This is a genomic window from Bacteroides luhongzhouii (genome assembly GCF_009193295.2).
GTDB classification, from domain to species: domain Bacteria; phylum Bacteroidota; class Bacteroidia; order Bacteroidales; family Bacteroidaceae; genus Bacteroides; species Bacteroides luhongzhouii.
In genome coordinates, this window is the sequence record NZ_CP059973.1 from 1,095,758 (window position 1) to 1,211,100 (window position 115,343).

General features: G+C 41.7%; 62 protein-coding genes and 1 pseudogene (2 of these 63 running past the window's edge). 25 read left to right on the forward strand and 38 right to left on the reverse strand.

The window, feature by feature from the left end; all coding sequences use genetic code 11:
* From GD631_RS04120 to GD631_RS04135, 4 genes are all read left to right on the forward strand, one after another.
* Positions 1-1,038, forward strand: the 3' end of a protein-coding gene (locus GD631_RS04120; RefSeq protein WP_143258872.1) for a SusC/RagA family TonB-linked outer membrane protein. 2,151 nt of this gene lie to the left of the window's left edge; the window shows 1,038 of its 3,189 coding nt (coding positions 2,152-3,189); its start codon lies beyond the left edge, outside the window; it ends in the stop codon at positions 1,036-1,038.
* Positions 1,039-1,049: 11 nt separating this feature from the next.
* Positions 1,050-2,726, forward strand: coding sequence for a SusD/RagB family nutrient-binding outer membrane lipoprotein (locus GD631_RS04125; protein ID WP_143258871.1), 1,677 nt, complete (start codon positions 1,050-1,052; stop codon positions 2,724-2,726).
* Positions 2,727-2,746: 20 nt separating this feature from the next.
* Positions 2,747-4,009 carry a hypothetical protein gene (locus GD631_RS04130; protein WP_143258870.1) on the forward strand — a complete coding sequence of 421 codons (1,263 nt, stop codon included), beginning with the start codon at positions 2,747-2,749 and terminating at the stop codon, positions 4,007-4,009.
* A 113-nt stretch (positions 4,010-4,122) separates the two neighbouring features.
* Positions 4,123-6,417 (forward strand): glycoside hydrolase family 3 N-terminal domain-containing protein, encoded by a 2,295-nt coding sequence (locus GD631_RS04135; protein ID WP_143258869.1) that lies wholly within the window; start codon positions 4,123-4,125, stop codon positions 6,415-6,417.
* Positions 6,418-6,563: 146 nt separating this feature from the next.
* Here GD631_RS04135 and cysK read toward each other — a convergent pair whose 3' ends face one another.
* The 11 genes from cysK to GD631_RS04190 form a co-directional block, all read right to left on the reverse strand.
* Positions 6,564-7,511: a cysteine synthase A gene (cysK, locus tag GD631_RS04140; RefSeq protein ID WP_008646758.1), complete on the reverse strand. Its 948-nt coding sequence runs from the start codon at positions 7,509-7,511 to the stop codon at positions 6,564-6,566.
* Positions 7,512-7,632: 121 nt separating this feature from the next.
* A complete protein-coding gene (locus GD631_RS04145) occupies positions 7,633-7,974 on the reverse strand; it encodes a cupin domain-containing protein (protein WP_143258868.1) in 342 nt (113 codons plus the stop codon).
* Positions 7,975-8,003: 29 nt separating this feature from the next.
* Positions 8,004-8,804, reverse strand: coding sequence for an alpha/beta hydrolase (locus GD631_RS04150; RefSeq protein ID WP_143258867.1), 801 nt, complete (start codon positions 8,802-8,804; stop codon positions 8,004-8,006).
* A 255-nt stretch (positions 8,805-9,059) separates the two neighbouring features.
* Positions 9,060-10,244 carry a glycoside hydrolase family 26 protein gene (locus tag GD631_RS04155; protein ID WP_143258866.1) on the reverse strand — a complete coding sequence of 395 codons (1,185 nt, stop codon included), beginning with the start codon at positions 10,242-10,244 and terminating at the stop codon, positions 9,060-9,062.
* Between the two features lie 13 nt (positions 10,245-10,257).
* Positions 10,258-11,742 carry a hypothetical protein gene (locus tag GD631_RS04160; RefSeq protein WP_143258964.1) on the reverse strand — a complete coding sequence of 495 codons (1,485 nt, stop codon included), beginning with the start codon at positions 11,740-11,742 and terminating at the stop codon, positions 10,258-10,260.
* 10 nt (positions 11,743-11,752) lie between these two features.
* A complete protein-coding gene (locus GD631_RS04165) occupies positions 11,753-13,216 on the reverse strand; it encodes a hypothetical protein (protein WP_143258865.1) in 1,464 nt (487 codons plus the stop codon).
* Positions 13,217-13,233: 17 nt separating this feature from the next.
* Positions 13,234-14,211 (reverse strand): SGBP N-terminal domain-containing protein, encoded by a 978-nt coding sequence (locus tag GD631_RS04170; RefSeq protein WP_143258864.1) that lies wholly within the window; start codon positions 14,209-14,211, stop codon positions 13,234-13,236.
* 16 nt (positions 14,212-14,227) lie between these two features.
* The gene (locus GD631_RS04175; protein WP_143258863.1) at positions 14,228-15,766 is read right to left on the reverse strand and encodes a RagB/SusD family nutrient uptake outer membrane protein; all 1,539 of its coding nucleotides are present in this window, start codon (positions 15,764-15,766) and stop codon (positions 14,228-14,230) included.
* Between the two features lie 10 nt (positions 15,767-15,776).
* A complete protein-coding gene (locus tag GD631_RS04180) occupies positions 15,777-18,905 on the reverse strand; it encodes a SusC/RagA family TonB-linked outer membrane protein (protein ID WP_143258963.1) in 3,129 nt (1,042 codons plus the stop codon).
* A gap of 225 nt (positions 18,906-19,130) precedes the next feature.
* Complete coding sequence (locus tag GD631_RS04185; RefSeq protein WP_143258862.1) at positions 19,131-20,156, reverse strand: glycoside hydrolase family 130 protein; 1,026 nt, start codon at positions 20,154-20,156, stop codon at positions 19,131-19,133.
* Positions 20,157-20,170: 14 nt separating this feature from the next.
* On the reverse strand, positions 20,171-21,748 hold the full coding sequence (locus tag GD631_RS04190; protein ID WP_143258861.1) for a sodium:solute symporter: 1,578 nt from the start codon (positions 21,746-21,748) through the stop codon (positions 20,171-20,173).
* Between the two features lie 158 nt (positions 21,749-21,906).
* Between GD631_RS04190 and GD631_RS04195 the strand changes: the two genes are divergently transcribed.
* Positions 21,907-22,773, forward strand: coding sequence for an AraC family transcriptional regulator (locus tag GD631_RS04195; protein ID WP_143258860.1), 867 nt, complete (start codon positions 21,907-21,909; stop codon positions 22,771-22,773).
* 6 nt (positions 22,774-22,779) lie between these two features.
* Here GD631_RS04195 and GD631_RS04200 read toward each other — a convergent pair whose 3' ends face one another.
* The 7 genes from GD631_RS04200 to GD631_RS04230 all read right to left on the reverse strand — a co-directional run bounded on the left by GD631_RS04200 (position 22,780) and on the right by GD631_RS04230 (position 43,037).
* Complete coding sequence (locus tag GD631_RS04200) at positions 22,780-25,383, reverse strand: beta-mannosidase (protein ID WP_304519215.1); 2,604 nt, start codon at positions 25,381-25,383, stop codon at positions 22,780-22,782.
* Between the two features lie 236 nt (positions 25,384-25,619).
* Positions 25,620-28,220, reverse strand: a complete 2,601-nt coding sequence (locus GD631_RS04205; RefSeq protein ID WP_143258859.1) for a glycoside hydrolase family 3 N-terminal domain-containing protein — start codon at positions 28,218-28,220, stop codon at positions 25,620-25,622.
* 80 nt (positions 28,221-28,300) lie between these two features.
* The gene (locus GD631_RS04210) at positions 28,301-32,482 is read right to left on the reverse strand and encodes an alpha-L-fucosidase (protein ID WP_152288003.1); all 4,182 of its coding nucleotides are present in this window, start codon (positions 32,480-32,482) and stop codon (positions 28,301-28,303) included.
* 11 nt (positions 32,483-32,493) lie between these two features.
* Positions 32,494-34,746 carry a glycosyl hydrolase family 95 catalytic domain-containing protein gene (locus tag GD631_RS04215; RefSeq protein ID WP_143258858.1) on the reverse strand — a complete coding sequence of 751 codons (2,253 nt, stop codon included), beginning with the start codon at positions 34,744-34,746 and terminating at the stop codon, positions 32,494-32,496.
* A 16-nt stretch (positions 34,747-34,762) separates the two neighbouring features.
* Positions 34,763-36,421 (reverse strand): DUF4091 domain-containing protein, encoded by a 1,659-nt coding sequence (locus GD631_RS04220; RefSeq protein ID WP_317174216.1) that lies wholly within the window; start codon positions 36,419-36,421, stop codon positions 34,763-34,765.
* Between the two features lie 71 nt (positions 36,422-36,492).
* Positions 36,493-38,370 carry an alpha-L-fucosidase gene (locus GD631_RS04225; protein WP_143258856.1) on the reverse strand — a complete coding sequence of 626 codons (1,878 nt, stop codon included), beginning with the start codon at positions 38,368-38,370 and terminating at the stop codon, positions 36,493-36,495.
* Between the two features lie 632 nt (positions 38,371-39,002).
* Positions 39,003-43,037 (reverse strand): hybrid sensor histidine kinase/response regulator transcription factor, encoded by a 4,035-nt coding sequence (locus tag GD631_RS04230; protein ID WP_143258855.1) that lies wholly within the window; start codon positions 43,035-43,037, stop codon positions 39,003-39,005.
* A gap of 272 nt (positions 43,038-43,309) precedes the next feature.
* Here GD631_RS04230 and GD631_RS04235 point away from each other — a divergent pair, with 272 nt between their 5' ends.
* Genes GD631_RS04235 through GD631_RS04255 form a run of 5 tightly spaced genes read left to right on the forward strand, consistent with a single transcriptional unit; the run spans position 43,310 to position 55,155 of the window.
* Positions 43,310-46,426, forward strand: coding sequence for a SusC/RagA family TonB-linked outer membrane protein (locus tag GD631_RS04235; RefSeq protein WP_185911629.1), 3,117 nt, complete (start codon positions 43,310-43,312; stop codon positions 46,424-46,426).
* A gap of 13 nt (positions 46,427-46,439) precedes the next feature.
* Entirely contained in the window at positions 46,440-48,236 is a 1,797-nt protein-coding gene (locus tag GD631_RS04240; RefSeq protein WP_143258853.1) for a RagB/SusD family nutrient uptake outer membrane protein, read from the forward strand.
* Between the two features lie 35 nt (positions 48,237-48,271).
* Complete coding sequence (locus GD631_RS04245) at positions 48,272-51,247, forward strand: SusC/RagA family TonB-linked outer membrane protein (RefSeq protein ID WP_143258852.1); 2,976 nt, start codon at positions 48,272-48,274, stop codon at positions 51,245-51,247.
* Between the two features lie 13 nt (positions 51,248-51,260).
* Entirely contained in the window at positions 51,261-52,922 is a 1,662-nt protein-coding gene (locus GD631_RS04250) for a RagB/SusD family nutrient uptake outer membrane protein (RefSeq protein WP_143258851.1), read from the forward strand.
* Positions 52,923-52,974: 52 nt separating this feature from the next.
* Entirely contained in the window at positions 52,975-55,155 is a 2,181-nt protein-coding gene (locus tag GD631_RS04255; RefSeq protein WP_143258850.1) for a glycoside hydrolase family 16 protein, read from the forward strand.
* A gap of 142 nt (positions 55,156-55,297) precedes the next feature.
* On the opposite strand, the gene GD631_RS04260 is transcribed toward GD631_RS04255, so the two are convergent.
* From GD631_RS04260 to GD631_RS04320, 13 genes and pseudogenes are all read right to left on the reverse strand, one after another.
* Positions 55,298-57,802, reverse strand: a complete 2,505-nt coding sequence (locus GD631_RS04260; protein ID WP_143258961.1) for a glycoside hydrolase family 31 protein — start codon at positions 57,800-57,802, stop codon at positions 55,298-55,300.
* Positions 57,803-57,878: 76 nt separating this feature from the next.
* Positions 57,879-59,657 carry an endo-dextranase gene (locus tag GD631_RS04265; protein WP_143258849.1) on the reverse strand — a complete coding sequence of 593 codons (1,779 nt, stop codon included), beginning with the start codon at positions 59,655-59,657 and terminating at the stop codon, positions 57,879-57,881.
* A 14-nt stretch (positions 59,658-59,671) separates the two neighbouring features.
* Complete coding sequence (locus tag GD631_RS04270; protein WP_143258960.1) at positions 59,672-61,186, reverse strand: SusE domain-containing protein; 1,515 nt, start codon at positions 61,184-61,186, stop codon at positions 59,672-59,674.
* Between the two features lie 36 nt (positions 61,187-61,222).
* The gene (locus tag GD631_RS04275) at positions 61,223-62,686 is read right to left on the reverse strand and encodes a RagB/SusD family nutrient uptake outer membrane protein (RefSeq protein WP_370511915.1); all 1,464 of its coding nucleotides are present in this window, start codon (positions 62,684-62,686) and stop codon (positions 61,223-61,225) included.
* A gap of 42 nt (positions 62,687-62,728) precedes the next feature.
* Complete coding sequence (locus GD631_RS04280; RefSeq protein ID WP_143258847.1) at positions 62,729-65,728, reverse strand: SusC/RagA family TonB-linked outer membrane protein; 3,000 nt, start codon at positions 65,726-65,728, stop codon at positions 62,729-62,731.
* A gap of 212 nt (positions 65,729-65,940) precedes the next feature.
* A complete protein-coding gene (locus GD631_RS04285) occupies positions 65,941-67,590 on the reverse strand; it encodes a SusR family glycan utilization regulator (protein ID WP_143258846.1) in 1,650 nt (549 codons plus the stop codon).
* A gap of 877 nt (positions 67,591-68,467) precedes the next feature.
* Entirely contained in the window at positions 68,468-68,929 is a 462-nt protein-coding gene (locus GD631_RS04290; RefSeq protein ID WP_143258845.1) for a hypothetical protein, read from the reverse strand.
* A gap of 528 nt (positions 68,930-69,457) precedes the next feature.
* Positions 69,458-70,048: pseudogene (locus GD631_RS04295) on the reverse strand (glycoside hydrolase family 2 protein); the annotation flags it as partial.
* 2 nt (positions 70,049-70,050) lie between these two features.
* Entirely contained in the window at positions 70,051-71,037 is a 987-nt protein-coding gene (locus GD631_RS04300) for a glycoside hydrolase family 43 protein (RefSeq protein ID WP_143258844.1), read from the reverse strand.
* Positions 71,038-71,069: 32 nt separating this feature from the next.
* Positions 71,070-72,701, reverse strand: coding sequence for a DUF1735 domain-containing protein (locus GD631_RS04305; RefSeq protein WP_143258843.1), 1,632 nt, complete (start codon positions 72,699-72,701; stop codon positions 71,070-71,072).
* A 19-nt stretch (positions 72,702-72,720) separates the two neighbouring features.
* Entirely contained in the window at positions 72,721-73,125 is a 405-nt protein-coding gene (locus GD631_RS04310) for a hypothetical protein (RefSeq protein ID WP_143258842.1), read from the reverse strand.
* Positions 73,126-73,146: 21 nt separating this feature from the next.
* Positions 73,147-74,805, reverse strand: coding sequence for a hypothetical protein (locus tag GD631_RS04315; RefSeq protein ID WP_143258959.1), 1,659 nt, complete (start codon positions 74,803-74,805; stop codon positions 73,147-73,149).
* Between the two features lie 327 nt (positions 74,806-75,132).
* On the reverse strand, positions 75,133-76,659 hold the full coding sequence (locus GD631_RS04320) for a sulfatase-like hydrolase/transferase (protein WP_143258841.1): 1,527 nt from the start codon (positions 76,657-76,659) through the stop codon (positions 75,133-75,135).
* Positions 76,660-77,057: 398 nt separating this feature from the next.
* On the opposite strand from GD631_RS04320, the gene GD631_RS04325 reads away from it, so the two are divergent.
* From GD631_RS04325 to lgt, 11 genes are all read left to right on the forward strand, one after another.
* The gene (locus tag GD631_RS04325; protein WP_143258840.1) at positions 77,058-78,464 is read left to right on the forward strand and encodes an alpha/beta hydrolase family protein; all 1,407 of its coding nucleotides are present in this window, start codon (positions 77,058-77,060) and stop codon (positions 78,462-78,464) included.
* A gap of 300 nt (positions 78,465-78,764) precedes the next feature.
* Positions 78,765-79,907 (forward strand): MFS transporter AraJ, encoded by a 1,143-nt coding sequence (gene araJ / locus GD631_RS04330; RefSeq protein ID WP_143258839.1) that lies wholly within the window; start codon positions 78,765-78,767, stop codon positions 79,905-79,907.
* Between the two features lie 115 nt (positions 79,908-80,022).
* Complete coding sequence (locus GD631_RS04335) at positions 80,023-81,645, forward strand: hypothetical protein (RefSeq protein ID WP_223225868.1); 1,623 nt, start codon at positions 80,023-80,025, stop codon at positions 81,643-81,645.
* 284 nt (positions 81,646-81,929) lie between these two features.
* Entirely contained in the window at positions 81,930-84,059 is a 2,130-nt protein-coding gene (locus GD631_RS04340; protein WP_143258837.1) for a DUF4906 domain-containing protein, read from the forward strand.
* Positions 84,060-84,080: 21 nt separating this feature from the next.
* A complete protein-coding gene (locus GD631_RS04345; protein WP_143258836.1) occupies positions 84,081-87,401 on the forward strand; it encodes a SusC/RagA family TonB-linked outer membrane protein in 3,321 nt (1,106 codons plus the stop codon).
* A 14-nt stretch (positions 87,402-87,415) separates the two neighbouring features.
* On the forward strand, positions 87,416-89,098 hold the full coding sequence (locus tag GD631_RS04350) for a RagB/SusD family nutrient uptake outer membrane protein (RefSeq protein WP_143258835.1): 1,683 nt from the start codon (positions 87,416-87,418) through the stop codon (positions 89,096-89,098).
* Position 89,099: 1 nt separating this feature from the next.
* Positions 89,100-90,098, forward strand: coding sequence for a putative zinc-binding metallopeptidase (locus GD631_RS04355; protein WP_143258834.1), 999 nt, complete (start codon positions 89,100-89,102; stop codon positions 90,096-90,098).
* Between the two features lie 93 nt (positions 90,099-90,191).
* Entirely contained in the window at positions 90,192-91,466 is a 1,275-nt protein-coding gene (locus tag GD631_RS04360) for a DUF4302 domain-containing protein (protein WP_143258833.1), read from the forward strand.
* 160 nt (positions 91,467-91,626) lie between these two features.
* On the forward strand, positions 91,627-92,730 hold the full coding sequence (gene ychF / locus GD631_RS04365) for a redox-regulated ATPase YchF (RefSeq protein ID WP_143258832.1): 1,104 nt from the start codon (positions 91,627-91,629) through the stop codon (positions 92,728-92,730).
* Between the two features lie 47 nt (positions 92,731-92,777).
* The gene (locus GD631_RS04370; protein WP_143258831.1) at positions 92,778-93,695 is read left to right on the forward strand and encodes a ketopantoate reductase family protein; all 918 of its coding nucleotides are present in this window, start codon (positions 92,778-92,780) and stop codon (positions 93,693-93,695) included.
* 19 nt (positions 93,696-93,714) lie between these two features.
* The gene (gene lgt, locus GD631_RS04375; protein ID WP_143258830.1) at positions 93,715-94,548 is read left to right on the forward strand and encodes a prolipoprotein diacylglyceryl transferase; all 834 of its coding nucleotides are present in this window, start codon (positions 93,715-93,717) and stop codon (positions 94,546-94,548) included.
* A gap of 138 nt (positions 94,549-94,686) precedes the next feature.
* On the opposite strand, the gene mutS is transcribed toward lgt, so the two are convergent.
* The 6 genes from mutS to GD631_RS04405 all read right to left on the reverse strand — a co-directional run bounded on the left by mutS (position 94,687) and on the right by GD631_RS04405 (position 108,780).
* Complete coding sequence (gene mutS / locus GD631_RS04380) at positions 94,687-97,275, reverse strand: DNA mismatch repair protein MutS (RefSeq protein ID WP_143258958.1); 2,589 nt, start codon at positions 97,273-97,275, stop codon at positions 94,687-94,689.
* Between the two features lie 680 nt (positions 97,276-97,955).
* Complete coding sequence (locus GD631_RS04385) at positions 97,956-100,580, reverse strand: hypothetical protein (protein ID WP_143258829.1); 2,625 nt, start codon at positions 100,578-100,580, stop codon at positions 97,956-97,958.
* Positions 100,581-100,701: 121 nt separating this feature from the next.
* Positions 100,702-102,726, reverse strand: a complete 2,025-nt coding sequence (locus GD631_RS04390) for a metallophosphoesterase (RefSeq protein WP_143258828.1) — start codon at positions 102,724-102,726, stop codon at positions 100,702-100,704.
* 60 nt (positions 102,727-102,786) lie between these two features.
* Complete coding sequence (locus tag GD631_RS04395) at positions 102,787-103,881, reverse strand: glycoside hydrolase family 99-like domain-containing protein (protein ID WP_143258827.1); 1,095 nt, start codon at positions 103,879-103,881, stop codon at positions 102,787-102,789.
* 12 nt (positions 103,882-103,893) lie between these two features.
* A complete protein-coding gene (locus GD631_RS04400; protein ID WP_143258826.1) occupies positions 103,894-105,576 on the reverse strand; it encodes a SusD/RagB family nutrient-binding outer membrane lipoprotein in 1,683 nt (560 codons plus the stop codon).
* 12 nt (positions 105,577-105,588) lie between these two features.
* Positions 105,589-108,780, reverse strand: a complete 3,192-nt coding sequence (locus GD631_RS04405; RefSeq protein WP_143258825.1) for a SusC/RagA family TonB-linked outer membrane protein — start codon at positions 108,778-108,780, stop codon at positions 105,589-105,591.
* A 230-nt stretch (positions 108,781-109,010) separates the two neighbouring features.
* Here GD631_RS04405 and GD631_RS04410 point away from each other — a divergent pair, with 230 nt between their 5' ends.
* From GD631_RS04410 to GD631_RS04420, 3 genes are read left to right on the forward strand one after another with little or no spacing between them, the layout of a single operon-like run.
* Positions 109,011-111,269 carry a GH92 family glycosyl hydrolase gene (locus GD631_RS04410; RefSeq protein WP_143258824.1) on the forward strand — a complete coding sequence of 753 codons (2,259 nt, stop codon included), beginning with the start codon at positions 109,011-109,013 and terminating at the stop codon, positions 111,267-111,269.
* 6 nt (positions 111,270-111,275) lie between these two features.
* Positions 111,276-112,379, forward strand: coding sequence for a metallophosphoesterase family protein (locus GD631_RS04415; protein WP_143258823.1), 1,104 nt, complete (start codon positions 111,276-111,278; stop codon positions 112,377-112,379).
* Between the two features lie 13 nt (positions 112,380-112,392).
* Entirely contained in the window at positions 112,393-113,529 is a 1,137-nt protein-coding gene (locus GD631_RS04420) for an alkaline phosphatase (protein ID WP_143258822.1), read from the forward strand.
* A 73-nt stretch (positions 113,530-113,602) separates the two neighbouring features.
* Here the strand turns inward: GD631_RS04420 and GD631_RS04425 are convergent, their stop codons facing one another.
* Positions 113,603-114,478 (reverse strand): DMT family transporter, encoded by an 876-nt coding sequence (locus GD631_RS04425; RefSeq protein ID WP_143258821.1) that lies wholly within the window; start codon positions 114,476-114,478, stop codon positions 113,603-113,605.
* Between the two features lie 130 nt (positions 114,479-114,608).
* Here GD631_RS04425 and GD631_RS04430 point away from each other — a divergent pair, with 130 nt between their 5' ends.
* Positions 114,609-115,343 carry the 5' end (the start) of an AAA family ATPase gene (locus GD631_RS04430; protein ID WP_143258820.1) on the forward strand. Its footprint extends 1,017 nt past the window's final position, so only the first 735 of its 1,752 coding nucleotides appear in the window; the start codon lies at positions 114,609-114,611; the stop codon falls past the right edge of the window.

Below are 115,343 nucleotides of genomic sequence, written 5' to 3' on the forward strand. Positions count from 1 at the left end.
GAATTGAAGTTCCTGAAGAACCGCATCGGGCTGGATTTCACCTACTATTCTCAAATCAGTAAAAACCAGATTATGGGAATGGCAAGTTCCTGGACAACCGGTTATAACTATCGCTTGATCAATGCCGGCAAGATAGAAAACAAAGGTATTGAGATTGCCCTCAGCACACGACCGATTCAAACACGCGATTTCTCTTGGGATATTAATCTGAACTTCTCCAAGAACAGTAACAAGGTAAAAGAACTGGATGGTGAATCGGATATGTTTGAACTGGAAAAGGCGACTTGGCTCGACGTTCAGATAGCCGCTAAGGTAGGTGAAAACTTTGGTTCTATTGTGGGTCCGGACTTCCAACGAAATGAAAAAGGAGATATTCTGATTGACCCGCAAACCGGCCTGCCGCAATATGACAAGAGCAACCACGTATTGGGTAATGCTTCTTGGGACTGGACAGGTGGATTGCTCACCAACTTTACTTACAAGAATCTCTCACTGGTGGCGGTATTCGACGTGAAAGTAGGCGCCGACCTCTATTCTATGTCTGCCCGTGCCGCCCACGAATCGGGTAAAAGTCCCGAGACACTAGCAGGACGCGACGCCTGGTATCGCTCGGAAGAAGAAAGATTAGCAGCCGGCATTGCAAAAGGATCCGATAACTGGAAGCCGACAGGTGGATTCGTTGCTCCGGGTGTCATCGACAACGGTGATGGAACTTATCGCCCCAACGACATCTACATCAATCCGGAAGACTACTGGATGAGCGTTTGCCGAAATGCACCTTCTATGTTTGTTTATGACAACTCATACGTGAAATGCCGTGAACTGACGTTGAGCTATAATGTACCCAAATCCTGGCTAAAGAATGTAGTAAGCGGGCTGACTGTTTCGTTCGTTGCGCGTAATCCGTTCATCGTATGGAAGAATATCCCGAATATCGACCCGGATTCCAACTACAACAATACCACCGGTATGGGACTTGAATATGGTTCGTTGCCTTCACGCAGAAGCTATGGTTTTAACGTAAATGTGAAATTCTAAAAAGATATATCATGAGACAATCTAAATACATCACAATCCTCACGATGGCATGTGCCCTGTTTTTCGCTTCTTGCAGCGACGAATACATGGAAAACATGAATACCGACCCTTCCAAGGCCGCTACCATCGACCCGAATGCGCAGCTCACCACTGCCCAACTGCAAACGTACGGAGACCTTAGTATGATGGAAATCTACCGTAACTACCATTATGCGTTCACCCAACAACTGATGGGGTGCTGGAACACCACCAACTACGGCGGACGCCATACGTTGGACAATAATGAGATGAGCCGTATCTGGACATCGTTCTACACTCAATCCCTGAAGAATATCATTGACGCTCAATATCGCACAGCCGAAGATGCAGAGAAAGTGAACATCAACTCCGTGCTCCGCATCTATCGGGTTTACCTCATGTCTATCGTCACGGACACTTACGGAGACGCTCCTTTCAGTGAAGCCGGACTAGGATTCCTCGAAGGAAAATTCAATCCGAAGTATGATAAGCAGGAAGATATTTACAACACTTTCTTTCTGGAGCTGGAAGATGCCGTCAATAAAATCGATCCGACCAAAGATAAAGTGACAGGCGATCTCATCTATGCCGGCGACGTAACTAAATGGCAACAATTGGCAAACTCGCTTCGCCTTCGTTTTGCCATGCGAATCTCCAATGTCAATCCGACAAAGGCACAAACGGAATTTGAAAATGCTCTAACTGCCAATGGTGGTGTGATAACGGACGCCTCAAGCGATGCGCTCATCAAATACATGACAATAGCATTTAGTTTCGGACAAGAAGCTTACTCTGATTATCGCGGAAATTCATTGTCGCAGTTGTTGTTCGGTAACGACCCCGCTAATAATCCAAGTTACCTTTGTTCCACCTTCTTTAATCAGTTATACAATTCCGGCGATCCCCGCACGTTCAAAATTTCCCGCTGCTATTACGACGGACTGATGAGTGCCACCAGTCCCGACAATCGTGTCGACATCACCCAAGAAATGATTGACAAAGGGATTGCTTTCAGTCCGCGCGACCCGGGTGCCTACTCGTGGGAACCATGGCCTACGGGTTACGATAGCGATATTTGTGCCGCGTTAGCCGTTAACAATCCTTCCGTTACAGCAACTATGGCTCGTGAAGTGGAACCTAAACTTGCCAATAATTTCCAAAGAAGCGACAATCCGGGCGTAGTGATGACTTCAGCAGAAGTGAAATTCCTGATGGCGGAAGCTACCGTGAAAAAATGGAACGTCGGCAGTGTTTCGGCAGAAGATCTTTACAAGCAAGGAGTGCGTGCGGCGATGGATTTCCTGACAGACAACTATGATTGCACAGCTACTACCGATGCAGAGTTTGATGCATTCATCCAAGATAAAGGAGCGTTCGGACATACAGACAATCAGAAACTTGAAGCCATCAATACACAGGCATGGATTCTTCACTTCACCAATCCTGCCGAATGTTGGGCAAACGTACGTCGTTCCGGTTATCCGAAGTTGAAATCACCGGCGGAATACGGGTTCGGACAATACCTCACCGGTGGAACGGAAATTCCGGTACGTCTATGCTATCCTGTATTGGAATCTTCCTATAATAAGAAAAACTACAATGAAGCCATCGAGCGCATGGGAGGAACAGATAATTGGCACAGCCTTCTGTGGTGGGATACTGAAAACTAACTATTAAACAATCATCCATTATGAAAAAGATATATATTGCACTATTTGCCCTACTCGCTGTAGGCTCCATATTTACTGCATGCACTGACGAAGAACCGTTCGCTACGGTGACAGAGAATGATGATCCGCATATCCTTGACCCGGTATTTCCTGATAGAACGAACGGTCAATTGGCTACATTCGCCAACATCAGCCGGGATGCGAACTTATCCATCGCGCTGACCGTGACTCCGAAAGATTACACCACAGTAACCTGGTTCATTGATGGGCAGGAAGTAGAATCGGGTACCGACTCCGACAAGGAAATCAACCGCAGTCTGAAAGCCGGTACGTATAATTTGAAAATAGAAGTAGAAACCGTGAAAGGGAAGAAGACTTCCCGTGAAGGATTAGTGGTGGTCAAACCATTGGCTGATGACCCTCAATCTAAGGAAGTTGCCTTTGAGAGAATTGTATCTCCCGGCAAGACTGCCCGTTTATATGGCAATAATCTACAGAAGGTAACGGCCATCCTCCTGGGAGGAAATACGATTACCGATCCCACTTATGTTGAATCGGCAGATGAGAATTATCTGGAATACACCGTTCCGACAGGCGTAAGCGAAGGCGATTACCGCATCGTTCTGCAAGATGCCGACAGCAATGAATATGGGGCCGACATGGTGAAAGTAACCAATGCTTCCCTTATCATTTCGGGAGCTAACCGGGCTACGGCCAACGTGGACTGGACCATTTCCGGTATCAATCTTGAAAACATCGCTTCTCTAACTATCGGCGGGCAGACGGTGTCTCAATTCAGCAACCAATCTTCTACGGAAGTTACGCTGACTTGTCCGGATTTGTCTGACGGAAGCTATACGATGACAGGTAAAACCCGTAGCGGAGAGGCTGTACAGTTCTTGAACGATAATGTTACAACTACCGAACAGACTGTTACCGTATCTACCGAAATAACGCTTTGGTCGGGACACCATTACGTTTCGTGGGATAAGCCGGACGGTGACCCCAACAAGAGTTTCGGTCTGATTCCGAAGGATGTGTTTGCCGGTATCACAGCCGGATCAACACTGAAAGTAGTCTACTCCATAGAACCGACTGCCGAATATCATCAGATGCAACTTGCCACAGGTTGGTGGGGTGGCCTGGCAGATAAGATAGAATTTACGGAAAACGGTGAATACACACTGGTGCTGACACAGGATATACTGAATAAGATTCAAACTGAAGATGGATTCTTATGTACGGGACATGGCTATTATGTGGATTTGGTAACCGTGAAATAATTATCCTAAGTAAGTTTAAAAATCATTCATGCCATGAGTATCTGTCATTCTTCGGGTTAAAGCCCTCTGAATGGCAGATTACATAAACGATACTACTTAAAAAACAAATCATAATGAAACTAAGAAATATTATATTAATGACCGCATCTATCGCAATGACTGCCTGTTCCAAACAGGCAGTTCCCACTGCCATTCCTGAAGACGCAAAAATTGAACAACAAGTGGAAGAGCTTCTATCAAAGATGGATCTTGACGCCAAGATAGGGCAAATGACCGAGCTTGCTATTGATGTATTAGGAGAGACGATAAATGGAGAATTCCAATTGGACGAGGCAAAACTCCACAAAGCGATTGCCGAATATAAGGTAGGTTCGTTTCTCAATGCTCCCGGCCCGGTAGCACAAAGCCCGGAAAAGTGGAACGAGATTATCAGTCGAATACAAGAACTGTCGATGACGGAGATTGGTATTCCATGTATCTACGGCCTGGATCAGAATCATGGTACTACCTATACATTGGGCGGCACGCTCTTTCCTCAGAACATCAATATGGGTGCTGCATTCAATCCCGAATTGACCTACGAAGCGGCACGTGTAACAGCTTATGAGACAAGAGCAAGCAATTGCCCCTGGACATACTCCCCCACTGTCGATATGGCGCGCGATCCCCGTTGGCCACGTGTGTGGGAAAACTATGGAGAAGACTGTTTAGTCAATGCCATTATGGGTAGCATTGCTGTCCGAGGCTTTCAGGGAGATGACCCTAACCATATTCCCGCCGACCGAATTGCTACATCCGTAAAACATTACATGGGATACAGCATGCCACGTACCGGTAAAGACCGCACGCCGGCTTATATATCGGTTTCCGAACTGCGTGAGAAATGTTTTGCACCGTTCAAGGCTTGTGTGGAAGCAGGTGCACTGACTATAATGGTCAACAGTGGTTCCATCAACGGAAAGCCTGTACATGCCGACCGCGAACTCCTCACACAATGGCTGAAAGAGGACTTGGGATGGGACGGAATGTTGATCACCGACTGGGCGGACATCAACAATCTTTATACCCGCGAACATGTGGCGGCGGACAAAAAAGAAGCCATCGAAATGGCAATCAATGCAGGTATAGACATGGCTATGGAACCATATGATCTCAATTATTGTACATTACTAAAAGAGTTAGTACAAGAGAAGAAAGTGCCCATGAGCCGCATCGAAGATGCCGTCCGCCGGGTGCTTAGACTTAAATTGCGTCTGGGTCTGTTCGATCATCCGAATACCTTGCTGAAGGATTATCCTCTCTTCGGCAGCAAGGAGCATGCGCTTATCGCACTTCATGCAGCCGAAGAATCGGAAATATTGCTAAAAAATAAAGATAATATTCTTCCGCTTCCTCAAGGAAAAAAGATATTGGTAACCGGTCCGAACGCCAACTCCATGCGTTGCTTGAACGGCGGTTGGAGCTATTCGTGGCAAGGACATCTGACCGATAGATTTGCCGACAAATATAACACCATTTACGAAGCAATCTGCAACAAATTCGGAGTCGATCATGTCCGTTTGGAACAGGGCGTAACCTACAAACCCGAAGGGGCTTACATGGAAGAAAATGAACCGGAGATTGAGAAAGCTGTGACCGCCGCCCGCAACGTGGATATTATTATCGCCTGCATCGGTGAAAATTCATATTGCGAAACACCCGGTAATCTTTCAGAACTTGCCATCTCCGCCAACCAAAGCAAACTGGTAAAGGCACTTTCCGCTACGGGAAAACCGATCATCCTGATACTCAATGAGGGTCGTCCCCGCATTATCAACGACTTGGAGCCATTGGCTGATGCTATTATTGACATTCTATTACCCGGAAACTATGGTGGCGACGCATTGGCGAACATTCTGGCAGGAGACGTAAACCCTAGTGCCAAGATGCCTTACACATATCCGCGACACGAGGCAGCACTGACCACCTACGATTATCGGGTGAGCGAAGAGATGGACAAAATGGAAGGAGCTTACGACTATAATGCGGTAGTTTCCGTTCAATGGCCTTTCGGATACGGATTGAGCTACACCACTTTCGAATACAGCAACTTCCAAACAGACAAATCTTCATTTACCACGGGAGATGAATTGCGCTTTTCCGTAGACGTAACCAATACCGGTAAATATGCCGGAAAAGAAGTCGTCATGCTGTTCAGTAGTGATCTTGTGGCTTCGCTTACTCCCGAAAACCGTAGGTTACGGGCTTTCAAAAAGGTGGAACTGCAACCGGGCGAAACCCAAACTGTCACTCTATCCATCAAAGGCAGCGACTTGGCTTTTGTCAATTCCGATGGGCAATGGATACTGGAACAAGGGGATTTCCGTATGCAATGCGGAAATCAAACGCTGAATATTATATGCAAGTAAACAGAATACACCCATTAATGGATCAACCCGAAAAGCCGATTGTTTTTTGGGTTGTTTCTGTACAATACTGAATATACTTTTTAGGCACGGAATCCGTGTAATCCGTGCCTAAATTTATTATATAAACTAATTAGATGACATACCCATTATAAAGGATATTCCTCAAAAGCATACAAAATGGTAGATAAATAACGTTCACCTGTATCGGGTAATAATGCAACAATCATTTTCCCTGCATTTTCCGGTCGCTTCGCCAGTTCCGTAGCAGCATATACGGCTGCGCCTGAAGATATGCCTACCAACAAACCTTCCTGTTTGGCTAATTCACGACTCGTACGAATGGCATCGTCATTCTGCACCTGAATAATCTCATCTACGATAGAAGCCTTGTACGTTTTAGGAACAAACCCTGCACCGATTCCCTGAATCTTATGCGGCCCTGGCTTTCCTCCCGAGAGTACCGGAGAATCAGAAGGTTCTACTGCCACGATCTTTATACTCGGATCACGCATCTTCAGCGCTTCCCCTACACCGCTAACTGTCCCGCCAGTACCTACTCCGGCTACAAAGATATCGACTTTCCCCTCGGTATCTCTCCATATTTCCAGACCAGTAGTTCGTAAATGCATGGCGGGGTTAGCAGGATTCTCAAATTGTTGCAAGATGACAGCTCCCGGAGTGACAGCCTTCAGTTCTTCAGCCTTGGCAATAGCTCCTTTCATACCATCGGCACCAGGAGTCAATACTAATTCCGCACCTAAAGCTTTCAGAAGATTACGCCGTTCGATACTCATGGTATCGGGCATCGTCAGAATCAGTTTATAGCCTTTAGCTGCCGAAACAAAAGCCAATCCCACACCGGTATTTCCGCTGGTCGGTTCAATAATAGTTGCTCCGGAATGCAAAATACCTTTCGTTTCAGCATCCTCAATCATAGCCAATGCTATGCGGTCCTTCACGCTTCCAGCCGGATTAAAAGATTCAATCTTTACAATCAAACGAGCTTTCAGGTCGTTACTTGTATTATAGTTACTAAGTTCCAATAACGGAGTGTTACCTACCAAATCCGTCAATTTTCTTGCTATCTTTTCCATATATATCTGTTTTAAATTTCTCTTGTTTTAATATATGACAAAGATAGTGCGGATTCTGTTCAGGGTAAATACCACATATGTGGTAAATTCATACCACACATGTCTGACTTCCTGCCAGATATTATATTAAGAAATCAGCTCTCATAGGGCTGAATGTATCAATCAATACACCTGCTTCCAGACAAACACATCCATGAGGCTGGTCAGGTTCTACATAATAACCATCACCTGTAGAGAGAATTTCTTTCCGATCGCCAATGGTCAACTCAAACTTACCGCTTGCGACATAAGTAGCTTGGCTATGATAATGTTGATGCATAGAACCGACGGCACCTTTCTCAAATTCCACTTTCACCATCATCAGTTGCCCGTCATACCCCATTATCTGGCGGCGGATTCCCGGAGCCGGTTTATCCCAATCCAATTCTTTCTCAAACTGAAAAGCATCACTGCGTGTTTTCATCTTCCAATCTATTATTATTTATAACTATATTATTTGAATTTCTTCACATAATCTGCAATCAGATAACATGCCGGGCCGAGTACTTGACCATGATCGAATCCTTGCATTTCATACAAAGTCACTTTCTTGTTACCTATACTTTTCAAGACAGCTTCCAGCAGCGCATTTTCTTCATACCTTGCCGCCATTTCCAGATGCTTGTCCCCCGTAATCAGCACAAGAGGAGCCGTTTCCTTACGAGCCTTATTTACTGGAGCATACTCGTCAACCACCGGAATGCCGTCAGGCAAACCGCGTTCCTTACGAATAGTGAAATGTGTCACCGTCTGGCCACTAACCGGAAGATAAGCAGCCACACTATCGGCATCTGCCCCGTATGCTGCCATATACTTTTTATCCATTGCCAGAATCAACGAAAGATAACCTCCCGCAGAATGACCGGAAACAAAAATATGATCCTTACGACCACCATACTTTTCAATATTCTTGAAAACCCATGCCACAGCTTCAGCCGCATCTTCGATATAAGCCGGATTCTTTGCTTTCGGACTCAAACGGTAATTCACCGCCACTACTGCAAACCCTTGTTCTCTCAATTCTTTGGGGACAAATTTATTTCCACCTTCCATACCACCACCGTGAAACCAAACGATAGTTGAGAAGTCCTTCTTGTTTTCAGGATAATAAATATCCAGTTTACAACGTTCCAGACGATAGGTGTCCGTTTCGGAACCGGAGATATAAGATATATCTTTGTCGGTACGATAAACATTTTGTGCTTGAGCAATGCAAGTACAAAGCAAAAAGAGAAGAAGGCAAATCTTTTTCATGATCTTATTTATTTCAGTATTTCGTATTCTTTTCCAATAAGCAGTAACCAACCAATTTGCTGTCCGGACTCATCATCTCACATAAAACATCGGCTGGCAACTACCTTGATATATGACTATCCATGTTTCTTTTAAAATGCAATATTACGAAATTCTGATAAAAAATAGTCCTTCTACATACAGCTAATTCTGTTTATGCAGAAAATTAGTCTTATGTATATGGAAGTATATAAAAAGCGATAGCATTAGTGTTTATCATTTCACATTCATTCCTTCAGCCATTGTATACATATCCGGCAAATCGGCAGAGAAAAGCGAAACCGGACTTTCATACATCTTTATAAAACTCTTTTCAGAGGCATGTCCTTTAAATACAGAATAGAAATGCGACTCACTTTCACTAGGATCATATTTGTTTCTCCACATCACAATCATGCTGACAAACTGTCCTGTAGCAGGGGTAAGAATTTGCTGTGTCCAATAGTTTTTCTCTGGAACCCCATCACGTTGAATACCCTCTACTCCGGTTTCTGTAACCCCGCACGGTTTTTTTAGTTCTTTCGACAGACGAGACAAGGTATTCATATTGGTGGTCAGCACAACCGGACTCAATCCATGATAAGAATCCATTCCTAAAAAATCCACATAATCATTGCCGGGCCATCTGAATAGGAAGTTCTCACGTCCCTGCACAGAATCTATTTGCGGGGAAATCGCATAGATAAGGTTATGCACATTTTTTGTGTCCCGCAAATAATTGACTGTAAACTTCCAAAAGGAAGTAAATTCATCACTGGTAGTACATGAACTCCCCCACCACGACCATGTTTGGGTATGCTCATGATAAGGGCGGAAAATGACCGGAACCAATTCACCATTCTTACCTTTCAGATTCAGTGCAAAATCCGCCAAACGATCCAGCCAAGTTTTAAATTTAAGATGTGTAGGACTTCCCTCTTTAAGAATCTCCTTCACAACCTCATTACTGGAATTATCCCATGAATCACCTCCGGTCAACGGATTATTCAGATGTGCACATGCAATAAGTACCTCGCCACGCTCATAAGCCTCTAAAGCGACTCTTTTACGAATTTCATTTTCCGGGTTCTGATAACGATCATCCATTATTTCAGCAACATCAAAACTGAAAACCGCCGGATAGTCACCACAAACATCATGAGTGTCGGAACGTCCTTCCTCATTATACCATTTACGACCATACCAAAGATCATCATGATGTCCGAACATGAAACCTTTTGACTGAATAGCCCAAAGATTAGAATACAAGGCTTTAGTCTCGAAAGTCGCGTTTTTATCTACAATAGAAAGTTCCTTCACTTCTTCATATTCCGGATAAAGCGCCGATACCTCTTCCACATCACTACAACTCATAAAAACGGATGCTAATCCGATCAGAAGTATATTGATTTGCTTTTTCATAATTATCTGTCTTTTAATCTATATTCGTTAATAAAATAAAACTTTGAGCCTTGAGGATAGTCTGATAAGTTACATCAACTGTTAATCCTGTCTGAACAGGAACGGGGTGTCCTTCATTGTTAGTTTGCCTATTCCCTTCTTCATATACATATAAAGAAACATTCTTGAGAGCAGCAGGCAAAGAAATATCCAAAGATCGATCCTCGTCTCCTATATTAAGGGCAGCAAAAACATATTTTCCTTGATATTCTCCCGCAGCCGCATAAACACCTTTCGTGCGATCAAGCGTTGTTTTAAGGATATTAGAACCAGTCGGGAAATAACGACACATCAATGACCAGGTATAGTACCACGGACGGATTTCTTCCTGCGAAGGATCATTGAAAGTTTCTTCTCCTAAGATATTCCACATTCCCCACAGCTTAATATCTTCCGTCTTACCAGAATCACCGCTGCTGTGCATTGCGTCATCCAACATCCAGGCAGCTATTCCCGAATATCCTCCATTCATTACCTCCATACAGAGCAATGGCATATCAAGACCATAAAAATAGTCGTATACCAACATATTAGAATCTGTACCTTTAGTAAACGGATGACCTTCGACACGCCGGTTATACTCTTTCATTAACAACGAATCTGCTTCACGCCCGTATTTGTAGCCAGCCTCTCCCAACACAATCTTTTTACCAGCAGGAATAAATTCCTTATGACGAGCCAGAATCTCCGCATATTGCCCTGAACGTACTTCATGTTGTCCGGGATAGGCATGAATATCGTAAATACCGATGTGCGAATCCAAGTCGGTAGCCGCCTGTTTCACCCATCCTGCCGCGTCAAATGGAGAAGACGGATTCTTATAATCAACGACTGCATCAGGTCCGGCAAACTGCACTTTGCCGTCTAGCCCGGGATATTCTTTCATCTTATCCGCAAAACGGAGTAACATGGATTTCCACAGGTCGTAGTCGCCGTCAGTTGAAGCCCAGTTCCCATCAGGTTCATTGAAGATCACAAAATATTTGATACAGGAAAAACCAAGGTCATTGACCAGATAATTCAGGTAATCGACAGACATATCCACCCAACATTGTTCATCCTTCATTGCCCAAGTAGGGGGATTATATTCACCATACATCACCACAATATTATGATCTGTACAATACTGCAACAAGCGGGAAAGTGACTCTATATTACGTGTTTTATCATACTTTCCCGTCTGCGGATCATAATAACGAAAAGGACTGTTAATCATACAACGCACATACCCCATACGCATAAAGTCAAGGCGTTTAAACAATTTCTGCCAGTCTTCGTCAGAAACGGAGGTTCCCCATGACTCGGCTTCATCGTAAGGGTCCCACTCCACGCCATTTCCTATGTAACCGGAAGTAACAACCTCTTGAGACACATTTACTGTCAGCCGGTTGTCAGAGTGCGTACATGAAATAAGCAACATCCCCACCACAAAAATTCCTATTATTGTTTTTAAATTCATCATTCTGGTTTTAATAATCGTAATTAGTATACACTATCAGTGATTCCGCCGGCATAGTCACTGTCTCTCCTTTTTCAAGGTGAAGAATCAAGTTCTCATCATTCGGCAAAAGGAAATGATCTCCTTTCTGTCTCAACGTACCGTCTGAATATATGAACTTTTTACAACCTGACAGAGAAGGAAGAACATTACTTTTTAATTTTACCGTTTTCGGACTATCAGAAACATTCACCAGAGCAATCATATATTTCCCATCTTTTCCTGATACGGCAGCCTTTACAAAAGGTTCTCCGGTGGTGTCTGTTCTATAAACCGCAGTTCCGGCAGGCATATACCTAGTCAGTAACGACCAAGCATAATACCACGGACGGACGTTTTCCTCTTCTGCTCCGAAACATTCTTCACCGAATATATTCCAAAATCCCCAAATCTTCAGTTTGTCAGGTGCTTCATTAGAGTGCATGGCATCATCCAGCATCCAGGCAATGGAACCTGAAAAACCAGTATTGACAGTCTGAATAAGAGCATCTGCCATATCTGTTCCATACATATAGTCATAAACAAACATTTGCGAATCTTCCAACGAGGCGTTAACTTTACTCTTGGCTCTATGAATATTCTCCTTCTGATACAAAGAATCAGCCTTTTCTACGAATTTAAAACCAATTTCTCCCATCACGATTTTCTTTCCTTCAGGAATTTTCTCTTTATAGGCAGCAATAATATCTGCATATTCTCCAGAATTAACAGTAACTTTAGACGGATAAGTATGGATATCGTAAAGTTCTATTTGTTCGTTCAACTGTACTGTACAACTATCTATCCATCCTGTCTCCGCTTTGTCCCATATAGCAATGTCCGGACCGACGATACCAACTTCTCCGGTCAGGTCAAATTCTTTCATATATTGATAAAACTGCCGGACAGATGATGCCCAAAGAGAGAAACTCTTATTAGTGGCAGCCCAATAACCATTCGGCTCATTCACCAAATTGTAATAGCGGATACAAGAATATCCTTTATTATGAACCAGATAATCAACCAAGGCAGCTGCATGACGAAGACTTTGACTGTCAATCTCTGCTTCGCGGGCACGAATGACACTCCATCCCCAATCTCCGAACATGACAGTTACATTACGACTCTGGCAATAGTCTAACATTTTAGATAATACTCCCATCCCCCGTTCCGGCACCAATCTCCCCTGGTCAACAAACGAAGAAGTATTAATCATGATACGAATAAACTGCGGACGCATAAAATCAAGTCTGTCATACAGTTTCTCCCAATCGGCTTCCGAAATAGTTAGTTTACCTTTGCCATAATCCAGTTGATAAGGATCCCATTGCGCCCCATTGCCTATATAGCAATCATTTAGCACCGTTTCCGTATCTATGGTGATTATCACATCCTGTTCTCTCGTAGAACAGGATGCAAAAAAGGCTATAAAAAAAATAAAGAAGTATTTCTTCATATTTTATCATCCATTAGTTAATCCTCATTTTTTGTCACGAGTACAAAGAACTTACGTGCCTGTTTAGCAAACACATCATAATCAGTATAAATATAGGTCCACTCATCCACACCATTGATTTGGAAAGAGAAAGCATTATTCGGCAAAGTTACCGTATTGGTATAGCCTCCACCCTGGAATAATGTATAAGTTCCCGGATTTTCGAGTACAGCAGTCGATTCATTTCCGTCCGAATCAATAAAGGTAATGGTACCTAAACTGTAATTACGAATCCAACGGCTTTCTCCTACTGGGATTTTCCGATAATACTTTTTCAAATCAATATCCGTCTTATCTGCCGGATTAGAAGAACCTTTAAATATAAAATCTGCATATTTCCCGTCAGGTCCGGCAGCATTTATACATTTCCCGGATGTGTTTCCATCATCTGTAATATTCTCCATAATAAAGGTCAGTGTATTGTCATACTCTTTTTCCGGGGAATATTCATCATACCAGCACCATGATTTGTCCATAAACGGATAAACTCTTCCGCCACCCCATTCCGGACCTGTGCCACCATAAATAATCAGATTATTAATCGACCATGTACCTTCCAGACTTTCACGGAATTCATTCACATAGATCGTATATTCACGTGTTTTTCCAGTTGCGGAAGTTACAGTAAGAACCGATTTCCGCTCCGGATTACTAAAATCCAATGTACTGCCTTTACCTGCAGAAGCTGTGGCTTGATACGACAATTCGATAGATTCTATTTCAACTTTCGACAAATCAGGAATAGCCCCCACATTAAGGGTTACGGTAACTTCCCCGGTTGTATCATCAATGCGTTCAATTTCAGCCTGTCCTACCTGATTCTTGAATTTAAGACTCGTTACAGACCTCTCGTTATTCCATCCTCCATCATTCAAATCATCCTGCATGTCTTTCACACAAGATTGCATTACCCCTATACAAAGGATAAACAGTATGTATTTTAATAGTTTATTCATAGCTCACGATTTTTTATTATTCTCTTAAACTTGGATTAAGATTAATCTCGGTTTGCGGCAACGGATAGAAAGAATATTGACTTTCATTTAGTCCGGCATCCTTCACTTCTTTGATTTCTCCAATCCTGCCCCAACGACGAATATCGTACATACGATCTCCTTCAAAAGCCATTTCAAACTTACGTTCTTCATATACTTTCTCCCGGAATTCATCTATCGGCAACCCTGGAGTCAAATCTCCCAATCCTGCCCTATGTCTGATAAAGTTTATCAGTTCATAAGCTTTGGTAGTCGGGCCGGCAGCTTCGGCATACACCATAGCAATGTCAGTAAAACGAATGAGAAAGGGGCGTGTACTAGTCTTATCCCCATCAAATTTGGGATCGATGTATTTCCGGCAGAAAGGGTATTCAAAATCACCGCCATCCGGTTTCCATTCCGCTTTTACCGTTCCATCTTCGTTATACACCTTGTCCACAATGAGATCTTTCTTACGCAAATCGTTTCCATCAAACTCATTATAAAAATTCACTTCCGTACGATATTCTCCCCAACCGTCATGAGATTTTATATATTCATTTTTGTCTCCTTGCTTGATCCAGATAGTAGCACCCTCAATATAAGGAAGGAACATTTTGGATATCTTAGAATATTGTCCTTCTGCCTCTCCCGTTCTATCCATAGACATCAAGAAAATATTTTCTTTACCGGCAAAGTTCTCTACATCATAAATCTTGAGCAAATCACTTTCAAACCCATATGTATTCTGCGGATAATCCGGATCTAATCCTAATACTCTTCCCGCGTAAGTCACAGCATCCTGATAGAGAGAATTAACATCTTTCGCCATTTCCTTGTACAAAGGCACATTATTTGCTTTGGCAGAAGCTGCATATAAATAGATTTTAGCTAACAAAGCCTGTGCGCCGACCCTATCGATACGTCCCATTATAGGAGCAGAGTATATAGGTAACAATTCTTCCGCTTTTTTACAATCGTCAATCATCAAATCATAAATTTCATCCATGTTATTTGCCAAAGGAGTACCAGTTTGTGACAGCGTCTCCACTACTCCATAATGCATCGGTATCAAACCGAAGTTACGTGAAAGACAGAAGTAATTATATGCACGTAAAAAATAAGCTTCACCCAAATACTGATCTTTTAGCTTGGAATCAATATCCGTACCCGGCATCTTCTTAATGACAGCATTCGCCCGATTAATAGCTATGAATGAGTATTTAAAGAAATTGACCAAAGTAGCATTGGTATCAAAGTTATCAATTCTCCACAGATTCAAGGCACGATTATCAACGGAGGCATCTCCTTTAGTAGTCATAATTTCAGTAGGCATATCACCGATGAAATAAAGAGCACGTGAATACTCGATGTAGGTAAGAGTAGCGTAAGCGTAATGAATAGCTGCCATTGCATCCCCCTCTGTTTTATAGAAGTTGTCTTCGGAATAGAATCCGTAAGGCTCTTCATCAAGACTGCAACCGGAAAAGCCCAGGATACAGCTTATTAAAATGAAAGTGTATATATTTTTTTTCATATCATTTAATTTAGAATGTTATATCAAGACCTACTGTCCATTTTCTCAAGCGAGGATATCCACCGGAATAAATTCCGTTTTGCCCGACTTCCGGATCATATCCGTCAAACTTGGTAAATGTATATAAATTGGAAGCATTCATATAGAGGCGTATCTTCGAGGCAAACACTTTTTGTTTAGGCAAATCAAAGGTATACCCTACTGTCAGATTCTGGATTCTCACAAAAGAGCCGTCTTCTATCCAATAGTCAGAAAAACGAGTCTGACGTCCGTCACGCAGACTGGGATATTTGTTAGTCGGGTTATCAGACGTCCAACGGAGTGCGGCATTATGTGGATCACCAAAAGTCTTGGTGTTCAACACATCATTTCCAAACACACCATTCAGGAAAATACTCGCATCCAGTTTCTTCCAACGAAAAGAAAGATTCAGACTTGCCGTAAAATCAGGATTGGGATCACCGATAATACATTTATCATTTTCATTCACAACCCCTTGTGTCCCATCTCCATCATACGTATTGACATATTTGAATTCTCCCGGCATAGCATCTTCTCCCGACAAGCCTGCATTAAGTCCTTCCGGCAAAGTCTGAATAATTCCATCACATTTATATCCATAAAAGACATTGATCGGTTGGCCAATAGCAAGTATATTAGTATAAGAACGATACTGTTCACTCAAGTTACCAACAACTTCATATTCCATTCCCGTACGGGCATCTTTCAATAAACCCGATTCGACGCTACTTCCCAAATCAAGTACCTTGTTACGGTTCATAGAGAATATAAAGGTTCCATTCAAGCTCCAATCTTTTTTATCTACCATTACTCCGTCAATCGTTACTTCAAATCCCCGGTTGCGAATCTTACCATCATTCACCCACATGCGGTCATAACCGGAAGAAAGAGCCAGGTTTCTTTCTCTCAACAGGTCGGATGTCTCTTTATTATAAACATCCAAAGTGACGCGAAGCCTTCTGTTAAAGAAAGCCATATCAATACCAAAATCCCATTGCGCGGTCGTTTCCCACTTCAAGTCTGGATTAGGAATTCCGCTCCAAATTTTCCAGATCCCGTCTTGACCGGACTGTCCTGACTCATATCCCGGACCGATAGCAGTCAACCATTGTCCCTGATGGTAATATTTAGTTGTTCCGTAACGGCTAAGAGTCTGATAAGGACTGATTCCCTGGTTTCCCGAAATACCGTAGCTTAAACGAAACTTCAATTCATCAAATGTATTTAGTTTCTTTATAAACTTCTCTTCGTGGGCTTTCCAGCTGATAGCTCCGGAAGGGAAATACCCCCACTTGTTATTCTTACCGAATTTAGAAGAACCGTCAGCACGGAAAGTGGCAGTAAGCAGATACTTATTATCATAAGTGTAATTCAGACGGGCCATTCCGGAAACCAATTTACTTTTCGAGAACCCGTTGGAAATAATATTGTTCGCTTTCTCGCCGGCTCCCATATTCTCATTCCCCAATGCTTCATTTACAAAACCATTAGCTGTCAGATACGAATCACGATATTGATACCACTCGTAAGAATGACCTACCATGGCGCCTACTTCATGTTTACCGAACATTTGAGAGTAATTGGCAAATGTTTCGGAAACGAAGTTCTGATTCTCTGTGTTGCCAATGACTCCCCTACCACGATTCTCCGTACCCACTTGGGTATATTTCTGTGGCAGATACTGGTCATTGGTAGATTTTCCATATTTATAGTTCAACTGGCTTGTGAAACGAAGTTGCGGTATCACTTGCCATTCAAAAGCTCCGGATGAGATAACATCCAGCATTTTGGTTTTATCCTTTTTATGCTCGCGAATAGCGATAGGATGATCATAATCTTGAGCAGTAGTCTGATAATAAGTTCCGTCTTCATTATACACAGGATAGATCGGATTTCTCCAATAAGCCATTCCGCCATTATTATTACGGTTGCCAAGATATAGAATATTGGATGCACGAATCGTAAAGTTCTTATATATCTTATGACTGACATTCAGATTATACCCCCCTTTACTATAATCATCATCAATATACATTCCCTGGTCCGTATAATAATTAGCACTCAAGTTAAAACTCGTCTTCTCGTTAGCACTAGAGACAGAAACTGTTGTATTATTAGACACTGGCGCATCTCTAAACACTAATTCATCCCAACGGGTATTGGTTGTCCAAGTAGTCTGAAGTTCCTCAATAGACGGGTAATAAACACCGGCAGAATTATTTGCACCGATATAGAGCGGCTGTAACCCGCCATTCACACGTCCCTCATTGTTCAACATTGCCATCATCACGGGGTCTCTCCACAAATCCAATTTGGAAGAAAATTCGGAGAAAGTGAGTTGCTGTTTGACAGATATCGTCGTTGTTCCTTCTTTCGCCCTTCGAGTGGTTACAATTATAACCCCATTAGCACCTCTGGAACCATAAATTGCAGAAGCAGAAGCATCTTTTAATACTTCCATTGAAACAATATCGTCGGTATTAATCTGTTTCAAATCACCGGCATCTCCCAATGGAAAACCATCTACCACAATCAAAGGAGAATTGGATCCGCGCAGCGAACTATTACCACGAATACGAACTGTTGATCCGGCTCCCGGATCCTGTGACGAATTGATTACTTGTACTCCAGCCGCACGTCCCTGCAATAACCCTTCAACAGAATTAGCCGGTATATCACTTAATGCCTCCGGCTTTACTGTCGCAACCGATCCCGTCAAATCACTCTTTTTCACTGACCCGTACCCAATGACCACCACCTGGTCTAGTAATTGAGTAGCATCACTAAGCACCGCATTTATCACCTTTTTTCCGGAAACCGATATTTCTATACTATTCATACCTACATAAGAAAACTCTAAAACCCCATTCACCGGCACATTGGTCAGAGAGTAATTTCCATCAAAGTCACTAACTGTTCCTACAGCCGAACCTTTAATTTTAATAGTAGCTCCTATCAGAGGCTCACCTTGTACATCTTTAACCACTCCAGTCACAGTAATTTTGGAAGATATTTGCCCTACCGCAGCCCATGCGGTAGAAAATACGAACAAAAAAAGGCACATCAACACTACTTTGCAGAGTGATATGCTACCAAGCCGTTTTTTCTGTTTATTCATCATAATATAAAATTTAAGCGTTGAATTCTTTACTGATAATTTGATAATACAAATATAGATTATAGCCTTCTATTTTCATTCGCACTATTTACTCTATTATTATACTTTTTTGAACAATCTAGTCTATGATTATCTATTTCTCGCATAGTAACCTCCATAATGCACACATAAACAGTGTATACACATCACATGAAAAAAACTAAAAGATAAAGGAGATTCAGTCAATTACACCTTGCAGTCGGTCAACAAGTAAGAGAGCAGTTCATTTATAGAGCAGGTAGCCACGCAGACATATTTATCTGCACTACCATAATACACAAAGAGCGTATCATCAACAATCACATTTCCCGTAGGGAATACACAACCATTATAATACCCGTTTATCTCGAAATCCTCTTCCGGTTCGAGAATTGATTCATGCGTTTTGGCTAATATTTTCAGAGGATTATCCAAGTCGAGCAATAAAGCCCCTACCCTGTAATATCCCTTTCCGCCATGCTCCACACCATGATAGAGCATCAACCACCCTTTGTCCGTTTTCAGTGGAGGAGTACTTCCACCAATCTTTTCTTCCCAAGTATTTTCACGTCCTGTCAGAAGAAGATGGCTTTCCTTACCCTCCCAATCCAACAAATCATCCGAGAACTTTATCCAGATAGAAGGGTATTCTACGCCAAATCTTTCACCAATATATTGCTTGGGGCGATGCAACATAATGAATTGTCCGTTTACCTTCTCGGGAAAAAGAATCACGTCGCGATCATCAAGCACTGGCGAAGTCAGACGTCCCAAACGACGGAAATGGCAAAAGTCCGTAGTAACAGCCAGCCCAGTGTTACCTAAATTCTTAGCAATAGCTGCAGGAGCATACTTACCACATTCCGGAAGTAAAACTTCATCATGCCCAAACTTCCAATACTGCCCGGGTGGTACCGGCCGATAAGCATAAGTAATATAATATTCACCGTCAAACTTCACAATACGAGGATCTTCCACACATCCGGAATCAGGACCATCGACACTCGGAGAAAAAGCCGGCTGATCCGAATATCTTTCAAAGTTAAATCCATCCCTACTCGTAGCCAATCCCAAGCGGATAATATGCTCTTTATCATTGCCTGCTGCACGATACAGCATATAAAACAAACCGTTATCATAGAACACTCCAGGATTGCAAGTTACCAAAGATTCCCAATCATTCTTTTCTAACGGGGAAAGAATCGGGTTTCCTTCAAATTTCTTTAATTTCATATACTCTATTTATTTTATTGGAAAATAATCCAAATTAATGCACTTAATACAAGCAGTATTCCCGCCCACACCTGGTAGTTCTTATACCAGACTACCGTTTTCAAGGTTACATATTCTTCTTTCAAATCACTAAGAGAAAAGGTGGTATCAACAAGATTCCCCTTATCCGGAGCCGGATAAAAGAAACTACTTGCATAAATCACCACCATACTGAATACCAGCAAGAAAGGTACCATCAGCAAGAAATGTAAATCACCAAACACGACATCCTTAAAGAAAAGCAAGAGAACTGCAACTACCAATCCGAGAATCAATCCCGCAAAGGCTCCACCACCATTCACCCTCTTATTAAAAATTCCAAGCAAGAAAGCTGCTACAATGGGAGGAGAAATGTAAGAAAGCATCTCCTGATAATATTTCAAAAGAGAGCCGAATTTTCCAATTTGAGGAGCCCACAACGCCGCTAATACAATAATCACACAAGAAGCAATTTTACCAACCAGCACAAGCTTCTTTGTATCAGCCTGTTTATTAAACTGCGCATAGAAGTCCATTGTAAACAAAGTAGAAGTGGAATTCAGAATAGCACTGATCGTAGAAGTCAACGCTGATAACAAAGCAGCCAGCATAATACCCAGCAACCCCACAGGCATTAATTGCATTACCATATTGGGATATACCATATCCGGTTTATACAAGTCCGGGAATAAATCACGGGCAATCAATCCGGGAATAGCGATAATAAACAATGTACTCATTGTAAGAAAACCAGTGAATATAACCCCTCTCCGGCCTTCATCAATAGTTCTGGCACTCAAAACACGTTGCACTAAAGTCTGATTATTAGCCCAGAAATAAATTCCTAATATGGGCATCCCTACAATCAACCCCAACCAGGGAGTAGCATTGTCGGACAACGGACGAATCAACTTCACCAATATATCATCGCTTTCAAACAAATGATAGAAATAACTTCCTCCCTGCTGAAAACAGAAATAGGTAAGCAATACCGAACCCAAAATCAAAACCACCGCCTGTATCAGTTCCGCGTTTATGGCAGAAGAAAGCCCGCCAGGAATCGTATATGAAGCTGCAATAATAGCAAAGACTATAATAATCACCTGAAGATCAGCTTCAGGTAATACCAGTTTGATAATCAATGCGGCAGCATAAAGCGCACCGGCAGCATCCAGAAAAATATTTCCGATAATACAAATAGCGGAAAAGTAGTAACGAGAACGTTTATCAAACCTCTTTTCCAAGAACTCCGGAATCGTAAAGACCTTCGACCTTATATATAAAGGTAGAAGGAAAACAGCAAAAAACACCATAACCACAATACCGGTCAGGTTATAATTGAAAACAGCGAGCCCGGTATCATAGGCATCACCCGATTGACCGATGAGTGTAGTACTGGATATGCTGGCTGCAAACAGAGAAAGCCCCACAACCCACCAGGGCATGGAACGTCCGGCTAGAAAATATGATTGAGCATCCGAACTCTTCCCGTTTTTTATACCCCACCATATAATAAGCAACAGATATACGACAACGATTATAATGTCGACAGCTCCGATAGAAAATGATTCCATAGTATTCAATTAATTATTAAGTATGATTCACGTTGCAAATGTAAAGCATATAATGATAGTTTTTTAATATTATATTGCTTAATGATTATACTTTTTTGAACAGATTATTTTCGTATTATTATTATTTGTACATTTGTATCAAGTAAAATACAGTTCTTATGAAAGACATTCAAAAGGAAATTACTCCCATTTCTCCTGATGATTTATTCATCGTTTTAAATCATCCTAATGCAAAGTTTGATTATCCGGTACACTATCACTCTGACTATGAAATCAATCTTGTGATGAATACGTACGGGGAAAGGATTGTAGGCGACTCTGTCGAAAAGTTTGACAATCTGGATTTAGTAATGACTGGCCCCAATCTTCCTCATGCCTGGAAAGGAGAGATTGTGGAAGGCAATCATGTGGTAACAATTCAGTTCTCGGACAAATTGCTCAATTTTCCAATATTGGAGAAACGGCTATTCAGCCCAATTAAACAACTGTTACTTGACTCACAGAAAGGAATTAGCTTTTCTGAAAACACCATGCTGACAATGAAAGAGAAGATTCTCCAGCTTACCCGAATGCAGGGCTTCCACACCGTTTTAGAATTTCTCTCTATCTTATATGATCTCTCCACTGCCGACAGACATATTTTAGTCAGCAATCTCTATGACACAAAAGACACGATACGTACCTCAAAAAGTAGACGCATAGCAAAAGTCTGCGACTATATTGAGAAGAATTTTGAAGAACCTATCAAACTGGGAGACGTAGCTGCTTTGGTAAATATGTCGGAATCTGCTTTCAGTCATTTTTTCAGAAAGAAAACAAACTGCACCTTTATTGATTATATCAACAACCTCCGTGTAGCCCGTGCCTGTCAGATGCTGACTGAAACATCACACACGGTAGCAGAAATCTGCTACTCGTGTGGATTCAATAATTTATCAAACTTTATCCGGATATTCAAAAAGAAGAAAGGAAACACACCTAGTGAATACCGTACGATTCTGCAACAGATGTTGATTAAGTATTAAGCGCCTTTAATACCCATCGACCAACGATTTGATTTTCAGCTGTCGGGAGAAGTCAGTATGTGAGACTCTGGTACGTACTTTCACTATTTTATCTTTTCCCGGCATCATATCAAAATAATTATCTTCAAAGAAATTATCAATCCCGTCAAGAGACAAGTATACAGCTCTTGCAAAACGGTCTGCTTTTAAAGTCAATTCATATCCGTCAGGCAGTGACTTTAACTGATACGATATATTCACTTTCGGATATAACATCTCTTTCTGCTTTACCAAGAAGTAATTATTCGTATAAACCTCTCCTTTGGAATCGGTAAGGGTCGCAGAAATCACGATCTGATTTTCCGGCTGTGATTTTATGAATGAATCCAACTTATAAGACACAACAACCTTACTTTCATTAGCGGGGATAGTCACTGATTTTCTGGTCGAATTAACAAGAGTTCCTCCCATGTCAGAGACTTCCAGTTCAAGTGTAGCCGCAGTTTTCCCTAATCTATCAGATACTATATATACATCAAGCCTGCCATTATTGACTATGGGAGATACAAGCACGTCCCGAAAAGCTGTTCTGGCAAAATAATGCTGTGCTTTCCAACGTCCGTAGTAATCACGGCTTGACCACGAAGCAACTGGCCAGCAATCGTTATGTTGCCAGAACAGCGTTCCCATACAGTAAGGCATATCCCTGCGATGTGCTTCAATAGCTGTTTTAATAGCATCCCCCTGCAATACAAGGTTCATATACAGAAATGATTCGAAATCTTTAGGTTTACGATATTCATTCAGTAAATAGTCTTCAATCAGTTTGTTGGCGAACTCACCTCCCCGCTGGTGAGACATCATCACTTCGGAAGTTATTTCCCAATCTTCAGGATATGGAGCATACATCTTGACAGATTCAAATTCAGGAAAAGATTGAAAACCATATTCGCTAAAGAAACGGCTACGTACCTTGTTGTATTCAGAGATCGGCTTTTTTGCATGCCATACAGCCCAATAATGCGTGTCTCCTTTGTTATTTTCAGAAACTCCATCATAATGGCTGAAAGGTGATGAAGGCCAATAGAATGTTTCAGGGCTATTTTCAGCCACCACCTCCGGTAGCATTTTATGGAACAAATCTTCGTATTGCTTCCAGATAATCCGGGCATACTCCGGATTCTGTTTCGCATAATTATCTTTCCAATTCCAACCAAACCATGCTTCCAGGCATTCATTATTACCACACCATAAAGCAAGAGAAGGGTGATTGCGCAAACGGCGGACATTATCAGTTGCTTCTTGACGAATATTTTCCAGCAATTCACCTTCGGAGGGATATACACTGCATGCAAACATGAAATCCTGCCATATAAGAATACCATATTTATCACACAATTCGTAGAAATAATCGTCTTCATAAGTCCCTCCACCCCACACACGCAAAGTATTCATATTGGCATTTACAGCATCCAGAACCGTTTTCTCATACAGTTCCTTCGTCACACGAGGCAGAAAGTTATCACAAGGGATATAATTAGCCCCTTTAGAAAATACAGGTATTCCATTAAGCTGAAAATAGAATGATCTTCCCTCTTTATCCTCCTTGCGTATAACTTTTAGCGAACGTATTCCCGTAGAGGTTATAAAACAGTCCTTATCCTGCCCGTTTACTTTTACTTCAGTCTTGAATTCATATAGATTAGCTTTTCCGAGCCCATTGCTCCACCACAGTTTAGGATTCTTTATTGAGAAACTTACCTCAACCTTATTCAATCCTTTTGTCAGACAGGCAGTAGTAGCACCATAAATCTTTCCTGTTACATGATCCCTGACTATAATTTCAGCTTCCTGAATATCTTTATCAGATAGTATTTCCACCACATTGCTTATATCAGCCTGTTTAGAACAGACCTCTTTTTGGTGGATAAATACATTTTCTATCCGAAGCTGATCCCATGCTTCTAATAAAACAGGTCTCCAAATACCGGAAGTTACCAAACGCGGTCCCCAGTCCCAGCCATAATGATAGCCTGCCTTACGAGCAAAGACACTAACTTTTTTATTGAATACTCCTCCATTTTCCGACTGGTCATTGATTGCCTCATAGTGAAAAGGCAACGCATCCCATTTAGGCATATCCTTTTTAATAGGAGAATGGAAGTAAATCCTCAATTTATTATCCTTTGCTTTCAATTTGTCTTTCACAGAAAGCTTCCATTCACGAAACATATTGTTTGCTTCCAGTATCTTATCTTCGTTCAAATAGACGTCTGCATAAGTATCAAGCCCTTTAAAATAAAGCCGTATATTATCTTTATCCATCAAACCGGCGTCTATATCAAAGACTGTTTCATAAATCCAATCTTCTTTATCGACCCATTGCACCCCTCTTTCGTTTAAGCGGTAAAAAGGATCTTCAATGATTTGATTATTAATCAAGTCTGTGTGTACCACTCCCGGAACCTTAGCAGGATACCAGTTGGAAAGGCGAGCCTGTTTAAACTTCCATCCCGAATGGAGTTCTTTCTGAAGTGTATGGGCCGATATATTACAAATCAGAGTAGAAAATGTAGTAATCATAGCAAATGCAACCATCTTTAAATAAATCATCCTTGTTGATTTTCTCATAACAACTTAATTGTGTGTTAGGTTTCTATTTAAATAACATTGCAAACATAGGCAATTGCCAATCAACATTTCAATACTATATTACTTAATCATTGTACTTTCTTGAAAAGGTTAAAAGAGGGTAGAGACCTATACGAATAATAATATTCAGGATAATATCAGACTTTCTTTATGATAGCCTCATAAGGAATAAGTCTGATATTATCCTGAATATATTTTCTAAAAACAATGTCCATCTACAGCCGAACATTCAGAACCGAACGTCCTTCCACTGGTATCTCTTTCGACACATACCCCTCTTTGGAGAAAATCAAGACATCATCAGATGCAACTTGTTTCAGCAGATATTCTCCTTTCTTGTTAGTCACGGCCAATTCCGTCTTATTTCCCATCGAATAGATACGGACTCCTTCTACCGGAGTAGCTTGTACATCTCTAACTACCCCACGCACTGTTATCTTTTTACCTGTTCCAATCTTAACCTGATTCTGTTTCATACTTGACACAGACACTGCAGCAACAGAAATATCTCCTACCCCTATTACTTGCTTCTGCAAAATACAATCTGAAGCATTTCCAACTTGAATCTCAAATTCCCCGGACTCAAGGAAAGGATTTCCCTCCTTATCGATCAAACATAATTCAGATACAGGAACTTTTAGTATTACTTCTTTTTGTTCCCCTGGTTTCAGTTCCGGTTTGGCAAATGCTTTCAACTGTTTCACTGGAGTCACAACAGAACTTACCAAATCACGAACATACAGTTGCACCACTTCTTTACCCGTTCTTTGTCCTGTATTACGAACCTGTACTTTTACCTTTATTGTATCTCCGGAAGCATATATATTCTTGTCACATTCCATTTCATCAAAAGAGAAAGTCGTATAACTCAACCCATGCCCAAAAGCCCACAATGGTTCAGGAGATGAGAAGACATAGTCACGACCGGATTGTTCATAACTGCCGGGACGTTTATAAAATCCCTTATCAGAAGGCAAATGATTATAATACACCGGTAAATGCCCTGCACTTTGGGGGAAAGAATAAGTGAGGTGTCCCGATGGATTCACCTTTCCGAAAAGAACATCAGCAATAGCATATCCTTCCTGTTCGCCGCCATACCACTGCGCTACAATAGCAGGAATATGTTCTTTCTCCCAAGAAATAGCAAAAGGCTTGCCACTCACCAAGACCAATATCACCGGTTTGCCAGTAGCATAAACCGCCTGAATCAAATCACTTTGTGCGCCAGTCAGACTTAAATCGCTTAAATCAAATCCTTCTCCACAATTCGTACGCGTATAGTCACGAGCCAATGAAGCACTGGAACTCCCGCAGAAAATCACAGCAACATCACTTTTCAGTGCCGCCTCCACCGCTTCCCCGATACCTGTTGCATCACGAGACATCATACTACAACCAACAGCATGATTTATTTTAATTTTCTCTCCCACCAACGCCTTAATTCCTTGTAATGGAGTAATTCCATCTTTATTATCCCGACTCCATGTATAATCACCAAACTGTACCTGATCTGCATTGGGACCTAAAACTGCAATAGAAGTCAATTTATTCATATCCAGAGGTAACAGATTATTTTCATTCTTCAACAGTACGATAGATTCTTCCGCTATCTGCCGAGAAAGTTCTACACTTCGGGTAGAATGCATTCCACCGGAAACGGCATGCTTATTCCCGTATGGATCTTCAAAAAGTCCATATTCAAATTTCGCAGTCAGTACCCGGCGAACAGCTGTATTTATATAAGACTCATCCAGTTTTCCTTCTTTTACTAACCGGAATAATTCGGGATAACACTCACTGGAAGCCTCTACATCCAGCCCTGCAGTTAGTGCTTGTATTGCAGCCTCCGCTTTATTAGCTGCCGTATGATGAAAAGTCTCCAGCATTTCTATAGCACCCCAATCCGAGTAAACATATCCTTTAAATCCCCAGCGGTCTCTTAATATATCAGTTAACAGATACCGGGAAGCCGAATTCGGTATCCGGTTCCAGGAGTTATAAGTAGACATGACTGCATAAACAGGTAAATGCCGTAACACCATCTCAAAAGGTTTCAGATAAACAGCATGCAAATCATATAAACCACAATCCACAGAAGCCAGGTTTAACCCTCCCAACGGATTCCCGTGTGGGCCATAATGTTTCAGCATGGGAGAAATTCCACTATCAAGATATCCTTTCACTTCTGACTGCGCAAAGATGCCACAGAGATACGGATCCTCTCCATAAGATTCTTCTACTCTCCCCCAACGCAAATCACGTACAACATCAATACACGGAGCTAATACCTGCCTCATTCCTTGCGCATGCAAATCATCGGCAGTCATACAAGCCCTCCGATAAGCAAGTTCTGGGTTAAACGTACTACCGAGAGCTATATTTTGTGGAAAAATGGTAGAACCTTCATGCGCAGAGCCATGCAAAGATTCGGCTACAGTAAAGGCCGGAATACCGAGCCTGGTACGGGTAAGCATATATTCCTGTATTTCCCGCATACTACTCCGACAATTCTCACCCGTCAACGGAAAACCTTCCACAAATCCATATCCTGTTTCTCCAACAACAGCGGTTAGTTTCTCTTTGTCCAGCGTTTGTTCATTGAAAATGTCCCACGAATGTAAATGACGTATCTGTGCGATTTTCTCTTCCAGCGTCATACGCATCATCAAATCATCCACTCGTTGTGAAACAGGCAACCCGGCTTGTTGATAAGGAAACAGTTGCGCATTTACAACTGTTGCTAATAAAGTCAGGAAAACTCCTGACAAGAATCTCTTTTTATTCAATGAGATTGCTATGATTCTCTTTCTCATCGTGTATTTATCCATCATTCCTATTATTGTCTAAATTCTACAGATATTCCGTACATTTTATCAATGTACCTGCAACTGAACTATTGTATTGGCTTTAAGGTTATATAACAGGGACGAAATAGTTCAGTTGCAGAAATCTCTTCTCCCTGAATTCTGATATCAAATTCACCGGCAGGTAATGTCACTATACCTACCGTTTCCGTTATGCAATTACCATTACTGACTTTCTTTACCAGCTTTTTGCCCGCTAAGGTAATCGAATAAACTCCGGCAGCTCCGCTGCTTGCCTTGCGAATTTCCTTTCCGGCATCACCTTCCACTAATTCATCCGCATATTGGGGTGCGGGAGCTACATAGGTAATACTCACTTCAAAAATCGTTGGCTTATCCAAACGAACTGGCCAAACAACCGCATCCTCCCGTCTCTTCATATTCTGCACGCATGTAGACTCCACTTCCTCACCACCATAGCGGGCACCACCCTCCAAACGAGCATCAAATGTACGTAACTTATCCACCTGCTGTGTATACGAAATACGACGACGAGTATCTGCTTTCAACTCTCCTTCACATTCGAGAACGACCACTGCATCAACCGTATCAGGACAAAGGACCGGTACATCAATCATTATATCTTTTCCCATTCGTGCCACTTTCAATTTTCGTTGCGGATTACTCTGCAAATAAGCACTCTTTACCTCCGTCAACAAACCACCTACACAAAGCTTCCCATCACGAGGCCAATCGAAGACATGCAAAAACAACTTATTCTCCTTACAGGTAGATTCTCCCCAAGACTGTACCGCTAACGGAGTAGCCTTCGTTCCACGGATAGAAGCCTCTCCATTCACTTTCCACCAAGCTGCTATCTGTTTCAGAATATCCAGATCCGGAGCACTGAACTTTCCGGTTCCCATCGGACCAATATTCATTAGAATATTTCCTCCGCGTGCTGCCGCCTTCGCCATCAAACGAACAAAGAAAGAAGCCGGTTTGTACTCCTGATCGTTTTCATTGTAGGCGTAAGAATTGTTCGTAGTCGGAATGCCTTCCCAGTAACTATCTCCATAATGACTGAACTCGTAAGGACAATCCGCAGTGTTGTAATAGTCATACCTGTCGAATCCGGAAATGGCACGACCATTAATAATGATATCAGGAGATGCCTCACGCGTCGCTTCTACTATACGAATACACTCTTCTTGTGGTAATTTATGAGGTGTATCAAACCACATAATATCAGGATCATACATTGCAATCAATTCACGAATTTGCGGAATAGCCTTCTCATCTACATATTTCCGGGCAACAGGCAGGTAATCTTTTCTCGTCTCCCACCAGTTGCGCCCACCCAGCAACTTGTCACCTCCGGGATTGTCATAATCCCAGTCATTACCTACACCCTCTTTCTCACCCCAATCGAATGCATGTGAATAATAGAAACCAAACTTAATTCCTGCCTTACGACAAGCATCCCGCAAGTCTTTCATCGGATCACGTCCGAAAGGCGTTGCCTTCACAATATTATAATCACTCACTTTCGAATCGTACATCGCAAAACCGTCATGATGCTTCGACGTAATGATAAAATATCCCATTCCTGTTTCTTTGGCAATACGCACCCATTCTTCGGCGTCAAATTCTTGGGGATTGAACGTACCTGCCACCTTTTCTTTATAAACCTCTACCGGGATGCGAGCCATCCGCTGAATATGCTCACCATACCCGCCATACTTCTTTCCATTCCACGAACAACCCAAAGATGAATAAACTCCCCAATGAATAAACATACCGAAACGAGCCTGTTCGAACCATTGCATACGGCTATCCAGTTCTTTCTTATCAGGAATCAGACTGCTCAACGCAGAAGCACGGCGTTTTTCCATCGTAGGTGAAAAACGTTGCGTCGCACATTTACCACATTCTTTCCCTGATGGTAAAGTAATGTCAATAGCAACATCGCCAATCTCTACTTTTACCTGTTTCAGATGGACATTCATAGTCGGATCTGTTACCGAAACGGAGTATTCTTCCCCAATACGTTCAATAAGCAAAACACAAGGTACAGACGTTTTCACAGGTAAACCACTCCATTGCACAGTTTCACCGGCTCTATAAAACACCGCTTCCAACACTTTCTCGTCAGCCGACTGCACCGCCTGTACCAATGTATCATTCCGAAGAATATCAAATGGATTCTTCTGTGGAGGAAGCCCCTCACCTGCATATACGACATAACCATACACACCATTCTCAACATTTCGTCCATGATCAATCCAAACTCGCAGCAAATCTGCCTGTACAGGAAGATTCTTCTTCCCTTTATTCACTAAATTCCTCTTTACCCATTCATTGGGCCTGGACTCACAAAGGAAAAAGGCTTTGGGACTAAGTTCAGACAACGGGGCATAAGCAAATCCTCCTTCCTGTAATACCCAAAGCGGCTTTCCCTTTTCTATCAACGAATGGATGCCGGAAGAAGGTTGCCATCTCTTTTTCCCATCATAGAGCGTTACTTTCCCCTGATGAGCCGTCTGTTCGATAGAAGTACGTATATTCCCTTCCTGTTCCGGTTGCAAATTAGTAACACCCGCACCAAGAGCAATCAGATAGTCACCTAACATAAAATAAGACTTATAAGCCTTTACACCGAAGGCCACCGGATTCTCCATTTTCACTTCCTTTTCTTTAGAAGTAGCATCCATCTTCTCGAAAAGATAACCCGCTACCGCATTCCCACCTCCATCAGTAGCTGCACCTGCAAAGTTATACTTGCTGCAAAATCCTCTCCAATTGGTGATCGGTTTCAACCGCCGTTCTCCCTCACGGGCAGTTACTCCGGGCATAGCAGTCAGATCCATCGCTCCGATAATCTTCCGGTACTCATCACCTTTACGTTGAAAAAGAGTAAGTCCATCGTTGGTATAAATATTAAACTCATCCGCAAAACTACAGGCACTCTCCAAACCATCACACCGACTGGATGCCATATTAACCATCATATAATAACCGGGAGTACGTTTTACCAAATCGTCATTATTATAGAACCAGCGTGTACCGTTATAATGACCTGCCGGATACCCTTCCATGCGGATATTATTTTGTTCCGCTTCTTTAATAAGTTGCTTCAGTTCCCGGAGTTCACCATCCGTAAATGAAGCAGGCCATCGTTCAACAGACGCTTTCAACATTTCATAATAAGGAATATGAGCCGGTTTTCCTTCATAATACACCATAGAATAACGGTCCAGACAGGGAGGAATATACCCTTTATAATAATAGAAAGTACTGCCTCGATAGAAATTAAGCAATGCTTCCACATTCTCTCGTGTCAGATTTTGCCCCCAAGGGGTATCCCGGAGTGTCCATAGCAGCTCCTGTGCACTGGATGCCCCATGAATCGGATATCCCCAAACCAGACATTGCAAGCCATGTCCCCATCCGGCTCCGTCGGCAGTAAAACCTTCGTTCCAAAATGCCTCATTATAAGTAGTCTGTGACACATTACTTAAACTCCGCTTTGCCACTTCAGCTATAACATCGATCATTGGGATAGAATCCATTAAAACAGCAGTTTCCAGTAGCGGACGATAAGCTAATGCATTTCCACCGACCCACCATACATGATGACGAAAACGTTCTACTCTCACAATATCCCGATCCATTTCATTATTACGCAATGGTTGTGTCCACGATTGCATAGCCAATGCTTTCAGCATCCGGCAAGCCGATTTACGCAGTGATTTTGTATCATCCGGCAGCTCCATCTGCCCGACCAAAGAGAAATAAATACCACAAGCTGCTTTTGGAATGGCAAAACAAGAAGCATGAAAACGGTCATTCGGTTGACGACGAACTTCAACATCTCCATATCTCAAAATAGACTTCCAGAAACGTTCGGGAATATCATTCACATTCGTTTGCCAGTAATGATTAGCTATCACCCACAATCGCCTTAAAGCATCTGCCAAATAAACACCTATATCCTGTTGATCCTGAAAAGAAACGGATGACAGCCAGTTGTTGTCATGGATCTTTTTTTCATAAGCAGCCAAATCTACAAACTGCCCTTCTTCACTAAGCTGTTTCAGATAGATATCCCATTTCCCAATATCATGGTTTATATCATAGGTATTTATATTCTGTGCGTAATAATCGCGCAAATTACGTATAGCTTTTACTTTATCAGAGGACTGTGCACATACAGTCAGACAAATAAGCAATACCAAAAATACCAGACAATTTCTTTTTTTATCTTTCATATTGTATTAATTTAATTTCCAAACACAATTGTCTCTCCCGGTTTCATCACCTTCTCCGTAATCTCACTGGTAAAAGGATTATCAAGTCTCATCCGACCGCCTTTTTCCGAAGTAACAGCAATAGAAGCCACTTCTCCATCGACATACGAAGCCGAAACCAGAAAAGCTCCCATCGCCCGCAGGTTCCGGAAAGAAACATCTTTCCAGGAAGTAGGCAGAGCAGGAAATACTTTGATGACTCCCGTATGACTTTGAAGTAACATCTCCTGTATCGCTGCAGCACAAGCAAAATTTCCCTCCAGCGTAAACGGACGATAGGTATATTGTGAATAGCCACTACGGGTCTGATCTCCATTCAAATGGAAACTATTGGGCGAACAAAAAGCGTTCATAAAAATATGCAAATTTCTCAAAGCTCCATTGCCATCTGCTACACGGGCTTTCATATTCGCCAACCAAGCATATGTATAACCTGTCCAGTAATCCGGACCAAGATCTTCCACATTTTTGATAGAACGTAAAATAAGATTAGTCGCTTTAATTCCCTGGCTGACATCAATAAGCCCAAAGGGATGGAACGACAACAGATGTGAGAAATGACGGTGAGATTCATCCATCGGTTTTCCGGGAGCTATCAGCAATCCGCTCTCATCTACAGCTTCATCCGGCCATTCATCCAACTGCCGGGCATAATGAGCCGCTTCATCCATCACCCCCAAAGCTTCCGCCATTTCTTTGGCAACCGTGTAAGTAATCCGGATATTAGCCAAGTCATAATTAGTAGTATTCATAAACCAGGCATCTATCCGGTTATCATTGATTTCGGGAGAGGAAGATAACGGTAACTTACGCTTACCTTGTTTGTCGTATATCGAAACATTTTCAAAGAAACGTGCCACCTCTTTCACCCAAGGATAAGCCCGTTCTTTCAGGAACTGCAAGTCCATGCCATACTTCCATTGCTGGTAAAAATGATAAGATAGCCATCCGGCCGTAGTAGGTGAATGAGAATACGGATTCCACCCACCGATAGGTTGACCTGTCAGAGTGGCAATGCATGGCACATTCAGTCCTTCTACCTGAAAAAACTGACGGGTAAACTGTTCCGAATTTTCTTTAATTTTCCACAGCCAATCTGTAAATACGGCAGACTCTTCCAAGTGATTAGCTGTATATCCCGCCCAATAACTTAATTGTGTGTTCAGGTCACTGTGAAAATCTCCTCTCCATGGTGGAGTCTGTCCATTATCCGCTGTCCATATTGCTTGCAGACAGATAGGAGGTGCCTTCCTACGGGAAGCTGCACCAAACTTATACATTTCCAGGTACCATTGTCTCTCCAACAGTGTATCCGGCAGGCTGACAGATGATTGTTTCCAATATTGTTCCCACCAGTTTTGATGAGAAGCCAATGCTTCATCAAAACTAATATCCAAATGATCCACCGTAGCAGTATCTTCCGAATACCATGTACCTTTAGAGGTCACATAATATCCGCCTTCCAACACTCCGGTATGTGGTCGCTCCCATTGCACACCAATTTCATAAGAAACATCTCCCCATGCTTGTTGCCGATAAAGTAATCTTCCGGGAGCGGGAGAAATGATAGTACCCGATTGATACCCCAATGCCGACAAGTCATTTACACCGGGCTGATGATCAGACTCTGTAATATGTCCCTGATAAAGTGGAGCTAATAATTCAGGAGAAAGAGTATCCGGCAGATTTTCAAAACGGAAACGTCCCCCGTTTCCCTCCGCAGGAATAAAAAAACGAGCTTGCACATCATTCTCCCAAAGAATAGTACATACCGCAGTTGCTACATCCAGCGCCACTTTCTTTACTTTACCCAATTTATGAATATCAAATTCCAAAGCTCCGGCAGGAATTTTAGTAGGAGCAGGATCATTAGCTGTCCGGTCATCAATCAATGCGTATACAGGTCGCATATCTTTTTTACGAACCTGGTCACAGATAAACCGATAGGTATGGTCAGGCGATTTAAATGCCTCCACCGGACGTAAATCCCAAAGATCAGCACGGTCGATAGCCAACCGGAGTTTACCATCTTTCTGCCAGAGTAATCCTCCTGTCAGGCCATTACCTAAAGGAATAGCCTCATCCCAACGTTGAGGCAGCTCTGTCAGATTCAGACCATGGCAAGATTGAGGCAGTTTGCTCTCCTCTTCACTGCTTGTGCAAGAAGTAAACAATCCCATCCATAGAGTCACTGTAAACAGTATATACTTTACATCCACCATCATTCTTCAATCAAACTATTTAAAAAGTATTAAGTAGATTTCTACCGTTACGAACCATTTGTGACGCATTTTGCCCATTCAACTTTTCGGGCATGAAACCGGCCACTGTCTGATTCAGTTTTTTCAGTTTAGCCGCCTCGCCACTCTCTGCAAACTCCTTACGGAGTATTCTGATTTTTTCAGCATCCTGAATACCTTCCACCAAACGTTCCATCCGGATACTACTGCTCCCGGGATATACCAGATAACAGTCTCCGGCTGCCCAAGAACGGAAACGGGAATCATGAAGCGGATCTTTCGTCCAACTGTTGTATGCCCATCTCAAATAACCATCATATCCTCCGGCAACAGCATGCCACATCAGCCAACTGGCTTCAGCCGGTTCGGAGAAAGTAAAAGTGTTGGGATAGGCTTCAATACAGCAAGTATATACAGTAGAGAGCTTTCCACTCCTCCTCCGCTCTTCCCTTACCGAGTCCGGTAACGTATGTCCGTATGCCAGACAAAGATCATACATTTTCGGTTCTATCTCCGGATAATAGTCTCCGGCACCGGAAACTTTATATCCGGCATCAGCACGAAATATCAAATCGAACGCTTTCTGCATCATACTTTTTTCCCGCTCATCCATAGCAATAGTCGTTTTCTCGAACCACCCCTTCTGGCGTAGATGCCCTGCAAAATCCTTTAAAAAACTGAACCAATAGTCTTCATAAGCAGCCTCACCGGGCTTGGCTTCTACAAAGCGAATACGATTGGTAGCCTGATCGTAATAATCAAACTTCAAGGCCCACGGAACCAATGTATAGCAATTAATCTGACGATCAATACCCAAACTCATCATAAACTCTACCCAACGGTCGAATACGGTATAGTCATACACCCAGCTCCCGTCTATTTTCTTCATACGGAATACCATACTGTCAAAAGGATCTTCTGTCTGCCCCGCCCATGGATGATGCATCACCGAAGCTGTGATAACTTTCTGCCCGGCATTTGCCAACTGCTGCATCAAGGGTTTCATAATATCGAAATGCTGCCGGCTCCACAAAGGAACATTATAATAGCGTGCCACAGCATACGGGTTCTGCCATAAGTCAAGATGAAAAACCCATTGAGCAGGGTCAGGCAATGTTCTTTTTTGTACATTGATTCTCATCGGAAGGCGCATATCGGCAAAGTTCTCTCCGGAGACAGTCAATGCTCCCTTATAAACTCCACTGGGAATATCTTGCGGCACCCATATATTTACCCATAGAGGTTGCGTACACTGCGCCTCAATATCCAGTGATTTACGGACTTCAAGCACATCCGCAACGAGAGAAGAATCCCAGTCAGCCTTATTGGGACGGTCACTGCAGCCGCTTTTGCGATCCTTATTCAATTCGTCCGTCCAAACATAACCGACAAAACTAGCAGTAGTTGCTGAAGCAGGAATTACATTTTTCCCGCATTTCAAGTCGCTAACAGTTATACGGACATTCTTTAAAGATTGCTTTGTCCACAATACGGCTTGTGCATTGACACGTTCACCTTTCCATGCATTGGTTTCCCATTGCTTGTTTCCTTGCCATACCGGAACTTCATTACGGGGATAACGCACATCGGTACTTCCCCACTGCAAAATCAAATCCTGTGTCTGCCGTTGTTGCGCCCCTATAGAAGAGACAACTAACATCAGTAGTGACAGACTCGCTAAGAAATTCTTATTCATAGTGTTTTATCTCTTGGTATTATATATCATCAATTTTACTCAAGGAACAACCAGTTCAGTCCAAACAATTCTTTCCGGGGAGCAGCCGCAGGACGGACATGGATGGTATAAATTCCGGCATGTGGAAATTTAATCTTGCCCAAATGACGGGTATAGAATTCCTCAAACCCTTTAGGCCCTGCTAAAGTCTTTGCTTCAATCACTCCCGCACCTTCCACTTCAACCCGATAAGGCTGACCTGCCGAAAGCGAATCACAAGAATAACAGATAGTCAACTCTCTTTCACTTTTTTCGGGAATATACACTTTCCAAGAGGCACGACTATTCATAGAGTTCCATTTACGAATACTAGTCGGAGAAATATAGCCGACACCAGTGACATCCGTCCCTATAGCACGTTCCACTCCTCCTGTCAAAACGGCTTTCGCCTGTCCCATCTGAATACCTCCGAAATTAATTTCACCACAGAAGCCATTTTCAACCTGCACCCCTCCTTCAACTTCCAATTCAACAACCGAATCATAGCCAACCGGCTCACGTACAGGTCCCTGCACATGGAGTAATAATCCTTTCTGAACAAATGTGATTTTTTGATCTCCCAAAGAAGGAATACGTGCTTTCAGCACTTTGCTTTTCAGTCCATTGACCCGGATTATTCCATCCGAAGGCCACTCAAAAACATGTAAATAGACTTTCGTTTTGTCTCCTTCAGCACGTTGGGTTATAAGCCCCCAATCTTGTGAATCTTCTGCAAAAGGAGAAGGATAGGTACCATGAAACCCGACTTTATTCTTATGTATCATTTCTCCAATTTCACGTATTCGGGTTTTAATTTCCGGGGGAATAGAACCGTCGGCACGGGGACCAATATTCAACATAACATTTCCTCCTTTATATATCCCTTTCACAATCTCACGGACAAAGTAAGTAGTAGAACGCCAGTTCTGATCATCACGGTTATATCCCCAAGTGTGGTTAAAGGTAGCTGCTGTTTCCCAAGTATGCCCCAACGGTTGATCAGGGAACTGATTATCTCCCATCGTTTGGAAGTCTACTCCATCATCACCCACTTCATGAATTCCCAAACGAGTATTCACCAGCACTGTAGGGTCTAATTGGCGAATCATGGCAAGCATATCACGCATCTGTTTTTCCGTCATCTGTCCCTCGGCAACAGGATCCGCACGCCAACAGTCAAACCAGAATAGTTTTACGCCATAATCTTTGACTAACTCGGCTACTTGCGGCATTGCTTTCTCACGCCAGTATTTATCATAAGCTTCGTCAGTAGGTAGTTGCCGATAAGGTGCATCAACCTCTCCACGTCCGGCTGCAATCCTGTCAAAATCAGGTTTCTGTTCATCTGCATAATCCCAGTCATTATTACGTCCGTTCATATCTCCCCAATCCAGCCATTGAGAATAATAAGCACACAAAATAATGCCATGTTTTTCACACTTTTCCTTCAGGCACTTCAATACATCAAAATGAGTACCAGATAAGTTTCCATAAGTATAATCACTTACTTTGGAGTTCCAAAAAGCGACTCCATCATGATGTTTTGTCACAAAAGTTAGATACTTGAACCCTCCCTCTTTGGTAGCAATCACCCAGTCTTCTATCTCTTTTTCGGAGATAGGCATACGTTTCGCCATCTTGTCCCAGTCAGCCTTCTGCACTTTATTATGACAGCGGATCCATTCGGCATATTCCGAGTTCCTCACCTTCTCGCCATAAAAGCGACCGGATGCCGGAGTACACAATGACCAATGGATCATTATGCCGAGCCGCGCTTCTTCAAACCACCTGACTCTCTCTTTTTGTGTACGGGGCAGAACTTCTTTTTCGGAAGTTTGCTTGCTGCAACTCAAAAGTAACAGACTTGCAACAAGTATAAACCAGATTCTATTCATAACTACTTTCTTTTATATTAGATTTCGTTACAAAAGTAGGTTATGAAAGAGTTTTCATGTGACCGAAAGCGTACAATACAGGGTAACTCTGCGTACAAAACAACGCATTTCTTCTCACCTTTTTCTTAAATGAACGCTAAACTATCCGGAAGACTTGACAAACGCTTTTTTTGTTGTATATTTGTAGACATAACGTATAATTTAAAACTTAACATGGAAGACATAAATCTATATAAAAATCTATACCCTACTTTTGAAAAGTATAATATTACAACAATTCGCTTAACTGATTCTTGTAAAAGCTAGAACATAAATAATTCTCTGAAGGCCTAAGGCTGCAAACTTTTATGGGGTTTGCAGCTTTTTTTGTTGCATAAAATTAAGTAGAAACTACTAAAACGGTAGATGAGAGTTTATAATAAACTCCAGACCCGTTTATAATAAACGATGAAGTTTTTTATTATAAACTAAAAAAAGAGTCTGTGCATAAATGGTAAACTATTTTCAACAGACAAGAAAGACAAGAAAACAAATGAATGATTTCAGCTGGAATAAACAGTAAATATTGGATACAAACATATCATTCATAAATTTGGAATGTTAATAACACACCTTGTTATCTGCTTCAACAATCACTCTTCGTCTTTTTCGCCTTGCTCTTCGTCTTCTTTCGCCTTATTCCTATATCCTAAAGGACTTACTCCGTAAGCTTCCTTGAAACAACGGCCAAAATAACGTGGTGAGCTGAATCCGGTCTTATCGGAGATTTCCGAGATACTTAACGTCAGGTCACTTCTCAACAAAAAAGCGGCCCGTTTCAGGCGAACGGTAGAAAGGAACTCATTAGGTGTCTGTCCTGTGATACCTTTTATTTTCTGAAAAAAGTAGGTGCGGGACATACATAACTCACGAATCAGCTCACTCAAACTAAATTCAGAGTTATCCATGTTCCGTTCGATAATTTCCATCGTACGTTCCAGTAAATCTTCGTCCATAGGATTAGTAGCCAGTATCCGCGCAGGTGCTTGTGGTTGCTTGCTGAATTTCTCCTGTAAGATACGCCGGCTGTTTACCAGGTTATTACAACGGGAGATAAGCAGACTGGTATGGAAGGGTTTCGTTATATAATCATCCGCACCGGTACGCAGCCCCTCCAATGTATGCTCAATCGCAGTGCGGGCCGTAAGAAGTACCACAGGAATATGACAGGTGGCAAAATCTGATTTTATCTCCTTGCACAATTCGGTTCCCGTCATTCGGGGCATCACTACATCGCTAAGAATAATATCCGGCTGTTCCTCCCTGCCTTTCTGCAACCCTTCTTCTCCGTCAGCGGCAGTCAATACTTCGTAATAGGGTGAGAATAACCCTGCCAGCATTTCACGCAACGAATCATTATCTTCCACAATCAGCATTTTAGCTCCTTTGATACGTTCTTTTACCGGTTCTTCTTCCTGTTCCTCCTGCCCTGTGATAAGAAACGCATCTGTTTTTGCTGCCACCACTTCATTTTTTGTCATTTCGTCCAGCTGTTCATCAGTGAAATGCTCTTTACCCAATTTTAATGTAAGAATAAATACAGTTTCCTCATCGGGAATACTGTTTGCAGTCAAAGTTCCATGATGAAGTTCCGCCAACCCTTTGCTCAAAGCCAGACCGATGCCAGTACCTTCAGATACAGTAGAGCTTTTCTCTACCTGATAAAAACGGGTGAAAATCTTCTCCAGTTCCTCCGGCTCAATCCCCTTCCCACTGTTCCGCACTTCAACTACTGCTTCATCAACCTTTCTGTAGACATGAATCACAATTGCACCGGATTGAGGCGTATATTTAAAAGCATTAGAAAGTAAATTACTAATAATTTTCTGTATCTGCCGCGCATCGTACCATACTTCCAAATCTTCCTCTTCCTTCACGAAACGGAAATCAATCTGCCGGGTAGCCGCATATTCCGCATAAAGCAAATAATTTTCATATAAGAAATCAATCAAATTGTGCCTGCGGACTTTTATCTTCATGTGCCCTTGCTCTTGTTTGCGAAAATCGAGCAACTCTGAAATCAACTCCCGAAGCTGAATACCATTCTTATAGACATTCAGTAATTTATTATAAATGGAAGGAGCAAATGCCTGCATCTGCAACAATGTCTCCATCTGCCCTATAATGATTGTAAGCGGTGTACGGAATTCATGAGAAATATTCGTAAAGAAACGAAGTTTGGATTGGTTCATCTCCTCCACATCACGGATATGCTGCTGTTCATATTTCAATGATTCGCGAAGATGGAAACGCGTCTGATAAGTCCTGACTACATAATATAAAAGTCCGCCGGCAATTGCTATATAAATAAGATACGCCCATGTCGTTTTATAGAAAGGAGGCAACACACAAATATCCAGCCGGTAATCTGCCTGAAACGCTTTATTCTTACCAATTGATTTAATCAACAATGTATACTCTCCGGCAGGTAAATTAGTATAGGTAATTGTGTTCTGTCCTCGTGTGCTAGTCCAGTCCTTCGAAAAGCCATCTAACCGATAAACGATTTCATCTTTATTGGCCGGAAGATAATTGGATGCCGCAAACTCGAAACTGAATATCGAGTGATTACTTTTCAATACGATAGAAGAAGCATCGTAAAGAGAGACCGAAAGAATCCCCGAATTATCGCCTACATGAACTTCATTTCCATTCACCAACAACCGATCGGGAATAATCCGATAATGCTTGTAGACAATGTTCAGCTGTTTTTCATAGAAAGAAACCATACCATTCATTCCTCCCAGGAAAATTTCTCCATCCCTAGTCTGGCACAAAGAACCTTCATTCAAAGTAGTAAAAGGAAAGCCATTGGCATGATTATAGTTACTGAACATCCGGCTAACCGGATCAAAAATGCAAAACCCCTGATTGGTAGTCAATAAAAGACGTCCGTTTTGAGATTCACAAACAGAGTACACACAGTCACTCCCCAATCCATCCTGCCTGGATGTAAAGCGTTCAAAATCATTTGTTTCAGGACGATACAGATTCAGTCCTCCTCCCATCGTACTTAGCCAGATTCGCTGGTTCCTATCCTCTGCAATGCAGGTAACCATATTATCACTAATACTGTTTTTCTTATTCAGATCAAAAGAATAAAGTATAGACTCTTTAGTGTCCATATTGTAACAATACACACCTTTACCCTCCACCGCTATCCAGAGACTTCCTTTCGAATCAATCTTAAGATAATGCGCCAGCACATCAGTCAGCAAGGTAAAGGAAGCTGTTTCAGGATGGAAAAGATACACTCCGTCATAAGAGGCAATGACTAGTTTATCCTGATAACCTACGATACTCAATACCACATCCGATGCATGGTCCTCCTTATTCACATTATAGTGTAAGAAACGCCCGGTTCGCAAGTCCAATTTATTGAATCCTCCCTGATGGGTACCAACCCAGACAGAATTGCGTTGACGATCATAATACAGACACTTAACTTTGTTTTGTGAAAGACTGTTTATCCCTTCTATATGCCTGTACCACTTAAATTCTTTTGTCCGGCGATCATACAGATTCAATCCTCCTCCTTCCGTAGCAATCCAGAGTTGTCCTTCTTCTCCTTCAATAATAGTCCCTACAATGGGAGAGCTAAGCCCCTCGCATTCATTCTTAGACAATTTATAATGGGTATATATCTTATAATCGGGATTAAAATAGTTGACTCCTCCGAAATATGTACCTATCCAAAAGGTTCCCTGATGATCTTTGAGAATACTGAATATGGAAGAATCACTTAAGCTGCCGGGAGCATCCGTAGTAGTAAAATGAGTAAAGACTCCGGTTTTCTTATCCAGTTTATCCAGTCCTCGTTCAGTGCCTATCCAAAAATTCCCCTGTTCATCTTCACAAACATTGCGGACGGAATTGTCGGCAATACTGTTTATACTTCCCGCCTCCCTTTGATAATGGATCATCTGCCCATTCTTGGAAATACGATATAAACCATTATCCCACATGCAAACCCATACATCTCCATTAGAATCCTGATAAAGATTATAGATATAAGTACCCGCAAAAAGATGTCGTTCCTCTTTACCCTCCGGATCCATGACATAGAGGCCATCGTTGTAAGAGCCAATCCAGAATCGTCCGGACTTATCCTTCAACAGACAATTAGGCAACACCTGTCCCGGAAAGTTACAATAGGATGTTTGTACTCCGGTCGTTTCCTCTCTTTCATATATCCTGCCATAGGTACCCATAAACAATTTGCCATCACAATAAGTAATAGCGGTCATCCACTCTTTCTGTTTATCGGAAATGTGAGTGAATGTTTCAGTCTTCATATCGAATTTACTGATTCCTTCTGTGGTAAGTACGTATATCAGCCCCTTTCCATTGCCGCAAATTCTTCTGACAGTACGTCCCAACAGAGTGGTCGGATTCCCTTTTTCCTCCTTATAGGTTTTAATGCGATTACCGTTATAAACATTCAGACCATCCCGGGTTCCAATCCAGATTTGTCCCCATTCGTCATTATAAAGTGCATATACGGTAAATTGCGAAAGTCCGTTATCGGTAGTCAGATAATTGAAAGACATATCCTGTGCATAAGCCGAAGGAAAAACGGCAAAGCTCAAAAGAAAAAATAGCCGGATTATTATCGTCTTGTTCCTCATATGGTGTATTCGTATCATTTAGTATTAGTTATAAAACACTATATCGTCCCGGTTCTGTATGCAAAATTAGTCTTCTTTCTGTATAATTCTCCGATTAAATTAGATATTTTAGGGCAAAATTGCAGATTTGTACGGAAAATGCCACTCGTTTGTACGGTAAGTAGAGACGGACGGACGATTAGTGACGAGATTTGCGTATCATTTTAATCGTAAATTTAATAATCATGAAAATGCATGTACCAGAAAGCAAACGAATCATGTCGTTATTGATCATGCTGCTAACTACATCTTTTATCTTTGCCCAAGTTACCGTCACAGGTAATGTTCGAGATGAAAGAGGGGATGAAGTCATTGGAGCCACCGTATTACTGGTCGGTAGCCAGCACGGAGTGATCACAGATGTTGACGGGAATTTCAAATTGAATATTCCCGATGCAAAAACAGCCGTTTTACAAATTTCGTATGTAGGCTATGAGACACAAAAAATTGCCCTTAAAGGCAAAACAAAAGTCAGTGTAACCTTGGCAGAAGTAGCCAATGCACTAAACGAAGTCATGGTAGTGGCATACGGTACGCAGAAGAAAGAGACACTAACAGGTGCTATCTCCTCCGTTAAAACCGACGGACTGCTCCGTTCTCCCAATGCAAGTATTGCAAGTTCACTAGCCGGACAGGTAACCGGATTATCTTCTGTCTCTACCAGCGGACAACCCGGAAAAGAAGATCCTTCTATTTATATTCGTGGAGTAGGATCGTTGACAGAAGGCGCTTCTTCTCCTCTTATATTAGTAGACGGGGTAGAACGTTCATTCTTCCAGATGGACCCGAATGAAATAGAAAGTGTTACAGTATTGAAGGACGCATCGGCGACAGCTGTATTCGGAGTACGTGGTGCCAATGGTGTTATCCTGGTAACCACCCGTCGTGGTCAGGAAGGTAAGGCAACAATCTCTATCACTTCTTCTGTCGGCGTCCAGCAACCTACCCGTATATTAAAGATGGCAGACAGTTACACCTACGCCACCTTATTTAATGAAATGAATGATAATGACGGGAAGAGCAAACATACCTTCGACGACTATGCGCTGGAACGCTTCCGTTTGGGTGACGACCCCATCATGTATCCCAATATAAACTGGAGAAAATATATCATGAAAAACTCGTCCATACAGACACAGCACAACCTGAACATAAGTGGAGGAACTGACCGCGTGCGTTACTTCATTTCCATGGGCTTTTTATGGCAGGACGGACTTTTCCGGCAATTTAAAGAATTGGATTACAATAATAATTATAGCTATACCCGATATAACTACCGGGGTAACCTCGACCTTGACATCACCAAGTCTACGTTACTGAAAGTCGGCTTAGGAGGTATCGTCGGTATCACTCACGAACCGAATGACCAGGATTATCCTTACGGATTATTCTCTCTTATCAATATGGCACAGCCATTCAACAGTCCGGGTGTTATAGATGGTAAACTTGTACTGACCGACCCGGGAAAATATGACGGCGTCCTGATGGACAACAATGCACTGGGACGTTACTACGGACAAGGATATGACCAGGCAACCAGCAATACCATGAATATGGACTTGCAATTAACCCAAAAGCTTGATTTCATCACGAAAGGATTATCCGTAGAAGCGAAAGGAGCCTATAACACTTATTATGTGTTTAAACAAAAACGTTATGGTTCGGTAGAAACCTATACTCCGTATTACCAATCGGCTTTGGAAAGTCCTGGACTTGATATGAATGATCCATCCTACAACAAAACGATTGTCTATCGTGTATCCGGTCAAAACAAACGCTTGAGTTACAGTGAAGATAATAACACAAGAGGACGTGACTGGTACTTTGAAGCAAGTCTGCGTTATAACCGTAAATTCGGCGAACACAATGTTGGCGGGCTCTTATTATATAACCAAAGCAAAAAATACTACCCCAAAACTTTCACGGAAGTACCGACTGCTTATGTAGGATTAGTGGGACGTCTGACTTATGATTATAAGTCCCGTTATGTGGGTGAATTCAATTTCGGATACAATGGTTCCGAGAACTTTGCACCGGAGAAACGTTTTGGTTTCTTCCCTTCCGGTTCTATCGGTTATGTGATTTCTGAAGAAGCATTCATGAAAAAACAGAAAGTAGTGGATTATTTGAAACTACGTGCTTCGATCGGCCTGGTAGGTAATGACAATATCAGTGACAACCGTTTCCTCTATCTATCCAATTCTTGGCTGGTAGACCAGTTACCCGGTGAAAAAGATTACTGGAACGCTTACAAGAATGGGTATAATTTCGGCTTTAATAATGGCAACATGATAAAAGGAGCGATTGAAAGCCGCATCGGTAATCCAAACGTAAGCTGGGAAACAGCCTTGAAGCAAAACTACGGTATTGATGTCAACTTCCTCAACAATCGTTTGAAGGTCAGTGCCGATATTTTCTTCGAAGACCGGAAAGATATCCTCATTAAAAGACAGACTATTCCTATCACCACCAATCTGACAAGTGACAACTTGCCGGTAGTCAATATGGGACGTGTCAAAAACCATGGATATGAAATAGACCTGAAATGGGAAGATCTCATTAAAGGCAAACTTCACTACTATATCAACGCCAATGTTTCCTATAATAGGAACAAGATTATCTTCCAGGATGAAGTGGAACCCAACGAACCCTACCAATGGAGAACCGGACAACCCGTCGGGACAATCTTCGGATACGTAGCAGACGGATTCTATAATGACAACGATTTCAAGGATGGCAAACTAAAAGAAGGACTCCCGAAACCAACCATGGATGTATCTCCGGGTGATGTGAAGTATACCGATTTGAACGGCGACGGTCTGATTACTGATGACGACCAACGTGCCATTGGTAATCCTACACGTCCTGCCTACACCTGGGGTTTGAACTATGGAGCGGACTATAAAGGCTTTTTCTTCTCCATGAACTGGACAGCCGCTACCGAGCGTTCACTGGTTCTTGACTATTTCTTCCGCAAACCATTCGGAAACAATGCCAACAATGCCCTGATGCAGTTCCATGCTGATAACCGCTGGACACCGGCAACAGCTGAAACAGCAACCGTGCCGCGTTTTGCCACCAAGTCAATGGACTACAACAGTTACACCTCTTCTTTATGGGTAAAAAACGGGAACTTCCTGAAATTGAAAACACTCACAATCGGATACAACTTCAAAGAACGGAAAGCACTCAAGAAACTGGGAATATCTCAATTAGGTATCAAATTTAGCGGATATAATTTGTTGACTTTCGACAGTTTCAAAATTATGGATCCGGAATGTACACCGGGGCTGACTGACTCTTATCCGATTATTAAAATCTATAATATAGGAATAAACTTAACTTTCTAAGCCATCTAAAATCATGAAAAGAAGAAACCTATTACATACAGGCATTGCAGCCGTACTACTATTGTCGACAGGTGCATGCGAGGACTTCAAATTCGGGAATGCTTTTCTTGACAAGCCGTTCACCACAGACATTACGATCGATACGGTATACGCACATAAAGTTTATGCCGAACAGGCACTAGCCGAAGTATACCGTTCGCTACCCGACTACCTACCCTCCGGTGGAAGATTGTGCTGGGGTATACTGGAAGGCATGACTGACTTGGGAGATGCGATCAAACCCAATGGAATACGCTCTTACTATACGGGAAATGTCAGTTCATCAACCGGCGATATGCCCTACATTCTTTATGAAGGAACTTCCGACCCTTCTTTTGGTATGTCTCCCATGACGGGAATCCGAAAAGCCTATATCTTCCTGGAAAATGTAGACCGGGTACCGGATATGACAGAACGTGAAAAGAGTATTCGAAAAGCGGAAGCAAAGATGATTATAGCTTTCCATTATTCCCAGATGTTACGCTACTTCGGAGGAATGCCCTGGATTGACCACTCCTATCTTCCCGAAGACGACATGACAACCACCCGTATGACTGTGGAGGAAACCGTGCAAAAGATAATAGGATTATTGGATGAAGCAGCAAGAATACTTCCATGGAAAGTAAATGCAGCCGACGAAGGCAGAATGACAGCCGCCGGAGCATTAGCTTTGAAATCACGTGTCCTGTTATTCGCCGCCAGTCCTCTATTCAACAATGAAAAGCCATTTATGGCTGGAGAAGCTGCCGACAAGCATTATGTATGGTATGGAAACTACGCGGAATCCCGCTGGCAGGACGCATTGGATGCCGGACTGGAAATGCTTCGGGCAAATCAGGAGAACAACAATTTCTACCAACTGGTAAATACCGGAAAACCGAGAGAAGACTTTGTCTCTGCCTACTTTGACCGTTATAACGGCGAAGTGCTTATCTCCTCGCACCGTTGGACCAATTACACCATAGGCACCAATTCTTTCGGAGAATTGCTTTATGGTATGGGAGGAGCCAGTGCCAACTATGCCGATATGTTTGAAATGGCAGACGGAACCCCGTTTGACTGGAACAACCCAACACACAAAGCACATCCTTTCTTTGACGCACAGGGAAATCCCGTACGTGATATTCGTATGTACGAAACCCTCTATGTAAACGGCGATCAATTCCGGGGACGTGAGCTCCGCATAGCCAAAGGAGAAAGTGAAGGATGCGATGATATTTCACCTGTACTGTTCCGTCTAACCTATAACGGATATGGTATGCGCAAGTTCCAACGCGACAGAGCCGATGAAGTGAATGGAAAATTCTATTCCTGCCCATTGATCCGCCTGCCTGAAATCTATCTGAATATTGCCGAAGCAATGAATGAACTGGGAAAAGCAACCACGAAAGATGAATTTGGAAACGATGCTTATGATTATATTAACATGGTTCGTAACCGGGTCAATATGCCGGACCTGACCACAGCAAAAGCTACTCCCGGAGCAGAACTACGTGAAGCTATCCTGCACGAGCGCGCCATCGAATTCGGCTATGAAGAGGTACGCTATTTCGACCTGACCCGCTGGAAACGCGATGATTTGTTTAAAACTCCTATCGAGCGTCTTTTTATCACTAAAGACAGTCAGGGAGTTTTTGCCTACACCAAAGACAGAAAAGTGTACAACGAAAGGGGATGGATTAAAAACTGGAGCGACCGTTATTTCCTGATCCCTATACCTTTGAGTGAAATCAACAAGAAATACGGACTGGTACAGAATCCCGGATGGTAATAAACAATAAAAAGACAAATTTAAATCGAAAACGTATGAAACGTAAATATATAGTAATCAGTATGGCTTTACTATCTGCTGTGACTACCTGGGCACAGCAGATAACAGGGACAGTGACAGATGCCTTAGGCTCACCTGTTGCAGGTGCTAAGGTACATCTGGTCAACACTCCGAGCGTCTCTGCCATCACTGACCGGAATGGAGTATTTGTATTGAATGGAGAAGAAGGTGACTGGATGGTAGTTTCCTATGCCGATGCCATTGGCAAACGAATCAGGGCTACCGGAAAATCTATTCAGATAAAACTGGATCCGCAGGACAGAATGGTCAATATGGGAATGGCAAGCCGCACCGCAGACCGGCAAACACAAGCCGTATCCGTTGTCACTGCAGAAGAACTCGAAAAAAACGCAACTCCCAATTCTTTTAACGCTCTCTATGGATTGGTTCCCGGACTGGAAGTAATGCAACGTACCGGCTGGACCCAGAACCCCACGACTTTGCTACGCGGCAGTAATAATCCCTTGATTGTGGTAGACGGTTTTCCACGTCCTATCGAATGTCTCAACACGGTAGAAATAGAATCGGTGACCGTACTCAAAGATGGACCGGCTACTGCTCTTTGGGGAGCCCGCGGAGCCAATGGGGTGATTCTCGTAACTACAAAACGAGGACAATATAACACCAAAATGCAGGTGAACGTCAACTATAAATACGGGATGGACTTCCCCATCAACCAACCGGAATTTGCCAATGGCTATGAATATGCAGCAGCCTTGAACGAAGCCTTGTACTATGACGGACTGGAAATGCAATATACCCGCAACGAACTGGACGCTTTCAAAAACGGCAGCAACCGGGATTTGTATGCAAATTCTGACTGGCTTGGCGAAGGATTGAGAAAACATACCGTCAACAACCAGCTCGACATCAATTTCCGCGGAGGAGGAAAAAACTTACGTTACTACACGATGTTAAGTTATAAGAATGATTACGGAATATTGAACGACAAATACGCCAAATACTCCGATCGTTATTCTGCACAGATGAGAAAATACGAACTTGATTTACGGATGAATATTGATATTGATGTCACTCCCTCTACCCTGGCACAACTAACCATGTTAGGTTCACTACGGGAACGGAAACGTCCGTCTACTTATGAAAGTGACATTTTCTACGGTCTGTTCAATACTCCCTCCGGTGCTTTCCCTGTGAAAACCTCTAACGGAATGTGGGGTAGCAACTCTGTGTTAAAAGACAATCCGATTGCCCGTATTGCAGACATCGGTTATTTCAAAGAAAACCCCAGAATGTTGCAGGCGGACATGAGAATCCGGCAGGATTTGTCATCGCTGACTCCGGGACTTAGTGCCGAAGTAGCTGTTGCCTACGATAATAATGCAGTATTTAAAGAACAAGGTAGCAAGAACTTCCAGTATGCAGTCAACACACCGATAGTCAATGTTGTCACCGGAGAAAAAGAAGCCATGTCTGAAGTTTATGGAGACAACAGTGCATTGACCGTCAGTTGTTGGGGAATGACCGAGCAATATATCAACACTAGTCTGGAAGCCCAGATAAAATACGATCGCATGTTCGGAAAACACGGAGTGAACGCCACCGCTCTATATCGTCAGGAGTCGGAAAGAGGACTGGGAGCCAATAATGCCTATAAACGTATGTATATCACGGGGATGGCAGGATACAATTACAACAATACTTATTTGCTGGATGTGGTATTCAATCAATACGGGACCAGCGTTTTGCCCGAAGGTGATAAGTTCCGCAGTTATCCGGCAGTATCGGCTGCCTGGGTGTTATCCAACGAATCATTCATGAAAAAAATGACTGCTGTAAATCTTTTGAAGATTCGTGCTTCTTACGGACGTGCCGGATGGGACCAGATTCCCTACGGACTTACTCAACAATACTATATCTGGGGTGGACAATACTACTTTGGCGATGCCAATAACGTGGCCAGCGGTAACAAAGAAGATAAACTGGCTATGAACAATCTGACTCTCGAAGTTTCCGACAAATACAATGTAGGAATAGATATGCGTCTCTTTAACAAATTAAGTGTCACATTAGACGCCTTCCTCGACAAAAGAAGCAATATGCTGATTGGAGCAGACAATCTGATTTCTTCTGCCATCGGTATCAGCGTACCCCAGCAAAATGCCGGCAAAGAAGAAAAGAAAGGACTGGAAATAAGTATGGAATGGAAAGATAATAGCCACAAAGACTTTCATTATTATGTAGGAGCCAATCTGACGTATATCAAAACCAAAGTCGTAGAAAACGGAGAAGGTTATAAGCCTTGGAGTTACCTGTCCGGCAAAGGATCAGCTATCGGACAAATATTTGGTCTGGAAGCAATCGGTTATTTCCGCGATGAGGCAGATATCGCAAATAGTCCGAAGCAACAATTCTCGGAAGTACGCCCGGGGGATGTGAAATACAAAGACATGAACAACGATGGTATTATCGACGATAATGACAAGCATGCCATCGGATATTCAAGCAGTATTCCCGAGATCTATTGCGGCATTCGCCTTGGATTTGAGTATAAAGGCTTCGGAGTAGACGCTTTGTTCCAAGGAGCGACACGTTTCAGCAAAATGCTGAATACAAGTAGTGTGTACTGGCCATTACGCAATAACACCAACATATCCAAATGGTATCTGCACGATAAAATCCGCTGGACGGAAGAAACAAAAGATATAGCCAATGTACCCCGTTTGTCAACACTGAACAATGCCAATAATTTCCAAAACAGTACGCAATGGCTGGTAAATGGTGAATACCTGAAGTTACGTAACCTGAATGTATATTACGACCTGCCGAAGAACTGGATATCGAAAATCAAGCTGGAACAATGCCGTATCTTCGCCAGTGCGAACAATGTTTTTTCGCTCGATCATGTTAAATACATGAACTGCGAAGATTTCAGCGTCAACTACCCGGATATGTTCTCTGTCTATTTCGGAGCCAGTATTAAATTCTAATATCGAAAGCATTATGAAACTAACTAAATATATCACAACAGCCTGCATAGCAGCTCTCTTCACCGGATGCGATTATCTGGATTTCGATGAAACCACCGGAATGACAAAAGAAGAAATGTACTCCTATTTCAGCAATGTAACAAGCTTATCGACTTTTGTTTACTCTCAATTACCACAAGACTTCGGTGCAATAGGAGATGCGCTAAGGGATGCCGCAACAGACAACGCTGTATATACTTGGAATCAAAGCAGCGTATATAATGTATATAATGGAACCTGGAGCCCGCTCAAAACAGTAGATGATGTATGGGGAAACTACTATACTGCTATCCGTGAAGCCAATTCATTCCTGGAAAACTATTCGCTCGAGGTACTGGAACGTTTCAAATGGAATGTGGATTACGAAATTGATGTGGAAAAAGCTAAAATGCGCGTACATGAAGTACGTGCCCTCCGTGCTTTCTTCTATTTGGAGCTAGCCAAACGTTATGGTGATATCCCCCTGTTGACACGCACTTATCAGATAGATGAGATTAATTCCGTAGAAAAGACTCCGTTTGACAAAGTGATTGATTTTATTGTCGATGAATGTGACAAGGCAGCACCGGAATTACCAGTCAGTTACAAAGATTTCTATAATGAGACCGGACGTGCTACACGAGGAATGGCCATGTCTGTCAAGGCACGCGCTTTACTGTATGCTGCCAGCAAACTTCACAATCCTTCTCACGCCACTGACAAATGGAAGAAAGCTGCCAAAGCATCTTATGACATTATTAAAACGGGATGGTACACTTTACCCAACATTGATGTTGATCCTTTGTATGACGTGAACGGAGGAAACGTAGTTCTCAACTCGTCCCAACTGATTTTTGAACGCCGTAACAATGACGACAACGCTTTCGAATCAAGAAACCTTCCAATCGGTTTCGAGAACGGAAACAGTGGCAATACTCCAACACAAAACCTGGTCGATGCTTACGAAATGGCGGACGGCACTCCGTTCAGCTGGGAAAATACCAAACATGCATCCAAACCATACTCCGGACGTGATCCGCGTTTCTACAAAGCTATCCTTTACAATGAAGCTTCCTTCATGGGTACCAAAATAGAAACATTCGAAGGTGGCAGAAATGCATCACCCATTACGGGAGCCACACTGACCGGATATTATCTACGCAAATATATGAATGAAACAGTCTCCCTGTCTCCAACCAATCCGATCAAAAAGCCTCATCACTTCATCCTGTTCAGATATGCAGAAACATTGCTGAACTATGCAGAAGCCATGAACGAACTTGGCGGACCGGACTATACCTCCGATGCCGATGAACTGCCAATGTCAGCACGCACAGCTCTGAATATGGTTCGTAGCGCAGCCAATATGCCTAATATTACGGACAATGGAGATGACTTCACCACTCGTCTGCGCAACGAACGCCGCATAGAACTCGCTTTCGAGGATCATCGTTTTTGGGACATCCGCCGCTGGATGATCGGAGATGTAGTGAAAGATATCTATGGAGTAAAAGTCACTAAAAAAGGATCAAAATACAGTTATACTCCGGTGAAGATACAGACACGCGTCTGGGACGAAAAGATGAATCTTTATCCTATCGCTCAATCGGAGATTTATAAAAATGGCAACTTAACACAAAACGACGGCTGGGAGTAATGACTACTCCCGCTGTCTCCCCCTTATATTTTAATATTTAAAAGGAACAGCTATGAAACAAGTAATAAGCATTTTATTGTTATGGATTGGAGTATTATCCTGCCAGTCGGAAGACATCAATATCTATACACTACATGCCAAAGACGAATCAAAGGCAATAGACGGCTGGAAATTGATCTGGTCGGAAGAGTTTAATCAGGAAGGTCCCCAATTTGATGCAGACAAATGGATTTTTGAGCCGAAAGGTAATTCTCCATGGAACAAATATTTAACGGGAAATACAGAACAAGCTTATGTACAAAACGGAAGACTCATTCTACGCGCAGAGAAAAAAGACGGTCAGTACATGACCGGAGGTATAAGCACACGTGGAAAAGCGGGATTCAAGTATGGAAAGCTGGAGATATGCGCCAAGTTCAACAGTTTACAGGGAGGTTGGCCGGCTATTTGGTTACTACCGGTACAACGGCAGTATCCAAATCCTCCGGGAGCAAATGAGTATGGAGGAGAAATCGATATTATGGAACAAGTCAGCCTTGAGAAAGTAGCTTGGCATACAGTACATAGTCACTATACGTTGGATTTAGGTCTGGACAAAAACCCACCACGTGCAGGAGGCGGGACTTATAAGGAAAATGAATTCAACCTATACACCCTCGAATGGACTCCGGAAGAACTGACATTCCTGATTAACGGTGAGGAAACATTCAGTTATCCGAATATGCATCTGGAAAATGAAGCGGAAATGAAGCAATGGCCGTTCGACGTTCCCTACTATCTGATTCTAAACTATGCCCTTGGTGGTGAAGGCACATGGCCGGGGGAAATTGATGACTCCGGATTACCGGGACAAATGGAAATCGAATATATCCGTTATTACCAACAGGAAGAAGAAAACAAACCGGATGACGGAGATGATGAGGAAGAAGAGGAACCGTCTGAAAATTTGGTTGAAAACGGAGACTTTGAACAGGATTTTGCAGCGGACAAGAAACCGGGTATATGGGCAGCCTGGCAAACACAAGGCAGCAACACGTTGAATTATCTGAATATGTGGTTTGCAAAAACCGGAGATGCTTTGGTGGTAGACGGTAGTACAGGAGCAAACGGCAGTAGTAGTTCTCTTAAATATGCTGCCAGTGTAGCAAACAGTTGGGACGTAGACTTGTCTTATCCTATGCAAGGAGTGGAAGCCGGTAAATATAAGTTTAGTTTCTACGTAAAAACGAATCAGGATGATACACCTTTCGTTACCAGCATCACCCTATGCGAAAATGATGAAGATATAGCCAAAGAAGCGAAATACCAGAAAGCAATCGTTCTTCAAAATGGCAAACAAGAGATAAAGACCGGAGTCAACGATATTTGGGGGACACAAATCAACCGGGCAGGAAAAGAATGGAAACAATACTCCATGATTGTGAATATCCCGGACAACAAACTGGTGAAATTCGTATTCAAGCCTTGTGCGGGAAATAATAACAGTTTGAGTGGTTACGACTGCAAGAAAGCGGACAATGTAGTTTACTGGTTCGACAAAGTAACCCTCGAGCCGACCGATGAAGCCGGACCGGGAGAAGGCGAAGAGCCTGCCACCGAATTGGTAAAAAACGGAAGTTTTGAGAAAGACTTCGCTGCAGATAAACAACCGGGAATATATGCAGCCTGGCAGACACAAGGTAATAATACCCTGAACTTTCTGGATATGTGGTTTGCAAAACCGGACGTCACCAATCCGTCACTTTCCATAGATACCAGCACAGGAGCTAATGGTAGCAATCGTTCTTTGAAATATACCGCCGAGAAAGTTGATAATACCTGGGGAGTAGACTTGTCATACCCACTACAAGGAGTAAAACCCGGTAAATACGAATTGAGCTTCTATGCTAAAACCAATCAGACGGAATCTCCGTTCATCACCAGTATCACTCTTTGCGAAAACAATGAAGATATTGCCAAAGAAGCTAAGTTCCAGAAGGCAATTGTATTGCAAAATGGAGCGCAAACTATCGAGTCCGGCGAAAATGATATTTGGGGAACAGTTATCAATCAGGCAGGTAAAGAATGGAAAAAGTATGCTGTAACTGTAGATATTCCTACCAATGTACTAGTCAAGTTTGTATTCAAACTATGTGCAGGTGCCAATAACCAACTGACCGGTTACAATGCTACGGCAACAGACAATGTTATTTATTGGTTCGATGATGTTTCTCTGAAACTGGTAACGGAATAAATAATCACATATCACATCTGTCTTGAACAAAAAAGGAACAGTTCCACCAATAGTGGTCTGTTCCTTTTCATACATTATAGTATGAAAGTATTGTACTTAAATCAAAGAAAGTATCTTCGGTAAACTACCATTTATATAATTACTACTTAGAGATAATCACAATCTTTTCATCAACACCTTTATCAGGTACTCGTACACTGCAGACACCAGTTTCTTTATCCCAACTCCACGCCACAGTTTCCGTATCATTCTCTAAATTTTCTTCCAATCGTTCCGGTTTTACCTTCTTTATCTTCTTTCCTTTGGCAGTTACCTCTTTCGGAGCTTTTGCAGAATAAATACGGAACAACAGATTTCTCGGACCGGGGACAGTGTATCCTTTTCCTTCACGGGCAGAGACTGTCAGTTCATATCCATTTGCCAGAGTGCTGCAAACAATCGGTGTTTTGACAAATTCATCACGCTGGTATCCTAAGTTTTCTCCTTCATCTTCGTAAAGAGTAAAGACTGCCTGTGCGCCTTCCTGTGCGGGGAAGATTTCAAAAGTAAGTGGATATACCGGTTTCTCATGGGTGTAGTTCATCACCGGCATGGTGGGGATGATAGAACCTTGCTTCACAAACATAGGAACAGAGGACAAGGGAGCATCAACCGTAGTCCACTGCTCTCCGGTGTAGACCGTCTGCTTGTTGTTGTAGTCTATCCATGTACCTTCGGGAAGATACACGTTCTTTGTGCGGGCACCTTTCTTCACCACAGGGGCTACCAACAATTCACGACCGAACATGAATTGAGCATCCGTAGAGAAAGTTTCCATATCCATTGGATATTCGAGAAACAGAGGCCGCATGATAGGCAATCCTGTATCATACGCTTCGCGGGCGTAAGTGTAGATATACGGCAACAAACGATATTTCAGTTCGATAGCTGCTTTCGCGTTCTTTTCCGCTTCCGGGCCGAAAAGCCATGGTTCCACCGGATTATCTCCCTCATGATGGATACGGCTCAGAGGATTGAATGCACCGAATTGAATCCAACGGGTATAGAGTTCCGCCATAGCCGGATAATCCTCAATATCCCCACAGTAACCGGTAATATCACAGGAAGAAAATGGGATTAATCCCAACCCTGCGGAAAGCATTACAGGAATCTGATTGGCTAATTGTCCCCAACCTTGCAATACGTCGTCTCCGTTTCCGCTATCACCCGTCCAGCCGAACGTATAACGTTGCAATCCGGCATAAGCAGCACGAGTCATTTGGAAAACACGACGGTCCGGGTTCCTCTTTTCAAATTGCTCCTTCACCACTTTGTCCCAGGTCAGGCCATAGACGTTATGGATTTCATCGTGCATACCCAAATGGTGCTTCATCACCAGGCGTTCCGTCTGCTCTTCGTTACTCCAGGCAGGTTCGCCCATATCTGTCCAGAAGCCGGAGATACCATCATCAATCGGTTTCTGCTGATAAGCCCCCCACCAGTCGGCTACGGCAGGCAGGGTGAAGTCCACCACTCCGCAGTTCCCACCCCACGGCCAGGGCATATCGTAGCTTTTGCCGTTCGTATTGTCCTTTACAAAATATCCTAAGCGGTCTGCTTCTTCCCATTGTTTTTTATTGGCTTGTGCAATTACCGGGTCTTGAGATACGACTACCTTAAAACCCATCTCCTTCAAATCCGAAAGCATCTTTTTGGGGTTTTCATAGTTTCCTTTGCGCCATTCGAAATCCTGCAAGTATTCTGTCCAGCCGATATCCTGATAGATAATATCACAAGGGATTCCCCGTTTCCGGTAGCCTTCGGCTATTTCACGGCTTAACTTTTCACTTGTCAACAGACCGCGGCATTGGGCAAAACCCAACGCCCATTTCGGCGGCATGATAGGTTTTCCGGTCAGTCCGACATATTGGCTGATGATTTCTTTATAGTCTTTACCGAAGATAAAGTAATATACCATTTCCCCGTTCGGCGCTTCAAAACTGTAATAATCACGGCTTTCCGTTCCGAATTTGAATTCTGTCTTATAGGTGTTATCAAGAAAAATACCATACCGATAATTGCTCATAAAGAAAGGAATACTCTTGTAAAGAGGATCTTCTACCACACTATAACAAGGTTTGTCACTATTCCACATCTTATAAGACTCGCCACGACGATCCATCTTTCCCGCTTTCTCACCAAGTCCGAAGAAGTGCTCGTCACGACGAAGCACTTTATATTCCACCTTCTTCGTTCCTTCACTGACATGACCTTTATCGGCATAATCGCTAAACAAGAGTTTCTGATATTTATCGAATATCTGAAGACTCATCGGAGATTTATTCACCCGGATACGCAACTTCGGAGTAAATATCTCGTAACAGGCCGCCTGTTCATCCACATGAATAGTTCCTACCTCTTCCAGTTCTTCATTAATCACTGCAAACGAAGCATTTCTTCGCTGCAATTGCCCGTCGGGTGAGAACCAGATTTTCACGACGGAAGAGCTACAAAGTTGCAATTGCAACGCGGCACTGTCCGTCAGGTGAAAAGTCACCTGACGTCCCTGCTGTGTAAAAGAGGAGCATGTACGTGTCGTATTTTCCGCCCACATCCATGTTGGAAACATCAGGCACAACATCCATACCCATAATCTATATCTAATCATCATACCTATCATTTTAAGTCATTCTGCTACAGCCGCGTTATTGAACTATACTCATTTTATTCAGCTGCAATTTCTTTTATTCAGCCACAATCATTGTCCAATATTTCAAGGAAGGCAATGTAAAAGAGACAATTCCGTTCTCCTGCGTAAAGGCCAATTCCTGCAAGGCTCCTCCGTGTGCATCCGGCGACGCTACCCATAACTTATTCACCTTTGCCGACAGATTCATTTGCAAAGCCGCTTTCGTAATCAAAGCCGGTTCCGGCATCGTACCGTCCACATCTCTCCAGCTAAGACTGTTCGCTTGCGAGAAATTAAGAAGATGTATGACTTGCTTGCCACCTACCTGCTTGGCATAAGTAGTAACTGATCCCTGTTGAGGAGGCCAACTATTCAATCTCATTTCGCCATTGGTACAATCTATGGAAACACGATTTTCCGTACCACCGTCACGAAGCAGATTCTGATAAGAAGTCAGAAAATCATAATAACGAACCATCGCTGTTTTCAATTCTTCGCTCATTGTCAGATTCTCATTCGGGAAGTACTCTTTGCACAACATGTGATCGCCTCCCAGTTCAAGGTGCGAACCACCCAAAGCAAACATGACAGCATCTGTCAATAAGATACCCGGCGTATTAAATTCTCCCCGGTTATCCGCTTTATTATAATTCATATAAGCTGCAAAAACCGTATTCAACTGATAATTGCCATATACTCCATTTTCATAAAGAATGGCTTTCAGATTGGTAAAATCAGCCTCATCCGCCCACACCTCATTATAGAAGAAATCAACTTTACCAGTCTCCCCAATCTGACGGGCACCGTAACGGCTGACCGCATTCATCACCAAACTTTTGTCCGGATGAGCCTGCTTCGTCGCTTCAATAAAAGAAGCATATCCTTCACGCAGATTGACCGGAATACCCTTGTAATTGTACAACGTGCTGCGTCGTCCCAACTGGTCTATCTGATAGCCGTCGAAGGCAAAGTTCGCATATACATCATCATTCCTTTCGTTCAAATATTTCTGCCATTCCTTATTAGAAGGATCTACCAGATAAATATTACTTTTCCATCCGCCCGGCAGATCGTGACTGTCTTTAGTAGTGTGAGAAGCATCCTTAAACAAATACCATTCCTCCTTCACCCCGTCCGTAGCTGCATCCTTCAACGCCCCGAAACAAAGATTGTAAAACATAGACTTCATGCCGAAACGATGCTGCGCTTCAATGTAATTCTTCACAGAACTTGTATAAACCTCCCGGTTAGCGATGTCCATATATACTTCGTCCAACTGCGTGCGTGTACCACCCAACGGCCAGTGATGTTTATTATGCCAGTCCTGAAACTGTACCCAATTGATGTGATGACGATTCAGATACGCCATCTCTTCCTGTGTCTTCCCGGCCGTCTTCTCCCGACTGAAATCAGCGACAAAACCATAACGGGGGAAACGTGCCGGATCACTGGATACATCTACCGCAATCGTACCGACAATTACATCCGTACCATTCTCCTGGCGGTACAGTTCCGCCATATATCCTTTGAAATCAGTAGTAGGCGGTTGCCATGTCCAACTGGTACCATTTACCGACTCTTCTCCGACAATCTCCCCTAAAAGACGATAGCGAACTTTAGTTCCGGCAGGCAACGCATCTTCTGCTGTAAACACCACTTTCTCCCCCGGTTTATAGAAAGCCTTATCTGTAGACAGTTCCACACTTAAATCCGATGTTACCGGAGTCACTTCGGTGACACCGCCCGAAGCTCCTCCATTCTCCTGGTTCGACCCATGATCGTCACTGCAAGCCATACACAGGAAAGCAGCCACCAAATATATTATTTTCTTCATCTTGAATTCTTGTTTTATTGTTTCACAATCGAAATCGTCTCTTTCAACTGGTCAATCGTAATCCGATAAGAACCGGCTTCCTGAATATTCCACTTATTATCCAAACTACCCAAATCTGCATCCGGATACATACTGCTCAACTCCGCATCCGACTTGGTAACGAACAATGCCGTCTCTACTTCACCCGTCGGAGCCTTATTGCTCTTATCCGCCATAAACCAGTCTCCATTCCAGTCTGACTGTTTATCGCAGGATATCTTCATCTCACCTGCCTTCAGCGTGCCGCTCCAGGTAAAGATGTAAGGACTGTCGGCACTCTTAGTCATCGGAGTAGCATTGCCTAAATCCCATCCGTTCGGAGTTGCCTCACCCACCAGATACAATCCTTCGTAAGGAGTGAACGGACGCATCAGCATCTTTTCTTTTCCTTTTCCTGTGTAGAACCATACTTTATAAGGCTTGCCACATTCGGCTTCCTTCATCTGCCATTTATTATCGTCACCTCCAAGCACTACTGATGTCGAAGTGTACGGAGCATTAGCCATGGTAGGATGGAAGAAAGCATCCGCCTGATCGAAATCCGTCACAGAAGCGAACTTAAAATCTCCGTCTGCTTTCCAGGGAATCACGGCTCCATAATGGAACAGATCCATCTGGACAGCATCTTTAGACAATGCCTCAAATCCCCAACTACCATTACCGGTAAACGAACCGACAATGAAAAATTCTTCAAATCTCCAGCCAATATCTTCTGTTTCGGTAAGTGTCAACGTTAGGTCTAACAGGTTTACTTTTACGATGTAAGTTGCCTCTTTATCAATTGTAAACGGTTCGTCCGGTTGGTCACCCGATGTACGATAAACTAGTTTGAGTTCTTCTCCGGCAGTAGCGTCACGGTTGTACGACGGCAGGAATTCTCCTAAAGTCGTTATAAACTTGAACGATCCGACGTTCAGTTTTCCTGTCCATGTAAACTGTCCATTATCCGTACGCTCCATTGCCGTTGCGTCATCGGCGCTCCATCCGTTCGGAGCAGCATCACCAATCAGGTAAAGCGTGGTAGTAACCGGCTGGTAAGTAGTCACTGTAAAGGCAGTTGTCGCGCTCTGCTTCTGATCTTCCATTCCGGCAACAACAGCTGTGATACGTGCTTCCAACTCCGCTTTCACGGCATAACCGATACCGAACTGCGTATGCAGAAATTGATTGAGTTCCTCCACTTTCTTAGTCCACTGGTACGTTCCCGTACCCAAGTCTACCGAATAAGCATTCGCGAAGCCTGTCCCTGCCTTAGCCAATTCCAGCGTATAAGAGATGCGGTTACCGCTTCCGTAATTCGTTCCGGTAGTCCATGAAAGCGCCAGCGCCTCTTGGCTATGGTTCTTTTCGTTCAACACCAGCTCCTGTTGATTCACCGAAAGGGTGAGAGTATCATGTCCTTTATCTGTCTCCATATAATCCTCGGTACAGGCAACCATCGTTCCACCGATGAAAAGAGAGCATAACAACTGATATATATATTTCTTCATCATATTATTTGTCTAAATGAATGATTATAAAACGGATTAATAACCGGGATTTTGAGTCATCAGGTGATTGGAGTCCATCTCCGTCTGCGGAATAGGCAACAGGAGACGTTCTTTAGTCACATTATTCTTACCGATGGATTTCAGGAATGTCAATGCATAATTTCCATTATCAATCCGGATCATATCGAACCAGCGGTGTCCCTCAAAAGCAAGTTCCATCCGGCGTTCGTGAATAATCTTTTCTCTCATTTCGGTCTGCGTCAAAGTAGTCGGCAGCTCTGTCAGTCCGGCACGCTTACGAACGATATTCAGCGGTTCGGCAGCCTGATCCGGATGTCCCTGCTCATTCAAGGCTTCCGCTTTCTTCAGCAAGACATCCGCATAACGGTATACTACAAAATTGTTGGGGTTGGTATTATACTCCGGAGAGACGGTTTTCGACACAAGGAACTTACGTACGTTATAACCCGTATTCGACCAGGAACGTCTGTATTCCATGCCGTCAAAAGCAGGACAGCCCTGATACAACACAGTGATGTCTTTCCGCAAATCACCGTCTTCGTATTGCTTGAAGAACTCTTCCGTAGGCAAGTTCCATCCATAAGCACCGGCTACCATACCCGAATTACGAGGCCCCATGAAGGTAGACAGCCAGGATGACTGGTTATCACCGCCCCAGAAGTCATATTCCGTACTACCGGAGTATTGCACTTCGAAGAGAGATTCTGCACCATTATTGATTGTAGCATTAAAGTTATCGGCATAATTGCATTGAGTCAGATCATATCCCATTGCAGCAATGTTATTGCACAAGGTCACTACTTCATTATAATAGTCACGATGATTAGGAGCCAGTGTCAGGTAAATATCTGCCAGCATAGCCATTGCAGCCTCTTTACAGGCACGTCCCCTGTTGGCATCTCCATAACTGCTTTTCGGAGGAAGCATAGTCACCGCATTCTTACAGTCGGAAAGGATTTGAGCATATACCTCATCTACCGTATTACGGGCAATATCCGTAGATTCTCCCGGTTCAAACGGGGTTAAACGCAAAGGTACTCCACCATACAGGCGAACCAGTATATAATAATAATGTGCACGCAGGAAATAAGCCTCACCCATGCAACGAGTCTTTATCTCATCGGAGATAGATGCCGAAGGCAGATTGGAAAGCACAATGTTGCAACGTCCGATCCCTACCCACGGAGAACGCCATACATACAAGGCAAAGCCGTTGTCGCTCTGAGCAATGAAATTGGAAGCCTGAACAGTCTCCAAACCGTCAGTACCTCCTCCGGCCCCTACTTCACTGTTGCCTGCAATGATGTCGAGGCTCCAGATACGCTGGTTATACATATTAGATGACTGAAGCGTCTTGTAGCAGGCAGTAGTCAGTGCCACAGCAATCTCGTTCGTCACTTCCGATTCGGGATCGACGCCATATTTAGGATATTTATCTAAGAAATCATTACATGATGTCAATGCCAATATGGCAAACATAAATACCAAAGTGGTTATCTTTTTCATATTCTTCCTCCTGATTTAAAAGTTAAAGTTCAAGCCCATGCTGAACGTACGTGAGATCGGGTAGCGGCTGCTGTCGATACCATTGACGTCAACTTCCGGGTCGAAGCCGGAATATCCGGTGATAGTTGCCACATTCTCGCAAGAGAAAGAGATGCGGGCATTTTCCAGTTGAATCTTTTGCATCCACTTTTTGGGCAGTGTATACGAAAGCGTGATATTCTTCAGACGGAGATAGGAACCGTTTTCCACAAACCTGTCGGATACACGGCAGTTTTGGTTCGGGTCTCCCCAAATGGCACGGGGCATAGAGTTACTGGTTCCTTCACCCGTCCAGCGGTTCAATACGGCTGTGGTCTGGTTGTAAGCGGCTGCCATTCCTTCGTTGTCAACATTGTTGGCGTTATAAATCTTGTTTCCCGATACGCCTTGCAGGAAAACGGAGAGTTCCCATCCTTTATAAGAGAAATTATTGCTTAAAGAGAAGAACCAGTTCGGATTCGGGTTGCCGATAACGGTACGGTCTTCATCGTTGATGACTCCATCGTTATTCAAATCCCGGAAACGAATGTCACCCGGAGCGGCTCCCGGTTGGGTGGCGTGGCGGTTTACTTCGTCCCAGTTTTGGAAAAGTCCGTCGGTCATGTATCCGTAGAATACATTGATGGGATAACCGGCTCTAAGCATAGTCACGTATGAGTTACCTATCTGATTGATAAACATCGGGGTTTCGCTGTTCAGGTCCAGAATTTCATTCTTGTTATAGGTAGCCGTTAAAGCGGATTCCCAGGAGAAAAGACCTTTCAGGTTGATGGTGCGCAGAGTCATTTCCACTCCTTTGTTACGCATCTTTCCGGCATTGGTAAAGGTTTCAGTAGTATCTTCAAAACCGGAGGTGATAGGGATGGAAGCTTTCACCAACATGTCAGTTGTCTTCTTGATATAGGCATCCAGCGAAAGGTTGACACGTGAATTGAACAGGCTCATATCCACACCGAAGTTGGTTTGGCGTACTTCTTCCCAATGAATATTCGGATTGGAAAGGGTGGTAGATACCAAAGCGGTGGAATTGTTGTTGCCGAAAGGATAGACTCCCGTATTGTAGGAAGCAACAAAGCCGTAGTTACCGATTTCCTGATTACCGGTCACACCGTATCCGATACGCAGTTTGAGGTCATTCACCGGCGAGTTGTCTTTCGGGAACCATTCTTCCTGCGAAATACGCCATGCCAGAGAAACGGAAGGGAATGTTCCCCAACGGTTGTTCTTACCGAAGCGGGAGGAACCGTCACGGCGCACAGTGGCTGTAAGCAGGTATTTATCCTCGTAAGAATAGTTGAGACGTGCCATCAGAGAAAGCAGTGCCCAGTCGCTCTGGCTGCCGCCGATACTGTACATCTTCTCGCCGTTGTCCATCTCATGGATATTATCAAACATAAAGATATTCTTTTGAGCATTCAGGTAATCGTAGTTGTTCCATTGGGCGGAAGAACCAGCCATTACACCTACGCGATGTTTCCGGGCAAAAGTATGGTCGAATACAAAATAATTATCCCACAAATAGGTAAAGGCTTTATTGTCGCTCTTATAACGGGAAGATTCTTCTACCGGATTCGGCTTCCAGTCGTAAGCCGGAGTAAAGTTGTCGACAAACCAGAATTTGGCATCATAACCAAAGGTACTTTTCAACTTCAACCATTTGGTAAAGGCAATCTCTCCGGTGATGTTTGCCAGGAAGTTATATCCTTTTGTCTCGTTAGTCATCATGTACAGTGTGCCGATCGGGTTGCGGACACTTCCATACCATTGCGCTTCCTGTCCGGGACCGCTCCAGCTACCGTCTTCATTCTTCACCGGCTGGGTGGGAAGTGCTTTCATGGCATCTCCGATGCTATAGCTTCCTCCTTCTTTCACGTCAGTGCTGAACGTCAGGTTGGTAGTGAACTTCAACCATTTATTAACCTGGGCATCGCTATTTGCCTGAAAGTTGAAGCGGCGGTAATTAACGCTTTCTACGATACCGGACTGATCGAGGAAACCACCGGATACATAGTAATGTGCCTTTTCCGTACCACCGGAATAGCTAACCGAGTAGCTTTGCTTCACTCCCGTACGTAGCATCTCATCGAGCCAGTTCGTTCCTGTTCCCAATAAAGAAGGATCTGCCCAGTAAGGATTCGTATTATCGTTATTGTTAGACAGCATATCATTGCTCAAGGCGGCATATTGCGCGGCATTCAGCATATCGGGCACTTTAGTGGCATTCTGGATAGCCCAGTTTGCGTTTACCGTTACTTTTCCGGCACCTTCGGCACCACGTTTACTGGTAATCATCACCACACCGTTTGCACCACGCGAACCGTAGATAGCTGTTGCCGAAGCATCCTTCAATACGTCTACCCGTTCCACATCAGCCATATTCAAGGAAGACAATCCCAAGTCGGTAGGAATTCCGTCAATGACAATCAGCGGGTTACTGTTATTGATCGTCCCCAAGCCACGGATCTTAATGGTGACATTATCACCCGGTTTACCGGCATCGATAATCTGCACGCCGGATACTTTTCCCTGCATTGCCTGACCGATATTGGCTACCGGAGAGTCTTTGATGTCCTTCACTCCGACAGAAGATACGGCACCGGTCAAATCGCTCTTTTTCATTGTTCCGTAACCCACCACTACTACTTCGTCCAATACTTCCGTATCTTCCTGCAAGGTTACTTTCAATGAGTTTTTCCCGTTCACGGGAACTGTCTGCGTCTTATAGCCGACAAAAGAAATAGTCAGCGTACTGTTGGCAGAAACGCTTAATGAGAAGTTACCGTCTATATCGGTAATCGTACCGTTCGTTGTACGTCCTTCTACCACACTGGCACCGATCACCGGCTCGCCCGTGGCATCTACTACATGTCCTTTTATGGAAATCTGTTGTGCGAATGCACTAAGAGATAGGAACAAGCCACACATTATCAGTAAGAGGCGGCGTTCAAAGCCTTTCGACTTCATACTCTGTTTCATGTACATTAATTTAAAGTTAATATTAGGGTTACTTTTGTTTTCGTTCTCTGTGTCATTCTTGAAATGACCGTGAAACAAAAGTATCCACATTTCATACTGCTTCTTAAAGCAGATAGCAAAAATATAGTGATTTATACAGTATCTCACAGCATAAACCACTAAATATAAGAACGTTATAAAATAGAAGTCAGACTAAAAAAGTAGTGGTTTTCTTATTCTTCCACCTTCCCGATTTGCATTACTTTAGTCTCAAATTCATCTCTTTCTCCCAAAGATTTGTTACGGACACGGGTCCGGTAATTATAAATGGTAGTCACGGAATAACGGAGGAATTGCGCTATCTTGGTACTGTCCGTAATCCCCAGCCGGATAAGGGCAAAGATGCGAAGTTCGGTGTTCAACAGTTCTCCCGGTTTGGGTTGCATGGGTTCTGTGAGCAGCGCATTAAATTCCTCCACAAAATTGGGGAAGAGTTGCAGGAAAGTCATGTCGAAGTTCGCATAAAACTCTTTCAGTTCTTCATCAATGAATTGAGAAGATTTAATGGCTTTATATAGTTCTTCCACTCTTCCGGCAGCAGCAATTTTATTTAGGGAACGACGGTATAAATCCATCTTGTCGAGATAAGTGGAGCATTGGTCCATATATCGGCCGATATATTCCTCCTTGATATAGTTGGCTTCCGAAAGCGTATGGTTCATCTCTTTCAGCTGCGAGTTGGAGTCGTGAAGTTCTTCGTTCAGTTCTTGCAGCAACGTATTGGTATCGACCACTTCGCGACGTGCGGCAGCAACCTTTTTCATCTGCTTGTAAACGAAGAAAATGGCAACCAACAAAAATACGGAAAGCAAACTGATACAAATCAATGAGACTTTCATCTCCTGCTGTTGCCGTTTGGCTTTCAATTGATAAGCCTGGTCAATGATAGGAAAGACTTGCGAGATTTCTAACGTACGAAGGCGTGCATTACAAAGAGTAGCATCTTCTAAAGAACATTTCAGGTAATTGTAGGCACGGTCAATATCCCCTTCATCGTAGACAAGGGAAGCGAGTTTGCGCAAAGATACATATTCCTTTACCGCCGATTTCAGGTCGGCAATAGCCGAAAGAGCCAGGTAATGCTTTTGCCCTTGTTTGTCGCCTTTCAACCGGTAACCCTCGGAAATGGTATAAGTAAGCATTGCTTTTGAATGGTCATCCAAAGAAGGTTTGTTGTAATATTCCATCAGCATACGGATGGCTTCATCGTATTGAGCATGTACGATACACTTATCCGCCATCACCAATACGTATCCCAAAGAGTCGGAAGCGTTGACCTGCAGAAGAGAGTCACGATACAGGTCCGTCATTCGATAATACTCCTTCTTGGCTTTCTCCGTAACGGCATAATCTCCCATCAATCCATAAATAGTGCGATACAAATGATAATAATAACCATAGAGATAATCGGGCAGCGTTTTCTTATCAATCTGCCCCAATAGTTCCAACGCTTCTTTATACATTCCGGTAGTTCCCATCACTTCCGCCATATTCATGGCAGCATCATCCAGGTAATCCAGTTTATCCATGCGATGCGCCAGTTCCTCTTTCCGTTGAGCATAGACAAAAGACGAATCCAGATTATAAGCCCTGTATTCATCGAAAAGACGTCCGCAAAAACTATATCGTTGTTCATCGGAAGTAGCCTCCAACAACAATTTCTTCAGGTCAGCGATACGCGCCTCCTTTTCCGCTCCATAGGTCTGACGGTTTTTAATGATACCATCAATCTCACGAAGTAACGCATCGGTACTCTTATTTTCTTTTGCATAAAGCAAACCAGAAAGGACGATTGTCACAAAAATCAGAATCACTTTTTTCATAGTGCCGTATGTATTATAGTTGCAAAGATAAAAGTCTTTCAGAAACTTCCGGCTTTCAGGAGAAAATTATTATAGTCGGAATGAACAATCTTTATTAAAAAGAAGAAGCAAAACAGATTTATTATAAACATAATTCGGCTAATGACATGAAAAAGCAAGAAGGTTTATATTCATCACTCTGGTACGTCAACACTCCAACTTTCTTTCCCTTTCTTCGTTCTTTCTGCGGGAATATGCTATTTTTGTATTATCTCATAAATATGAGAACTAAAAAAAGGAACAATTATGGAAGAAGTCATATAGAAACTCTGCTTGATATAATTATTCTGAATACACAAATTTTCATTTCTCATAGTGTCTTTCCAGTCAACCTATAACAAGAATAAAAAACAACTAGTCAACCATTATCAGGGAAGTACATATTCTTTTTGTCCCATATATTGTGGGAAAGTATTCCCTACTAACTGGGAAAAGATTCCCTCATTTTGTGGGAACAAATTCCCATAATATGAGAGAATACTTTCCCACAATATATGGGACGATCGGAACTAGTTTATCTTCAACTAGAAAAAGGAAGAAGACAATATCTTAACTATGAGAAATACCTTGAAATACTATGAGAACAAGGTGAATTTTAAGCTAAAATAGAGGGTATGTTATGAGAAATACCATGTTAGAAAGTATTTCTCATAAGCTACTTATCTGATTCTTTGTTGTTTATCAGTCATCAATGAGAATATGAGAAATAAAAATGAAAAATCGTTTGCAGAGCTTGCTGAATTTTTAATTGATGTACTCATGACTGCACCGTTCTTAGTTACATGGAAATTTAGGGGCGCTATGCCCCTAAATTTCCATGTGGGAGTTGGCATTTGCCTCATTTCCATATCTTTGTAAACCAATTCAATTTTATTCTTTTGATTCTCATACACCACTTTTTTAACCGGCATTTATAACAGTTGAACTGTCCTAATTCAAGTTCTATCTCTAAATCCCGTACCCGTTCGTTTTGTTCCATCCACATTCCCCGTAATGCATCCCGCTGTGATTTGGCTTCCCTATATATCTCAAGCTCTTTGTCGCGTGCCCCTAAGAGGAAAGCATATATCAAGCACGTCTCGGATTTACCGACACAGAACTGTTCTAATGCTTTCACATATTCGGGATCAATACCTTTCGCCCTGTTTTTCAGGAATCCACGGAGACTCTCATCGCTTACGACCGTTTTGTAATCCTTGAAATATGATATGATTACCTGCATATCCACCCAAAGTTGGATATATTCTTTTTTAAGATTGTATTTCTTAGCCGCTTCTTCTACATTAATCCATTCTGACATAATGTTCGTTTTTTTATGTGTGATACAATGAAAGAGGGATACTCTTTTTATTATATTAGCACAACGGGCATCTACGCTTTCTGCAGTCCGGTGGGCGGGGATTGGTTAGGTTATATTGGGGTATTATGAATAAACCAACCGGATACAAGAAAGGCGCAGATGCTGTTGCACCATTATCCGCTCATAAGGCTTAGCAACACCCTTCGGAAGATAATGATAACAACAGACACCCACGCCAATCGTTTATATATAACACATTCCTGGCGGATATGTTGATATACAGCCGTTCGCGTGGAGTATCTGCTGAATCATCTCTCTCCTTTAAAACTGCTAATTTTTATGAGCGAGAGATAATACGCTTTTACTCCAATAAGAGATAAAACCACTTTCCACCAGTTCCATCACGCTGATGGGCGGAAAGCGTGTGACAAAGATAAATGATTTATTTGGAATATATTGGAAATAAGGTAATAAATAATCAAAGGTACGTACCTTACAATAGAAACAGACAAAAGAAAAACAAGTCTGTTAATAAGCCCTCAACCCATAATCGAATCTCATCTTCTTGCTATCTTTCACTTCAATTTTCAACAAATTACTTCCTTTCCGCAAGTAACGGCTGTAATCGCTGATATTGTATTGATTATATTGCCTGGTCTGCTTTGCCTCCTGCGCAAAGACTTCCACTCCATTCAACCAAACTTTGGCTTCTCCGGCAACATTCAGCCATAGAGACAAATGATTGAAATCATTCTCCACCTTAAAAGTAGCTTCTGATACTACCGTAGAACGAGGAGGACAGTCGAAAGGCAAAGAAGTCATTTTCAGCTCCTGACCGTTCATACCGACAAGGCGGGTGTTCTTGCTTCCGTTCTGACTGTCGGCAATCAAAGTAACTGCTTTCGCCGGGGTGATTTCATACAAACGGTTGTGCATCAGGTGTAACAAGCCTTCCGGTATTTTGGTTACTTTCCGGTCGTAAGTAATCAAGCCGTTCACTTCTCCTTCCACATCAGTGGTTTGTGTATAAACAGCCGCACTCAATCCCTGGGCAATCAGCGTTTCCAAATCATATACCAGACGGCCGTAGCTATCAATCAGAGCCATTGCTCCGTCTAAAATCATTTCCACATTGGCTTTATGACGTGCTCTTTATCTACGGTGATGTTGTATATGCCATCGTTTCCTTTCTTCAGGATGAGCGGAACAATACGTGTTTTACGAGGGGACACGGTAGAATCCGAACGATGAACGTGGTAAACATAGTAATATTTTCCATCCAGCCCTTTAAATACATCTCCATGTCCTGATCCGTTTTCTCCTACGAGGCTGCGATGAATAATCGGACTGTTCGGATGCTTTTTCCACGGACCGAAAGGGGAAGAAGCAGTGGCATAGCCTACCGAGTAGTCGATATTCATAAAATGATTGGCAGAATAGAAAAGGTAATATACCCCGTCCCACTTCATAACAGTCGGTCCTTCCATCACCGGTGCGGACTTGTAGTTCGGAGTCTTTTCCCAAGGCTCCGTACAGTCCATACATTGTTTCAATGTTTCCGGTTTGATACTTCCCTTCTTTATGTCAAACTCGGCTACCCAAAGGTAATTGCCTTTATTAAAGCGAACATGATATAGGTAGTATTTCCCATCATCGTCCTTGAACAGGAATGAGTCTATATTTTTAGCGGAAGCGTCTATCGGCTTGACTTCCTTTTGACGAAAAGGTCCGAATACCGATTTTGAGGAAGCAATTACTGTTTGCTCATTAGCGGTATAAGTGAAATAATAAGTTCTTTTATCCTTAAAGTATTGAGGTGCCCAGAAGCCTTTTTCACCATACGTTTGATCTCCTTTCCGCAGAATCAGTTGTAGAGAAGTGCCATCAGGCACCGTCCAATGCTCCAGATCGGTCGATTCGAGGATAGCAAAGCCCTGCGGTTCCTGATTGCGTGTGCCGGTGAGGTAATACTTGCCGTTCTCCACAAAGATAGTAGGATCGGCATACATAATTTCTTTCCAATCATCAGCATACAATTGGAAGGCAGACATAAATGTCACTCCCAGAACAAGTGTTACTCGTGATAAGATTTTATTGAATGTATTCATCAGTCTGTATCTTAATTGTTATACCATTTTTATCAATTCAGTTCCCATGCCAGACAAGGTTGTTCACCGTTAAGATTCCATATAGAGGTATCCCAGTCGAGAGCACGAATAGCTTCCATCAGGTTATCAATGGTAGTCAATCCGTTATAACGATCTACCGCAGTGATTGTACCTACGTTTACACTGGCCTGGTCAGGCAATGCGGGATTACCAGAGAAAACACATTCCATAGCAGGATTAGCGTAACAGGAATAAGCCACATTCTCGCTGTACCGTCCACATACCTTACCCGATTTGGGTGCAGCTTGAGAGAATAAATAGGTGTTCCATGCTACGCAGTGATGAACGGTAATGCCGGACCCTGTTGTATTATTAGCGTTACCCATGATACCTCCCACCTGATTTTGTGCAGATACATCGCAGTCGCTCCAACAGTAGGATATAACAGAGGTAGTAGAAGCACCGGAGATAGGTTGTACCCATCCGGCAATACCACCGCCCGGATTAGGCGTAACCATAGGAACTGCCTTCATCACTCCGTGAGAATAACAATGAGAAATGGTGCTTCCAAGCAACCGGCTGGCAATACCGCCGACACACGATTGAGTAGTAATATCACCTATGTGATAACACTGTTCGATAGATGCTCCCTCACGCACTTCACCGCAAATACCACCTGCCGACCACAATGCAGTAATCTTCGTTTCCGAACCACATTGATAAATCTTGCTGTCTGCTCCATGAAGTCGTCCGCAGATACCGCCTGCCTGGCCATCATCCCATGCACCGCTGCCCGAAGTCAGATTGATGGTCCCCGACACTCGAACATTCTCCACTATACCCGCACCGGAAACGTTACCCGCCTGTCCGGCTACAATACCCGTAAGCTTCTTATCAGCAGTAACTTGCGCGTTCGTAAACGTCACATTCGCAAACCGTCCCGTCAACATACCAAAGAAACCCTGATAACCGGATGAAGAAGATGTTATTTTCAAGTTGTTGATGACGTGTCCGCAACCGTCGAAATCCACAGGTTTAGCAGCAGTGGCTTCCACAGGAGTCCAGTCCATACCTTGCAGATCGATATCTGCCCCCAAACGCACATAGGTAATCTGTCCATCCTTGAGGTATTCACCGAGCTTGGCCAAATCCTTGGCCACAGTGATGATATACGGATTACCGATACCGCCCTGCTTTTGTTGCAGATAGAAGGTCATAGTACTCTTCTCTTCGTTGACGGCAAGATTATCGGACTTCAGTTTCAGACCGAGCACATATTTCTTGGTGTTGTCCAGTGTAGTAAGATCGTGGAAACGCAAACCGACAGTGTGCAACACATCGTCGCCCTTGAAATCGAGACTATTGACATCAAGGTCGTAGTTAGCCGCAGGCAATAGTGTGTATTCCTCACCAAATGAGTGAGCATCGACTACTGCAAATTCCGCTTTCGCTTCCTTTTCGCAATGGCTCTTTTCTACCATAATGGTATATTCATATTCCGGCTCATCCAGGTACAACTCATACTTACCAGTTTGATAAAGTGACAAGGTTATATCCGAATAGGTAACTTCAGCCTTTTCCGGTTGTGTCAGATCCATGACTTCTCCACATGAAATCAACGAAAACGCCATTAACGACAGGGCAATAGGAATATATCTTTTCATAATTCAATTCTTTTAATGATTAAAAAACAGGAACAACCACACCAACATTGTCAGCCGACAACCACACTTTATCATCATCTATACGAACCACTTCCATCTCCATTTCTTCTTTGAGGAAGGAAACTCCTTGGAATGAGAATTCAGTCTTTATCTTTTGACCGATAACCGCAGGTTTCCCGGCAAACTTCACATGAATATATTTGCTTTGATCCGAATTTTGCAAGCGATAAGTCAACCGTTTAGGATTAATTGCAGCCTGGATTTGTTCCTGCTCTGTAAAAGAGCAAACTCCGTCCAAACTATAAAACCCAACTTCGGCATATCCTATTACATTCTTTTTATCAACTCCGTTTTCGGCATATTCCGTCTCCGCACAAGAGACGAAAGCCAACAAACATACCAACATTACATATATTACTTTCATAAGCGAATAAATTTAAGATAATTACTTTCTAATAGTTGTCGACAACACTTCTACCGATCCATCCTTATAAGTCACTTCGGCGGTAAGTATTTGTCCGTTCAGGTTCTTATTCACTATATTGATTTCCTGTCCATCCAGCTTTACTTTATAAGATGAGACATCAGCCGGCAAATTTAATATTTGTACTAACATATATTCATCCACTTGTTGATATTTCAACAAAGGAAACTTTCCTGCCACAGCCTTGGTCTTAACATCGTCCTCCCATAACACAGCATCATCTGATTTCAGCAATGCTACATGATAGGTCGTTCCGGGAACAAGATTTTCAACCAATGTATAGTCATTCTCCGAATCAAGTGACCGACGTACCACTTCTGTTCCATTTTCATCTGTTACTGATAATATGCCTGTTTTATCGGCTCCATTACCCCAACTAATGAACAATTCCCGTTGCCCTCCGACAAGACTGGAAACTACCAATCCATCCCGGGCAGCTATGAAATCAGGATATAACAATGGATTGGGATTATAAGATCCGTCTGTATCAAGTCCTAAATAACGGGAAAAATAAATTCCTCCAAGTTCCCACATTTCAGTATTCGCATCGTAAACAGCTCTCGCCCCACCGGGAACCACGCTGAAACGTCCGGTAATGGCATACGTATCGTATTTCTTGAACACCTCATAAAAAGTTTTATACCAGTTCTTCGGATACCAGGCATAACTCTCAAAAAGGCTCTTGAACTCGGTAGCACTAACCGGTGTACCGGCGTTAGCTTTTTCGGCTATCAGATTAAGATATTCGTAAATTTTCATCCCAGCCGTATAACCATGCTTGGTGCCCCATTCTCCCAGCACATCGGCTACATGAGGATTTAAAGCACGCACCATAGAAAATTCCGTGCAAATCAGTTTCTTTGTTACACCATATTTATTGCGAATAATGTGAAAATCGTCTTCCGCCTGATTTATATTCAATGCGTGAACGTGCAAGTCGAGTCCTACAACATTAGGATTGTTATTAACCACAGAGACTACCGCAGGTACCGTTTCGCTCTTCGGCAATTCGGACACACGGTTCAATGCTCCGGCATAAATATCAAATGTCCAGCCATTAGCCTGTTTCCAAGTAGTCAACCGATTGGCAAACTCATTCAGAAATGCCCGATAATCCTCACCATCCGCATGACAAAGATCGGTATCCAATGCATTCTCCCATTCCGGTTCGTTACCCATGACCAAGATGTCAATGTGTTGTGCCATCTGATAAGTTTGTAGCAACACTTCCGTTGCACGGAATATGTACTCCATTTCCTGAGTCCCCACTTTAGGAACCGTGTCGGTATATAACTCAAAAGGAATTTTCAGACTCAACATGAATTTCACACGATCGCCTAACGCTTTCTTGGCCTGAATAAATTTCAGTGTAGGGATATGTGTTCTGATGGCATTTTCTTTCACGCCTACAATCTTCCCGTCTTCATTTTGAAGAAACAGATTGGGGATATTGACAAACCCTCTCACCCAAGTTACTTTCGATTTCTTCAGCATCTCTATTTCCGTAATCGGGTAGTCGATATTTTCATTATAGTTCGCTCCCAATTCTTGTGCTTTTGTCCCTATCGAACATAAGAACAGCAATACAAACATCCAAAAAGCCTTCACTTTCATATACATATTTTCTTTCATAATATATCACTTTAAAAAGATAGTACTCTCTATTTTACACAAAACTGATAGATACAAAACTGATGACAAACCTCTTCCGGATTCAAGATCGTAGAGGAAAATGCCGGCTGATTGGAAAAATCTGCCAAAGGAGACCCTGAATGACAAGCAATCAATAATATAAAGAGGAAGAAAAAAACAGCATTTCCCATATCATCAATCTTCAAGGTTAATTATAGTTCGACATCGAACATAGCAAAGATAGGAAAATAAGTTCCTATAGAATAGAACGATTGTTCTATCACTGGGATTTATGTTCAGAATGGACATTTGACCTTACTTTAATGGTTCTTCTTCTACTTCACTGCGGTAGTATCCTTTTACTTCAGCAAAGAAATTCAGCTTCAGGGAGTCCAGAAGTTCGGGATGCTGTGCCGCCACATTCTGACGTTGAGTCCGGTCAGCTTTTACATTGAATAAACCGTATTCACCCAGATTACCTAATTCATTTCCGGTCAGGTTTCGTTCGAAACCTTTATAAGGAGGCATCATAATCCAGTCGCCCGAACGATAAGCCATACGTCCCTGTGCTTCCAGCACTACATCTTTGCGGGCAGTCTGTTCTTTTCCGAAGAAAGCATTCAGGTAGTTCCGACTATCCAGATCTTCCGGCAAATCAGCATGTACCATCGAACCTAGAGAAGCAAGAATATCTACCTGGCAAACCAGTGCATCGGATACGACCGGTTGAATTTTTCCTTTCCAATAAACAAACAGAGGAATATGCGTACCACCGTCGAACAAACTATATTTACCTCCTCGCAGCCCTCCTGCAGGAAAATGATCGCCTGCCAGTTCGAGAGCACCGTCTTTATATCCATCATTCAGAACCGGTCCGTTATCGCTGGAGAAGATAATCAGTGTTTTTTCCAACAGTCCTTCTTTCTTCAAGTGGGCAAGCAGTTCGCCGACACACCAATCTGCCTCAACGATGGCGTCACCACGAGGCCCCATCGTTGTTTTGCCCACAAAGCGCTGGTGGGGAGCACGAGGTACGTGAGGTTCGTGTAAACCATAATACAAGAAGAAAGGAGCATCTTTGTGTTCAGTTACAAAGTGCTTCACCTTATCTACAAAATAGTCGGCCATATCTTCGTCTTTCCAACGGGCTTTCTGCCCGCCTTTCATATATCCGATACGGGGAATTCCGTTTACTATAGAGTTATTGTGTCCGTGTGCCCACTGCATTTTCAGCATCTCCGGATGAGAGATGGCAGTCGGTTCGCCCTCAAAATTATGCTCGTAACTCACTTCGATAGGGTCGGCCGGATCAAGCCCTACTACATCACCGTTTTCCACATAAACCGTCGGGACACGGTCGTTGGTCGCTGCAATCAGGCAAGAGTAATCGAAACCGATCTCTTTGGCACCCGGTTTGACGGTTTCGTTCCAGTTGACATTGCCGTCTCCCATCCCCAAATGCCACTTTCCGATAGCTCCGGTCACATAACCGCATTGCTGCATCATCTTCGGCAAGGTAAACTGATTTTCATTAATGATAAGAGGAGCATCTCCCGGCAGGATTTTTGCATCCTTATTTTTCCACGGATACATTCCGGTCATCAAAGCATAACGGCTGGGAGTAGAAGTTGCCGAAGTGGCATATCCGTTCGTGAAACAAACTCCGCCATGAGCCAGACTGTCGATATTCGGAGTATGAATCGTAGTAGAGCCGTAAGCGCTGACATCGCCAAATCCCAGATCATCGGCAAGAATCACAATCACATTCGGCTTTTCTTCTACGTGCTGTGAGGTACAACCTACTAAAGACAACGTAGGAACAAGATAGATTATCTTTTTCATAATATTATGTAGTTAATAACGATGCAAATTTAGCCACCACTTATTTATTTATGTAGAACAAATGTTTAATAATGGGGAGAAATGTCCATCCTGCAATTATTCCAGAGAAACAAGGTATGAAAATGCATGGGCATTTTCCTGCTTTTCTTTACCAAACTGCAATTGATGCCCTCCTCCGATGATTAAATATTCTTTTTTTAAGAATCATCGTTTTTTTAAGGAAGGCTATATAGTTTGGAATAGAGGTTGTGCTTAACAATAAAAACTGTAATAGTATACAGGGACAGCCAAATAAGATATTACCGGATTCTGATAAGATTAGGTAATGTTTTATTTTTATAATGAGGAAAATAGTTACCTTTGTATATATCTTATCTTTACACCTAATTTTTTCGTTTATGAAAATAGTAAAGGCTACCTGCATTGTTATATTCATTACCGGACTATTAGCCGGAGTGTTCTTCTCATCCTCTGTTTCCGCCCAAGATATTTCGGGAACCTGGCACGGAAAACTTTCCATTCCCACCGGTTCATTGACTATTGTATTCCACATCAGTCAAACGGAACAAGGCGCTTATGTGACCACATTGGACAGTCCCGACCAGGGAGCCAACCGCATCAAGACACAGACCACTTCTTTCAATGATTCCACTTTAATTATCCAGATACCTGTGATTCATGCTTCGTACAAAGGAAAGCTGAACAGTGATAATACAATCAACGGAACCTTTACACAAGGGATGCCCCTTCCATTGAAATTGAAAAAGGGAGAAGCTAGTCGCCCCAAGCGTCCACAGGAGCCTCAACCGCCTTTCCCTTACAGAAGTGAAGAAGTCACCGTGAGGAATGAACGGGATGGAATTAACCTTGCCGGAACATTGACTCTTCCCGAAAAAGGAACTAAATTTCCGGCAGTAGTAATGGTGACGGGAAGCGGTGCGCAGAACCGGGATGAGGAAATCATGGGACACAAACCTTTCTTTGTCATCGCCGATTATCTGACCCGAAACGGAATTGCCGTACTTAGATGTGATGACAGGGGTACTGCCGCTTCACAAGGTACTCACGCAACAGCTACCAATGAAGATTTTGCCACAGATACGGAAGTAATGGTGAATTATCTACGCAGCAGAAAAGAAATAAATGCAAAGAAAATTGGGATTATCGGACATAGCGCAGGCGGAATCATTGCATTCATCGTTGCCCAAAAGGACCCATCCATTGCATTTGTCGTTTCATTGGCAGGAGCCGGCGTGAGAGGCGACAGTCTGATGCTGAAGCAAGTAGAGTTAATCTCTAAATCCCAGGGAATGCCGGATGCTGTCTGGCAAGGGATGAAGCCTTCAATACGAAACAGATATGCCATACTGCAACAAACAGACAAAACTCCCGAAGAGTTGCAGAAAGAACTGTATGCAGACGTTACAAAAACAATGTCTCCCGAACAATTGAAAGACCTAAATTCCATCCGGCAACTATCCGCACAAATCAATTCGATGACTTCTCCGTGGTATCTTCATTTTATGAGATATGACCCGGCCCAGAATTTGAAGAAACTAAAATGTCCGGTTCTAGCTCTGAACGGAGAAAAGGATATTCAAGTGGATGCCGCCATGAACCTGACTGCCATCCAGGAAAGAGTCACCGGAAATGGAAACAAAAATGTAACAGTCAAAGCCTATCCGAACTTAAATCATCTGTTTCAGACTTGCGAAAAAGGAACATTGGCTGAATACGGGCAGTTGGAAGAAACAATCAATCCGGAAGTCCTGCAAGATATCATTGAATGGATAAGGAAACAATAAATCTATTTATCATATACTTAGCAAATACACATTTCTCAATATTACATTCTTTTCTTGCTAATTCTTGCAAATATTTGAAGAATTTGCAAGAATTAGCAAGAAAGTAAATGACTACAATTTACATATACTACATAAATCTCCCGTCATCAGTTTACACCGACATTGTCTAAATTGATTTAAATCAAAATCCATCTCATCGAACTCACCCTGAAAGATTTTGTTTTACCTTTGCAGCCGAAATGAATAAGCGGCAAATAATAGTAAGGTAAAAAGGTAACAGGTATTAAGGTTAAGTTTGGTATGAAGAAGAGTCTTATTGCATTGGCGTTCGGCACACTGGGATTAGGTATTGCCGAATTTGTAATGATGGGAATTTTGCCCGATGTAGCAAAAGATTTAGGCATTAGTATTCCTACCGCAGGGCATTTCATTTCTGCTTATGCATTAGGCGTCTGTGTCGGCGCACCTGTATTGACATTGGCTCGCAAATATCCACTAAAACATATTCTGTTAGTATTAGTTACCTTAATTATGATAGGTAATATCTGTGCGGCTATGGCTCCCAATTATTGGGTATTGCTCGCTGCCCGCTTCATCTCCGGTTTGCCTCATGGTGCATACTTCGGAGTAGGCTCTATTGTTGCCGAGAAACTAGCCGACAAGGGTAAAGGTTCGGAAGCCGTCTCCATCATGATTGCAGGAATGACCATTGCCAACCTGTTTGGTGTACCTTTGGGAACTTCCTTAAGTACCATGCTTTCCTGGCGTGCCACTTTCCTGTTGGTCGGTATCTGGGGAATTGTTATTATGTATTATATCTGGCGATGGGTTCCTCATGTAGAAGGTTTGCAAGATACCGGCTTTAAAGGGCAATTCCGCTTTCTTAAAACTCCGGCTCCATGGCTGATTTTGGGCGCTACGGCACTAGGCAATGGCGGTGTATTCTGCTGGTATAGCTACATCAATCCGATGCTTACCAATGTGTCCGGCTTCTCCGCAGAAAGCATTACGCCTTTAATGATCCTTGCCGGCTTCGGTATGGTAGTGGGAAACCTGATTAGCGGACGTCTCTCCGACCGCTATACCCCCGGAAAAGTAGGAACTGCCGCTCAAGCACTTATCTGCATGATGCTATTGCTTATTTTCTTCCTTTCTCCATATAAATGGGCAGCCGCCCTATTGATGTGCCTTTGTACGGCAGGACTATTCGCTGTATCCAGTCCAGAGCAGATATTAATTATCCGCGTATCAAAGGGAGGAGAAATGCTGGGAGCAGCCTGTGTGCAGGTTGCGTTCAATCTCGGAAATGCTATCGGTGCTTACGTAGGCGGACTGGCTGTTAGTGGTGGATACCGCTATCCGGCTCTGGCGGGTGTACCATTTGCTCTGATCGGATTTACTTTATTCCTGATTTTTTATAAGAAATACCAGGCAAAATACTAAATAGCTAGTAAAAGCTGTACTACTTTCTGCTACAAGATAAAATTCACTTTAAAGTCTTGTAGAATTATATTTTTACTCATACTTTTGTAAGGTCTGTTAAGTCTTGAAAATGGGAATGAGGAAAGATACGCTTATCGCAGTTATTATGGGAGTAATTAGTATATTTACTTCTTGTAATCCGCACCCCAATCTATCAAAGGCTGACCAACTAATAAATTTTTATCCTGACAGTTCCCTGGCATATTTGAAAGCTATCCAGCATCCTGAAAATATGTCCCCAAAGGATTATGCAAAATGGTGCCTATTAGTAGCTCAAGCAAAATATAACAATGCTCAAAGCTTAGTTCCGGACTCATTTGTTTTTAAAGCTTTTGATTATTTTTCCAAAGACACATCCGACCCGATACTAACAGCAAGAACATATTTTTATACAGCACTTATCAGTAAAGAAATAAGAAACATAGAGGAAGCTGCTCAACACTTATTAAAAGCAAGAGATTTCGCGGAGAAAGCAAATGACTACAATCTAGCATTCAAAATTTCCCATGACTTGTGCGACATCTACTCTAAACAAGGATTATTTGATTATAAGTTAACAGAGGCATGGAGAGGATATAATTATGCACAGATTTCTAAAGATAGTCTGTCTATTTATTATGCATTGGCAGATCTGGGACATGCTTATTCTACCAAAGAGCAAATCGATAGCGCACTTTATTTTTTCGAAAAGGCATTCCCTATTGCTCAAAAAGTACATCCCAAAGCCACCTCTTCTGCTTTAAACGATATATGTTATGCATATATAAATAAAAAAGATTATATTTCCGCACTAAAAATCTGCAATGAGGCCATTGCATGTGAAAAGGATTCAATTGACCGATATAACAATTACATTATCAAAGGAGTAATCTTTCAAGATATACAACAATATGATTCTGCTATCCATTATTTTACCCTAAGCGGTAAGAACCAATATATATATGCAAAAGCACTCAGTTATAGTTATCTGGGAGAAATTTATGAAAAAAAAGGCAACATTCTTAAAGCGTTAGAATTTATCAAAACCTATGAACTATTAAGAGATTCGATAGAAGATCAAAACCAAAGCGTGGCAATTATTAAAATGCAGAATCTATTTCAAAACGAAAAACTGCAGAAAAACAACAAAGAACTATCTAAAAAGATGGAAGAAATTAGTTTTCTTGTATATAAAATAAGTGCAATTGCAGCTTTCGCGTTACTAATTACAGGATTATGCTACTTCATAACCTACAAAAAGAAGAGTGAACGCATACGAAAACAAGAAAAAGAAATATCTCAAGCCAAAGATAAACTACAACAGCAAGCTATAGAAAATCTTCAAAAAGAAGAAAAACTATCTTCACTACAAGCAGACTTTTTACGCAGATTAGTGGCTATCAACATTCCATCTCTAAATAATAAAACAAACGATCTCGCTATCAAACTTTCTAATGAGGATTTTGCTAATCTGGAAAAAGATATCAATGCTACTTTTGATCAATTTACAGTAAGACTAAAGAAAGAATATCCACTACTCGACAAAAATGAAATCCAGTTCTGCTGTTTAATAAAAATACAATTAGATTTAAATACCCTTGCCAATATCTACTGCAGAAGTAAAGCTGCAATTAGCAAAAGAAAACTTAGAATCAAACAAGAAAAACTAAACATTACAGATAAAAACATCTCTTTAGATGATTTTATTCAAAGATTCTGAAATATCCCTCCTTACATTAACATCTATTCATAATAAAAGCATTTAATTGCCATTTGTCCAATGGTAATCTATACCTATTTACATTAATATATTAATTATTAGCGATTTATATAACATCTATTGTCCAATGCTTTTTTTGTATTCATAAATCATATTCCATAACTTTGCAATATCAAACGTAAGCAAAATCAGATTCTATAATAACATCTTGATTAAACTATTAATATATAATATAAAATGTGATATAGCAAAAAAATCAATATTAATTATTTAAAACTAGAATTATGAAGAACCTAATTTGGCTTAGCGCATATCTTATCATAAGCGCAATTTTCAGTTCTTGTTCAAAAGACGACGAAAACACCTCTATTATTCCGGAAGGAGAAAAAACAAATGTAAATGTATCATTAAATATTGCTCCTATCAACGCAATGGGAACCAATATAAATGATAACAGAACTTCTATTGAAAACTTTTGGTTATTAGAATTCGATCAACAAGGTAAGAATGTTGCAGTTATAAAAGAACTACGATTCAGTATCAACTCTGCAGAAACAGTAGAATTAGTAGCAGGGGCTAATATGAAACTGGTAGTAATTGCTAATGTAGATAAAAGCATTGTTTTCCAATTAGGAAAACAAACCTATGAAGCACTAAAGAATACTATTTATACATTACCAGTCAATTCATCTAACGCAATTCCGCTAGTAGGAGAGCAAGTAGTTTCTATTACCAAAGAAAATCAAACATTAGATGCTATCACATTAGAACGAATTGCAGCTGAAGTAAAATTCACTATCAATAATACCTCTTCTGACTTCCAGCTAACTTCCATAGCATTAAAGAATATATATAAAATGTATTACTTTAGTAAGGGAACATTATCCCAAGGTAATATTGCAGACTATAGTGAAATCCCATGTACTATCGGTGAAGAAAATTATACCCATTACATAGCGGAGAACCTAATGGGAACAAATTCTAATATCACAACAGACAAAGACAAGGTAACAGATAAACTAGCGACTTTCATTGAAATTGTTGGTGAAAGAATGAGTGAAGGCAATAAAGAAATAGCAACTTTCAAAATGTTCATTGGAGAAAATGAAAAAGATTTCAATGTAACAAGAAATAATGCATATAATTACAATATTAATCTTAATCTGGCAGATGCCAGTGATAAACGCATCACTATTGAAAAGATTCCATTAGAAGGCATTGCAGCTGAAGCTAACTGCTATATACTGAATCCAAATTCAGAACATGAGCTACTGGTTCCTGTGAAACGAGTAAATGCATTTTGGGGAACAGAAGAAGGCGGCTTCAAAACAGATCATATGTTGAATGACGGAAACAACCAAGGAAAAGTAACTAAATGGATTGCCCGTATCATAACAAAAGATAGTTCCAAGGAATTACTGAAATTCACCACCCAACAAGGAAGCTCCGCCAATGATTATATAGGAATCAAACCTACAGGAAACGAAGGTAATGTATTAATAGGTATTTACGACGCAACAGCAGGAGAACCTGCTCAAGACGCTAAACCATTATGGAGCTGGCACATTTGGATTACAGATTATAATCCGGGAGGAGATATTAATGGAATAATTCCTGCAATTTCTCAAAACCCTGGAAAAGCAGATGTTACAGGAGGAGCTATCTACCGTTTTGGGGGAATTGATAACAATCAAACGAAAGATGGGTCCACCCAGGCAATGATGGATCGCAACTTAGGTGCACTAAGTGCAACACCAACTGACGGTGCGAAAACGATCGGTATGTATTATCAATGCGGTCGAAAGGATCCGATAATGACTGATTGGAGCCAAATCACTAAGTTAGGAACCAGCTCTTTAGGGGGAGACGTTTACTCCATTCATATCAAAACAGCAAAAGGTCCCGTATCTAAAGAAACAGCTGTGAAAAACCCGGATACCTATTTCTTGGGAGATGCAGACCATTTTACTTATAAAGACTGGTTAATTGAAGGCAGTGGTAGTACAGAATTATGGTACAAAAAGAGTGATGAAAAAACCAAAACACTATACGATCCATGTCCGGCAGGCTGGAGAGTGCCTTATAAAATGAACACTTATGATGAAATAAACGGAGAAGACGTTGACAATGGTATATATCTTTGCCCTAATAATAGTTCCATAAAAACATTTTACCCGTTTGGAGGACATTTAAATGCCATTACCGGTCAATATCCGGGAGGAAGTTTGTTTGAATACAAAACTGCACAAAATGGTTGGCTGGGCAGTTATCCGGACAATCCTAATAATGCCTATAGTTATCATATATTCTCTGCAACATTAGTGGACGAATATGACGGACCATTCTTTCCCATCATGCCTAACAATGCAGACGGCAGATACTTAGGTTATAGCGTACGTTGTGTAAAAGAATAAATCACCAAAGAAAACAGGTACATGAATAAACACATTATTCTATTATTTATCATATTGTGCATTGGCCTTACAAGGGCCAGTGCACAACATAGTATTACCGGTAAGGTGCTAGATGCTACTAACCAGGAGCCTATCCCATTTGCCAGTGTCACTATAAAGAACGTCAAGAGCGGAACAACTACTGACAATAATGGTACTTTCACTCTGAAAGTAAATAATAACGATATTCTTATCGTCAGTTTTATGGGATATGAGACTAAAGAGGTTAACATTGGAACACAAAAGAAAGTCACGATATTATTATCAGAGTCCTCTGTTTTATTGGATGCTGTGGTAGTCACAGGATTTCAGAATCTCAAAAAAACAACTTTCACCGGCTCTTCCGTTAAAATCAAAGCTGATGATATTAATTTGCCTGGTGAAACAGACATAAGCCGTATGCTGGAAGGCAAAGCTGCCGGAGTATCGATTCAAAATGTATCAAGCACTTTCGGCAGTGCCCCTAAAATACGTGTACGTGGCGCAACATCTATCAATGGAGAAAACAAGCCGCTGTGGGTAGTAGATGGAATCGTCCTGGAAGATGTAGTAAATGTATCTAATGACCAACTAGCAAGCGGTGATCCGACAACCCTGCTAGGTTCCTCCGTAGCAGGTATCAATACCAACGATATCGAAACAATTGACGTATTAAAAGATGCTGCCGCAACAGCATTATATGGAGCCAGAGCTATGAATGGAGTAGTTGTAATTACGACTAAAAGAGGAAAAGAAGGAAAACCACGTATTCATTATAGCGGAAACTACACGGTACGGGCCAAACCACGTTATTCAGAATTCAATATTATGAATTCGGCCGATCAGATGTCTGTGTATGCAGAAATGGAACGAAAAGGTTTATTAACCTCGGACATTGTAAACAACCAGTCTTCCGGTATTTATGGAATCATGTATAACAGAATTAACACATGGGATGAAACAAAACAACAATACCTTTTAGAGAACACATATGCAGCCCGTCACAACTTTCTAATGGAACACGCAGCAGCTAATACAGACTGGTTCGATTTGCTATTTAGCAATTCCATAATGAATGAACATACATTAAGTGTATCAAGTGGTTCGCAAAAGTCGAAATCCTATATTTCCTTAGGCTTTTTGAACGATCCGGGATGGACTGTCGCCGACAAAGTGAACCGAGTCACAATGAACTTCCGAAATGACTACCAACTAAATGACAAAATCGGATTTAGTTTTCAAACAGTAGGTTCTGTCAGGATGCAGAATGCTCCAGGTTCATTAAGTCGTTCCAGTGATGTTGTAAGCGGTATTTCCTCACGTAATTTTGATATAAATCCATTCAATTATGCGCTAAACACAAGCCGTGCATTACGAGCATACGATTCAACTGGGGAACGGGAATATTATACACTCAACTTTGCCCCATTCAATATTTTAGAAGAGCTCGATAACAACTATATCAAATTGAATGTAATAGATTTAAAAGCCCAAGCCGAATTTAACTGGCAAATTATCAAAGGATTGAAATACAACTTTACCGGAGCTATCCGCTATGTACGTTCAAAGCAAGAGCATGAAATACACGAAAATTCTAATATGGCAAATGCCTATCGTGCAGCCGGCAATTCTACCATTCGGGAAAACAATCCCTACCTCTACAAGGACCCTAGTGATCCGTCAGCCGAACCGATTGTTGTTCTCCCCAAAGGGGGATTCTATAATACTGCCGAAAACTTATTATTAAATTATGATATTAGAAACTCTGTTAGTTTCAGCAAAATATGGAATGAGAAACATGAGTTCAACGCATTATTAGGACAACAAATCAAATATTCCGATAGACAAACGAACAGCAACACCGGCTACGGATTCCAATATGACATGGGAGGCACTGTTAGTATGAACTATCTTATAATGAAACAAATGATCGAGCAAAATTTTGATTATTATTCAAGAGCTTTGACATACGATCGTTTTGCCGCTTTTTATGCAAATGTTGATTACACCTATGACAGACGATATTCCATCTCCGGAACAGTACGGTATGACGGCTCCAACACAATGGCAAATTCCAGTTCAGCCCGCTGGTTGCCTACCTGGAATATCAGTGGAAAATGGAATATAGGTAATGAAATGTTCATGAAAGACTTTGTCTGGTTGGATGCATTAGCGATACGTGCCGGCGTTGGATTAACAGCCAGTATGCCTCCATTATCAAATGCAACACCTATTTTTATAAATTCTAATACTACGCGCCCAAGTACGGACATCGAATCAGGCATTGAAATTTACACATTAGGTAATTCTGATTTGACATGGGAAAAGAGTTATCAATCTAATTTTGGTTTTGATGCCACTTTCCTTAAAGGAAGGCTCGACTTCTCTTTTGACTATTTTATCCGAAACAGTTTCGACTTGTTAAGTGTAATAAAAGTCTCCGGAATTGGAGGAGAAAGATATAAATGGGCCAATAGTGCCGACTTAAGCGCCTCCGGTTTCGATATAACATTGTCAGGAAAACCTATCATAACAAAAGACTTCATGTGGTCAAGCTCCTTCACTATGGGATATTCCAAAAATGAAATCAAGAATTCAATGCAACAGCCACAAGTGAACACGTTAGTGGAAATCACAGGAGGAAACAAAAACGGATATCCGGTGAACGGGCTTTTCTCTATACCATTTGCCGGTCTGAATCCTGAAAATGGTGTACCAATGTTCTATGATGAAAATGGTGATATCACCAGTGATATCAATTTTCAAAGTACCTCGACGGATTATTTGAAATACGAAGGACCGACAGACCCCAAATATACAGGAGGATTTAACAACTCCTTTACTTGGAAAGGAATCTCATTAGATATTTTCTTCACTTTCCAAGCCGGAAATGTAATCCGATTGAATCCTGTATTTAACAGCATTTATAATGATTCTCAAGCAACCCCCAAAGAGTTCTTTAACAGATGGGAATTCAGAGGAGATGAAAAACATACTAATATTCCTGCAATAGCTGATAAAGATCTGATATCGGATTTAAGCAGTACTTATCCTTATTCAGCATACAATTATTCAGATATACGGGTAGCGAAAGGGGATTTCATCCGCCTTAAATCATTATCTTTAGGATATACCATTCCGCAGAAGCTTTTTAAGTCGTGGAAGTTATTCTCAGATATTCGTTTACGAGTAACCGGCAAAAACTTATGGTTACTATACTCTGATAAAAAATTGAATGGACAGGACCCTGAATTTGTCAATACCGGTGGTGTGGCCCAACCAATACAAAAACAAGTTATTTTTTCATTAGATGTCAGTTTCTAAATCCTCCTTATACAATGAAAAGAATTAGAATATACTTATATATTGGAATCATATCCTTTTGCACCAGTTGCTCTGACTTTTTGGACAAGGTGCCCGACGAACGAACTCAAATAGATTCTCCGGATAAAGTATCCGCATTATTAGTAAATGCGTATCCGAAAGTCTCTTATGCAGCTATTGTCAACACTCGTTGTGATTACATAACCGACTTCGGAAGTGTTTACTCGGGTGCGCAACCAGGAGCCTTATTCAGCTTTATGGGTGAAAATTTCTTATGGAAAGACGTAATAGAAAATGGGAATGACTCTTTCGAGAAATTCTGGACAGGATGTTATGCAGCTATTGCAGTATCCAACCAGGCGCTAGCTTCTATCGACGAGCTGGGAACTCCTTCAAGCATAATCAACCAAAAGGGAGAAGCACTCATGACAAGAGCCTTCTCACATTTTTGCCTTACTTCACTCTTTGCCCAGCAATATGATGAATCAACTGCATCGCTATATCCGGGTATTCCTTATGTAGAAAAACCCGAAACACGACCTGTAGAACAGTATGAACGGGAAACGGTGGCAGACACTTATAGAAAAATCACAAAAGATTTTGAAGACAGCTATCCTCTTATGACAGATGGAAGCATTTACACTGCTCCCAAATATCATTTCAACAAAAAATCAGCCGCTGCCTTTGGTACCCGCCTTTATCTATTCATGAAACAATACGACAAAGTACTTGAGTATGCCAATCAACTCATTTCCATACCGTCACAATTTGAAACATTGACGGATAGTAAAGGAGAACCTCTTAAAAATCAAGATGGCACACCGCAACAATATATCTCAAAAGATGATCCTGCATTTTCGTTTGTAAGCAACAACTTTCATCCTTTTGCAACAACTTACATGGATGCAAGTGGATATATTGAAATGCGTTCGTATTTCTGCAGTTCTTCCACCAATGCCAATTTATTGATTACAGAAGCATTGTCTTCAATCGCCTGGGGAGAATTACCCTTCTATTCAAGATATGGTTTATCTTCTACTGACATTGGCAAGACAATCAATGCAGATAATGTTACAAATGGCATGTGGGCTATTCCCTATTACGGTACATCCAATTTCTACTTCATACCTAAATTTACCCAATTTACTAAACAAGAATCTTTAGACGCATCCAACTTTTTGCCGTATGCCAATATTCCTGTTTTGAGAATGGAAGAAGTGTTATTAAACCGTGCAGAAGCCTACCTAATGCTTAACCAATATGACAAAGCTATCGCTGATCTAAATTTATATGCCAGCCAACGTTTTGTTATAGCAAGAAGCCCGGCATCAAGCAGATACTATGATTCTAAAGAATTATGTATTACACGCGATAAGATACTCAATTTCTATAAAACCAAACTTAATAATACTGATCACTTCATCAATAAGTACAATCAGACAGACTCTTGGAGTGATTTGAAAAAAGGTATCCTACTTGCAATACTTGATTTCAGAAGTATAGAGTTTTATAATGAAGGACTTAGATGGTATGATATTGTACGCTGGAATATCCCCGTCACCCATACCCAGGCTAACGGCAGCAAGTCCAGCTTAATGCCGGACGACGACCGAAGGGTACTACAAATTCCGGAAATGGCAACTATTTCGGGAATAAAACTTAATCCAAGAAATAACGTAAATAATACATGGGAATAAAATGAAAACAACAAATCACATTGCCAAATGGATACAAGCATATTTCATGCTACTATTCTGCATTAGTACTGTTATTTTCACTGCCTGTAATGAGGACAAACTCAATCTTGACCAAGAGATTTATGGATTGGGTGGAAATGACGAGCAAAAAAATGAACTGGATAAATGGTTATATGAAAACTATACCCAAGCTTATAATATCGAAGTGAAATATAAATGGAACAGTTATGAACTGAACACTACTGCCCAACTAGTCCCTATTATGGAACGCTTCGTAAAACCTTCTATGGATATGATTCAACGAGTTTGGTTTGAGCCTTATAAACAATTGGCAGGAGATAAATTTCTTAGAGAAATGACACCTAAGAAAATCATTTTGGTAGGTAGCCCGGAGTATAATGCAGATGGCAGTCAAGTATTGGGACAGGCTGAAGGTGCCCGTAAAATTACATTGTTTGATGGTAACAGCTACAATCCGGGTGATGCAGACTGGATACGTTCTATCATGCATACCATCGAACACGAATTCGCCCATATTCTCCATCAAACCAAAATGTATGATTCCAGTTTCAAAGATATATCAGCCGGAGATTATAATCCGACAGGATGGACTTCCGAAACAGAAGTAAGCGCATTGCTTGCCGGATTCTATTCCCCATATGCAATGTCGGGAGTTGATGAAGATTTCGTTGAAGTGGCCTCACTAATAATGGTGTATGGAAAAGAATGGCGTGACTATCGGATTAATTTACTCGAGAGTTTAACAACGTCTCCTCCTTCAGAAGGTGAGACCGCGGAAGAAACAGCACAACGTATCGCCCTTGCCAATCAGGCACAAACGGCTTTAACCAGATTATTGGCTAAAGAAGAAATTGTGGTCAATTACTTTAAAAATGTATGGAACGTACAGTTTTATGACAACGCAATGGGAAATAAAGGATTAGTGTCTTTAGTACAAGATGCTATTAATCAAATTGTAAATGAAAACACTCCAGAATAAAAAATCATGAAAATAACTTATACATATTATCTTCTAATCTGTGTAGCACTGTGCAGTATATTTTCATCTTGCAGTAATGAGACCGACATTTATATGGAAAATCCTGACAAACGGATTCAATCTAAAATGCAAGAATATACTGATATACTCACAGAAGCCCCCGATGGATGGATTGCAGAAATAAATACCCAATTAGGGGGTATTCATACCTTATGGATGCAATTCACTCCGGACAATCGAGTATCTATGATGTTCGATTATGTAGAATATTACCGTGACTTAAAATCGAGTCCGTTTGAAAGTAGCTATATACTAAAAGCACTACAAGGACCCACAATCTCATTTGATACATATTCTTTCTTATCCATCTTTGCTGATCCAAATCAGTTGATGAATGGTGCCGGACAAGCAGGAACCGGACTGGGAGCAGACTACGAATACGAAATTATATCCTACAAAAACGACCAGTTCCTCCTAAAAGGAAGAAAAAACAAAATGGAAGCTACACTGACTAAAGCTACCAATGAAGAAAAAGAGGCCATCCAAGATGGTGCCTTAATGGAAAATCAGGATCAGGCCCCTATATATCAAAAGAAATACTTTACTTTCAATTATAAAGGACAAGCGTACGATTTTGTATCTAATGGTAGAAAAACCGGTTTCTTATCCGCTTATAACGGAAATCCAACCCTACAAATAGAAGGTTCTAAAATAGACCTGAACGGAAATATCGTAATGATGAACCCGTTAATCCTTGATGGTTACGAAATTTATCAGTTCAACAAGACATCCACCGGATACACTACACAAGTAGGCAATGATATACTTGAAATTAAAGGAGGTACTACACCAATTGTTCCTCTATTCAATGCACCTCCAGGAGCAATTCATCAGACAATGGTAGTGTACAACGATATGCAAAATCAATGGTCATCCGAATATTTTGATAAACATAAAGCTGCTGTTTCGAATTTATTTGCATTCACTCAAACTCAATTCTATATTGTGTATGTTGCCATACACATGTACACAGACGGAAGTATAGTGGAGATTGGTTATAAAATATATCAAAACGGTTCATTAGGAGCCGATACTTACGGATTCTATTATACATTCAACTATCAGAAGAATTCAGATGGTTCTATCACTTTTGGAGATTATACACCGTTCGATACAAGCAATCCTAATCACGAAGAGTTCGACAAATGTCTGTCACCTATTTTAGATGGTTACTTTAAAAAACACAAATTCTTCATTAAAAGCTGGCCGGCTTTGTACAACAATTCCAGCCAATATGTGATGTCCTCGCTAATTCCTGCAGAAGATAAGACACTTGGTGTCATGGTAGGCGTACCTATGACGTTCTAAAGTTTACTTTACATTTATAGGGATGCCTGAAAACGGCATCCCTTACTCATTAAATAGATATAAGAAAGAAGTATTTGTTTTCCATCAAATGCATATAATCTAAAAGAATGCCTATCTTTGCAGTCGATTATCGATAACTAAATAAAAACGAAATAGATAAATGGCATTGCAATGTGGTATTGTCGGACTACCGAACGTGGGTAAGTCGACACTTTTCAACTGTTTGTCGAACGCAAAAGCACAGGCGGCAAACTTCCCTTTCTGTACAATTGAACCCAATGTAGGTGTAATCACTGTTCCCGACGAACGTCTGAATGCACTCGCTGAATTGGTACATCCCCAACGAATTGTTCCTACAACTGTAGAAATAGTAGATATCGCCGGACTGGTGAAAGGCGCAAGCAAAGGAGAAGGACTGGGAAACAAGTTCCTTGCCAATATCCGTGAGACAGACGCGATTATCCACGTACTCCGTTGCTTCGATGACGAGAACGTGACACACGTAGACGGAAGCGTAAATCCCGTCCGCGACAAAGAAATCATCGACTACGAACTCCAACTAAAAGATCTGGAAACGATCGAAAGCCGTATCCAGAAAGTACAAAAACAAGCACAGACGGGTGGAGACAAAGCTGCAAAGTTGGCTTACGATGTACTCGTTCAATATAAAGATGCACTGGAACAGGGAAAATCTGCACGTACAGTGACTTTTGAAACAAAAGACGAACAAAAGATTGCTCACGAACTGTTCTTATTGACCAGCAAACCGGTAATGTATGTCTGCAATGTTGATGAAGCAAGCGCAGTAAACGGAAATAAATACGTAGATATGGTACGCGAAGCCGTAAAAGACGAGGATGCTCAGATCCTGATTGTCGCAGCTAAAACAGAAGCGGACATCGCCGAACTGGAAACGTATGAAGACCGTCAGATGTTCCTTGCCGAAGTAGGGCTGGAAGAGTCGGGCGTAGCACGTCTTATCAAATCTGCTTACAGACTCCTGAATCTTGAAACATATTTCACTGCCGGTGTACAGGAAGTACGTGCCTGGACATACGAAAAAGGATGGAAAGCTCCTCAATGTGCCGGAGTAATCCACACCGATTTTGAAAAAGGCTTTATCCGTGCCGAAGTTATCAAATACGAAGATTATATCCAATACGGCTCGGAAGCAGCTGTGAAAGAAGCCGGAAAACTGGGCGTGGAAGGAAAAGAGTATGTCGTACAGGATGGCGACATCATGCATTTCCGTTTCAACGTGTGATTATCAGTAACCACCGACGACTTATTAATTACTAATTCGCTAACAATATGAAATATCTCATTGCAGGAACGGGAGGTGTAGGCGGCAGTATCGCAGGATTCTTGTCGCTGGCAGGCAAAGATATAACTTGTATTGCCCGTGGAGCTCATTTGCAGTCGATTCAAACGAACGGTTTGAAACTGAAGTCGGATTTGAAGGGCGAACATACGCTCCGGATTCCGGCAACTACCGCTGAAGAATTCAATGGAAAAGCAGATGTGGTATTCGTATGCGTGAAAGGTTACTCGGTCGATTCTATCATAGAACTGATTAAAAGGGCAGCACACAAAGACACGGTCGTCATCCCTATACTGAATGTGTACGGCACAGGACCGCGCATACAAAAGCTGGTTCCGGAAGTTACTGTTCTCGACGGATGCATCTATATCGTAGGTTTCGTATCCGGCACAGGAGAAATCACCCAAATGGGAAAGATATTCCGTCTAGTATATGGTGCCCATCACGGTACAATTGTAAAGCCCGGATTGCTGGAAGCCATCCAACAAGACTTGCAGGAAGCAGGCATAAAGGTAGACCTGTCATCGGACATCAACCGGGATACGTTTATCAAATGGTCGTTTATCTCTGCAATGGCTGTGACGGGCGCTTACTACGATGTTCCGATGGGAGAAGTACAGAAACCGGGAAAGATACGGGATACATTTATCGGACTTTCTACGGAAAGCGCCGCCTTAGGAAAGAAACTGGGCATTGAATTCCCGGAGGACCCCATCAGCTACAATCTGAGAGTCATCGACAAACTTGATCCCGAAAGCACTGCTTCCATGCAGAAAGATCTGGCACGCGGACATGACTCTGAAATACAGGGATTGCTCTTCGATATGATTGCAGCCGCCGAAGAACAAGGGATTGATATACCAACATACCGAATGGTTGCGGAAAAATTCAAAGAACAGTCACTATAAATAAATAACTACCAAGCCTATGTATTCACTTCTCAACATCACCTGGAACCCGAATCCCGAACTATTCAACCTGTTCGGCATTTCTATCCGTTATTACGGATTATTGTGGGCAGTAGGAATATTCTTTGCTTATGTTGTTGTTCACTACCAGTACCGGGACAAAAAGATAGAAGAAAAGAAGTTTGACCCGCTTTTCTTTTACTGTTTCTTTGGTATTCTGATCGGTGCCCGCCTGGGACACTGTTTGTTCTATGATCCGGGATATTATCTGTCTCATTTCTGGGAAATGATCCTTCCCATCAAGTTTATGCCGGACGGAAACTGGAAGTTTACCGGATACGAAGGATTGGCCAGTCATGGCGGTACATTGGGATTGATAGTAGCACTTTGGCTGTATTGCCGTAAGACAAAGCTCCATTATATGGATGTGTTGGACATGATTGCCGTAGCTACTCCAATCACAGCCTGCTTCATCCGTCTTGCCAACCTGATGAACTCTGAAATCATCGGCAAGCCGACTGATGTACCCTGGGCATTCATTTTTGAACGTGTGGATATGCAACCCCGCCATCCGGGACAGCTTTACGAAGCCATCGCCTATCTTATCCTGTTCTTCATCATGATTTATCTGTACAAGAATTATAGCAAAAAACTGCACCGTGGCTTCTTCTTCGGGCTTTGCCTGACTTATATCTTCACCTTCCGCTTTTTCATCGAATTCCTGAAAGAAAACCAGGAAGATTTTGAAAACAACATGATGCTCAATATGGGACAATGGTTAAGCGTTCCGTTTATAATAATAGGTGTCTATTTTATGTTCTTCTATGACAAGAAGAAAAAGAAAATAGCCTAGCCTAAATCAGAAAAAGAGGGATTAGCGGTTCAAACATCACTAATCCCTCTTTTTTTATCAATAAAATAAATACCATTTCCCTCTAATGCCAGGAAAACGATCGAAAACATACCCTAAGACATTATATACATTTTCGCTTTATTTCCCCCTGACTATCTTCTTTATATCATTCAGCTTATTCAGCGCTTCAATAGGAGTAAGATTATTCACATCAAGATTTAATATCTCATCGCGAATCTGACAAAGAATTGGATCATCCAACTGAAAGAAGCTTAACTGCATACCTCCACGATTCTCGCTCACTTCTGCCAACGGCTTACCTGTTATTCCCTGTTGACGATTATCGGATTCAAGTTGCTTCAATATTTCATTGGCACGCTTCACAATGCTCTTCGGCATACCTGCCATCTTTGCTACATGAATACCGAAAGAGTGCTCACTACCGCCACGTTCCAGTTTACGAAGGAAGATTACCTTGTTATCCACCTCTTTCACTGATACATTATAATTCTTGATACGCTTGAAAGATTTCTCCATCTCATTCAATTCATGATAATGCGTAGCAAATAAGGTACGTGCTTTTGCTTTCGGATGTTCATGAATATACTCTACAATAGCCCAAGCAATGGAAATACCGTCGTACGTAGAGGTACCACGACCCAACTCGTCAAATAATACCAGGCTCCGGGAAGAAACATTGTTCAGGATATCAGCCGCTTCATTCATCTCTACCATGAATGTAGATTCACCGACTGATATATTATCGCTCGCTCCTACGCGGGTAAATATCTTATCAACTAAACCGATATGAGCACTTTCCGCAGGAACAAACGAGCCGATTTGAGCCAATAGCGTAATCAATGCTGTCTGACGCAGAAGCGCAGACTTACCGGCCATGTTCGGACCTGTAATAATAATAATCTGCTGTGTATTGCTATCCAGCATTACATCATTGGCAATATACTTCTCCCCTATCGGAAGTTGTTTTTCTATTACCGGGTGACGCCCCTGACGAATATCCAATACGTCATTATCCTCAATAATCGGACGGATATAACGATTCTCACGGGCCACATTGGCAAATGACAACAGACAGTCCAGACGTGCAATCTGATTCGCATTAATCTGTATCTGTGGAATAAATTCCATCAATGACTGTACTAAGTCCGTATATAGCTGCGTTTCCAGAATCAGAATCTTATCTTCCGCTCCCAAAATCTTTTCTTCATATTCCTTTAGTTCCTGCGTGATATAACGTTCTGCGTTGACTAACGTCTGTTTACGAATCCACTCTTTAGGAACTTTATCTTTGTGGACATTACGGACTTCGATGTAATAACCGAATACGTTATTATAAGCCACTTTCAAACTCGGAATACCCGTTTCCTCGCTCTCTCGTTGCTGTATCTTTAGCAGATAATCTTTTCCTGAATAGGAAATTTGCCGCAATTCGTCCAAGTCTGCGTTCACACCATCTTGAATCACTCCACCTTTATTTATCAGTAAAGGAGGATCATTCTTAATCTCTTTGGCAATCCGGTCACGAATAGAAATACAAAGATTCAGCTGTTCGCCAATACGATTCAAACTTGCATTATCAGCTTCCATACATGCCTGTTTTATCGGCTCAATCGCTTGTAAGGCAACTTTCAACTGAACGACTTCACGGGGCGACACACGCCCTACAGCCACTTTGGAAATAATACGTTCCAAATCTCCTATTAAATGCAACTGTTCTTCAATCAGTTCCTTAAAATCAGGCTGACGGAAGAAATATTCCACTACGTTCAAGCGTTCATTGATTGGTCTCTCATCCTTCAACGGAAAAACGATCCAACGTTTCAACAAACGCGCTCCCATCGGGCTGATTGTTCTGTCGATCACATTGAGCAGGCTACTTCCGCCATCGTTCATATTGCCAATCAGCTCGAGACTACGCACCGTAAACTTATCCAGACGGACGTATTTATCTTCTTCAATACGTGCTAATGAAGTGATGTGGCCAATCTGTGTATGCTGCGTCATTGTCAGATACTGCAGAATAGCGCCGGAAGCAATGATGCCATTCTTCAAGTGCTCCACTCCGAAACCCTTCAGATTCTTCGTTTCAAAGTGTTTCAGCAGTTTCTCACGGGCAGTCGTTTCTGTAAATACCCAGTCGTCCAACTCGAATGTGAAGAACTTATTACCGAAATTACCTTCAAACATCAGGCGTTTGCCACGTTCAAAAAGAATTTCCTTAGGGGCAAAGTTATTCAACAGCTTGTCTATATAATCAAAAGGACCTTCTGCCGTAAGGAATTCACCGGTAGAAATATCGAGAAAGGCAACTCCACAGGAAGCTTTTCCGAAATGAACGGCAGCCAGGAAGTTATTCTCTTTATAGTTCAGTACATTATCATTGATAGAAACACCGGGAGTAACCAATTCGGTAATGCCACGCTTCACCAGCTTCTTCGTCATTTTCGGGTCTTCCAGCTGGTCACAGATAGCAACACGTTTTCCGGCGCGAACCAATTTCGGAAGATAGGTATCAAGGGCATGATGAGGAAAACCTGCCATCTCGATAGTTTTTCCTTTCCCATTGGCACGTTTTGTCAGTGTGATCCCTAAAATTTCGGCGGCAACGATGGCATCCGTAGAATATGTTTCATAAAAGTCACCGCAACGAAACAGCATCACTGCATCCGGATGTTTTGCCTTCAAATCCAGAAACTGTTTCATCATCGGGGTGAGGACGATCTCTTCTTCGTTCACGGGTGTCTCCTTTTCTTCTTTATTGAGTACATAATGTGATTATCCTTGCAAAGATAACGGTTTTTCAGCAGAGAATCAACGGTATGCTCCGATTCAATTTTCAAAATTAATGTTACATACCTTGAAATAAGGAGGAGTAATTTCTTAACAAGTAGGAGAAAACTATTAAAACGTGTTATAAAACATGCTATTTTTCTTGGATAATTTGCTAATTTCCCAAGAGTCCGTATCTTTGCAATGTGTTTTTCATAGTATTAGATTTAAGGTTAACAAAGGTTGGAGCAAGGCGTTGCTCCTTTTTTTATGTCCGGACGTTTCCTATCAGAACAGCTATCTTTAAAACGACTCGTTTTTGCACCGTTTTGAATAAATATTAGATGCATCGGAATTTTATTTACTCTAGTAACAAAGAAAAAACGCTTAGTAATAGAGTTCTATCTGACACCCGGGTCTCAATGGTACTGACACCCGGGTGTTGGCATACCTGAGACCCGGGTGTCATAGATGCTGAGACCCGGGTCTCAGATAGATTGTTTATACAGTGGAGAAAAATCTAAACTATATTATTTAATTTCTTTCCGTGCGGATCAGTTTATTTCTATACCGTTATGAGTGAAATTATAAATAAAGAATTAGGCAAAGTCTGCCAATTACACTTCACTTATAAACTGCTCAAAACTATATTTAAAATCCTCATTCAATATTAGCTTATACTCCTTGGTGAATTGATCAAATGCAGTATATGCCATTCCCATACGTTTCAAATCGACCAAAGCTCGGCACTTAACACGAACAGACTCTTCATCTAGCGAATCAAATCGCAAAATACAATTTGAGATTTGTATTCTCAAGTTATCATTTCCAGCAAATTGCCTGCTATCTCTTAACCGACTCAGAAGATCAATCATTGAATCGGAATAATCCGCTTTAAAACTATCTACCCAATCAAATTGCATGTTAGGAAGTAATTGACCAAACGAAGCCAGGCTCAGCAATTTTTCCAGATCTTCCTTATGGACTACATCTAAAGACGCCATCTTTTGTATTAACTGATTAGCTATGGTATAATCATTATATACATGTCCCTTATTAAGAAAGTACCAATAACCATTTGCTGATGATATCTCCGTGTCTCCCACCTCTTCCAACAAAAGACGTATCTTACGTATATTTACGCTACGGTTGTTAGAGAAACTCTCCTCTGATTTATCATACCACAACAATTCCTTTAACTTGATATTGGAAATCCCCTTATTATTCTGATTGGAATAAAGAATAATAACAGACAATAATTGCCGCATAATGGGCGTGAGTTTTCCGGTAATATCTTTTAAATCCCGATTAATTACCTGAAATCCGTTCAGCATATAAATTCCCGGTGTGGTATTCAGCACAGGAGCTTCAAACGAGGAATACAGGTGGTCATTTTCTTGAATTTCTTTCTCACTATTTATATCTAAAACAATCCCTTCTTCTTTTTCACAAATATCTTGTCGCGAAATAGATATAACTTCTTTCTTATCATGCTTTCTGCCATTCTTCAATCTCCACCCGATTCCCCCTAAACCTGCTACACAAATACATATAAACAGCAATTTCCACCAAGTCCCCCTGTTGTCCTGTACCGTCATATTTTGAATAGGCAACACAGGAGATGCAATAGAATAAATATTAGCTTCATAATTATTCCCCTCTACCTGATGAACTGTTACAGCGTAATAACATTTTTCTGAAGCAAGATAAATTAAATCTGCATGAGAATTAACATCCAAGAAAGTATAGGGTATTGTATCACCTAAAACGGTTTCTTGTCCATTCTCCAAATTTAAATCTTTTAAAACCAAAGAAGATAGAAAACGGCCTGAAGAAAAAAATAACCCTTTCGCATGTTCGCCTTTTTCTTCTTCATCAACTATCAGTGTAGAAGCAGCCACTTCGTCACAAAGATTCTCCGGCATAGACCACTTTTTCTCCAAAGAATAGTCATTCAGGTTTAATTTATACAAATCCTTATAATGAACAACCCCATATTCTTGCTTGCCCAAGTCATTTCCCAATCCTCCATAAATATAAATCAGCGAATCGGTCTTCCCAATGGCACTCAAATAACGAGGAGCGATCACATCCGACAACTCTCCCTTTATCACTTCACCCGACAGAGATATTCTATTCAACTCACGGGTATACAAGTGAAACCCATATCCCAGAATTTGTACAATCGATGAATCTTTTTGATTGAAAAACCGATTATGTTGTGTATAGGAAGACTGCCTTTTCCGTTGGATAGGAATAGACCAACTTTTCGTTTGAAAATTGAAAAAAGACAGATTCTCCCCATCAGGCTTCTCAAAGTCATAATAAACCAACTGGCTACCTTTATCTTTCAAAGGAACAAAAAGAAACTGGTTAGTGATCCGATTTACATCAATCAATGGCGAGAATATATATTCTTTGGTTGTACTCTGTATTAAATCATATTTGACAATGCGATCTTTTGCAACAAAATAACAGGCAGACTGAGGTTCACATGGAACGGGAAAAGTCTTGGATGAGAAAGATAACGTTTTCATATGTTTCCAATACATATGCCTATTAATAATCCATTCCGGATTGGATGTAAAAGCGGTCATCCGCTGAAACTTATCCTGAAGCAAAGTGTCAGATACTGCTTGTTCCAACGACCATTCATATTTTACGCAGCCAGGTGCCAGACCGATCTGCACATCCTTCAAAATAATAGGAGCCACGTCCGAGGTTGTGTAAGAAGCCAATTTATTTGCACCAAAACAAACCTTAACAGAATGATTGTCCGGGAAATTAGCTTTCTCTTTAGAAATAAGAAGACCATTATTTCTGACATATAATGTATCATTCCCATACTCCAGTTCTATCTTTATCCTGTTCCATCTATGAATATCAATTGCTGCGGAAGAGTGCAGCTTTCCTAAATATTGCTGGTCTTTGATAAAACACAGATAAGGCTCTTCGTTCACAGGATTAACCAATATCAGATTGAGACTACTGCTATTACCGATAATCATGCGGCATACATAACCAAAATGTTCGCCTTTTTCCCTAATTTTCAAATCAAAAGAGACTGATAAATAATCTTTAAAATCCACTCCCTGATTACCGGACGGTATGATGAATGAAGTACGTTCATCTTTTGAATATTCATATGCACGAAAAGAAAGGCCTCCGAGATTTTCACCCCCCCAAATGACTATAGCCTTCGAGATAAATAAAATATAAAGTAACAGTCGGATATATTTCATAGCAGAAGCTTATTTGAAGCAAAGATATAAAAAATATGTATCTTCAATCTTAGGATATTAAAATAATATAGATACTCTGCACCAACAATGAAAGATATCCGGCTGTTATAACTCCACATCCCTAGCGAACCGGCATTCGGGATGAGCGCAGTTCTCCTCTCAAATATTTAGCTGCTTCACCTGCCAGCCAAAGATAATGATCGGCTGTCTCTCCTTCATAAGTGATAAAAGAACTTTCACCCACCGGAGGTGTATTTGTACATTTAAAGAAAGCCGTCCCCTCATCTATCTCATCAAACATTGCCAAATAAAGACTCTCCGCTCCTGCATCTACAGCACCTGTCACCTGTTTCCAAAAGAAACGTCCCCCCAATCTCGGAATCATGTTTTGCGGAGCATCTTTTTTCATATTATGCCAGCTAAACCCCGGAAACAGCACTGGCATATAATCCTTGCCATTCGTTTTACACCACTTTATATCTTCCTCTATCAATTTTCGAAAAGGTTCATACGTATTACTATCAAAACGTCCTACCAACCATGGATGAACAATATCCGCCTGTTTTACCAGTTCAAGTAATCTCGTATCAGAGACAGCATCTATCGTTAATGTCCGCCAATGAGTAGGTACACCTACCAATATGGAACAACCTTCACTCTTCAGGAAATCAATGATTTTCTTTACCTGCTCATATCCATATTTACGGTGATCATTAAACCCTATTCCCCAAACAGCGACCAACGGTTTTCCGTGATGATAAACATAATGATTGTTGCTCCGGGAAACTAGTTTATACTTCTCACACAGCTCTTTCCAGTCACGTATCAATATATCTTCTTCACCGGCTTCCATACCGGAAAGGTCATACATCAGGCAAATTGCCCGATCATACTTTTCTGCCGAAAGAACAGCATTATTCAATATTTTATTATAATTATCCTTTCCTTTCCGATTCCGTATAGAAACGACAAAACGTTGCATAAATACCCCATCAATTCCATATTGCTGCATCCACTTAAAATGCAAATCCGTAGTGGAGGCATCATACGAACTGAAGACCTTTGCAGGTGTTTCATCAGGTAACTTAAAAGCTGTTTCATAAGTTTTCTCATATTCCGAAACATCCGGCCAAAGATCAATGGTACATTTGCCCGGTTTGAACTCTTTCTCTTTTTCAAAATGCTTCCAACCCAGCCCGGCACCGTCTTCAGGAGTATTAAACCAACCCTGATACCCTGCCATCACTAAATTCTTTATTGATTTGAAACGGACACGACTCATCGACTCCGTCGTTTTTGTCGCCGGATCAGACATCGCCACCTCTTCAGGAAGTTGATTTAAGGCAATGAATTCACTAACAAACCGGTCCGGATATACTTTCACTAAATTCAAACCTTGATAACCCGTCCCCAATACTTTGCCTACCGGGCCTATCGTTATCATTTCCAAATTACCTTCCTTTCCATAAGCATTATTATGCAGATGCCCCGAAAAAACGGCATTCACTCCATATTTCTGAAACAAACGCACATATTTTTCTCGCATAGGCAAAGAGAAATTTGAATAATTTACAGGTTCATCCATCCGTTTCAGAAAAACAGAGCAATGAGTAAAAACAAATCTGAATCGGGCATCCTTCGTTTTCTGCAATTCCTGTTCCAGCCACTTAAATTGAACTTCTTCCCGCTCCTTGTCCTCTTCTTTTATTATATTTGAATCAATACCTATAAATGCACACTCACCATACCTGAATGAAAAATGAGTTTCTCCGTAGTTTTTTTTATAATTATCTATAGACGCCCGGCTAACTTTACCTATATCATGATTTCCCGGAATCATATAAACCTTTACTGAAGGGTCTATTTGAGCAATCATTGACTTATAAGCGGCAATCTGTTCCTTACTCTTCGAGTTATTCACAAAATCACCGGTTATCACCACAAACGGAGGTTTCAACCGATTAATAGCTGTCACAGCCTTATTCATGGCCTCTGTTTCCGCAGAAATACTCTTGTTATTATCCATGAAGCCGAATTGAGGATCACTCAGTTGCAAAAAGAAAAAAGGCGTGGAACCGGCAGCTACCCCTTGGGATATGAAAATAGCCAAGAGAAAACAAATGACCGTTATTATTTTCTTTCTCATAAATTATTTGATTGTTACCACGGGATACAACTATCTGATGTATCCCGCTATTAATAACTCTTATTTCTTAAACTGATTTCTGGTTGTCTTCAGAAATTCGGATTTGTTCTCCTCTGTCGGTTCCAAATTTGTCCCTTTCTGGTAATTATTCCATGAATTGACTAACACAATATTCTTACTTCCGATATTCCGCTTAGCTACATTACAGAAATTAATATAATCAGCTGTCTCTCCATCTTGTCCGAAAGTATATTTATAACTTGAAGTCGAATTGACACGGTCATTATAAGAAGGAAAGATACAAGGGACAAAGTCTGTATTCCATTTGGCAATTGTAGTCTTCCAATTGGCCCAATTCAAATCAATAAAACTGAAAAAGGCATAATAACGGTCATACATATTCGTCGACCAGTCATTCACCGTCACTCCATCAAAAGAAGCAATCTGATGTTCCTCATAATTCACCGGAGCTACCCAACCGGTAGTAAATTCTCCAATCGTATAAAGATCATACCCCAATTCTGATACAGCCTTCTTCAATGCCGGAATGACCAAAGAATAATCAATACTCTTCAATGCAGAAGAAGAAAGGTTAGACGGAGTTATTAAAATTACCGGTCTTCCGTTCATTTTGTAATAGGCCTCCTCATTAAATAAAGGTACTAAAGTATTCGTAAAATCATTGATCATCTTATTCAAATTCTCTTCCTCGTGAAGCGGTTTGTCATTAGATACTTTCAGATGTTTGGTGTTATAATTGATCACTAAGCGGACTTTTGCATTGGTTGCCGTACGTGCAGCTTTAAAGTTTGTAATCAATGTATTATCTGCCGAAGCTGCATCCCAGGTAAATATAAGAAAGTCCAAGGCAGCCTCATCCGCCCAAGCAAGCTGTTGCTGTAACACTCCATTAGTTGTAGACAAATATTCACCCAACAAAGGAGTACCGGCATATATTTTCTTACCGGACTTTAACCAGCTGGAAGAGGAAGTTATATTGGTATAATAAGCACCGACTATCGCATCCACAGGTAAATCCGTCTGTGGTATATCATACACATATTTGCTCTTATCAGGAGCCAAATGTTCGTCTTTATCACAAGATACAGCTAACAAAGCGATGAATCCGAGCAATATAATAGTTATCTTTTTCATATCCTTCATTTTTTAATTATTCGTCAAATAAGGGTTAGTCTTAGTCGGCAATGCAAACCATAACTTAGTCGACATGGCATCTTGTCCACCATCGAGATTCGCAATACCTTTCGTCAATTCATATTCATTGTTTGTTTTCTCGCTATCGGGATATACCAATCGCTGAGGAATATAAGCGTAAGGATTATCCTTGGTGCCGGCATTCACAGCACCATATCCGGTCTCCGGTTGGAAATGCGGTGGGAATTCCAATACTTGGCTACGGCGAATCAGTGTCCACGCATCCAGCGATTGATAAAACATGGCTATATATTGCTGCATGATAATCTGGCGATAAATCGGATCAGGTTCATCAGATGTAATAGCGGAAGATACAATGCCGATAAAATCTTTATAATAATCTTCACCTTCTTCTGTAACCGTCAGATCTGTCAATGTATTCCATTTAATTCCCGGAGTCTGAAGATAATTATTTACTTTCACACCGTCTATGTCGTATTGAGCCATTGAAGCGTTCACACCCGCATTGTAATAAGCTTCGGCTGTCTGCGAACCACTTCCCAGACCTTTATGAACCAATTCACTTTTCAACAGGCACACTTCTGCATAATTCATAATTACTTCTGCATAACTTTGCTCCGTGAATTTATCCTGTAATTGAGAGTAATCATCCGCCGTTTTTCCACTGTGCGGATTGGGAGACAAGCTGACTCCCGAAGGCAAATTAGAAACTTTCGGTTGTCCCCAATAAGGTGCCCAATGGAAGTTATCAGGCATAGAAGCAGCATTGGCAGGAGTGAAAAACTTCTCCAACCGCGGATCAGCATAGGGAGCCATATACATCAGAATCGATTCACCGGCAGAGTGAAGCTTATCCAAATTACTTTCACGGTTGATGACCAGATAATCATAAAAATAATTTCTTGTATCTGCGTTATCTCCCCATTGCAAAAGACAATTATCTTCGTTACTTGTCATCAAGTTCTGTTCATTTTCCATAAGTTCATCAATCACTTCAGTCGCTTTCGAGCGGTCGGCATTACAAATACGTACCGCCAAACGCAAACGTAGTGAATTGGCAAACTTCTTCCATTTCAACAAGTCACTGGATTTCTGGCCTGAAGGAAAAATAGGGTCTTTTTTATAAACATCTCCATCCATCTTCAACCCGTCGGCACATACTTTCAGATCATTCAGCATAGCATAATAAATATCCGATTCTTTATCGTAAGGCACTCTTTCTGCAGCATTAAAAGCCTGACTTTTGGGAATACCTCCCCAAATAGAAACGGCTTGTGAGAAAAGATAGTTTTCCCATATTTTAGCAATAAGTACACGATTGTGATATTGCTCGTCATTTCCCATTTGCGTTTGTATAAAGTGAACAGGAAAAATCGCATAATTATATACATTCTTCCAATATGAATCATTGGTTGAACCTTGATTTCCATACCGTTGCACCTGTCCACCGGTAGCTCCACCATAATAATGGCTATAGTTGGCCAACAACACTTTTTTCATGCTTCCGCAAAAAGCATTCAGCGTATAATAAGAACTCGTATTGAACAAATATTCTGGATTAATCTCATTAAGTTCATTGGGATTGGCATTGGCAGATTCAAAGTCATTCGTACACGAAACGAAAGAAATGGCCATTGCCGCAAAACCGGCTAATAATATTTTAATCTGTTTCATAATATTCTATCTTTAGAAGGTTAGTTTAATATCAAATCCGACAGAAGTCACGGGCGGCATTCCTCCATATTCTATACCTTGAGCATTTCCTGATGAAGAAGAAGCCTCCGGATCTATGCCTTTAGGAGTGTTTTGATGAAGAATAGCCAAATTACGTCCTACCACAGCCAGTCGTAGACCACTAATCGGCAATTTCTTTATGACAGACTTCGGAAGACTGTAGGCAACAGAAAGTTCACGGAATTTAATATAGGAAGCATCAAATACAGACCTTTCATCAAAACTGGCATAGCGGTTATTAGGTTTGACAAACAAGAGACAGGGCGTTCCGTCTTCAAAATAAGCATCCGGATATTGATAACCGGAAGTTGCCTTCGCACTACTCTCACCATAAATCACATTACTCAAATAGTATCCTTCACGTCCTTCGGCAGATTCGGCAACAACACCGGCTGTTGTCGCTCTATTCCATGTTCCCGAATAAAGAGTTCCTCCAATACGTGCATCAAACAGGAAACTAACTGTAAAATTCTGAATTCTGAAATTGCTTCCAAAACTTCCCGTCCATTTCGGCTCGGCACAACCCAAATACTGCGTATTATCCGTTACCAATATTTTACCTGAAGAATCGACTAATTTACGTCCCTGGTCATCACGTTTCCAAGCACGTCCCCGAATGACTCCATAAGGCATACCTTCTTCCAGCATAATGCTGACATTACTTGATTTCAATAATTGCACATTGGGATTTCCGTCCACCACCTTTATCACTTTCGACCGATTACGCGCCCAGTTGATATTCGCATTCCATTCAAACAGTTTGGTCTTGACCGGAGTGGCAGATAACACAACTTCCCATCCTTGATTACGCACATGACCTGTGTTCAAAAACTTATAACTGTAACCACTAGGTACAGGTAACGCAACTTTCGTTATCAGATCATAGGCATCCGAACGATAATAAGTTACATCTACACCCAAACGATTATGGAAAAAACGGAGATCAGCTCCAAGTTCCAAAGAGCGGTTACGTTCCGGCAAAAGTTGGTCATTATTCAAAGTTGTGCTGATGGTTTGCAGAGGTGAACCATTATAAATGCTACCCAACTTATAGGTTTGATTAATCCGATATGGATCTGTGTCAGAACCGGCATAAGCAAAAGAAGCACGAATCTTACCGAACGACAAAATAGATGATTTGATTTTAAACGCATCGGTAAAAATAAACGTAGCACCAAAAGAAGGATAAAAATAAGAGCAATTATCCAGTGGTAAAGTAGACGACCAGTCATTGCGGGCCGTTACATCCAAATAGATATAACTATTGTAACCTAATGACAACGAACCGTAGGCAGAACGGATTATCTTCTTAGATTGCAGCTGAGAAACACTAGGATACTCATTCGAGTTAGAAATATTTTTGAAATCAGGAACCAATATGCTATTCACGCTTTCCGTTCTTTTCTCCGAGTTACGTTCATATCGGCTAATACCGGCAATGGCATTGACTGATATCTTATGAAATGTTTTATTATACATCAATAATGCTTCAAAATTAGTAGAAGTACTGTTATTAATCCAGTTCTTCATGCCACCGTCCACATCACTACGTGCACCCAAGTTAAAGAACTCCATTCCCTTCCACCAATAAGCATCCAGTCCGGCCTTACCTACCGCCTTCAAGCCCGGAAGTAATTTTATTTCCAGATTCATCGATCCGCTCACCCTGTCACGCGTGTCAGAGTTTGTATTTTCATAAATATTCCAATACGGATTATAACCACGTTCACCAATCGGAATCATTTCATTTCCATTTTCATCCTTATAATGTTTCAATACATCAATAGAAAGCGAACGAGGAAGAGTAACAAACGCATATATAGGATTCTTATCCGAACCGTTCATATATTGACGGTTATCCACCTTCTCATGCGAGTAAGTCATTTTAGAATCTAAAGTCATCCATTTGGTAATCGTATTCATCAACCGGAGATTGAATATATCTTTAAAGCTTTCATTGATACCGTGTACCACACTATTCCCCTTACTTCTTGTATAAGATACGCGATAATTATTCTTTTTCGAACCACCTTCCACAGCCAACGTATGTGTGTACCGATGGGCAGTTTCATAGAAATCCTTCACATTGTCCGGATGTGAAGAATGAGTGGTAAGCACACCATCATGCCCATAGATAACCTGATCCCACAAAGGTGCTCCCCAGCTACGCAATTTAGCACCTGCAGAAGAATTATAACCACTGAAATTCGGTAAATCTGTCTGTAGCCTGTTACCATTAGGTTGAAGCGTCAGTTTGTGGTCAAGCAAATAAGAGTTTTCTCCCGTTCCCCAACCATTCTGATAATCTAAAAACTGATTCACTTTTTCAAATTGAAAATTTCCGCTATAAGATACTTTTGTTTTTTCGAATGTGCTCGAACGTTTAGTTGTCACCAATACAACCCCCTGTGCTGCACGCGAACCATAAAGTGCAGCTGCATTCGGTCCCTTCAGGATTTCAATACTTTCAATATCATCCGGATTGATATCCGCTACCGGATTACCAAGGTCGGTAGAACCTGTACCACCATCAACAGTCACACTTGTATCACCCGGTTCGTTTTCAATAATCATGCCATCAATCACGAATACAGGCTGTGAGTTTTCTGTCAGTGAGCTTGTTCCGCGAATAACAATACGCGCACTACCATTGCTCGTTCCCGGAGGAGTAATGGTAACCCCCGCCACCTTACCAGAAAGAGAAGATATCAGATTGCCACTACTATTCTCTGCCAAGGCTTCCGCATTTACACTCTGCCGTGAATAATTAAGACTCTTAGCTTCACGCGTCACTCCGAGAGCCGTAACGACCACTTCATCAAGAGCCTTCGCCGTGCTGGCCAAAGATACATTTATATGAGTCAAACCGATAATTTTGACCGTTTTTGTCTCCATTCCGACATACGAAAATTTCAATTCTTGACATCCATTAGGCACATTAAGTGTAAACGTACCATTTATATCGGTAATTGTACCTACCGATTTAGCGTTCGTCTTACCATCCGGATCAACAGCCACCACCGTAGCTCCTATGATAGGCATTCCATCCGCAGCATCTGTCACTTTACCCGTTATACGCTTTCCTTGCGCATAACCCGATACACTTATTACTATAAAGAATAAGAATAGGAAATAGTTTTTCATAATACTTAGTTATTAAATTAAAAAATACAGTATTGATTAATGCATTAAAGATGAACCAAAGATATTTTATAGTGATTAATATTAGATTAATATTCTCTTAATGGCGGGAGTTTACAAAAAAATATTTGTAGCAGATAGATTTTAAGGTTACATTAAGCTTTCATTAATCAAACTACCATATATTTACAGCAAATCTAATTAAAACCATCGAAAAATAAAAGAATCTGTTTATGTACAAGAGAAAATTCATTCCGTTAGTACTGTTAATGATTTTAATCGTCAATGGATGCAGCAACAAACAAGAGGTAGTGTTAACTCCGGTTGACTATGTAAATCCTTATATGGGGAATATCAGTCATTTGTTAGTTCCTACTTACCCAACTGTCCATCTTCCCAATAGCATGCTCCGCATCTATCCGGAAAGAGCAGATTACACTTCTGATAAAATAAAAGGCTTACCGGTCATTGTCACCTCGCATCGGGGAAAGTCAGCATTCAGCCTGTCTTTTTATCAAGGAGCAGAAAGCGGATTACAACCGGTATATTACTATTGTTATGATAATGAAGTGATAAAACCCTATTCCTATTCTTCCTATTTTGAAGAAGAAGAAGTTTCCACTAAATTCGCTCCCGCCCACCAGGCAGGAATCTATGAACTAAGTTTCCGGAAAAACGATGCTCCTTATTTAATACTTAGTACTACCAACGGTGAGCTTAAAACTACGGAGAATACCATTTCCGGCTATCAGAACATAGATCATCAAACCAAAGTATATGTTTATATGGAGACTTCTGCACTGCCGGAAAAAACGATGACTGTCAGCAAAGAAGAAATAAACCACGACCATGCTGCCATTAAAGGTAAGAATGTGGGTATCGCTCTCCTATATTCAACAGATATAAAAACAATCAAAGTTCGCTACGGCATTTCCTTCATTGATGAAAAGCAAGCAAAGGCCAACCTACAGCGGGAAATAAAAGATTATGATGTGGAAAACCAAATGAACATTGCCAAAAACATCTGGAACCAAACATTAAATAAAATCAAAGTGGAAGGAATAGACGAAAATGCAAAAGCAATATTCTATACTTCCCTCTACCGGACTTACGAACGGATGATTTGCCTTTCGGAAGACAATCGCTATTACAGTGCTTTCGACAATAGTATCCACAAAGATTCTGTTCCTTTTTATACCGACGATTGGATTTGGGACACGTATAGAGCCGTCCACCCCTTACGTGTTATCATCGAACCACAAATGGAAGCTGACATGATTCAGTCTTTTATCAGAATGGCACAGCAAATGGAACATAACTGGATGCCTACATTTCCTGAAGTTACGGGAGACAGTCGTAGAATGAATTCCAATCACGGTGTAGCCACTGTTATCGATTCATATATAAAAGGAATCCGTAACTTTGATTTATCAGCCGCTTACGAAGCTTGTAAACTTGGTATCACTGAAAAAACATTAGCTCCGTGGTCAGGCATAAAGGGAGGTGAAATTACAAAATTCTATTGGGAAAACGGATATTTACCGGCATTGGCACCGGGAGAACAAGAAACAGCCGGCGAAGTACACCCATTTGAAAAACGCCAACCGGTAGCCGTCACTCTAGGTACATCTTACGATGAATGGTGTCTGGCACAAATAGCCAAACAACTTGGATATGAGAAAGACTATAACTACTTTCTACAAGGGAGTAAAAACTATCGGAATATTTTCAACCCTGAAACAAAATTCTTCCATCCTAAGAATGCAAAGGGTGAATTTATAGAACCCTTTGATTATGCCACTGCCGGCGGACTGGGTGCCCGTGAAGCCTACGGAGAGAATAACGGCTGGATATACCGGTGGGATGTACCTCATAATATTGCTGATTTAATTGAACTGATGGGAGGGAAAGAAGCATTCAGAAATAATCTTGAAACGATGTATAACACCCCATTGGGCGAAGCCAAATATGTATTTTATGCGCAATTACCGGACCATACGGGTAATGTAGGTCAATTTTCAATGGCTAATGAACCCAGTATGCACATTCCTTATCTGTACAACTATATAGGAGAGCCTTGGAGAACCCAAAAAAGAGTAAGGACATTGCTCGATGAATGGTTTAGAAATGACCTGATGGGACTCCCGGGCGACGAAGATGGCGGAGGAATGTCAGCATTTGTAGTCTTCTCCATGCTAGGTTTCTATCCTATTACTCCTGGTTTGCCTATTTATGTCATCGGAACTCCTATGTTTGAAAGAGCAGTTATTGAAACAGGAGCGGGCAAATCATTCGAAGTCATTGCGCACAACTATTCGCCGACAAATAAATATATCCAATCAGCCAAATTAAATGGCAAAGATTGGAACCAGTCCTGGTTCGAACATAAAGAACTGATGAATGGCGGCAAACTGGAATTTACAATGGGAAACACTCCCAATAAGAATTGGGCGGCAGACAGTGTGCCCCCTTCTTTTGAAATGAATAAATAACAGAATATGAATAAAATATTATTTGTCCTTTTATCGCTTTTGACTTCTCTGCAATCATACTCCCAAGAGCAAAATGAAAAAGAAGTTTCATTTCTCTTGTTGGGAGATATACACTATGATTTATTGGAAGATCACGATATGGAATGGTTATCCACCAAACCGGATGATCTGCGCCAAGTTACCAAAGAATATTCAGTATTCACGAAAAATACATGGCCGGAATTCTCCCGGATAATCAACGGGAAAGTTCAAAAACACCAACCGTCAATAAAAGCCGTTCTGCAAATGGGGGACTTGTCAGAAGGATTGGCCGGTTCTCCACAAAAAGCAATACAGATGGCTAACAGTGCCTTTAAAGCTGTCAACAAAATGAATCTGAAAGTACCTTTTATTATGACTAAAGGTAATCATGATATCACAGGGCCAGGGGCTAAAGAAGCTTTTGAAAAAGTATACTTACCCAATATGGCAAGATTGGCAGGACATCCATCCTTACAGTCAGCCAATTACACTACTACTCTTGATGATGCATTATTTGTGTGTTATGATCCATGGGATCGGAATCCGGAAGGGCTACAACAATTAGAAAAGTCACTAGCCGATTCGAAGGCAACTTACAAGTTTGTCATGTTACACGAGCCTGTGATTCCGGTAAACGAAAGATGCTGGCATGTATTCCGACAAGACAATGCCAAGAGGGAACAATTACTGCAGATCATTGCCAGTCAACAAGCAATCGTGCTCTGTGCACATCTACATCTATACTCCGTTGTCTGTCGAGACACTCCTTGGGGACCTATCGTTCAGATTCTCGTCAACAGTGTCATCAAAGATAAAAATATGCCGGTTCCGAAAAATGTAGTTACAGACTATGGTCCTGAATTTGTAACGGCACACCCACAATGGCAACCTTCTACTCTACAACAGCGTATGGAATGGATTGATAAAGAAACTCCCCATATCCGTTTTTTCAAACAAATGGATTTACCGGGCTACGGCATCCTTTCTATTGACAAAGAAAACAACCAGATGCAATTAGAATATTATGCCGCATTTGGAGAAAAGCCATACGATACAGTCAACATATCCGAATTACTTACTTCTAATTAAAAACATATTAGCCATGAATGTAAAATTTAAAATTCACTTATTTATTCTTTCCTTATTCTTTTGCTATAATCTATCAGCACAAGAAATCGTCAAAGGAGATTTTAAGAACGAAAATCCACAAAGTTCGTATGTTCCTTCATTTGAAATGGATGCTACCGACAAACCTGTCAAGAATGTTATTTTAATGATAGGCGACGGCATGGGACTGGCACATATCTGTTCAGGAATGTATGCTAATCAAGGACAGCTTACTATCACTAATTTAAAAACATGCGGTTTCGTCAGAACACAATCCGCCAACAAGTTTACAACAGATTCAGCAGCTTCCGGTACAGCTTACTCAACCGGAAAGAAAACTAAAAACGGAGCACTCGGAATGGATGAAAATAACCAGGTTATTCCAAACCTACCCGAAAAGTTATCCGGTTATGGCTACATTTCAGGAATCGTTACTACTGACAATCTTGACGGAGCCACCCCTGCAGCTTTCTTTGCTCACCAACCGGAACGTGGAATGTCTAAAGAAATTTGGGCGGATCTTTCTAACAGTAAGCTGACATTCTTTTCTGCCGGTAGTTATGAACTATTTGAAAAACAAGCACCAAACGTTCAAAAGGAAATCAAAAAAGAGTTCACCATCATAGAGGAACCGAATGACAAAGCTATCAAGAAATCTAAAAAACTGGGATATTTACCCACAAAGAGCAAAACGGCTTCTGTAAACGAAAATCGAGGAGATTTCCTTCCGTCTACCACCCAAATGGCTATTGACTATCTTTCGAACAGGAGTACTAACGGTTTCTTCTTAATGGTAGAAGGTGCCCGAATAGATAAAAGTGCGCACAGTAATGATTATTCGGCAGTTGTCCGTGAAGTATTGGACTTTGATAAAGCAGTAGAAGCCGCCATCAGATTTGCAGAAAAAGATGGAAATACATTAGTGATTATTTCAGCTGATCATGAAACCGGAGCATTAGCTTTACGTGACGGAAACATAAAAGAAGGCAAAATGAAAGCAATGTTTGTATCTAAAGGACATACACCAATCATGGTTCCACTGTTTGCATACGGTCCACAATCCAAGCTTTTTGGCGGTGTTCAGGAAAACAGCGACGTAAGCAATAAAATTTTCCAATTACTCGCTAAATAAGATATAAAACAGATCTGTCATTCAAACTGAAATAAGAAAGAGTTTCTTCTATATGAAAATAAGAAATTCTTTCTTATTTCTTTTCTGCCTGATAGACTCCAAATATAATGCAACCAGCCCCCAACAATGTAATCCACGTTATTTGTTCGTGAAGAATGAGTACCGAAGCCACCATTGTGACAAGCGGATTCAAATAAATATAGTTGGAAGCCCTGACGGTTCCCAACTGTTTTAAGACCACATTCCAAAGGACATAACATATCAAGGAAGCCAGAACAGCTAGAAATAAGAGATTGGATAATACAATCGGTTTTAAAAGTACATCAAAGTCCGGTTGCAGCGGATGAAGAAAAAAGGCGGGAAGTATGGTCAATACCCCATAAAAGAATATCTTACGGGTAATAAACAGGGTAGGATAACGCCCTGTCATTTTCTTTATTACCAAACTATAAAATGCCCATGACAGAGCGGCAAGTAAAGTAAGCAAATCCCCTACCGGAGATAATTTAAGTACAAAACTACCGTTGAAGACCACCAGTCCCACCCCGATTAAAGCTAATATGGAACCATAAATCAAACCTTTGGTGGCTTTTTCACTCTTATAAAAGAGAAGGGAAAGAATGGTAGTAAGCAAAGGAGCTGTGCAAATGATGAAAGCGACATTGGATGCTTGCGTGATGCCCAAAGCTGTATTCTCTGTAAAGAAATAGAGCGAACCACCGAAGAAACCTCCTGCCATCAACCAAAGTTCGTCTTTCCAGTTACTCGTAAACAGACGTTTGGGAGAAATCACCCAAATGCCCAGATAAGCAATGAGAAAACGATAAAAGAATATCTCCTGAGGGGTCAATCCGTGATTAATCAGAACTTTGGTTGATATAAAAGTCAATCCCCAGATGGCAACTACAAGTATCGCAATCAGATGGTAATATCCATGCTTCAATTCCATAGTGATGGTGATGTTTGTTTAATAGAGTGCAAAGATAGCGAGAAGTTATGGAATGTTTGTTTGGAGAAGTAACAAAAAGCCCGTACCTTTGTTTATGTTCAAAGAAAGCTCCTAAAATAAGGTATAAGTTATGGAAAAATATATAGCACCGGACAGGAAACGTATCCCATACGGCATGATGAACTTTGCAGTAATCCGCCGCGACGACTGTTATTATGTGGACAAAACCCGGTTTATACCCATGATAGAAGAGGCGGACAAGTTTTTCTTCTTTATTCGCCCGCGCCGTTTCGGCAAAAGTCTCACAGTAAATATGTTGCAGCACTATTATGATATACTTGCCAAGGATAAGTTCGAAGCGCTGTTTGGCGACCTTTACATCGGAAAGCACCCTACACCTGACCGGAACAGCTATCTGGTGCTGTATCTCAACTTCTCCGGAATAGTCGGTGAACTGCACAACTACCGCAAGGGCTTGGATGCACATTGTGGCACCACCTTTGAGAACTTTTGCAAAATATATACCGACTACCTGCCACAAGATACGGTAGAAGAATTGCGGACAAAAGAAGGAGCAGTGGAGCAACTGGACTTTCTCTACCAGGTATGTGCACGTGTCGGACAGAGAATTTACCTCTTTATTGACGAATACGACCATTTCACCAATGCCATCCTCTCGGATATAGAAAGCCTGCACCGCTATACGGACGAAACACATGGCGAAGGTTATCTGCGTGCCTTCTTCAATAAAATAAAAGCCGGAACCTATTCCAGCATCGAGCGTTGTTTCATCACCGGCGTAAGCCCCGTGACAATGGACCACCTCACAAGCGGTTTCAACATCGGAACCAACTACTCGCTCACA

Bases quoted from the DNA above. Each gene is read 5' to 3' on its own strand.
- GD631_RS04125 (WP_143258871.1), top strand. From the start codon at position 1,050: ATGAGACAATCTAAATACATCACAATCCTCACGATGGCATGTGCCCTG.
- GD631_RS04130 (WP_143258870.1), top strand. From the start codon at position 2,747: ATGAAAAAGATATATATTGCACTATTTGCCCTACTCGCTGTAGGCTCC.
- GD631_RS04135 (WP_143258869.1), top strand. From the start codon at position 4,123: ATGAAACTAAGAAATATTATATTAATGACCGCATCTATCGCAATGACT.
- cysK (WP_008646758.1), bottom strand. From the start codon at position 7,511: ATGGAAAAGATAGCAAGAAAATTGACGGATTTGGTAGGTAACACTCCG.
- GD631_RS04145 (WP_143258868.1), bottom strand. From the start codon at position 7,974: ATGAAAACACGCAGTGATGCTTTTCAGTTTGAGAAAGAATTGGATTGG.
- GD631_RS04150 (WP_143258867.1), bottom strand. From the start codon at position 8,804: ATGAAAAAGATTTGCCTTCTTCTCTTTTTGCTTTGTACTTGCATTGCT.
- GD631_RS04155 (WP_143258866.1), bottom strand. From the start codon at position 10,244: ATGAAAAAGCAAATCAATATACTTCTGATCGGATTAGCATCCGTTTTT.
- GD631_RS04160 (WP_143258964.1), bottom strand. From the start codon at position 11,742: ATGAATTTAAAAACAATAATAGGAATTTTTGTGGTGGGGATGTTGCTT.
- GD631_RS04165 (WP_143258865.1), bottom strand. From the start codon at position 13,216: ATGAAGAAATACTTCTTTATTTTTTTTATAGCCTTTTTTGCATCCTGT.
- GD631_RS04170 (WP_143258864.1), bottom strand. From the start codon at position 14,211: ATGAATAAACTATTAAAATACATACTGTTTATCCTTTGTATAGGGGTA.
- GD631_RS04175 (WP_143258863.1), bottom strand. From the start codon at position 15,766: ATGAAAAAAAATATATACACTTTCATTTTAATAAGCTGTATCCTGGGC.
- GD631_RS04180 (WP_143258963.1), bottom strand. From the start codon at position 18,905: ATGAATAAACAGAAAAAACGGCTTGGTAGCATATCACTCTGCAAAGTA.
- GD631_RS04185 (WP_143258862.1), bottom strand. From the start codon at position 20,156: ATGAAATTAAAGAAATTTGAAGGAAACCCGATTCTTTCCCCGTTAGAA.
- GD631_RS04190 (WP_143258861.1), bottom strand. From the start codon at position 21,748: ATGGAATCATTTTCTATCGGAGCTGTCGACATTATAATCGTTGTCGTA.
- GD631_RS04195 (WP_143258860.1), top strand. From the start codon at position 21,907: ATGAAAGACATTCAAAAGGAAATTACTCCCATTTCTCCTGATGATTTA.
- GD631_RS04200 (WP_304519215.1), bottom strand. From the start codon at position 25,383: ATGAGAAAATCAACAAGGATGATTTATTTAAAGATGGTTGCATTTGCT.
- GD631_RS04205 (WP_143258859.1), bottom strand. From the start codon at position 28,220: ATGAGAAAGAGAATCATAGCAATCTCATTGAATAAAAAGAGATTCTTG.
- GD631_RS04210 (WP_152288003.1), bottom strand. From the start codon at position 32,482: ATGAAAGATAAAAAAAGAAATTGTCTGGTATTTTTGGTATTGCTTATT.
- GD631_RS04215 (WP_143258858.1), bottom strand. From the start codon at position 34,746: ATGATGGTGGATGTAAAGTATATACTGTTTACAGTGACTCTATGGATG.
- GD631_RS04220 (WP_317174216.1), bottom strand. From the start codon at position 36,421: ATGTTAGTTGTCTCTTCTATAGGGGCGCAACAACGGCAGACACAGGAT.
- GD631_RS04225 (WP_143258856.1), bottom strand. From the start codon at position 38,370: ATGAATAGAATCTGGTTTATACTTGTTGCAAGTCTGTTACTTTTGAGT.
- GD631_RS04230 (WP_143258855.1), bottom strand. From the start codon at position 43,037: ATGAGGAACAAGACGATAATAATCCGGCTATTTTTTCTTTTGAGCTTT.
- GD631_RS04235 (WP_185911629.1), top strand. From the start codon at position 43,310: ATGCTGCTAACTACATCTTTTATCTTTGCCCAAGTTACCGTCACAGGT.
- GD631_RS04240 (WP_143258853.1), top strand. From the start codon at position 46,440: ATGAAAAGAAGAAACCTATTACATACAGGCATTGCAGCCGTACTACTA.
- GD631_RS04245 (WP_143258852.1), top strand. From the start codon at position 48,272: ATGAAACGTAAATATATAGTAATCAGTATGGCTTTACTATCTGCTGTG.
- GD631_RS04250 (WP_143258851.1), top strand. From the start codon at position 51,261: ATGAAACTAACTAAATATATCACAACAGCCTGCATAGCAGCTCTCTTC.
- GD631_RS04255 (WP_143258850.1), top strand. From the start codon at position 52,975: ATGAAACAAGTAATAAGCATTTTATTGTTATGGATTGGAGTATTATCC.
- GD631_RS04260 (WP_143258961.1), bottom strand. From the start codon at position 57,802: ATGATTAGATATAGATTATGGGTATGGATGTTGTGCCTGATGTTTCCA.
- GD631_RS04265 (WP_143258849.1), bottom strand. From the start codon at position 59,657: ATGAAGAAAATAATATATTTGGTGGCTGCTTTCCTGTGTATGGCTTGC.
- GD631_RS04270 (WP_143258960.1), bottom strand. From the start codon at position 61,186: ATGAAGAAATATATATATCAGTTGTTATGCTCTCTTTTCATCGGTGGA.
- GD631_RS04275 (WP_370511915.1), bottom strand. From the start codon at position 62,686: ATGTTTGCCATATTGGCATTGACATCATGTAATGATTTCTTAGATAAA.
- GD631_RS04280 (WP_143258847.1), bottom strand. From the start codon at position 65,728: ATGAAACAGAGTATGAAGTCGAAAGGCTTTGAACGCCGCCTCTTACTG.
- GD631_RS04285 (WP_143258846.1), bottom strand. From the start codon at position 67,590: ATGAAAAAAGTGATTCTGATTTTTGTGACAATCGTCCTTTCTGGTTTG.
- GD631_RS04290 (WP_143258845.1), bottom strand. From the start codon at position 68,929: ATGTCAGAATGGATTAATGTAGAAGAAGCGGCTAAGAAATACAATCTT.
- GD631_RS04300 (WP_143258844.1), bottom strand. From the start codon at position 71,037: ATGAATACATTCAATAAAATCTTATCACGAGTAACACTTGTTCTGGGA.
- GD631_RS04305 (WP_143258843.1), bottom strand. From the start codon at position 72,701: ATGAAAAGATATATTCCTATTGCCCTGTCGTTAATGGCGTTTTCGTTG.
- GD631_RS04310 (WP_143258842.1), bottom strand. From the start codon at position 73,125: ATGAAAGTAATATATGTAATGTTGGTATGTTTGTTGGCTTTCGTCTCT.
- GD631_RS04315 (WP_143258959.1), bottom strand. From the start codon at position 74,805: ATGTATATGAAAGTGAAGGCTTTTTGGATGTTTGTATTGCTGTTCTTA.
- GD631_RS04320 (WP_143258841.1), bottom strand. From the start codon at position 76,659: ATGAAAAAGATAATCTATCTTGTTCCTACGTTGTCTTTAGTAGGTTGT.
- GD631_RS04325 (WP_143258840.1), top strand. From the start codon at position 77,058: ATGAAAATAGTAAAGGCTACCTGCATTGTTATATTCATTACCGGACTA.
- araJ (WP_143258839.1), top strand. From the start codon at position 78,765: ATGAAGAAGAGTCTTATTGCATTGGCGTTCGGCACACTGGGATTAGGT.
- GD631_RS04335 (WP_223225868.1), top strand. From the start codon at position 80,023: ATGAGGAAAGATACGCTTATCGCAGTTATTATGGGAGTAATTAGTATA.
- GD631_RS04340 (WP_143258837.1), top strand. From the start codon at position 81,930: ATGAAGAACCTAATTTGGCTTAGCGCATATCTTATCATAAGCGCAATT.
- GD631_RS04345 (WP_143258836.1), top strand. From the start codon at position 84,081: ATGAATAAACACATTATTCTATTATTTATCATATTGTGCATTGGCCTT.
- GD631_RS04350 (WP_143258835.1), top strand. From the start codon at position 87,416: ATGAAAAGAATTAGAATATACTTATATATTGGAATCATATCCTTTTGC.
- GD631_RS04355 (WP_143258834.1), top strand. From the start codon at position 89,100: ATGAAAACAACAAATCACATTGCCAAATGGATACAAGCATATTTCATG.
- GD631_RS04360 (WP_143258833.1), top strand. From the start codon at position 90,192: ATGGAAAATCCTGACAAACGGATTCAATCTAAAATGCAAGAATATACT.
- ychF (WP_143258832.1), top strand. From the start codon at position 91,627: ATGGCATTGCAATGTGGTATTGTCGGACTACCGAACGTGGGTAAGTCG.
- GD631_RS04370 (WP_143258831.1), top strand. From the start codon at position 92,778: ATGAAATATCTCATTGCAGGAACGGGAGGTGTAGGCGGCAGTATCGCA.
- lgt (WP_143258830.1), top strand. From the start codon at position 93,715: ATGTATTCACTTCTCAACATCACCTGGAACCCGAATCCCGAACTATTC.
- mutS (WP_143258958.1), bottom strand. From the start codon at position 97,275: ATGATGAAACAGTTTCTGGATTTGAAGGCAAAACATCCGGATGCAGTG.
- GD631_RS04385 (WP_143258829.1), bottom strand. From the start codon at position 100,580: ATGAAATATATCCGACTGTTACTTTATATTTTATTTATCTCGAAGGCT.
- GD631_RS04390 (WP_143258828.1), bottom strand. From the start codon at position 102,726: ATGAGAAAGAAAATAATAACGGTCATTTGTTTTCTCTTGGCTATTTTC.
- GD631_RS04395 (WP_143258827.1), bottom strand. From the start codon at position 103,881: ATGAAAAAGATAACTATTATATTGCTCGGATTCATCGCTTTGTTAGCT.
- GD631_RS04400 (WP_143258826.1), bottom strand. From the start codon at position 105,576: ATGAAACAGATTAAAATATTATTAGCCGGTTTTGCGGCAATGGCCATT.
- GD631_RS04405 (WP_143258825.1), bottom strand. From the start codon at position 108,780: ATGAAAAACTATTTCCTATTCTTATTCTTTATAGTAATAAGTGTATCG.
- GD631_RS04410 (WP_143258824.1), top strand. From the start codon at position 109,011: ATGTACAAGAGAAAATTCATTCCGTTAGTACTGTTAATGATTTTAATC.
- GD631_RS04415 (WP_143258823.1), top strand. From the start codon at position 111,276: ATGAATAAAATATTATTTGTCCTTTTATCGCTTTTGACTTCTCTGCAA.
- GD631_RS04420 (WP_143258822.1), top strand. From the start codon at position 112,393: ATGAATGTAAAATTTAAAATTCACTTATTTATTCTTTCCTTATTCTTT.
- GD631_RS04425 (WP_143258821.1), bottom strand. From the start codon at position 114,478: ATGGAATTGAAGCATGGATATTACCATCTGATTGCGATACTTGTAGTT.